Below are 115,343 nucleotides of genomic sequence, written 5' to 3'. Positions count from 1 at the left end.
CAGCAACAACGCCTAATATTGTCTTTCGTTGCATTACGATTCCTCCCCTTCGCTCATGCTGATGTTGCCGGCAAACTGACTATTGTAGAGGTCAGCGTAAAATCCATTAGCGGCCATCAACGCATCATGGTTACCTGTTTCAACAACAGAACCGTGGTTCATAACAATGATGTTATCGGCGTTTCTAATTGTCGATAACCGGTGTGCAACAACGAAACTCGTTCGATTTTGAAGTAACTGTTCCATGGCGTGCTGAATTTGAACTTCAGTCCGCGTGTCAACGGAACTCGTCGCTTCATCAAGAATCAGAATTTCGGGATCCGCGACAAACGCCCGGGCGATCGTTAATAACTGACGTTGCCCCTGAGAAATGTTCGACGCTTCTTCATTCAACACCGTTTTGTACCCTTCTGGTAATTTACGGACAAATTCATCGACGTGAGCCGCTTTAGAGGCGGCCATAATCTCGTCATCCGTAGCGTTTTCACGCCCGTATTTCAAGTTATCCCAGATTGTGCCAGTAAACAGCCAAGTATCTTGAAGCACCATCGCGAAGTGTGAGCGCAAATCTTCACGCTGCAGGTCACGGGTATCTGTACCGTTCAAGCGAATCGAACCGCCCTTAACGTCATAAAAACGTTCCAATAGGTTGATAATGGTCGTCTTCCCAGCACCGGTTGGTCCAACAATGGCGACCTGTTGACCCTTCTTAACAGCTAAGTTGTAATCAGTCATCAGCAGTTCGTCATCGTAACCAAACTGCACGTGATCAAGGGTCAGCAAATTTGGATCATCAGGCTGTGCAGGCAAGTTTGACTGTGTTTGCTTCATTTCTTCTTCATCAAGCACATCAAAGACCCGTTCAGCTGATGCAATCGTTGACTGAATCGTGTTCAGTAAGTTTGCCAACTGCGAAATTGGTTGTGAGAATTGCTGCGTGTATTGGAGGAATGCCTGCACATTACCAAGGGTGACATTCCCGTTAGCAACTTGAATCCCACCGACAATCGCAACAAACACGTAACCAATGTTGTTCAAGAACATCATCAGCGGCATGATGATTCCGGAAATAAACTGCGCTTTCCAAGCCGCTTTATAATACGTTTCGTTCTGCGTTTCAAAGTCCTTGATGGCATCGTCTTCCTTATTGAAGCTCTTGACCACCTCGTGACCTGAGTAGTTTTCTTCAACTTGGTTATTGATCAACCCAAGGCTTTTTTGCTGTTGACCAAAGTAGCGTTGTGATTTCGGTGCCACAACCCCAACAACGACCAAACTGAGCGGAATGGTTACCAATGCGATCAACGTTAATTGCCAGCTAATTGTTAACATCATCCACAAGGTGCCGACAAACGTGACCAAACTAGTAATCGCTTGCGTCAGACTCTGTTGCAGCGTGCTGGCGATATTATCCATATCATTGACCGCACGACTCATAATATCCCCGTTGTTATGCGTGTCGTAATATTTGATCGGCACTAAACGCATCTTTCCTTTAAACTCGCGTCGTAACTTGTACACAGTCCGCTGAGAGATCCGCGTCATAATGTACTGCTGCAGGAAGTTGAACAAGGCAGAAGCCAAATACATAATCAAAACAACAACGATAATATTGAAGACTTTTTCGAAATTGATTGGGTAGTGACTCATGGCAATGCCGGCCTTTTGATGGGCGACACCTGTCATAATCCCTTTGTAGATTTCAGTTGTTGCTTGACCTAAAATCTTTGGTGTACGAATTTGGAACACAACCGCCGTAATGGCGAATACAAGCACCATAATCATGCCAAACCAACGATCTGACATGTATTTCATTAATCGAATAAACGTGCCGAAGAAGTTGTTAGGCTTTTCAACTAAACCAGGGCCTGATCCCGGACCGTGTCCGTGACCGCCAGTTGGTCGTGGTGTCTGTGTTTTCTTTGCATTATCACTCATTACAGACCCGCCTCCCCTTCACGTAACTGAGACCGCATAATTTCTTGATAAACTTTGTTGGACTGTCGCAACTCTTCATGCGTGCCTTTGCCGACTAGCTTCCCGTTATCGAGCACTAGAATTAGATCCGCATCAGCCACTGTGGCAATCCGTTGCGCGACAATCACAACAATACTCTGTTGAATCCGTTTGTCCTGCCGCAGTTGACCACGCAATTTAGCATCGGTCTTAAAGTCCAAAGCGGAGAAGGAATCGTCAAATACATACGTACTGGCATCTTTCACCAACGCACGGGCGATCGCCAACCGTTGACGTTGACCACCAGAGAAGTTTGCACCCCCTTGTTCAACATGGGCGTCCAATCCACCCTCTTCTTTAACGAAGTCGGTTGATTGGGCAATATCTAACGCTTGCCAGATTTCATCATCTGTCGCGTCCTCTTTACCAAACTTCATGTTGTCGCGAATAGTACCAGTAAACAACGTTGCCTTTTGCGGCACCATCGCGACTTCACCATGAAGTGTCTTAACGTCTTGTTGCCGCACATCAACGCCATTCACATTGACGCTTCCTTTTTCAACATCAAAGAAACGAGGAATTAGATTGACCAGCGTTGTTTTACCAGAACCGGTACCACCGATGATGGCCACCGTTTGGCCAGCCTTGGCACTAAAGTCAATGCCGCTTAAAGCAGGCTGTTCTGCGTGACGGTAACGAAATTCAACGTTATTAAACGCCAGTTGTTTGGCTTCGCCAGCGGCTGGAGTAATAGGCTGCTCTGGATCCTTAATACTGGAATCCAGTGACAAAACTTCCTGAATCCGCGTTGCCGAAGCGGCAGCACGAGGCAGAAAGGCCATGACCATTGCGAGCATCATGAAACTCATCAAAACTTGCATAGCATACGTCATGAAGGCAATCATGTTCCCGACTTGCATCGCCTGTGAACTGATCAACTGACCACCAAACCAAACAATGGCAACGTTGGTTGCACTCATAATCAGTGTCATCACAGGATAAGCAAATGCCACAATCGTGTTAACCTTAATCGAATTGTCCGTGTAATCCTGGTTGGCTGTTTCGAAACGGTCCTGTTCAAACTGATCCTGACGGAAAGCTCGAATAACGCGAACACCAGTAAGCCCTTCACGAAAGACCAAGTTCAAACGGTCTGTTTTCGTTTGCATGGCACGGAACCGTGGAATCGCCAGGCCCATAATCAAACCAATACAAATTAGTAAGACAGGAATTGACACCACGAAAATCCATGACAACTGGTGACTCTTGTTATAGGCCAAGAAACTCGCACCAATCAGCATAATCGGTGCCATAATCATCATTCGTAAAGCAATCATGGCAACGTTTTGAATCTGGACCACATCGTTGGTTGTTCGTGTGATCAATGATGACGTTTCTACCTTGTTAAATTCATCATTGGCAAAGTTCATTACTTTGCTGTAGATGTCACTCCGCAAGTTTTGACCTAACTTTTGTGAAGAACGCGCTGCTAACAACACGTTCAACACCGCGGCCGCGACTGACAGTAACGAAAAACCAATCATTTCAAAACCAATTTTCCATATGTAACTAATGTCACCCTTTGCCACCCCGTTATTCACAATATCTGATGTCAAACTGGGTAAGTTTAGGTTGGCTATGACCTGAATAATCATAAAAAATACGGCACCAAGTACCGCCCATAATGAAATTCGGCCCCTAGCTATTTTTAGCATTTAGCACGTTCCTCCTCGTTCATAAGCAAAGATGTGACGATGATTGACACAAAATAAACCTAGCTATTATACGCCAAAGAAAGGCGCATTCTCTAAGTTAATTTACTCAAAATAACTGTAAATTAATTCATTTTTATCAATTGACGTTATATCTGCTATTTCGTCCGTAACAATCTATTTTTCGCACGAAGTAGAGTGAGTATATCACTTATTGTTTCTTATGGAAACTTTTTTAAACTGACTTTTCAGGAATCTTTATTGAAAACAAGATGGTCCGGCTACTGACTGCTCTTGATTTGAGCGCAGTCAGTAGCCGGACCATCTTAATATCCTAAAAAAGCACCAAATGATGCCGTTTACTCAATGCCAACACGTTTGAAAATCTCATCAACATACCGCAGATGACGTTGCACATCAAACACAGCAGTCACTTCGGCCGGCGTCAAATATTGGTTGACGAAAGTACTGGCCATCGCCAATTGCTGAAATGTTTTATTGGTGGTCATTGCCTGTTGCGCCAACTGTTGCACATGGTCGTAAGCTGTTTCACGACTAATGTCTTTGTCAATTAGGGCTAGTAGTAATTGTTGACTGAACACCAGGCCACCACTGGATTCAATATTGTGAATCATCCGGTCCTCATTGACGACCAAATTCGTCATGATGCGATTAAAACGGTTCAGCATGTAATCTAACAGCTCAGTCGTGTCCGGTAAAATGATTCGTTCGGCTGAAGAGTGCGAAATATCGCGTTCATGCCACAAAGATACATCTTCAAAAGCCGTAATCATATGCCCACGAATTACCCGAGCCAAACCCGTAATGTTTTCTGAGCCAATTGGATTGTGTTTATGAGGCATCGCTGAAGAACCTTTTTGCCCAACGGAAAACGGCTCAGCCACCTCACCAATTTCCGTCCGTTGTAAACCACGAATTTCTGTTGCAAAGTTTTCTAAGCTAGTCGCAATGAGTGCCAATACACTCAAATAGTGTGCGTGAAGATCCCGTGGCAACACCTGACTGGTCACAGGCTGTGGTCTTAGCCCGAGTTGATCACAAACATCCTGTTCCACTTGTGGGGGGATATTTGCAAAAGTTCCCACTGCACCGCTTAACTCACCCACAGCCATTTCATCAGTCACTGCTTGTAAACGCGTAATGTCACGGTTAATTTCATCTACCCACCGTGCTAATTTAACGCCAAACGACATCGGTTCCGCCTGAATGCCGTGTGTGCGTCCCATCATTACCGTGTGACGATACCGTTTTGCCTGCTGGACCAACGTGTCTTGTAACGTTTGCAGATCTGTCATCAATAAGGCATTAGCGTCTTTTAATTGCAATGCCTGGGCCGTATCCACAACATCAGTGCTCGTCAGGCCATAATGAACCCACTTTCGTTCATCACCCAGCGATTCGGATAACATGCGTGTGAATGCCACCACATCGTGATGGGTTTCTGCTTCAATTTCCTGCATTCGATCAACGTTTATGACGGCATGCTCACGCAAGGCATCAACATCCGCCTGTGGGATCTTACCTAAGTTTGCCCACGCCTGACACGCAGCTACCTCGACCTTTAGCCATTGTTGTAACTTATTTTTCTGTGACCAAATTTGGCCCATTTCCGGTCGCACGTAGCGATCAATCATGCCATTTCCTCAACTTTCATATCAGCTTGCCAAACATCTTTCAAAACCATTGTCTGTTTACGATCTGGTCCAACAGATAACGTTGCTAATGGTAAACCAGTTAATGACATGACACGTTCCACATACTGGCGTGCATTCTTTGGTAAGTCATCCACTGTTTTACAATTTGTGATATCTTCCGTCCAGCCAGGCAAGGTTTCGTACACTGGTTTGCAACGCAACAAAGCTTCCCGTCCAGCAGGATAACGATCAATTGTTTCGCCATCCAGCTCATAAGCGGTACAAATTTTTAACTCTGGCAAACCGGTCAGAACATCTAAACAGTTTAACGCCAAGTAGTTTAAGCCGGATACACGTTTGGCATGTCGCAAAACGACCGTATCCAGCCAACCAATTCGACGAGGCCGCTTCGTGACTGTCCCATATTCGTGGCCAACCTCACGAATGTGGTCACCTTTCTCGTCATGCAATTCCGTTGGAAACGGACCATCACCAACTCGGGACGTATAGGCCTTTGCTGCACCAATGACGGCTGAAATTCTAGTGGGCCCGATACCTCCACCAATAGTGACACCACCAGCGACTGGGTTAGATGAAGTTACATAAGGATAGGTTCCATGATCAATATCTAGCATTACCCCTTGAGCACCTTCAAATAGCAACCGTTGGCCATTAGCCAGCGCATCATCAAGCACTTTTGAAGTATCGGTTACATATTTGGCGAGCCTTTCAGCATAACCCTGATAAGCCGTTAGTAATGGTTCAAACGCAATCGGTTCCGCACCATACAATTTGGCCAGTAGCTCATTTTTAGCTACGACATTGCGAGCCAGTAGTGTCTTAAATGTTTCTGGTTCCAATAAATCAGCTACTCGAATGCCAATTCGTGAAGCTTTGTCCATGTAAGCAGGGCCAATACCCTTATTCGTTGTTCCAATCTTACTGCCTTTTTTACTGGCCTCTTCTAATTGATCTTGCAAAATGTGATATGGAAAAATCACGTGAGCACGATCAGAAATTCTTAAGTTATCGGTACTAATGCCACGTTCATGTAAGTAATCAATTTCAGCTAACAATGTTTTGGGATTCAGCACGACGCCGTTGCCAATCAAACATTGTTTATCACTTTCAAAAATTCCCGAAGGCAATAGTTGTAGCTGGTACTTTTCGCCGTTAAAGGTAATGGTGTGTCCCGCATTATCGCCACCTTGGTAACGTGAAATCACGTCAGCCTGCTGACTGACAAAATCGGTAATCTTTCCTTTACCTTCGTCGCCCCATTGACTCCCAACAATCACTACTGCTGTCATTATGTCACCTCAAATTTTATTTATCGAACAACAATGAGAACTATAACAGGTAAAGTTCGGATAATCAACTAAAACTGTATAATATAATTATCAATAAATTTATTGTTCTTGTTTTAGCGAATTTTAATTTGACAGTGAGATTCAAAACGATTATTGTATCTCGTGTTGACGAACTTTAATCAATAAATGACAGAAAGAGGTTTTCACCTTCATGGAAATATTTGATTATGAAGACGTTCAGTTGATTCCCAATAAATGTTTGATTGAGAGTCGCTCTCAGGCGGATCCAAGTATTACGTTCGGTGGGCATCACTTCAAGATTCCTGTGGTCCCAGCAAACATGGCAACTGTCATCGATGAACAGTTAGCAACCTGGATGGCCGAACACGATTACTTTTATATCATGCACCGCTTCGAGCCAGAAACCAGATTACCTTTTGTTCGGAAAATGGCTAAAAAGCATCTCATTAGTTCCATCAGTGTTGGTGTAAAACCGAACGAAAAACAGTTTATCGATGATTTGACCAGTGAAAAGCTAACACCAGACTTCATTACTATTGATGTCGCCCACGGTCATGCCAACAGCGTTATTGAAATGATCCATTACATTAAGAAACGTCTCCCAAAGACATTTGTGATTGCTGGTAACGTGGCAACACCGGATGCCGTTCGTGAGCTTGAAGACGCTGGCGCCGATGCAACAAAAGTTGGTGTTGGCCCTGGTAAAGTCTGCATTACGAAGCTGAAGACTGGTTTTGGTACCGGTGGTTGGCAGCTTGCCGCAGTTCGCTGGTGTGCAAAGGCCGCGCGCAAGCCAATTATTGCGGATGGTGGCATCCGTCACAATGGCGATATTGCTAAATCCATTCGCTTTGGTGCCAGCATGGTTATGATTGGTTCGCTGTTTGCCGGTCATCGTCAGTCACCAGGCCATGACATCATGATTAACCACCGCCACTTTAAGCAATATTATGGTTCAGCCTCTGAAAACCAAAAAGGTGGCCGTAAGAACGTTGAAGGAAAAGATATCTTAGTCGATTATCGTGGTGAAATCAGCGATACCTTAACTGAAATGACAGAGGATCTTCAATCCTCCATTTCATATGCAGGTGGAAGTGACCTTATGGCACTAAAAACCGTTGACTATGTCATCGTGCGCAACACCATTACAAATGGCGATTAATTAAAACTCAAAAAAGGGCGCTGCCAAGTTCTGATTAAATTCAGAATTTGGTAGCGCCCTTTCAATTCAATTTTTTTGATTTCGATATTGAATGTCAAACACGTCAACTAATCCGTGAGACAATACCCATGTTTCACAAGGTTACTTCTTTGGCTTTACTGCTGTAGTCTGGTTCTCCGCAGTAACTACCGTTTGTTCCCTTTCCGGTTGTTGATCATGTTCCGGCCGTAAGAGCAGGTTTAAGATAACAGCTGAGAAACTAGCAATCACAATGCCGTTGCTTAAAATAAGTTGAGCCGTTTTTGGCAGGTCTTGGAAAATTGCCGGTTGAACCGTAACACCTAGGCCTAAACCAACAGAAACTGCAGCGACAAGGATGTTTTTATTGTTATGAAAATCAACTTGACCGAGCATCCGTACACCCTGCATTGCAACCATACCGAACATTACAACCATCGCGCCGCCAATAACCGGGGCTGGAATGATCGTGGCTAAAGCACCAATCTTCGGCAATAACCCCAGTGTCATCAGAAAACCAGCTGCATAAAACACTGGTCGACGACTCTTAATTCCAGATAATTGAACCAACCCAACATTTTGGGAGAACGTTGTGTATGGGAACGTGTTGAACAAACCACCAAGGGTAACTGCCAATGCTTCTGCCCGATACCCTTTCTTTAAATCTGTTTCCGAAATCGGCTTGTTCATAATATCCCCTAGCGCAAAGAAAACACCGGTTGATTCGACCATTGACACTAATGAAATCAAAATCATCGTCAGAATCGAAGAAATCTCAAAGTGTGGAACACCAAAATAAAATGGCTGTGGAAAGTGGAACCAGCTGGCCTGCAAAACTGGCTTTAATGACACCATTCCGAACGCTCCGGCCGTCAGTGTACCAACCAGCAAACCAATCAACACTGCAATTTGGCGAATAAATCCACGACCCCAAACGTTAGCAGCAATGATTACGGCCACTGTCAGAAAACCAACCCCAAGGTTCAAAGGTGAACCAAAGGTCTTTGCAGATGCATCCCCACCGCCAAGGTTTAGGAATGCGATGGGTATTAGTGTCAATCCGATAACGGTAATGACTATGCCTGTAACCAATGGCGGAAACAGGTGTCGGAGCTTTGCGAACACACCGGCGATTAGAAAAACAAAGATTCCGGCGGCAATGATGGCACCATACATAGTTCCAATTGAAAAGTGCTGACCAATCAAAATTAATGGTGCTACTGCTTGAACAGCACATCCGAGAACGACTGGCAAGCCGATCCCGAAAACACGATTTGTAAGCAGTTGGAGTAACGTTGCCAACCCACTCATGAAAATATCAATTGAAACCAAATATGTCATTTGAGTTGCATTAAAATGCAAAGCGCCACCAATGAGCAACGGAACTAATACAGCGCCTGAGTACATTGCTAGTAAATGCTGAAGTCCAAGCATGGCAGCTTTGGATTCACGTGCCGTTGTCGTGGATTTACTGGACATTAATTTGCTCCTTTTCATGGCTGAAAACAACGTGACCATTATCAAAACTTGCGATACTTGCCAAGGCGAGCAACGGGATGTGACGCTCCACGATGAACTGATGACCACGTTGGAATCGTTTCTCAATCACCACGCCAACACCACCAACCGTAGCGCCGGCAGCTTCACAGATATCCAGCAGACCGTTAACAGCTTGACCATTTGCGAGAAAATCATCAATAATCAGTACCTTATCATCAGCTGACAAAAATGATTTTGAAATTGAAATTGTATTTTCAGTTTGTTTCGTAAAGGAGTAGACAGTCGCTGTGTATAAATTATCCGTCAGCGTCAGGCTCTTGTGCTTACGTGCAAACACCATCGGAACACTAAGAGAAAGACTAGCCATCAGTGCTGGTGCAATCCCGGATGACTCCACGGTTAGCACTTTAGTGATCCCCATATCGGCAAAGTAGTGAGCAAATTCATCGCCCATAGCCTGCATCAATTCGGGATCTACCTGATGATTTAGGAAACTATCAACTTTTAAAATATCTTCACCGAGGACACGACCTTCGGCATCAATGCGTTCTTCAAGACGTTTGATAAACTTCTCCTCCATTTTCTGAGAACAAAAAAGCTTCCCTTGCGGATATCGCAAAAGAAGCCGAGGATACATTGACTTAATTTGCTTATAGTCCGGAGTTTAGGGCTCTGGGTAGAGACAACCATCCATATCATGGTTATATATAAGCTTTGTTCGTATGCTAATTAACTTGTGGTTCATAGATTATCACAGGTTTGACAATCGTGCAATCACAGAACTCACTTTTTCATTTCTTGGCGCCATCTGGGTTCATCGACTACAATAAATTTAGTTTTCGAAAGGTGATAAAAAAATGAATGAATCAGACTTACGCGTTGTCAAAACTATCCGTTTGATTGACCAAACATTACTAAACTTATTAAAAACAGAATCGTTCGAACAAGTCACGGTTCAGCAAATCTGTCTGGAGGCGGAAATCGGTCGATCTACTTTTTACCATCACTACGTAGACAAATTTACATTACTTGAACATCTTAACAATCAATATGCCGACAAATTCCAAAAAATTATGGTGACACGAATTTCAACAGTTACACAGTCTACTTCCCTTGTCACTTTGGTATCAGATCTCTTGCCCGACAAAGACGCACTATTAATCTTGTTGAACGTCCATGCTAGTAGTCTTAGTTTAGATGCCAATTTTCGGAAAATAATCAGCGACAGCTTAGCCAGCTTTTTGAGAGATCACCTTAGCACGACTCTGCCGATCGCCTACCTTCAAGACCTGTATGTTGCTAATGCAATGACTTACATTACTTGGTCACTTGCACACGGCCTCAATGAGGATGTTGCCCACTTTATGAACACAACGTTTATCAATATCGCTAATCAAATCACTCAGCAAAATTCACATTAGTAGCTCAATGTAACAACGTGAGGCATTACCTGAGGATCATGATTTGCCAACGCCTCAACAACATTTGGTTTTGCCGCTTCTTGCTTAATCCAAGCCAGTGACTCAATAGCAGCTTTTCGATCTACCACAATACCAGGGGTAACCATTTTCTCCCATGATTCGCGTGCATAACCTACATCAGCGGCAAGAACGACCTCACGTCCATCTTTCCCTGTCACAATTGTTGCTGAAAGCCCAGCACTGTGGCCAGGCGTGGCAACGAACTGAACACTCCCATCACCAAACAGATCAAATGTCTGATGTAAGGGACCCACATTTGCGCTTTCATATGCAAATGTTTCTACGTTGACGTCACGCCACATTTTATTGATATACCGTAATTTATCGCGATTAGCCGCTTGCCACTCCGCATCACTGGTTAAAATTTTCTTGGCCTCTTTAACCAGTTTGAGACCACTGGCATGATCACTGTGCAAATGGCTTAATACCAAATAGTCAATATCACTTGGTTTATATCCTAAAGTTGCTAACTGTTCACGAACTGACCACCCAGCCGGTAAATAGGCTTTATTGATTTGCACTTGCATGCCCAGTTCATGCCACTGACTCTGACGAACCGATTCGTTCCAACCAGTATCAATGAGTACCAACCCTTTTGGATGCTCAATCAAATAACTCGAAACAGGCAAGGTAATCTGATTAATATGTGATCGCAATATACCTGTAAATGCCAGGGGATTACGATAATAGTCATGAAAGGGCAAGGCTCGATCAACTTGAACTAAACCTGTGTGCAAAACATGAACTTTAATGTCTGTAGTCATTTTATCAACCTCCGAAAAATACTGTACGCTATGACTTGATGAATTCATTATTAATTCTTTATTGGCGGGAAACCAGAATCAATAATAGTCATTGTGTATCATATCTTTCAAAGCGTCGTTTATCGTTTTATTATTGATCATAACTTCTATAACACTAAAATAGTGACATTAACCCTAAATGCACTTTGCATAGGATTAATGCCACTATTTTTTCCAAATTATTTTGATCGTCGATCCAGCCACTGACCATATACAAACCCACCGATCAAGGCAAACATGGTTAAACCAGTAGCGACTGGAACCAAGACATTGGGAACGCCATTTCCAATCACTATGATAACAATACCAGCGATAACCAACCCTCGACCCATGAATAACAACATGACTTTTGTTGCACAGTCACTTTGTCTGATGTGAAACCCAATTGTAAATGTTGGATGTGCCGGTGGTAAATACATTACTAGCATTCCCGCCAATCCTGAAGTAATTCCAACAATCGACGCATGGCTGGCCTGAAAGTCATTCGGAAAAACGCACGCAGTTACGCCATAAGCAGTAAAAACAACAGCGTTAATAATTGCTACCTTTAGTTTCATTTCAACGGGCCACTGAACAAACGACCACGATCCGATTGCAAACGGTAATCGCATATAAGCAAGATAAAGCAACGCAATAATGCCAAAACCAAAGAGTTCATTTCTAGGGGTCATCAGCAAACGGCTGATCCGCATCCAAAGAGCTGCAGCGATAAGCAGATTAATAATATGAATTAGCCACCAAAACCGCCAACTTAAGTGCTGAGTCATTTAAATCGCCACCCGTTTCGTTTGGCAGCATCATACACCCATACTATTACACAAAACAATTCTTTCGCTGGGTTACCTTACGAACGTTTGCGGAACCAGTGAATTGCCCGAAAATCCATCGCCAATGCCATTACGGCAAGAATAATCATGATACCGCCGACAATGTCCATGCCGGATAGCGAAATGCCAAGGAAAATGATGGAAAAGACGGTTGCTGATAATGGCTCAAACGCATCAAGCAAACTCGCCGTCGTTGGTAAAATATGCTTCAAACTAATCGCAAACAAAATGAATGCCAGCAAGGTTCCAATAACAATAATCACGCTCATCAACAACCAATCTGTCGCCGCCAAATGAACCGGATTCGACCACACTGGACCAAACACGTTTAGCGATAAACCGGCGACCAGTAAACCCCAGCCAGTTGTTGCAAACGAACCGTATTTACGCAATAACGTTCGTGGCAGTAACGTATTGGTGGCTACGCCAATGGCCGACAATCCGCCCCAGAATAGCACAGCGCCGGACACTGCCAATGTATTGAAATGACCGTGGGTAATAATCAGTATTGTCCCACCAAATGCCAGTACCATCCCGATGACTTCAGAACGCGTTGGCAGCTGATGATGGAAGAGAATGTAATAAAAGGCAATCACAAATGGGCCTAAAAATTGCAATATCGTTGCGATTGATGGATTTCCTGCGTGAACCGCGTTGAAATAAAACAATTGAACTGGAATAAGGCCTAAAAGCCCATACATCACTAATTGCAGTGCATCCCGTTTGTTACGCCAAATGGCTACCGATTCCCCCTGTGTCAGACTAACTAAAATCATGATCAGGCCAGCAATCGTCATTCGCACCTGACTCACCCACAGTGGCGTAATCGCGTGATTGCGATGAAATAGCGCGCTTGCGGCCACGCCTGAAATCCCCCAGCAAATTCCTGCCGTACATGCCAAGGCAATGCCCAAGGCCTTTCTTGGACGCGGCGTCACTTTTGCCTCTGTTGAGCCAGCCGTCACTTTTGCATCAACATTCGTTGCTTGTGTTTCCATTCAGACACTCCGTTTCAGTTGTTTTTCCATGTTGTACCAAATCTCATCAGCGTGAACTGAATCAGCCACGCCAACGTTAGTGAAACCATTCTTCTCATAAAACGGAATGCGGTCTTTTAAGCAAGTTAATGCCATGGATGTCCGTCCTGCCTGTGTCGCAACGTTGGTCAAGGCCGTCAGTAACTTACTGCCGATTCCTTGTTCACGAACAGTCGGCGCCGTCGCAATTGTAAAAACCAGTTGATGACCGCCCTGAGGTAAATTTTGCGGTGTGTCCTCATACATCCAGTCCTCAACAAAACGTTCTTTCACAGCCGGCCCAACAATGAACCCCAACACATCACTGTTGTCAGCACGGGCAACTAAGAAGGTGTCAGCCAAAACAGCCAACCGTTTGCGATACGTTTCCAGTGAAGCAGCTTCAGCCGTATTAAACCCAGCCTGTTCAATTGCCTCAATTTGTTCTAAATCGTTTACTGTTGCAGGTTCAATCTTCATACTCAATCCCCTTTGCTCTCAGCTCAAACGACTATTGATTATCGCTAATCACTTGAGTGCCATACTGCAGTAGCTGAGTGGCATAATCACGCCCACCCTGTTGCTGCCTAATTTGACGTTTTAACGTGCTTAGCTGATCAGTAATAACCCCATCAGCATCCATGTTCATCACTTTTATCATCGAATCACTATCGTTCACAGTCCACGCAAACACTTTTTTGTGCTCCCGATGAGCGCCACTGACAAACCGATCATTCAAGGTCGTGTACTCCATCGTGTAAAAATCTGCTTTTGTCTGCGGCACGCCAATAAAGTTAAACGGCAGAATGTATCCCACCGTCAGCGCTGGCCGTTGAGTCTTCAACTGTTCAACAACACCATAGTCCAATGAATGAATGATGTCATGATGAGCAAGCAGTGAATCCCCGTAACGCTTTATGAACCGGTTAACGAGTTCCCGCCTATTCTGCCCGGCATTCAACTTGATTTCAACTAACAATTTTTGGTGTATTTGTTGCGCAGCATGAAGATAATCATCGAAGGAATCAATCTTTGTCTGATGCCCATTTTCATGAATCGTGGTATTTGTTAAACCGGTTAACGTTTGTTTGTCGACCGGTTTATTTTGACCAGCCAAAGTACTTAAATTCGGGTCGTGCATGACGACAAACTTATGATCACGTGTCTCTTGAATATCCATTTCAACGTACGTCGGGTGTTCCTTGTGTGTTTTCTTTAATGCCTGCACCGTGTTTTGCACGCCATTGCCGTCGTCAACGCCTCGGTGAGATAACGTTTGCGGATCTACGACCAATAATCCGGCAAAATAACTGTAACCATAGCCTGCAAACACAATGGCAACAACTGTGAAGGCAATTGGCACAGCCACCCGCCACCAAGGCTTCGCCTTTACTCGCGGCAAATCTGGCAGGCCATCAAAAGCGTGGACATCATAATCTTTCATCAGTTGCAAACTCAGGTCCAATACCCACACAGTCGCGAGGATTGAAATCGTGTAGTTGACCAGCGTTAACAAATTAAAGTTAACAATCGCAGCGCTCAATGCAGTTGTGTGTCCTTGAGTATCAAACCACCGTTGCCCAAAATAAAAACCGCCTAACATGATGCCATACAGAACCGAAATGCTGGCGATAATGCCAATGATCCTCAATGTGATCCACCAGAAACGGCCCCAAGTCCGTTGCCACGATGCACGAACCGCCCGCCGAACTGTTTGTTGCTCAAACATCAACATTGGAATAACAAGAAATAATCGGTTTCCAAAATAGAAAGCGCCGACATACAGTAGAACCAACGCTGCCACTAACAGTGGTTTGGTCATGATGAACTCAACGATAAAGTCGGGAATTTGAACCTTTGCCAGTAACGGCGTACTGATGAAGTTGCCGCCAAACGGAACAATTAACAAGAAGTACAACAAGAAAAAGCCAAACGTACCGGGTGATAAACGTGGCAATCTATGCCATAACTGAGCAACCAACTGGCGGATAGTTGGTCGTTGATCCTTTCGCCGATAAGCCACCATCAACAGTAAATAAGCAAACTGCAGGTAAATTGCCAAAACAATCAATAACAATAGCAGGAGCAGACTAACCATCGCCCACGGATGGTCCTTTGCTACTGAAACGGCGTTCGTATACGACAAATATGGAATATTACTCCAACGTAAAATGCCAGCACCCAGCCAAGAAAATACCGGAATTAAAATGGCATATACAATAATTGCTGTAAATGAATAATGTTTAAAGAAGTACCAAAAAGCGCCTAAAAAACGCCAAATACTTGTTCGCTTCGTCCCCGTCATAGGTACATCCTCTCTAATGAATTTACTTGTTTCATGATAATCTTTTTTATAGCTGATTTATTATTCGTTTTGTGTGTTAAATACCACTTTACTGCTAATCACACGGTGACAAAAGAAAATTCCTCGTGCAACTAATAAAGTTGCTTGAGGAATTTTTGTTAACCAGTGAATTAGTTTGCTATTTTTAAAATAAATTGAGATACAGTTGTTCTGCAAACGGCTTCACACTGTGTTTCGCACGAAATGAATTACTTAGCATGATCAGACCATTCTGCCCATCCTTTGAAACAATCGACATTCCTTGATAACCGTAGCCCAGCCCGTGATTAACTGCCGCACCATACATGTTGTACGTGCCACCACCGTAAGTACTACGACTACCAGATTCGTATAACTGGTTCACAGAAGTTTTGGAGATTAATTTACCCTGCATAATTTGACTGATCATAACGTACAAATCACGCGCCGACATCGCTATGCGTCCGGTTCCCAGCTCGTCATGCCACATTGCGTCCGGCGTTACGACTTCCTTACCATAGTCCACATTGTCAGTTTTAGTGCCCGCGTAAGATACGGCAACATGGGAGTTGTCAGACGGCATAAACACAGTTTGACGCAAATTAAAGCGCCGAATAACCTGCTGATTGAACAAAGCCTCGTAAGACTTTCCCGTCAGTTTAGTCAGTACTCCTGCCAAGATATTGTAATTCACTTGCGAATAACGCCACTGATTATAAAGCTGTGGATTAAATTTTAAGTGATGCAAATCATAATCCACAATTTGCTTATCCGTTTGTGGCGTAGTCGGGCCTGGTGGTCCAGGCAAAGTCAATCCAGAAGTCATGTCCAACATTTGCCGAATCGTAATTTCGTTGCCGTGTGGAACATCTTTATAAAATTTACTGATGTGGTCAGAAAGTGACAGGTGGTTTTGCTGCACTTGTTGCATGACCAATGCCCCGGTGGCTATTTTCTGAATTGAAGCGATAGCATACGCCGTATCTGCACCATTCTGCCGTTTTCGGGCTGCATTAGCATTTCCATATTGACGTTCAAATACCACTTTCCCGCCACGAACGACAAGAACGGAACCGACAAAATCAATTGATTGCATCTTTTTATCCAACGAATCGGCCTGTGTGTGGTCAATTGCCGTCGGTATTTTAGCACTCTGCCATTTCGCAATTGGCTTAACAGCCGGTTTTCTTTTGTACACTGGATGTGCCACTTTCGTTGATCGTTGCACCTCATGATACAACGTCCCCCACGCTAAGGTGCTGACTAGCAGGACGATGAGGACTACAAACCAAATTCTTTTTTGTTTGAACATTTTCCTCCCCTTTCCTACTACGAATCAACATTTTCCTATCGGTTCATTATATCAACAGTTCACTGTCATGCCATAATTTTCATACTTCGATATGAACTCACCGTTAAAAGTTTAATTATAAAAAGCATATGTTTTTGCTTATGAACAATTACTTGTTACGATTCAGGTACTATCGACGGGTAGTCATTTTTAATTGATCATGATCGATTCAGAGTGATGCCGAGGCCCCAAAACATGTGGGCGTCAGGTAAACATTTAGCAATGTGTTGCCCACTTGGGCCGCGAAAGGAGACTACGTCATGTCTAAAACAAAAGCGTCAACGCAATCCCCCAAAAAGGTGTCAAAAAAATCACCATCTGAATCTCGAGCTAATTTCAAACGCAACCTGCGTCGGTCCATTTATGTATGCGGTGCCACACTAATGCTACTTAGTGCCTCAGTGCCAAGTGGTGTTGCTTTAGCTGACACCATCAACGAACCACAAACAACCCGTCAGGCTAGAGCTGGCTTAGCTGACGTTAGCTTGCTATCCAATGGTCAAATGACTACTAATAAAGCTAACCCACAAACGAAAAACGCTCAAGGAAATTATGACCTCGACCTTAGTTATACCGGGACAGGGGTCGCCAATGTCGGTTTAGCAACGAAAAAAATCATGGTCTTCGGACTGGCACCTGAACTTCGTGGAAAGGTTGTCGGCGGCGCAAACATTGCTGTAGATGCGGCATTAACGGACATTAACCTGTCTAAGATTCCAGGTGTTAGTGCCGAAGTTGCGCTGGTTCAAACCGCACTCTCCGCACTAGGAACCGGATCACCAGAATTAAAAGCCGTTCAAAACGCATTGAATCGGCTAACTAGTGCACAACCATTAGGCACTTATCATGCCAACGTTGCTGGTACCGTGACAAACGACCGTATTACGGCTGATGTAACAGATGGCTTGGGCAACTATGTTAAGAGTCAAACTGGCTTAATTATCGCTGACGTGCAAAACGCACTGAACGCATTGCCAGCCTCTAACCCGCTAACAGCAACCCTGCGTGGAGCATTGCAAGCACTACTTAACGTATTAAACCCGATTATCGGGGTATCAAGCAACCTGCTGAATAACTTACTGAATGTTAACTTGCTTGGTCACACTACCGCACGTTTGACAACGACTGTAAGTGAACCAACCGCGGCCAACACAAAAGTTTACGGTGTTCTATCCAGTAATGGTGCCGTGGACATTGACCTGCTAAGCAGCGAAGGTGATGCTGTTAACCTCCAATTTGCAGTCACACCCCAAAATCCGCTGGAAAATTATACGGTCGCCACCCCAACGTTGAATCCAGCAACAGCTGGTGATACCAGCGTTTCTGGTAATGCGACACTGACAGAACCAATTCCTGATGGAACCACATTTAAAGCGATTGCCACACTGCCTGGTGGTAGCACGGTGACAGGCGATGTCGTTGTTGACGGCAATCACGCTTCGTTCAACGTGGATACCGGCAAGTTAACGGCTGGTCAAGAAATATCCGTCAAGTTGCAAGCAGTTAATGGCACCAACACCAAGACCGGTGGCGCAGCGAGCGTGGTCGTCCATGATGTTGACCCGACTAACCCGCTGCAAAATTACACGGTTAATGTACCGAATCTTGACCCTGCTACGGCCGGCGATACCAGTATTTCGGGAAACATTGACATTTCAGAACCTATTCCGCCTGAGACAACATTTAAAGCCATCGCAACACTGTCTGGCGGTGTTGAAAAGGAAGCTAACATCACTATAAATGGCACCACTGGCACGTTTACAATTGGCACTGGTGCATTGAACGCTAACGATGTAGTTTCCGTTAAAGTACAAGCCGAAAATGCTGGCTTTAAGAAGGATGGCCTGCCTCGGTCAGTAACCGTTCAAGCGGAAGATCCGCTTAAAGACTACACGGTTGCCGCACCAAGTGTTGACCCAGCAAACGATGGCGATGCAATGATTAAAGGGAACGCTAATTTAAACGAACCTTACCCTTCAGGCACGACGTTTACCGCTATCGCAACACTCCCTGGTGGCATTGAGAAAACAGCAGAGGTTAGTCCAGATGGTAGTTACACAATCAACTCCGGTGGATTAACAGAAGGTGAAGACATTAGCGTTCGTATCCAAGCGAAAAATGGCGCCGCCACCAAGGACAGTACTGGCACTGACATCACCGTCGGCAAGGCCGTGGTCACAAACCCAATTGCTGATTACGACGTTGCGACACCGACATTGACGACGCCTAAGAACGGTGAGACAAGTGTTTCTGGCACAGCCACATTAACGGAACCAATTCCTGCGGGAACAACGTTTAAAGCGGTCGCAACCCTGCCGAGTGGCCGACCAATCACCGGTGAAGTTACCGTAATTGACGGTCAAGCTTCGTTTACCATTAACACCGGTTCACTGCGGACAGGGCAAGAAATTTCTGTCAAACTTCAAGCAGTCAACGGCGACAACACGAAGGACGGATCACCAGCAACGACAACTGTTGTGGCTAATGCCTTTGACGACTACACCGTTAATGCACCCGAAGTGAACCCAGCGAAGGCCGGTGACACAACGATTACTGGGAATGCCAACTTGAACACACCTTATCCGGATGGTACGACTTTCACAGCCGTTGCTACCCTTCCTGGTGGTGTTCAACAGACAGCTGAGATCAAACCTGATGGTACCTACACGATCAATTCGGGTGCTTTGCCAGCGGGGGAAGCCATTAGCGTCAAGATTCAAGCTAAAAACGGTGACGCAACCAAAGATAGTACACCAACAGATATGACTGTTAGCGAAGCCGAAAATCCATTGGCTGACTACGAAGTGGCAACACCAACATTTATCACACCTAAGAACGGCGATACCAGTGTTTCAGGGTCAGCTGTACTGACAGCTCCGATTCCAGAGGGCACCACGTTTAAAGCCATTCTGACATTACCAGACAACACGACTAAAACGGTTAATGCAAATGTTGATGGCGTCAATGCGATGTTTACAGCTGATACTGGAACATTAATGACCGGCCAAGTGGTATCTGCCAAACTACAGGCAGTTAACGGCGACAACACAAAGGATGGAGCTGAAGCCTCAACAACTGTTGAAGCAACTAATCCGGCCAATCCACTGGACGGTTACACCGTTAATGCACCAACTGTTAACCCAGCCAAGGCTGGTGAAATTACCGTAACTGGTAATGCCAACTTCAATACGTCAATTCCTGATGGGACAACGTTTGAAGCCATCGCTACCCTACCTGACGGAAGTACAAAAGCAGCTACCGTTAACGGTGACGGCTCCTACTCAATTGACACTGGGACGCTAACAGCCGGTCAGCAAATCAACGTGAAGATTCAGGCAACCAACGGCGATAACACCAAAGATAGTTTGCCAACAGGTATCGTTGTTGACCAAGCCGACCAAAGTAATCCACTGGATGGCTATACCGTTAACGTTCCAACTGTTGAACCAGCAGTAGAAGGCAACACGACAATTGACGGTAATGCCAACATCAATCCTGGTTACCCTGAAGGCACGACATTTATGGCAGTCGCAACCCTACCAGGAGGCGTTCAAAAATCGGCAGTTGTTAAGGACGATGGCTCATTCTCAATTGACTCCGGCACACTGACTGCCCGTGAAGAAATCAGTGTCAAAATCGTTGCCACTAACGGAGAAAACACTAAGAATAGTTTGCCAGTTACCTTCTTCGTCGGTAAGTCTGATCCGACTTTCGAAGATCCATTAACAAACTACAACGTCACAACACCAACGCTGAATCCGGCGAAAAATGGCGACACCAGCGTCTCTGGATCAGCCACATTAACCACACCAATTCCTGATGGAACCACGTTTAAGGCCATTGCTACTTTACCAGATGGTTCAACCAAAACCGTCGACGCAACGGTTAACGGCGACAAGGCCACATTCACAGTAGACACAGGTGCCTTATCTACTGGCCAAATCGTATCTGTCAAACTGCAAGCTGTAAACGGAGATTATACGAAAGACAGTTCCCCTGCTTCCGTAACTGTTGAAGCCGGTGACCCAACCAACCCAACGAATCCATTGGATGGTTATAACGTTGGCGCCCCAACCGTAAACCCTGCTAAGGGCGGTGACACCAACGTGACTGGGAACGCAAACATTACAACACCAGTACCAGACGGCACCACGTTTACTGCGGTCGCAACACTACCAGATGGCTCGACAAAAACTGGTACTGTGAATCCTGATGGTTCCTTTAACATCGACACTGGTGCCCTGACACCTGGTCAAACGGTGAATGTCAAGATTGTCGCTACCAATGGTGACAATACCAAGGATAGTGCTCCCGTTTCAATCACTGTTAGTCAGCCAAATGTAACGAATCCACTGGATGATTACAATGTGGGAACACCAACCGTTAATCCAGTTAATACCGGTGACACTGCCGTGACTGGGAATGCCAATGTCACAACACCAGTACCCGATGGGACAACGTTTACCGCAGTGGTGACGTTGCCTGATGGCTCAACCAAAACTGCACCAGTGAATGCAGATGGTACCTTCTCCATTCCAATTGACGGTTTAACTGATGGTCAAACGCTGTCCGTTAAAATTGTGGCTGCTAATGGCGACAACACTAAGGACAGCACACCAGTGAGCGTTACAGTTGGTAGCGGTCAACCCGGCACACCCGGTAACCCAGGCACTGGAAACAGCGATGGGTCAGGTAACGCTGGGGCGGGTAACACCGGCGGCTCTGGAAACACTGGTTCTGGTAGTGCCGGAAACGGAGCTGGTCAAGGCTCTGGTGGACAAACATCCACCGGTAACAGTGGGACAGGCGCAACCGGATCTAATTCCACGGGCCCTGGCACTACTTCTGGTACCACCGGGCAAACGGGTCGTTCAGGATCAGCTATGACTGGTCAAGGCGGTTCAGGTTCCGGTAACACTGGCTCAACTGGTTCAGGATCGACTGGTTCAAAAACGACCGGCTCAGGTATGACCGGTACAACTGGTACCAGTGGGGCCGGCTCAAACGGACGCTCTGTAACAAGTGGAACCGTTAATGGACCACGTGCCATTGCTCCTCAATCAGGTAGTGGCACCACCTCAGGCCGTTCAGGATCTCAAACGACTAATCAGACTCAACGTGATAAATCAGGCGTTCTCCCACTGACAGATCAGCAACGGGCCACAGTTGTTTCAATCCTCGGTGCTGGATTACTGATTGGCGCAATTGCCGCCGCTTACCGCTTCATCAGAAAACGTTAGCCTCAGACAATAGCAAGCTACAGACATTAATGTATTAATATTCAGAATTTCAAAAGCAAGTCATCTCGGCGTTTAGACCACATCGCTGAAATGACTTGCTTTATTTTGATAACCCCTAGGACTAGATTAAACGTGCTACATTAAAAAATAAGGGAGCAACTCGACATCATGGAAAAAAAGATTGCAAAATGTACGCTTGGGGCAGCATATTCAAACTGACAATAGAAAATCAGGATAAGGTTTTACCTATCAGTGTTAACGTGCACCCAAGAGTGAATCCAGAAACCAGTGAAGTCACCTTTTTTGTTGACCCGGAGGAATTCGCAAAAATGGCTCAGCACGGATTGCACTAACAGCACCTGCTTAACTAACTCATTGCCAACGGGTGCTGACCAAAATAATGCTTAATCGTGTTCACTTCATCCACATATTCTGGTTTGATCATGCGACTTTGAACCGTTGGCAACTCAATTAGCACAGCAATATTACGCGTTGCACGTGCCTCAACAACTAACTCATCAAGAATGCTTATCATTTCGTTTAAATATTCCGGTTTCGTCCTAACCAGTACAAATTCCATAGCTTTTTCAATAATATTCTCATCATCAAACATGCTTAACATCCCCTTAGGATTGCTGCAAACTAGGTATTCGCTTTATAACTTCCGTAATCAGCTGTTGACTCAGCAATAACCAACCGCCAGCCAGTAGTACGGAGCCCACAACATCAGTAGCAAAGTGATTGCGCAGATACACACGGGCAATCATTAATATAACCAACCAGATGACCGCAATTATTGTCGCAAATAATTGCGGTTTAAATTTCAAATAATGACCCAAAACCAATAATAGCAACAGAATCAATAATGTACTGGAAAACACATGCCCACTGGGAAAGCTAAAGCCGTTATCTGCAACTAACTCATGTGTCGGGCGCACACGACCAACCATGTACTTAACCAGCAATGCGATTGCATTACCACCGAAGTAAATAAGGAAACTGATACCAGCGGCGATTCGCTCTCGTTGCCACCACAACCACAGAATCAATGCGAGTGCAGCAATCGTGGCGACTACTGGACTACCAAATTTAGAGATTAAAACAAACAATGCTGTCTTCGAGGATGTTTGCCAACTGGCGAAGGAGGTTGCAAACCCTTGGTCAACGCCAGTGATAAACCCTGACTGTAGCTTGACACTCTCTGCTAACACCGCAAAGATAACCAGTAAACTAATTGACGTCCACCAACGCCATTTTGAAGAAGACGATACTTCTAACAGACCCATTTTTTACAACCCCTACCCACTTTTTAAGTGCTATTTTTGTTCACGTGTAATGTAAACCGGACGTTGCTTCACTTCCAGATAAATCTTAGCAATATACTTTCCAGCAATCCCTAGGCAAAATAGTTGGATGCCACCAATCATTAAAATGATGGATACCAATGATGGCCAGCCAGCAGTCGGATCACCAAACACCAACGCTCTAATAACGATGAATATCAGTGAAAAAATGGATAACACAAACGATGCCCCGCCAACCACTGACGCAATCGTTAGTGGTTTATCAGAAAAATCCATAATCCCTTCAAAGGAATAACTCACCAGTTGTTTGAAAGACCAGTGTGTTTCACCGGCCACCCGCTCTTGATGGTCAAACGTCAAAACCTTGGTGCGAAAACCAACCCAGTTGAAGATGCCCTTCGAAAAGCGGTTCACCTCTGGCATGGCCAACACAGCGTCCACCACTTTACGATTCATCAAACGATAATCACGGGCACCTTCTGGAATCGGTGTTTGTGAAATACGGTTGATCAGTTTATAAAACATTTTAGAAAAGAACGAACGGACAATTGGTTCGCCCTTTCGTGAATCACGTTTGGTTGCAACCGTGTCGTAGTCGCCACTGTCTAAATACGTGATCATTTGCGGCAACAATTCCGGTGGATCTTGCAGATCGACATCCATCACGCCTACATATTCAGCATCCGCATTTTCCAAACCAGCGTATAATGCCGCTTCTTTTCCGAAATTCCGCGAAAATGACAGAAAGTGAACATGCTCTGGATCACTCACTTGGAGCCGCTCCATTTGGGTCAATGAATCATCTGTCGAACCATCATCAACAAACAACAAATCCCATTGATGACCTGCATATTCGTCTACATAGTTACCAAGAATCTTTTTCAACCGCTGATAAAATAGCGGAATTGCTGCTTGTTCGTTATAACAGGGCACAATAATCGTCATTTGTTTCATATCCAAGACCTCCTATCATTTTGTCCGCACCTTTTCAGGTGTATAAACCGGCCTTATTCAGCCTGCGAACGGGCCTTCAATGTTGTATACAAAACTGGCACCAGCGAAATCACCACGATTGCCAACATAATCAATTCAAAGTTCGCTTTAACCACTGGGATATTACCAAAGAAGTATCCAGCACCAATTGCGACTGTGACCCACGTTGCGCCGCCGATAATGTTGTACTTAGCAAATGTCGGATAGTGCATTTTACCCATTCCTGCCGTAAATGGAATTAAAGTCCGAATGATTGGAATAAACCGGCCTAGGAATATAGCAACGTTACCGTGACGTTCAAAGAATGTTTGTGAACGTTGTAGGTACTTAGGCTTAATCCATCGTTGCATACGTTTGCTGCGCATGGCCCAGTGCCCAAAACGTTTGCCAATTTCAAAGTTCGCGAGATCACCCAGAATGGCTGCCACGGTCAATATGCCAATCATCAACCATGGGTTCATGGCACCAGCAGCACTGGCTGCCAATGATCCGCACAGGAACAAAATTGAATCACCAGGTAAAAATGGCATTACGACCAAACCAGTTTCAATAAAGATAATCATAAAGAGCGCGACGTATACCAACACACCATGTGCGGCCATCAAACTCGGGATAATTGTATTAATATGCATAATCGATGCTAACAAGGCTGTTATCATAAAAAAACACCTCTCCTTCCCCTGCTATGTTTACAGAATAGCGGGAAATGAGAGGTGCATCTATCTACGGTTCGTGAAGATTAAATGAGTTTTTCTCAGATTGCGTTCGTTTAAGTGATTACTTCCTAAATGTGATGGTAAACGTTGTTCCTTGTGGATGATTATCCGTCACAGCAATTTTGGCATGATTTAATGCAACTAATTGCGAAACAATGGCCAGTCCTAAACCTGTGCCAGGTATTTTACTTGAGCGTGCCTGATCGACGCGGTAAAAGCGTTCAAACACATGAGCCTTGTCCGCGTCACTAATACCCGTACCTTGGTCGCTGATGCTTAGTGCTGTTGCGTTATCCAGTTCAACAACAGTAATATCAATCGGCCGATCGTCAGGTGAATATTTGACCGCGTTGTCTAAAATGGCCAAAACAATCTGCCGAATACTATCTTCATTGCCCAATGCCTCCGCATGTTTCGGGAGTTTCAATGTAATTTTATGCGCCGTTTGGTGTTGATAATTTGCCACGACTATTGTTAATAATTCGGTTAAATCAAGTGGTTTTAGATCCAGTTGCAACTGATCATTACGGCTAATCGCCAATAAGTTTTCAACTAAATGTTGCATCCGAAGCGATTCTTCATCCAAATATTTAAGAGAATCTGGAACGATTTCGGGATGCTCCGTCCCACGCCGGCGAATCAAACTAACGTGCCCACGAATCCCAGCTAGCGGTGTTCGCAATTCGTGCGAAGCGTCCGATACAAATTGGTGTTCACGCTGCATTCGATCGTTTAGCGATGTTAACAATTGGTTGAAACTAATGGCTAATTGGTTAACTTCAGTAGGTGTCTCCGGCACTGGCAGCGACTGCTGTAGCTGGCCCGTTTCTGCGGCACGCTCTCGTGCTGCTTTAGTCAGGTTGGTCAGCGGTTTAGTGAGACGACGTGACATTAATAAAATCAAGGCAACGCCAACGATTAAGCTTAACCCAGCCACCAGCAAAACAGCTTCAAGGACAACACGAACCATGTGCAAAATGTAATTCATGCTTAACCAGATTTGATAGTAAGCACGATGGGTTAACTTACTGCGGTAATAAAACACGCCATGACCATCAACGATTTTAACCGCCGGAAACGCCGAGATACGTGTTACTTTCGCCTTTAGATACTTTTGAGTATTGGGTGAATAAAATGTGTCTTTAACCTTTCCGCTCTTAGTGATGGTTTGAATTTTAACGTAAGTATCCGACGTATCTTCCTCACTTGTGGCCTCCCAAGCGTCCCAATTTGGTGACTTATGCACAAACGAGTCTTGTAGCGAATCAATCATGTTAACAGCTTCCGCTTCACGATTTCGAATTAACAGCGTACTAACTACGCCCGCTGTCACCATCACATTCAAGAGTGTCGTCACGAGCAGGATGACAATGTATGTGCGAATAATGACCCACGCATTTGAATTACGGTTAATATGCAACCTTGCCAATAACCTTTTCATTCTTCTTCCCTTAGCGTGTATCCCACGCCGCGAATTGTATGAATCAATTCTGGCGTATGATCACGATCCACTTTGTTCCGTAAATACCGAATGTAAACATCGACAATATTGGTCTGCCCAACAAAATCAACGCCCCAAACATTGTCCAATAATTCGTCACGAGTGACAGTCTCCTCTTTATGTTGTAGAAGATACAGCAACAGCGTATATTCACGCTGTGTCAATTGAACATGACTGTCATCACGGGTGACCTGATGCGACTTTGTATCAAGCTTGAGGTTCGCAATTTCATAAACTGGGGCTACTTGCAACTGCTGGGCCTCGTGTCGAAAAATTACACGCAGCCGCGCCAATAACTCTTCGATTTCAAACGGCTTTGTGATGTAGTCATCCGCGCCATTATCCAAACCGGCTACCTTATCACCAACGTAATCACGTGCCGTCATAAAAATGACTGGTAGCGTGGCTGTTTGTTTGCGAATCCGACGAAGAACTTCTAACCCGTTAAGCTTTGGAATCATCCAGTCCAGTAAGACAACACCCAGAGTATCTTGATGTTCAGTAAACTCTGTCATCGCCTCTTCACCATCACCTGCCACCAATACATCATAATTTTCAAACGTCAATTCCGTTTTTAAATACGAACTAAGGCTGTCTTCATCTTCAACAATCAATACCTGATTTTCCATGTTCATCCCCACGATCATTAAAATCTATTCTGATGATGCGCTCACAAACGAGCATGGGCAAACGAACGCTTTCGCCGCCTGATACTCAAACCCATTGCAAAGACCGTAGCCATTGAAACGAGCACGCTGAGTCGTTGTAATGCCGTCCCAGCGTAACCAACGGCCACATTTCCAGAACCCGTGACATTTAGCTCAGTCATACCTGTGCCACTTTCTTTAGTGGCTACAAAGCGGTGATCCAGCGTATTCACCGCCTGCATGCCTTTATAATAAACCAATGGCAGACTTATTTTAGCGTGTCTTTGAGAATCGTGGACAACGTAATGAAATTCAACATGCCCATCAGACGCTTTGGCCGCCGTAACGGTCACATCCTCGTTATTGTAAACGAGTGTCCGGTGTTTGTTAGACAAAATTTTATTGTATGACAACGTCTTAGGCAGGTATTCATGACCAGCGCCAATGTAATATGAATCGATCTTGTTGAAACTACTCTCCGTTTCGACTCGTTGTGGAGATGCGGCCACTGTTTTCATGCCTAATTGCAGGCCTAATAATACAAGGACGCTGATGCTCATTGGCACAATAATGTTGGCGGCTCTCTTAAATGACAGGCCATATTGCAAATCAGACAAATTGTAGCTAACTAATAAACTAATAATCGAAAATAAGCGCCATGGAAATTGCAGCGTATTAAACATTGTGTGATTTAATAAAGCCCACGGGAACAAACTCGTGGTCATTACCAACATAGCCACAGCAATAACGGCCAAACGACGGTTGTGGTGCTGCTTTAACGCCAATCCTAAACCAACAAGGCTGCCGATAAAAATAACTGGTCCAACATTGACAGTGTTGGCGTGAAAAACCTGGTTTGTCAGCGAATTCATCACCAGATTCATGGGAGAGACTGCTTCCTTTGAAATATAAACGAGCGGTGTTGATGTCACTTGGAAAGTTTGCGACATTAACTGTTCGCCAACGGGAATGAGATAGGCTGACAATAGAAGAATCGCTGTTATGGCCGCAGCACCAACAGCTAAGAGCGTCCGTTTGGTCACAAACGTCCGCCAGTAAGTGAGCGCGTAAATAACGCAGAACAACCCCATCATTTCGAGTGATAGCATATGTGAATAGCCCACTGCCGTCATGCTAAGTGCAAGCCACAACCATGCCCGTTTGTCGCCGTGATTCAGCTTAACTAGGCTCGCCAAAACCAACGGAAAGAAAACCATTGCCATTGCCTCACCCATGTCTTGCCGACTAAATAAATCTTGAAGATGATAAGTACTTAGACCATACAGGAGGGCAAACATAACACTGCGCACACGTGAAAGACCCATTTGGCGACCAGCAAACTCTGTCGTCGCAAATGTTGCCCACAAAATTCCAATCAATGTTCCAAAGTAAACTTGTGCGGAGCTAAAACCAATCAGTCTAAACAGCGCTGGCACATACAAAAACAGGGTCGGATAAAACAAACTCGCCGCATACCCATAACCGCCTGCGAAGTATGTATCAACGCGCGGTAACAAGTCACCATGCTTTAACGCCTCATACAGACTTTCAATTCGGTTTTGATGAAAATGATAATCTCCTGTCGCAAACACCTGGTTTCCATGAACCAGCGCCGCAAACAACATCATGCTTAAGATTACAAAACCCACTTCAACAAGCAACGTTACCTGCCACCCAGATTTTTTAATCATTTCGCTCATCTCTTTTTAAATAGATTTGCCAACTGCGACTTGTATCTAAGCTTAATTTGAGCGCGCCAGGCTTAAAAGTACTTAAACCTGAAAGAAACATGAGAGAATCTCAGAAAAATTTACCAAGAGTATAACTACTTTTATTAATCCTCGCGATTTTTTCATATCGTGCTTGCGTATGTTAGATGTAATCAAATAAATTGACTTAGTGAGTTTTACAAAATATGGTAAGGAGGTTCTAGGCGAAATGCGGTTAATGAATGCACGAAAAGCAATAATCACCGCTAGTTTCGCCTAATCTCATTGATCTTATGCCCGTCATAATCAGCTTTACCAATCCTTACGATTTAACTACTTGTATCCGCCAGTAGAAATGCTAGAATTTGGTCACAGTTAACGAACTGCGTTAATTGACACGTTTAAAATTTAGGAGGGTTCCTCAATGGGACTATTAATTGGACTGGCCATCTTACTGATTTTTGGGCGGTTCATCGGCAAGGCTGTTTTCTGGGTTTTGGGTACGCTGGTCGTGGTCGCAGGATTTGTTTTCTTCGCCCACATCGCTACCTGGTTAGTGCTCATCTTCTTAGCCATCGGCGGACTGTCGTTTCTTGGCCGCAGTTTCTAACGCAAAACTGATTTGATTTAAAACACAAAATACAACGCCACGGTCTTTGCCAGTCCATATGCTGGTTGAAAGCGTGACGTTGTTTTTCGTTAAGATAGATTTCATGCATTTATCGTCCCACCCACGTACAATGAGGGCATTCGATATTATCAAACTGAAATTGGAGAATTAACTTATGATTGAATTTCGCTACGATACACAATGTCTAATTGATGGTCACGACCTTGACGAGGATAAAATTGACGCCTACATTAAAGCTCATTTCAAAGGTGACAGTTTGATTGCCGTTGGCGATAGCAACCTCATTAAAATTCACTTCCACACCAACGAACCATGGGACATTCTAAAGTACTGCGCCTCACTAGGTGAAATTTTCGACATTGTCGTTGAGGATATGGATCGGCAATCACGAGGATTGAAGGGATAACCGTCAGTTTGAACAGTTGAAAATAGCAGTTGCCAGAACTAAAAACTGACAACTGCTATTTTGTGTTTATTCGACCGCCCCTAAACTAACTATTTGCGTGAAGCAAAAACTCGTTTGGCGACTGCGACTGCATTTAACACCTTTGGAAACCCAACGTATGGCAAGCACTGGATGAAACTTTCGACAACTTCCTGCTTAGTCAGCCCAACGTTAAGGCAGCCATTAATGTGCACCGCTAATTGTGCGGCCGTGTCTCCCTGCGTCAATAAACTCGTGACTGTAATCATTTCACGCTGCTTGAGATCGAGCCCTGACCGCGAGTAAATGTCACCAAACGCAAATTCTTCAATGTACGTCGCGATGTCTGGCGCCACATCCGTCAATCCTAACATGACATTTGTCGCCGCTTCTGCATCAACCTCCTGCAATTTTGCTTGGCCCCGTTTCAAACGATTATTTTCATTTTCTGGCATCAATATAAGCTCCCTTTCCTTTAAGATTGGGATAAGCCTACTATCTGGAGTTAACTCCATGTCAACTAAAGTTTTACACTTTCTCTATGGTGACAACTGTTCTAGACCAAAATTATCTATAGGTGGGGAAATATGTACAGTATTGGTGAGTTTTCAAAACTAGTCGGGATGCCGATCGATACGTTACGTTATTATGAGAAGCTCGATCTCATCACGCCTGCTCGTTCTCACACCAACAAACGTGAATACTCTGATGCGGATATTCACTGGATGGCGTTTATCAAACGACTTAAAAGCACCGGCATGCCGATGAAACAGATTCAAGCCTACGCTCAGTTACGTGATATTGGTGACGCCACCATCGATGAACAGCTGGACCTCTTAGCCAAGCAGCGACTACGTTTGAAAGGTGAACAACAGTTGATCCAGCAACATCTCGATTTTTTAGATCAAAAAATCGATAGTTATCACCAACGAAAACAACAGCTCAATCAAAACTAGGTATTAAACAAAAACTCGGGGGAATTACATGCTCATTTTTATGCGCCGTTTGATCGGTATCTATGCACTTATTTATCTCATTTTGCCTTGGTTCAACGTCCGCAAAGGCGGTTGGGCCGGCGCTATTACAACGGTTATCGGTTCACTATTCCTATTGGCCGCAGTGGGTGATTTTCCCACTAACGCAACGATTCCATTCTTAGTAATCGGCATGGTGTTAATTTCAAGCGGCGCGCTAATGGCGAGGCGGCGGCTATTTGGTGCCGATGTTCATTGGTCACACCATCTAATTCGCCTCGCCATTGAAATCGTCTTACTTTTCCTTTTTATCATTGCAAGCTAAGTCCAAAAAACTTCTAAACTAGTCTAGTTGACCAGCTTAGAAGTTTTTTTGTTCGTTTAAATTAACCAGATCCAAACTTGATTCCATAATCTGTTGATCACTTTGTAATTCAAACCGATTTTGGACAGGTTTGTACGTGATTTTCATGTGCTCATCTAAGTAGACTTCTGTCACATCGGTAAAGTAAACCGGTCCCAAGGACGTTTGAAAATGCTTAGTAAAAGAACTGGGCACCTTCGTCTTCGGACAAATGAACAACTGATACATTAGCCCATTTTCCTTTAAATATGGTGACAGCGGACCAATACCGTCATCCAAATCTAGCAAAAGTACGTCACCTGCTGTCATTTTTGGTGCGAGTTTTGTTTGTGCCTCATCTGAAAATGTAAGATCCATCATTTATCCCTCCGCTTTAATCATTATTAACATTGAATCGCGACCAACGAATCGCATCTACCGGACCATTTAACAAATGAATGGCATTAGGCAAGATCTCTTGACGCTCAAAATCACAGGCAGCAGCCACCTTCAAACTTGACTGATTCTGTGTCGCAATTTTCAAATCAATTCTATTAAGATGCAAGGCTTCGAGGCCATAACGAGCAAGCCGGTCAACGCAGGCACACATGATGCCATGACCTTGTGCATCCTCACTCAGCCAGTACCCAATTTCAGCCGTCCGATTGACCATGTCTAATTCAACAAAACTAATCCGCCTTACCAACCGTCCTTGCCAATAAATGCTAAACTGCTTGGGTTGCTGACGGTCGGCCAATACCGCAGTATGTGTAATACGTTCTTGGTCCGCTAACGTTGTAACTTTTAACGCCCAAGGTAACCACTTGCCAAGATACTGCTGATTTTGTGTGATTAGTTGAAAGTATGCTGGCGCTTCACTTTGCGCTAAAGAACTGAGTTTAAGTTGATCTTTCACACGTAACATCATTACTGATCATCTCTGCGTTAATTTACGATTTTTAAAATTTCCTAGACTAGGCCAGATCATTAAACCCTGAGTTGAAGGCGCTGTTCAAGAAAATCATGACCAGAATCCGTCACCACCAACGCTCGCGCATCTTTGCCACGGACCAAGTACTCATGATCCAACAAAAACGTTAGAATACCATGACCAACCGCGCCCCCAACGTGATCTTTACGTTCACTCCAATCCAGGCAAGGTTTACAAAAAGCACGTTTTTTCTTCATCAACTCGTCTAAGTTCAAATTAAAAGTGCTTGATAAGAACATTCTGCCACTTTGTGTCACGTTAAAATTCGCGCCTTCCAAAGCGATGGCGCCATTTTCAATTAGTTTATCAGTAATGGCAACGCCAATTCGACCTGCCACATGGTCATAACATGTTCGGCAATAATATAGTTTTTTATATTTCAGCCTCTTGTTTAGAGAAGCGACTTTCTTCTCAGGCGCAACCGGACTCAGCGTTTCAAACAGTGTTGCGACGTCTGATCGAATCAACGTGTAGTAATGAAAGCGCCCGTACTTCTCCATTTTAAGCCAGTTAAGGCTGACCATTTTTTGCAAATGATATGTCGCTGTTTGCGGCGTGATTTTAGCAGCCAAGGCCAGTTCATTGACTGTGTGAGCTCGGCCATCCATTAACATATCCACCATTTTAACCCGTGCCGAGTTACTAAAAATTTCCACGATTGCTGCAACATCTGGTGCCTCATTCATATTATCACCGCCGAATTCCATATTTCGAAGATCATCGAGTTGACCTCATGATACATTAAATTTCAGTGAGAAACGACATTTTTCACCAAATTTAGTTAATTCGGAGGTTGATAACCATGAAACCCATTCTTGAAGTTTCTCATTTATCAAAAAAATATGGTTCTTTTACAGCCGTTAATGACATTTCGTTTCAGTTGCAACGCAACCGTTGCATTGCTTTATTAGGCACAAATGGTGCAGGCAAGACAACAACCATGAAAATGATCTACGCAGCAGCATCCATTACTCGGGGTAGGATCACCGTGGATGGATTCGACGTTAAAAAGTCGCCCTCAAACACAAAAAGGGCGCTTGGCATTGTATCTCAAGAGGACTTATTGGATGGTTCACTTACGGTTTACGAAAACATGATTGCCCATGGCTTATGCTATGACATCCCCAAACGTGAGCTGAAAAAGCGAACACAGAACCTGCTAACGTTTGCCGGTTTAGCAAATTACGATGACAAACAAATCAGTGATTTGTCTGGTGGCATGCGGCGCCGTTTGGTGCTGGCACGCGCTCTTCTCAACCATCCCAAAGTAATCATTCTTGATGAGCCAACAACCGGACTAGACATTCAGTCACGCCATGTAATTTGGAAAAAATTGGATCAATTAAAAAGTGAAGGCGTTTCTTTGTTGCTCACCTCTCACTACATGGATGAAGTTCAACGGTTAGCTGATCAAGTATTAATTATTCACCGTGGCAAGATTCTCGCTTCTGGTGCCCCAGATACGTTGCCGGCAAAGTACGGTTATCAATCACTAGAAGAAGCCTTTTTGGCACTTACCGATTTTCACGAGGAGGATGATCACATTGTACAAGCTCTCTCTTAGATCCATCAAACATGTCATTCAACTCAATTACATGAGTTTTCGAAAACTCTTCAAAGTATCTGTGTTTCCAAACTTGCTTGATCCAATCCTTTATCTGATTGCAATGGGAATTGGCTTAGCAAACTTTGTTGGCAACGTTGAAGGCATGCCCTACTTTCTGTTTGTCACATCAGGCTTAGTCGCCGCCACCAGCATGAATGCAGCAACCAATGAGGCAACGACAAACGCGTTTATTCAGATGCGGGTTGAAAAGACTTATTACGCTGTTAGCATGACACCTGTTAACCTACAAGACATCATCATCGGTCAAGCAATTTGGGCTGGCATTCGGGCTACCATTTTCGGCACGCTGTTTTTGATTATTGCAGGATTTTTAGGTGCTATCCATAGCTGGCTAGTTATCTTTGTCCCATTTCTTTTATTCTTGAATGGCCTCTTGTTCGGGTTACTGGGCCTGATCTTTACATTGCTTGTTCCTAATCGCGACTATCTTAATTACTATGCCATGCTGGTCATTCAACCAATGTACATGTTTTCGGATACATTCTTTCCTGTCGCCAATATGCCACGTTGGCTTCAACCATACTGCTGGCTATCGCCCCTATACCATGCCGTTAAAGTCTGCCGTGGTCTGATGTTGGGCAATCCAACTGGCATTTGGTTTCATCTGGGTTGGCTAGTTGTGGTCGTCATACTCATTGCCGGATTGCCAATTTATCTCGTGCATAGGCGATTGGTTTACTAAAAGTAATTTCAAACATTTTCACACCTCTGCTTCTTTAAAAACCTAGATAATATATTTTGCAAAAAATCAGTGACACGCCTTGATATTAAAGGATTTATAGTCACACGAAAACATCATGTAGCTGTTATTAAAACGGCATGAAATCCTCATCAAAGTTGAGGATTTCATGTCGTTTGCTTTGCTATAATTTTGATTACCGAGAAGTGAAGACGGTTTTGAGAGTGCTCACGAAGCACGGGAGAAAGCTGTGCGTCAGTGACACGTTTGGTGACTTTTGGTGTATTTTACACCTGAAAGAAGATGGTGCTAATGGGGTAAGAAACTTTTACCGTATTGTCACAGAATCTGATGGAAAGGAGTTACCTCGTGTCCGTAAAGGATGCACTGCAGCTGATGCTAGAGTTCGCCATGTTTGTGGTGGCACTTTTGGCATTGGTCGTTCAGTTAATCGCGGTCATTATGACTTGCTGCTAACATAAAAAACGGGCAGTCGTCTCAACTTTGGCAAGCTGACGATTACTCGTTGGTCGTAAGCACCACCGCTTTTGCGGATCGGTAGGGATGTCATTCGCAGTGACATCCTTTTTTACGTGTTCATTGTATCATCAAAAATACTGTTAAAAGCAATTTTTTTAATCAGTAAATAGTCGGTATAGGCCCTCTCCAAAATAACTCTATAATTTTAGGGATGATTTTAAAAAGTAGAGTTCTTTCCAGAATTGGTACAATTTACCTCATTAAAAAGGTTAGCACTTGTCGTGGTCATAACGCCGCTCACGGAAGTGCTAACCTTTTTAAATATTGTTACTTTTTAATCCCCTGAATTACATACGAAGACATCCACGGGCCACTCCACCAACCATTAAAGCCGGCCGACTTGAGCTCAATATCCTTAAGCCCCAAATCTTGTAGCGCAGCTTTATATTCACGGTCATTGTGATTCGTATCAACAATGACGAGCCGGCCACCTGGTTTTAACGTTCTAACTGCTTCACTCAAAGCAATTTTGCGTTGAGCAGCCGGTTTAATGTTATGAAAAGCGAAACTAGAAACAACGAAATCATAAGCGTTGTCGCCCGTTGGCAATTTCGTCATATCACCAGTCAACAACGATGTTCGGTCAGCGACACCTGATGCCACCAAATTAGCTTGCGTTTGTTCACTGCCATTGTTGGACTGATCACGTTGACGCCACAGATCCACACCAGTCGCATGACCATGCGCACCAAGACGCTGGGCAAACGCAATCAGAACCGCACCATGACCACAACCTAAATCGAGCACTTGAGCATCCTTTGGAATTGCCATATTCGACATGATTTTTTGCCAAATTATGTATTTCCCACGAAGGGTAGTATGAAGAATGATTAAGCCACCAGCAAACATGATGATTCCTAGGGTTAACGTTACCCATGAAGTTGGATAACTGTGTGAAAATGCCCAGTTAATAAGTATCAGGATACCAGCGATTAAGTACATTATCGGCACAAATGGTGCGTCAATCCCTCTGGTGATGCGTGTATGTGTTGGTTGATTCATGTATTTTCCCCTTCAAGTTCCTTTTCTTCAACAATTTTTACAGTGTAGCATGGATAGTTTACCTTGAGAAGTTTAGGACGCACCAATTTTTGTCTAAAAGCTATAGCCCTTTTTAGACAACGGTAGAAAAGTAATCTGGAGTAGATTGGGATTTTGACATCCGACAAGTCCAATCGATAAAATAATATAAATAATAACTTTTAAATTATAACTAGTGAGAGGTTCCCCTCATGAAAAAGAATGCTTCGCTAAGCGCTTTTGGTTTTTTCACATTAACGGCTGCCATGCTTATGTCCGCCGACGAATATCCAGCCTTTGCTCAGTCGGGACTGATGGCGACCCTATTATTAGTTGTCGCAGGAATTTTTTGGTTTTTACCGGTGGCACTAGCCTCTGCCCAAATGGCGACGATGCCTGGATGGAGTGACGGTGGCGTTTACACCTGGGTTAAGGGCACACTAGGGCAGCGAGCCGGTTTTGTGGCCGTCTTCTTTCAGTGGTTGCAAATTACCGTTAACTTTATCACCATGATTTACTTCATCATCGGGGTAATGGCCTATGCGCTAAACTTGCCGGCCCTTAACACCAATCCGTGGTTAAAACTCGCTGCTTTTCTCACGATTTACTGGGTCATGACTGTGATTCAGCTAAAGGGCATCAATGATACCGATCGGTTGGTAAAATGGACGTTTATTCTTGGGATTATTTTGCCGGCGTTAATCCTATTAGTTTTTAGCGGCGTCTACGTTGCGACTGGCCATCCCCTTCAGTTCGCAACAACCTTATCGGCTAACAGCTTCACAAGTGGGCATCCATTAACGCTAATCGTGCCTTACATTCTAGCGTTTACTGGTATTGAAGCCTCTGCTTCCTACGTTAACAATCTCAAACGACCGCAGCGCAACTATCCGATTATTATGCTGACGCTGGTCGCCTTTGCTATTATCATCGATTCATTTGGTGGCCTATCCGTAGCCGCCGTCGTGCCTTTGAAAGACCTGTCCCTTAATCAAGGTGTTATTCAGGCCATCAATAGCATGGTGGCCATTATCCTCGGACCGACCTTTGCGCCACTGGTAAAAGTCATCGGCTTGCTCATGGCAATCGGTATGCTGGGCGAAATCAGTTCTTGGATTGTTGGCCCTGTTAAATCGTTGCTGGTCACGGCTGAGGACGAAATTTTGCCAACAACGTTTAACAAAGTGAACAAACATCAGGTACCAGTACATCTTGTTCTCTTGCAAGGCATCATCGTGTCCATCATTGCTTTTGTGTTAACGGTTGTTATCGGCGGCAACAACGGTGCGTTTGCCATGGCGATGGCCCTCACTGTTATGCTCTATCTTGTCACGTACTTGCTGCTATTTGCCGGTTTTATCGTGCTCAACGTCACTGGCAAAAGCCGTCAAGCTGCTTTCAAACTTCCCGGTGGCCGCGTTGTCTGTTTGATTATTGGCGCAATTGGGTTCATCACTTCTGCGCTAGTGTTTGGTTCAACATTCTTTCCAACAGCCAACGCGCAGCTGACGGCCCTCACTTATACGCTCGTCATGGGTGGTTTTTTCTTGCTCATTCTTGGAATAACTTTGTGGCTTTATTCCCGCAGACGGACTGCCAAGACTCAACGTTCATGGCACATTCGTCATCTTAAACACGATGAGGTACCGCGTTTCACACAAATTCAAGGACGTGGTGAGCACACAATCGATCCATTGGATCAATAGCCCGCCACGCAACACAGATACTACATGTTAAATCTTGTAGCCCAAAAACTGCCATGCCTAATTCAATTCAGGCATGACAGTTTTGTTTATTATTATCTTCAATTGAGCCAATCGTGGGACGAAACAAAGTCGTTTTGCAATTGAGAAGACACTCACTTCTCTGTCAGTGCACTGCTTTCCCTGATCATCCCGACCAATTCCTGCGGTTGAACATCACAGTGATTAACATCAATGGTGTTCCAGTGCGTTTTGTTCATATGGTAGCCGGGTTCGACACCCCTAAGTTTGCGCGCAAATTCACCGTGTTCAGGACTGAGTTTTAGATTAATCAACAGATGATCATCCTTGATGAATACCATCGCGAGAATTTTTCGATTCCGATGATGGCGAATGATATTCCAATTGATTTTTTCATGACTGCTACCACCATTAAAGGGATGGTCAAGAAAACCACCCGTTTCGTCTATGACAATCTGAATAAGTTCTTTTTCAGTCATGAAATCTAGCCCTCACTTAGTTAATTCATCCGTTGTCACAATGACCTCACCCATCTTGGAATTAGCCATCACATAATCCTGCGCAGCTGCAATATCATCCAGTGTAAACACCTTCGAAATTGGAATACTGATGTGATGCTTCCGAATCAGGCCAAATAGCTCATCGATCATCGCTTGATCAAAGTCATTTGAATCGTATGCCGTTAGATATTTATCAACCATTTCAAACGGCGAAAAGTCTTTCATTTCCCATTCACCGGCCAGCAAGCCAATCACACAACAAATTCCTTGGCTCTTCACGTGTTTGACTGAATCGCGCATCGTAACGGTTCCGACTAAATCAACAATGCCGTCAAACTGCTTGTCCGTTTGTAGCTCACCGTCTTTGTCCAATACGGCTTCATCGGCGCCATTCTCCGTAACGTCAGCCAACCGTTCAGGTTTCCGCGTCGTTGCCGCCACGTTTAGATCCATTGCCTTTGCCAGCTTGATCATCGCTAACCCGACCGCCGTCGTGCCACCACGAACGAGCATCGTATCACCGGCACTCAAATGCAACGATTTAATGGCGCCAAACGCCGTCACGAAGGTTTCCGGATACTGAGCCAAATCAACCCATGAGCCATCGAAATCAACAGTGTACAGCTGTTTGTTCGGTACCAAAGCATATTCTTGCTCGCTACCATCGATTTCCCTGCCAAAGCCACCGTTCAGTGTGATGACTTTCTGACCAACTGTGAGGCCAGAACCTGGCTTAGTATCAGCAACTTCACCGACTGCCTCAACACCGATGACACGTGGAAATTTAACGCTAGGCGAGCCTCCTTCACGCGTCAACACCTCATAGCGATGCACACCAAATGCGTGAATCTTAAGGACTGAGTGCTCTGCATCTGCGACAGGCATTGCCCGGTCAACAATCTTTAACACATCCGCATGGCCCGGTTCTTCAATGACAACTGCTCTCATATTACGTTCCTCCTAAAATTAACCTGTTTCGTTTTGTCGTTTTTCAAACTATAATCAGTGTAAACTGTTACGTAACGTACAGGTCAAGGAATAAGAGGTAATAATGCTAACAATTCGAAAATTTGCGGAACTCGCTGATACAACAAGACGTACACTACTGTTCTATGACGAGCAAGGCTTATTCAAGCCAGCGATGGTCGCAGAAAATGGATATCGTTACTACAATTATGATCAACTGTATGATTTGACCTTCATTCTGGAACTGCGAAAACTAGGATTATCCGTTCTGCAAATCAAGAACTTACTTAACGCTGGTCAAACACCGAGCTTAGACAATCAGCTACAGACGTTAAATCAAACCATTGACGCTAAAATTCAACGTTTGGACACGCTTAAGCAAACGCTAAATCAACGTTTTGCACCTGAGCCTGCTCGCGAAACGGCCGCTCTCAGCAAACCCGTGATCGTTGATCATTCTAACCAGGAATACTGGCGCTCGATTCAATCCGTGACCTGTACCGAAGAAGAAATCAGTCAATTGTATCAAGACTTCTACCAAAAAATCGGCACGCTGAAGCTGATCGACAAGCGCGAATCAGGCTTCATGACCACATTGCCTGGCTGCATCGCTGATGACTATAAAACGGCCTCTTTTTGTATTATCAAAGCCGTCAGCCCCGCCGTTCCCAACAACGTCGCAACAGTTAACCGCCCGGCTGGCGAATACGTCTCCGTCAAAACATTCAATACGACAGCAGATGTTTGTCACTCACTGAGTATCTTACATGACTTCATTCAACTCCACGATCTCAAAATCGACCGGACACTGTGGCAGTTGAATCTCGATGAACAGTTGTCTAGTAAAGCAGGATCGTCATACATGTTGCTTGAGTATCGACTGCTTGCTTGATTGATTTGGGTACATTGGGCAAGAAAGTTACACGTGGAACATAAGCACTCGCATTTAGGAGGTTTTCTCATGTGCACCGCAATCACACTTCAATCCATAAATGACCACGCGTTTTTCGCGCGGACCATGGATCTACCGACCACCACGCCATGGCGGCCAATTTACCTGCCTGCTGGATTTTTATGGCAACCGTCTACTGATGATCTCGGTAAACCATTGCCAATGGCGATTCTCGGTGGTGTTCGCTGGACGCCGGGTAATCATTATTTAATGGGTGACGGCATGAACGAAGCCGGGCTTGCTTGCGCTGAACTTTACTTTCCGGTGGAAGCTCACTATGCTTCATCAATGATGGACGGCAAACTGAACATCACGCCACAGGACTTCATTTACTGGGCGCTAACGCATCATTCAATTGCCGAATTGCGTTTGGACTTGCCAAATATCAATATCATCGCGCAAAAGTGGTATAGCGAGAATAATTGGCGGCCATTTCATTGGCTACTGACTGATGTTGCGGGCAATACAGCTATTTTGGAGCCGCGGGGCCACGAGCTAACGCTGACTGAAGCACCACTACATGTGCTGACAAACACGCCAAACTATCCGGCGCACATTGTCCGTTTGGCCAAAACCCTTGGCATTGATCCCGAATCCTCGGTTGATACTTTCAAACAAGCCTGTCGCTCTTTCGATGGTGAATTGCGCCACACAAATTTACCAACGGACCGTTTCCAGCGCACCGCCATCAACTTATGGCGTCAAGATGCGCCGCAAACAACGCTTGCCGCTGAACATCAGTTACTCACACTACTCGACGACGTTGTCATCCCCAGAACGCCTGAACGCTTGCGGCGCAGCAACATGGACTACACGCATTATGAGGACGTACTGGACTTGACCGAACGCACCATGACGTTTAAATCCGTTCGGACCGGTGAAATTCATCATCTGCATTTAGACGACATAAAAACGGATAGCCCCCAGCAAGTGGTTGCTTATCCGTTTACGTAGTTGATTATTGTTAATCGCGCAGTAATTCAATGATTTTAGGATCCTTCTGAAACAGTTCAAGGAGGCGACGTGAACTGCCATTAGGTTCAGCCCGACCAATTTCCCAGGCTTCCACAGTTCGTGGCGAAATGCCTAACAAATGGGCCATTGTATTTTGCGTCACATCTAGCCGTTTGCGCAGCTGCTTAACCGTCTTGGCATCAAAACGCGGTGGCACATCGATAGTGACCGTGTGCACTTCAACATTGTTAGGTCCACCTTTGAAATATGCCTCAACTTCGGCCAAGTTCTGCATGATATAACTTTCATCCTTATCCTTACTCATCTGATTCATTTACCTCCCTTATCAGACTAATCATCTTTCGAATCTCTTGTTTTTTTGCATCGCTCAAGGATTCTTGCCGATTCTTTTGATACATTTCTAAAAAGATTACCTGACTACCTGCAACCACGAAATAAATAACTCGGTAGCTACCACTTTGACCTTGATTACTGGCTATTGACGAGAATCTGAGTTTATAGGCACCACCAGTGCCACGAATGATATTACCTGGAAATCTTCTACCATTATAATTCTCGGGACTACTATTAAAGAAGTGCGTAATGTTTCTCTTCAGTCGACCTTTATCGAGCAAACTCAAGTTTAACTGTTGCCATCTCTTTATAAAAAGCTTTGGGTAAATAAAGTGAATCTTCTCATGTTCCATCCATACTCCAGTTCATTGCCGAAGTACGATTATAGAATATACGGTTCAATCGTATCTGTCAATTAATAAAATTCACTGATTCACTGTTACTAAAACCAGTTACATTAACATACGCAATTCAAACCAATATGTTCGTTTGGAATAATTTTCGTACAAATATTTACGCTTGAATGACGGCGATATCGGACGAAAAAACCTGCTATCATTTACAAAACAGCATTTAAAAGTAAAGGGTCTCACATGAAGATAATTATTTCACCAGCTAAGAAAATGATCATTGATTCAGACAGTTTCGATATTTCATCCTTGCCACAATTCCTACCAGAAACGCAGGAAATTTTGCAAACATTGCGATCAATGAGTTATGAAGAACTGCATCAGCTTTGGCACTGTAGCGACAAAATCGCGCAACAAGCCTACCAACAATTACAGCAAATCAATCTCAAACATCAGTTAACACCTGCACTGGTGGCTTACTCTGGCATTCAGTACCAGTACATGGCACCAGGCGTGTTTACGGCGCAAGCATTGCAATACGTGCAGGATCATTTGCGGATTCTGTCTGGTTTTTACGGGGTGCTACGTCCGTTTGATGGCGTTGCACCCTATCGTCTGGAAATGCAAGCACCCCTCCACGTGACGAACCACAAGAATCTGTACGACTTTTGGGGTGACAAACCTGAACGCGGGCTGAATCTACATCATGAGCCGTTAATTAACCTCGCTTCACAGGAATACACTAAAACGGTTCAGCGTTATTTAACTACTGCTGAACCGTTAATCAATGTTGTCTTTGGTCACGTCGTTGACGGCAAACTAAAAACCCGTGCCACATTTGCAAAAATGGCACGGGGTGAAATGGTTCGTTTTTTAGCTGAAAATAATGTTCATGATCTTAGTGATTTGAAACAATTTGACCGGTTGAACTACCGGTTTGACGCCAAACGTTCGGACGAAACGACTTTCGTCTTCTTAAAACAAGACTGATTAATGAGTCATCACGTAAGGCACGTGAGCCGCGGTCGGAACCTGATCCCATGCCACTGGATATCCCGCACCATGGGCACAAAATACAGAATCTGGTGTATTTTCAAGATCACTAACCGGATGATAATCTGCGTCGGCGATCACTTCATCCGCATTATGACACGGACGGTACCCATCAACGACACATTCGAGCTGCCCCAGACCATGCGTATAGGCTTGGACAGTTCGGGCATAATCTTGCATTTCAGATACCGGCGCCACACCGCTTAGAACGGTGTTGGCGCCGTTTGTCGTGGGCGTCTCGAACGACCCATGCATCCGCTGAATATCGGTCATCGCACGGCCAACATTATCACCATCAACCGTCAAACGGAACTGGTACCAAGGCTCCAGCAACTGGTCACCATCGTTTGCTAACAGCATCATGAGACCCTGACGGACTGCGCGCCACGTTGCCTCACGAAAATCGCCGCCAACTGAGTGCACGATGCTAGCTTTGCCGGTGATTAACGTAATGTGCATATCCGTCAGCGGTGCACCAGCCAGAACGCCTAGGTGCTCTTTAGCCTGTAGGCTGGTCAACACTTGATGCTGCCAGTTCTTGCCGAGGACATCGACCGGGCAGTCTGTGTCAAACGTCATTCCGCTGCCTGATTTGGCCGGCGTCATCTTTAAATGAACCTCCGCGTAATGACGCAATGGTTCAAAGTGGCCGACGCCCTCAACTGGTTCAGTAATTGTTTCACGATACAAAATGCTGCCTTCACCAAAACTGACGACGAGGTTAAAACGAGTCTTTAATTGTTCCTGCAAGACTTCTAACTGAATTGGACCCATGATTTGAACACGAATTTCTTGGACCTGCTCAGACCAAGTCACATGTAATTGTGGGTCCTCGTCCTCAAGTTGGCGCAACGCCGTTAAACAAGTATGGGCATCCACGCCATTCAGCGTGACCGCGTAGTTCAAAACCGGTTGTAGCAACGGCGCTGGACTATTTGCGGCAGCACCGAGACCTTGACCTGGCCGCGTATCGGTTAAACCGAGAATGACACCGACGCCACCCGCTGAAATTTCAGAAACCATCTGACTCTTGCCGCCATTATAAACACGTAATTGGTTGGCTTTCTGATCAGGTAAGACCTCTGCCTTCGTTTTCAACACGCCGCCGGTCACGCGAATCCAAGTTAACCGTTCACCCTTTTCATCGTGAGAGATTTTGAATGCTCGCGCGCCAAATTCGGCCGCTGGTTCTGACTCAAGCGTCCAACGTGACAGACCATCCAACAATGTATCAATGCCGGTCATCTTAAGACCTGATCCAAAGAAACAGGGAAAGACTTCACGTCGCTGAATCATGTGTTGAATCATTGGTGTTGATAACGGCGTCCCGTTTAAGTAATCGTCGAGGACCGTTTCATCTTGTAATGCGATGGCCTCGGCGGTTTCTTCTGGCATCAAATCGACATCGCCGTCCCAGTCAAATGGCAGACAACCGGGCGCTAATTCCGTTTGTAACTGTTGGAGAATAGCCTCACGATCTACACCATCTGCGTCCATTTTGTTCACGAAAATTAGTGTTGGCACATGATACCGTTTTAATAAACGCCACAATGTTTGTGTATAACCCTGAACACCATCAGTAGCTGAAACGACCAGGATTGCATAATCGAGGACCGGTAAAATCTGTTCCGTTTGCGCTGCAAAGTCCACGTGGCCGGGACTGTCCAGTAATGTTAATGACAAATCACCATAGTGGAGGTTGGCCTGATGCGAAAAAATAGTGATCCCACGCTGCTTTTCCAACGTGTCTGGATCCAAAAACGCATCCCCATTGTCCACACGACCTAATGTGCGCACGGCACCAGTTTTATAAAGTAACGCCTCCGACAGGGTCGTTTTCCCTGCATCCACGTGCGCCGCGACGCCGGCAACAATGTGTTTCATGTGGTGACCTCCTTATCAATTGATGCCATACTTCGTTCCTTCAACTATAACTGAATAAGGGCATTAAACCAACAGAGCACACCAACGATTCACAGTGCGCGCACAAACTCAGACTATTCTACTGTTCATTCTTATATCGATTGATCACTTGGTTACATGCAGCAATAATTTCGTCACTCTCAGGCATATCTTTAAAAAAGACCGGTACGTGATCAGGATCGCGTGGTTTAATTTTATTTACGCCATAAACAATACTATTGGCTGGTACATCTTTAGTGACAATCGCACCCATTCCAACGACTGTATTATCACCGATGATGATTGGTCCAACAATTTTGGCACCATCAGCAACAATTACATTTTTGCCTAACACCGGATTGCCTAAGTGCTCCCATTTTTGAGTTGCTTTGTTGTAGGTTTGATTAGCACCAATTGTGACATTCTGAAATATGACATCGCCTTCTGAAAGCTTTGAAGCGACCACTGTACAGCCTTTCCCGTTGTGGGCAAACAGAACACTTTCGTCGATCTGAAGGCCATTGATTTCGCAGTTATATTGAAGCTGCAACTGTTCGGCCGCTTGGCGACGAACATCTTTGTCTTGTGAAAAACTATTACGTTTAAACAATGTTTTAAAATCATCCATATTTATACTTCCTTTAATTACCATATTTTTATTTATAAATACAATCTGTATCTATAAATATAGAATACACCATTTTAAGTGATCATCAATCTTTTTTAGTTACTCTATGTAATTAAAATTCATATTTTTGTTATACTGAAACTATCAACTATTGAGGAGCACGTTTATGAGTGACAAAAAAAGAGCACCTCGAAAGACAAATCGAGAGCTCACAGAAAGTATTTTTAAGGCAACCGTGACTATTCTTGACACAGAAGGCTATGAAAATGTCACGTTTAATAACATTGCGCGCCTGTCAGGCACTGGCCGACCGGTGTTATATAGACGATGGCACACACCGTTTGAACTACTGCTAGACGCGGAAAACTACTTTGATGATAGGAACATTACCTCAGAGGCTGATATTGATTTTTCCGGTCGCTCACTAAAAGAAAACATCATTGATAGTTTGGCCCACTTCGACAGTTCACGACAATTTATGAGAGCAGTGTTGATTGAGTTAGGCAAAAACAATCCCGTCGTTAACGAATACTTCGTTAAGTTACACAAGGAACAACTATACATCATGGAAAGAATCCTCAGTCAGGCTGAACTTGACGGTGAAATAAAGCATACTGTTACAGATAACGTTAAACTGTTACCATTTAACCTGTTACTATATCAAGCAATGGTCAACCGGAATCAGTTGTCCTTAAACTATATAACTGACTTGGTGAACACAATTGTTTTGCCGGCAATAATGGCACAACAAAACTAATTAGGAGAGTTAAATGAACGAAATCTTAAAAGCGCAATTCTTCGTCGATGACCTTTCAGACGATCAGAAATCTGTGATTACAAATATCAATAACTACATCAAACAGGGTCTTACCACAAAACCATCTTCCGTTGCCATTATTGAAGGTGCGGCCGGCACCGGTAAATCAGTGGTTCTCATGGAATTGGTTCGCCAATACATGACGGATAATCATTACAAGACATCGTTAGTTGTTAACCATCCTGAGTTGTATAAAGCCTACCAGGATATCGCGGAATCGATTCCCAACATGAAGGTCAACACAATTCGCCGACCAACATCACTTATTAATGATGCCCAAAAGCACAACAAGAAGTATGACATCATCTTTGTTGATGAAGCTCACCTTTTATATTCAAAATCCGAGCCCTACGCTCATTACCGCGGTCAAAATCAGCTAACTGACTTGATGAACTTGGCCAAAGTAGTCGTTGTTGTCTATGATTTCGACCAGGTATTCCAATCAAAAATGTATTGGGATCGCGCTTTATTACTGAAAACTATCGGTAACCATCCCCACAAAACGTTTGATATGAACTTCCAGTACCGGATGGTCGCTAGCGATGAGCAAGTTGCCTGGATGGACGATCTAACCGAAGAAAAACCGATGAAGCCGTTCCCGAATAACAGTGACTTCAAGTTCAAAGTGTTCGATACCGCCGGTGAGATGTTTGAAACCATTAAGAAACGGAATAAAGAAGTCGGGATGAGCCGGATGGTTGCTACCTCTGGCTTCCCCCGAATCGGTGGACGACACAACGTGGAAATGGATTCCTTTAGTTTGCCATGGGATGAATGGGACCCTCAACGGACACACTGGGCCAAACGTGAAGGATCGATTACCCAAGTGGGTACGATTTATACCCTCCAGGGTTTCGACCTCAATTACGTTGGCATGATTATCGGCCCGTCGTTTGGTTACGACCCCAAAACGGACACAATGACAGTGATTCCTGAAAAATATTCACATAAAGAAGTCTTCAAGAAACGTAAGGACATGAAGTTCTCACGTGACGAGTACAAGAAGTTCATCGCTGACGTGCTGAATGTGCTGATGAAACGTGGGAAGTACGGCTTGTACTTGACCGCGTACGATGATGCGTTGCGGAAACGACTTGTAGATTTGTACGAGAATGGTAAATAACTTAAACAGGTGCTGATGAGATAAACGTTACACTCATCAGCACCTGTTTTAAAATATCATCAAGTTATGCCGGAAATCACTTTGCAATAAAATGATTTTCAGATAGAAAATCCCAAAAGTTAATTGTCGGAACGTTAAAATGCTTCGCTACAAACGGAATTTTGGGCTCATTACTAATAACTGATTCAATTGCATCTTTATTTACATCTGTCACTGAAAAAGCCCAATCAACTAACGAAGATTTCACTTCAATTCGACTTACTGTCATCCTGACACCCTCCTTTCTGCACTTGTCATTATACTGGGCAAACCACAAAGCTATCGACAGGTAACGCCTATATAAAGTTATTTATATATCAACGTTTGCGCCGCTTATTCTTTAACAATTTCCGCGCCTGTTTCATCGACATGACCTTACCAGTCACCTTTTGGGGTCCGCCGACATCAGGAATCTTCTCACCATTGAAGGCCGCGGTTAACTGAATGGATTGCTTTTGTGATATCACATCGGTCGACCTTAATACACCGATGACGCCAGCAATCACGACTTGCATATCTCGATAGTCCTTAACGGTTTGAGTCCTTTCATACCATTGGCCAATCTCTTTTAACGCCGCTACTGTCCACTGACTCGGAGTTACTAAGTTTCGAGCATACAAAACATCCATGAAATCCGTCACAGCAAACATTAGGTCTGTTGTCTCAAACGTCTTTGGAATAGCGTATTGTGCACGTTGCAACCATAGCCGAATTCCAGTTTCGACTGCCAATTGGTGCGTTTCGACGGCTCTAGATTTTCGCCACCCGCTGGAAGCTGGACGATGCGCATCATTCAAATAATCCCGTTCAGGATCTGGATCATACACTTTAGCCGCTTCGGTTAATTGTTCGGGATTATCCAATAACTGAACAAGATCATCCGGAATACCATCCTCATCGTCAAACAATTGATCGTCGTCGCCATACAGGCTGTCAACGCCGCCATTTTCGTTAACTTGCTCAATGAATTTTTGTACAGCATCGGAATCGTTAAGATCCACACCATTCTCTAGCAACGCCTGACCTAACATTTTTGCAGGGCTAGAATTTAGTGGATCCTCTGCCAGTTCAATCATTACAGATGCGGCTTCGTTAATGTAACGTTGGTAATTACTAGCTCGTTTTTCATTTAGCCAACCTTGATCTCCCACAAACGCCAACAACGGTGTTATCGCGGGGGCCACCTGACGATACTCTTCAGGAGTCAACGTCATATTAGAAACAAAATAACCCGTTAATACACCTGTTATAGCAGTTTTGGTCCACGTCTTTGGGGTCTTTCGGTAAACATCGTAGCCCTTTTCAACCAGTGTTGTGAAAGCAGTCTCGACTAAATCACGAGAAATTTTATTTTCTCGGTGCTTCCAAACGTTGCTTTCAAAATAAGCTCGTAACCATTCACGGGTATAGCCTGTAATATCACGTGCCACATAATCCAACCACTGAGGTAAATTCGGGTCTTCTCTAACAGACCGTGGTTCTTGAAATACCGACGGATCTAACACCGGTCCTTTCAGCCCGTGTCGCTTTTCAAAGTCATTCAGAGATGCCCTTAAGTCGTCCAAGTTTGCCTCTGTTAACCGATGAACGGATAAACAACGCATATAAGCCGTGATAATGTCGTAGGTTAAAATCAGTATTGTTACCGATTCCTCATCTGGGTCAGGGTCAGGGTCAGCCTCAGCCTCTTCAACAAATTCCGTTATTCCACGCATAATTATTTTTACAGTCCATTTGGAAACAGGCTTTTGTGTAATGTGGCTCATCATTTCGACAAAATATCTTATTGACTCCTTTAAAGCCTGTGTTGGATAACCAGCAAAGTCAGTATATTCGTCAAATTCTTCAAAGATTGGCCAGTATTTTAATAGTTTGTCGTTCGAGTCTTTCATTAATTCAGCTCCCTTTGTTTTTCATTCTTTGCGCTATCAGATGTTGTTGGTCAAAAACTTATCTTGCTTAACGATATCTTCGACTAAATTATATTGCATAAATTTCCTGAGTTTTTTGTCCTTTTCGTAATCGCCAGACTTTACGCATTTGATCTCTACTTAATGCCCAAAAGCAGGCCTGGACAACGTCCCCATTTTTAGTCCAGTCTCCTTTACGTGGAGTTATATCGAATATTCTATTCCATGATTTACGTTTGACCTTCTGCCGTTCTTTTTCAGGCAAACTATCAAGCCAATCAATGCTTTGATTCCATTCTTTTTCACTAGTTGCCGGTGAATAATACCAATTATTTAATACATAGTGCCAAGCTTCAAAGTCACTCAATAATACTTTCTTGTCTGGAATCTCTAATTCTATACAGACTTCATCCGAATAGTCGCGAACTCGTCTAAAGTCTGGACGTTTATGTTGATAGTCATGCCTATACCATGCCCAAATAGGGTAACTTCCCTCTTTTTCTGGAGCACCTACTTTCCGTCTCATTTGTTCAATCATCCAGCGATATGAACGTTGAAAGTCAATGTCATCCTTCAAGTCGAATGAAAGTTTAGGGTCACTATAAAAATGACCCGTTTTTATAATTCGCTGATAAACTGCATAGGGCTGAATTGTCCAAATAATCATAAGTATTAATCCTCTAGCAAAAATCCTTAGCCGGTACTTACCATTAATTTTATAAACCATCAAACAGTTGATGCGCGAAATTCTTAGAAGCTGATTAGTTTGTAAACTAGTCTGACCGTTATATATTTTAGTAAAGTTAGAGCACTTGCATCGATATTTTTAGTCACTGAAAAGTGATGCTTTTCATCCTCAACACATTGAGCTTGCGGGAGGAAATGACCTTGAGACTTTGGCATGAAGCGTTAATCAGTAAACTACCTCGACAGCAACTACTAGGGCAACATCGTGAAATAGCAGCGCTAAGGGGAAATGGCTGGGGCAAAAAACACGCAACCGTCAATTATGTTTTTACTCATTCGCCATACAAGTTATATCAATTCCACATGCTGGTCATGTCTGAAATGAAAAGGCGCGGCTACAAACCAGATCCTAAGTGGTGCAATCCTGCATACCGAGGGCAAAACTGCCCTCCCTACAGCAACTTAGAAAATGTTCCGTTAACCTCGCCAATTTATCCTGAACATAATGATGCCTACCTGCGGGAATGTCTAAATAACCTAAAGGAAAAAGGCATTCATTTATAGATTCCAAGTTTGGAGAACCAAACTTTCTAACCAAACATCATCTGAATATCGTTGTGAAGCTTCCGTATTTCATCAGAGCTAGGTAACTGCCCTCCATCAAGAATATATTCAATTGCACCATTAATGACAGAACCCAAAATAACTTGTTCAAAATCTGAAAATGAAAGTTTTAGGCGATGCCGAATCATCTCCAGATTTTCATTTGTAATCTGTTCGGTCAATCTTTTTCGATACTTTGGGATTCGCATCAAAGCTTGTAACGGTGAAAACCATTGAGCTCGGAGCTGGACTAATTGCGGTTGCAAATTCTTAATTGCAATCTCTAAGGTCAAACTATTCGCAATTACTTTTTCACGCAATTGAAAACTTTCATGAAGCCAATCCAGAATCATTGTGCATAATTCATCAGCAACGGCGTATTTATCGACATAATGCGCATAAAAAGTTTTCCGGTTAATCATTGCTCGTTCTGAAATAGCCTGAACTGTCAGCTGTTCAAATCCTTGTTCATTTATCAGGGATACGAAAGCTCGTCTAATCAACTCTCGTGTCCGTCTAATCCGTAAATCTGTCATAAGTGCTCCAATCAATTTGCATCTTTACGTTCCGATAAGTAACATAGTGTCCATTATTGTTTCCTAATCCCTATTATAGCAAACTTTGACCATTCTTTAATGCAGGAAAATTAGTTAAACTATTACTTGCTGAAAGGAATGATTATTATGTTTGAAGTATTTAAGCACAAGCAAATTTGGTCGTATTTACTCGTTATTATTGGCATCATTGCCTTCTTCTCATTTGCACAATTTGGGCCTCGAACCAGCGTGAAAGTTAGACATATCCCAGTTGCAATTGTAGATGAAGACCAGTCATTAGCCAGTGAAAAGATTGTGGATAAGCTACAAAATCAAGGGACAAAGAAAAATGCCGCCATACATTGGGTGCATGTCGCCAATGTATCAAAGTTGAAACAGGGCTATGCCGACGGAAGATACTTTGGTGCCGTAATTCTGACGAAACATTTTTCAAAAAACCTGACCAGTCAAACGAACTGGTTCAAGGCACAAGTAATGGATCAAAATCTCCGGACTATGGCGGCACAAAATAACGCCTTTACTACCACAGATACTTACATTACTCAACGAAATGCAGCTAACAAGCTATTGGCAATATCACCTCAAAAAGCTGAGATCAAATTAGAATTGAGTCAAGGCAACAATATGACTGCAGCGACTCTTTTAACAACTGCACTCCCAAAAATGGCAACAGCATTGAATACCATGACCAGCACCAAGTTCATCGCCATTGCCACTAAAGAAAATGTAAAACTCACACCCACACAATTAACCCAGCTTCAAAATCCTATCAAATCAACCATGATCGTCAAGAATAGAGTTTCAACCAGTAGTATTTCTGGAATGGCACCATTACTTACAACGATTTTACTTTGGATTGGATCTATGATTGGGAGCCTCTTGATTAGAATTGAACACAAAAAGCGGGACGAACGTTCTACTATGGGCGGTGGTATGCACGCGACTACAATTACAAGTCAATGGATCACCGGCTTACTGTTCAGTGCCACGTCTGCTGGTTCACTATATTTTTTCAGTCACATCTGCTACAAAGTGCCAATCCCACATACTAGTGCTTATCTGCTCACCGCAACAGCAATTGCATTCGTCTTTTTCCTAATTCAAAGCGCTGTCATCAACTGGCTGGGCATTCCAGGTGCGCCACTGATGATTATGACTGTCATGTTGTCAACAGCAGTAGTTACCTACCCGGCAACTATGCTAAGCAACTTTTACCGAACATGGATTTATAGTTGGACCCCAATTAGGTATGCTCAAAATATCTTAATTAACCAATTATATTTGCACGGTAAGGGAACTATGAGTACGTCAATTTTGATTCTTGGCGTCTACGCTACCTGCGGTTTGATGTTAATGTATCTTTCCTCCAAAAAAACAGCTAAACAAATTTAAAACAAAGACAATTGCCGGTGAAAAAGCAATTGTCTTTTTAATTAAGACCGCATCACTTATGATACGGACTACCCGAGTTAATCATAAATGCCCGGTAGATCTGCTCACTCAGCACTAGACGCATCAGCTGATGTGGCAACGTAAACTTACCAAACGAAATTTGTGCGTTCGCACGCTTCAAAACGGCAGGTGTCAGCCCTAATGAGCCGCCGATAACGAACGTTATGTCAGAATGTCCGTACGTCCCTAAGTCTGCTATCTCCTTGGCAAACGCCTCTGATGTCCGTTCCTTGCCTAAAATAGCCAACGCATAGACATATTCTTTATCTTTAATATGATCCAGGATTCGCTCCCCCTCTTTAGCCATAACCGTATCCATTTCGGACTGGCTTAAAGATTCGGGAGCTTTTTCGTCCGCAACTTCGACAATTTCAAACTTGCAAAACTTAGACAAACGTTTCGCATATTCGGCAATGCCCTGCTTAAAATACTTTTCTTTCAGTTTTCCAACACCAATAATCTTGATATTCACGTGTATATACTCCGTTTCCAAATTTTGTTTTCATCCACAAGCTCATCTGTTATGAAAAAGTTATCCACAGCTTTTACTTTTCCTTAACTTTCTTTACCAAAAATAATCGATTTTGCGACGCTATGTGACGCTGTCATTTTAGCCTGTGAATAAAAGTTATCCACAGTTATCCACAAGGTGTCTCCACACGAACACACAGCCTGTAATCATTGATAACAAAGGGTTTTAAAATCGAACAGAGGTTTTTATAGCCACTTATCCACCGCACTTTTTTGACCTGTGGATAACTTTTCCCACTGTTTCGAAATCCTTAGTTTTCGGCATTTATCCCCAATTCACAAACTTATCCACAGTTTTCCACATAGTTATCCACACCTGTGCAAAACAATTTTTTCATTGCATTTTCCGAAACGAACCACTTTATTTTTCATAGCTTAGTTTGTTCGGAAAACGCAATGTTTTTATGGGGCAATTTGCCGAAAATAGGTAATGTCCCAGGAAAACATTCGGTTTTCCAAATTGGACACCAGCTAACTAAACGATAACTACAGAATGCTGTTTACGTGACGGTGATTATTATGCAGAATTAATCCTGCATATTTACACTTTATTCTGTATAAAGACAGTTTATCCACACCACGTTTCGTTGTTTTATCCCACATTCCGTGACTTTCTCGTTTTCAAAAGTATACATTACATTATTCATTTGTGGATTGTTTACCACCTAATTATAGATAAAAAAGGCTTATAAATACACCCATACCAGTCGTTTAGCCTAAATAAACAGTAATCAAATTTCCCAGGAAATGATTATCATGATTCAATTTGAGTTTGTGAAATCCCGAAGACACAAAAAAAGAGCAATTGTTTTCCACAATTACTCTTTAAAAGATCTACTTACTTGAACTGCTTAATTGGCTCGTACTCTCGCTTAACGTTATCGTACCGGTCTTTTGTTGACCATCACGATAGTATTTCACGGAAACTTTATCCCCAATTTTATGGTTATAAAGCACATCACGTAAGTCTGCTTGTGACGTTACCTTGGTACCATCTATCTCGGTAATAACATCGTACTTCTTCAAGCCAGACTTTTCAGCAGCCGAATTATTGTAAATTTTAACTAGCACAACACCGCCAGTTACACTGCTTGGCAGCTTCAAAGTATTCTTCTGGCTGGTACTGTCGACATTTGAAAGATCCACAAGTCCGACACCCAACGCTGGACGAATAACCTTACCATTTGTAATTAATTGATTAATGATCGACACAACTTCGTTAGAAGGAATCGCAAATCCAATCCCTTCAACCGACGTACCACTTGAAGATGACGCCAACTTCATCGAGTTGATACCGATGACCTGGCCAGATAAATTGATCAGGGCCCCACCAGAGTTACCAGGGTTGATTGCTGCGTCCGTTTGAATAACGGTCGCATCTCCAGTTTGATTACCAGATTCATCTTCTACCGGCACCGTTCGTTTCTTAGCAGAGATAATCCCTTCGGTCACTGATGTTGCATACTGTGACCCAAGTGGTGACCCGATAGCTAAGACAGATTGGCCAGCTTGAATCGCAGTGGAATCACCGAATTGAGCAACCGTGTTGATGTACTTGGCATCCACACGGATAACAGCCAAATCGGTCGTTGAGTCCGTGCCAACTAGCTTACCTGAAATCTTCTTCCCATTGCTGAGAATGATTTCCAGGGCACTGGAACCAGAGACCACGTGATTGTTCGTCACAATGTAGGCATCATTTCCGGATTTCTTATAAACAACCCCGGAACCTTCACTGGCAGTTTCCAAAGACGATTTGCTAGATGAGGAATCCGAATTATTACCATTCGAATTTGATGATGAGCCACCACCAAAGATACCGTACAAACCTTCGCTATCACTTGATGACGACTGCTTCTGCATGTTAACCACCGAAACAACTGCGCCCTTAACCTTGCTAAAGGCCTTCGTAGCGTCGGAGTTGCTCTTTACAGTGACATTGGCTACCTTAGTCGTCCCATTTTTATATGACGTATCGCCATTATTATTGTTATTTAGGGCAGAGGCACCCCCATAAGCAATACCGCCACCTAATAATCCGGCAACTAAGCCAACAATGCCAACCTTCACTAAACCTGAATTCGATTTGCGTGGACGTTGTGGTCCTTGCCCACCTGTTTGCTTATTCTCGTCATTATAATCCATAGGCTTTTGCGAAAAATCGCTTACCTCCTCTAAAAATTGATTACTCTACAGAGACCATTATACAGTTTCAACTTAAAGCGGGCTTAAACGGATGCCTCGCAAACCCATATTTTTTTCTAATGATGACTATTTGGCTTAATTATTGTTTCATTTGCAAACTGCCAATGACGCCCCTCCCGTTGGCAGGTCTAACTTTTTCGTTTTATTTTTAAACATAAGTGGTGTAGCATTCATGCCATAATAGATGAGGAGCAAATTAACACATGAGTGAAGCTGAACCAATTTACAAAAACGGCGTTCAGGCCACACTAGCCGTCATGGGCAATAAATGGAAACCGCTCATTTTATGCCACTTAGGGCACGGGCCCATGCGGACGGCCGATATTCGTCGCAACGTCACCGGCATTTCGCCAAAGGTTCTGACCGAACAACTACGTGAGCTGGAACACGACGGCATTGTCACACGGAAAGTATTCAACGAAGTGCCGCCGCACGTTGAATATAGCGTGACCGAATACGGTAAAACGCTGAACAACGTGCTCATTGCCATGTCGGAATGGGGCGAAGATCGAATTAAGATTCTTCAATCACAGGGGCAAAACGCCTCGTTGCTCTTCCCCGATCATGACGGCTATGAAAATTAACGCAAACAACGGTTTGATTTAACGTTTACCACGCGAAATCAAACCGTTGTTTTCTTTTGTCTTTAACCAATCGTCAACTAGTCATTACACGGCCATGTTACCAATCATGACACCACCGACCACGACCAATAGCAGACCAACAACCGTCCATACTAAGCCTCGAGGAGTGCGGTGCTCACGTAAAATGAAGATGCCTCCAAGTGTTGCCAACACAACGTTCATTTGTGAAAGTGTGAAACCAGTGGCCACGCCATTTCGTTGAGCCGAAATCAAATATGTCAGCGCAGCAATGGAAAAAACAACACCATCAATCAAGCTAATCCACGTAACCCGTTCACTCAAAATGTGAGGGCCGGCTGTCACAAGCGTCAGCACAAGTGCCATCAGGGCCATTCCTAATCCTTGTGGTAGGAAGCCTTGCCATCCAGATACGTTTGCCAAACGTGGAAAGGCTGAGTATCCCACATACCCCAGGGTGGATAGCGCAAAGATCAAAATTGTCATCCCAAGAGATGGTCGTTTTTCATCCGTTTGTTTGGCACCATCAACTGTCGTTAGCACAATGCCAACAACAATAACCACTAGCGCAATGAAGCCGATCAATAATTCCACAGATCCTGACCATTCGCCGAATGCCAATACCCCCAGTAACGACGTGCCGACTAATTGCAGCCCCGTAGAAATTGGCATCGCCTTCGAAACGCCGATTCGCTGAAACGCCATGTATTGCAGATACTGTCCAAACGCCCACGAAGCACCAGACAAAACGGTCAACCAAAACTGATCAACGCCAATTTCCGGGCGAATGAACAGCCACGTGATGACAGCCACAATAAAGGTGCCAAACGTCGTGCCAATAATCTGGTTAACGGGCTTCCCACCAATTTTAGTTACCACGATTGGCAAAATGCCCCACGCAATTGCCGGAATCAATCCAATTAAAATACTCACAATCAAAACCTCTCTTCTGTCGATGCGTCAGCCTTATACTGGCCGCTTTTTTTATCTCATCTGAATTCCTGAATACTAGCCCTTACCGTTCTGGAATGATGGATACAGCGTCATCCCACCATCAACAAACAAGGTCACACCGGTAACGTAACTAGATTGATCAGACGCCAACCACGCGGCGGCGGCCGCAACATCTTCTGGATCACCGATTCGTTTCATTGGTACCATTTCTAGCGTGTCCTTCATTTGTTGTGGATCAGCAAACTTAGCAGCGTTGATTGGCGTATTGATTGCGCCAGGTCCAATGGCATTCACACGCACCCCACGATTGGCATATTCCATCGCAATCGTCTCATTGAATAATTTCACGCCACCTTTTGAAGCAGCGTAATGGGCAAAGCCAGGCCACGGAATTTGTTCATGAACAGAGGACATGTTGATAATGTTGCCCTTCTTATCGTTCTTCACGAAATAATCCAGCGCTGCGCGTGAGCCTAAGAAAACACCCGTTAGGTTAATATTCAACACACGTTGCCAATCTGATAGTGGCATTTCGTTTGTCGCAACACGGTTTTCCATCCCCGCGTTGTTAACCCATACATCAAGCGTACCGAAGTTATTTAGCGCAGCATTCAGCAATGCCGTGGCACCGTCTTCTTCGCTAATATCTGCTTGAACGGCTACTGCGTGGCCACCATTTTCTTCAATCAGTTTGACCGCTTCATCGGCACCCGTTTTATCTGACCGATAGTTGATAACAACTGACATGTGCTCTTCGCCAAACCGTTTAGCAATTGCCTGACCAATACCCTTTGAACCGCCTGTTACAACCGCTACTTTATTTTTTAAATCTGAATACATTTCTTCTTCCTCCGAATCTTTTTGTTAATGATCTGAACTCTGTCCGACCATTTAGTTCCTTACATTTTCTTCTCAAAGCCTTCCATCGGTGCGACCGAATTCGTATAGTCCACAACCGGTGTGTGATCATTGCTAAAGTGCATAACTGAGTAAAACGCACCTTTTAAATAGTGCTGCATCGCCACTGGGATACCCAACTCGTCCATTTCAAACGGTGAAATCCGGTAGCGAATACTATCTTCATCATCCCCAGCAACCTTTTCGTACCATTGCGGTTCACGAATCATTTCACGACCTATTGCCGCAAAACTAGCGCCAGCAGCCAACACCTTTTCAGCATCATCAGGCGTTTCAAGTGAGCCCACACTGATCAATGGTTTACGGCCATCTAACTGCCGAACTATTTTGTCCAAAATCGGTTCCTTATCTGTTGCGTCATTCAACGAAGTCCGCCATGCAGATCCCATTGAGGTGTGTACGTAGTCAATTGGTGTCTCACTCAGCATTTCGACAAAAGCCATCGTGTCATCCAAACGAATACCCGGCTCGCCGATTTCTTCCGGCGAAATCCGATAACCTAGCAAGAACTTGCCATTCGTTTCCTGGGAAATAACTTCGTGAACGGACTGAATAACGGCTCTTGCAAAGTTCATCCGTTTGTCCCGATTGCCACCCCAACGGTCTTCGCGGCGGTTGGAATGCGGTGAGTAAAATTGCTGCAGTAGATACGTATTAGCGCCATGGAGTTCAACGCCATCGAAACCTGCTTCAATCGCCCTGTGAGTCGCGTCGGCAAATGCCTGAATGATTGATTCAATTTCCGTTTCAGACAACGCTCGTGGTGTTTCCGCATCTTCAGGACGATTAGGTTTCACCGCACTGGCACTGACTGTTTGCGTACCGCGTAAAATCTGTGAATTTGATTTTCGCCCGGCGTGAAAAATCTGTAGCACGGCCTTAGTCCCGTTCCGTTTGATTGCACGAGCCATCTCTGCCAATCCGTCAATGTCGCTATCATCTGCAATCGATAGCTCACCTTCAAATCCCTTCCCACCAGGCACAACATTGGCAACCTCGGCGACTACCATGCCAACACCACCCGCGCGCATTTTATAATAGTCAATTTCTTCATTAGTCACATGGCCATCATAATAACTGGACATTGTGGTAGTTGGTGCCATCACCACGCGGTTTTTAATCGTGACGCCGTTAACAAACGTATATGGTTGTTCAAATTGATAATTCATAACTTTTCTCTCCCTCTGTCTTCTTGAATGATTCATAGTTTAATGGCTGCCATCTAAAACTGAAATAAGGCACTTTTTAGTACCATTAAATTGATCTGTCAGTAGCTGCTTCTCGACGATGTTGACCCCATTCAGCCATTAATAATAAAAACGGCCGCGTGGATTGACCGGCTTTTGTTAACCGACAGCTTAATCCCCGATGTGTCGTCAACCGGAGTTGAATCAGACCATTTCGCCATAAACTACATAGTTGAAAGACAAACGAACACAAATTACGTTTCGGTAAATGTTGATATAAATTCAATAGCGGTTGTGGACCATCCAGCAGTGCTGTCACAATCAACGGTCGACATGTGCCAGCTAATACGCTGGTTGTATAACGGAGCCCTTTATCTTCATCACCCATTAGCCATCCTCCAATTCTTCAAGTGAATGACGCTAGTGTACTGACTCTACATGGACAAAAAAAGAAGGCACTTTTGAGTGCCTTCCAAAAACCATTTCAATTTAACCAACTTGATTCAAAATATCTGCGTAACCGCTATGATCAGGATTTAAAATTTCAACGGGTTCGCCAGCTTCGTTTAACTGCTCAATTCTTCGTTCGCCCCACACAGACATTTGGACCAGAATACCACCCAATGTTTTGCCAAACGCCGTTAAATCATACGTCACACAGAACGGCGCCTTCGTGCCATGAACATGGCGAACGATGATGCCATCGCCTTCCAGCTCACGCAGTTGTTGAGTCAGCATTTTTTGCGTAATGTCAGGAATTTCACGTCGTAACTCACTGCTGCGTTGTTGACCCTTGCCCAAATGGCACAAAATGATCGGTTTCCACTTACCACCAATCACTTCTAACGTTGCTTCAACCCCAATATTGTATGTCTTTGCCATTCTTAGACCTCCTCAACCATCATCAGTTGTTCACCAGTCTACAGGCTTCACCTTCATGTGTGAAGTAGGTACTTTTGGGTAACCTTAGCCATGAATTTACCTGAAGTGTTAGTTTGCTCGCAACTAGCTGGTTTAAAAAGTTTTCAGTGATGATTACAATCTAACCTAATTAGAAACCTGACAGTGAGTAACGTATACTTATGGTACTGATTGTTTCAAACGAACACTACTGGAGGTTCATATGTATAAAACTTTAATCTATGACTTTGACGGTACAATCGGCGACACATTGCCAATTTGCATCGCTGCTTTCAAAAAAGCGGTAACCCCTTTTTTAGATCGGGATATTTCTGATGAAGAAATTGTCTCAACGTTTGGTCCCAGTGAAGAAGGTACGATTCAGGCTTTAATTCCTGATCACTTCGACGAAGGAATTCACGCCTATTGGCAAGCCTACAAAGAACTGCAATACATGGCTCCTAAAGCATTTGATGGCATTCGGCAATTACTTGATGACACTGCCAGAGCCGGTTTTCAAAACATCCTTGTTACTGGTAAAGCTCGCACCAGCGCCGACATTTCACTTGAACAATATGGACTTACAAAAGATTTCAAAATGATTCTGACAGGTTCTCCAAAAGGACCTAACAAACCTGAAAATATTGTCAAAGCCCTGAAAGAAACTGGCACTGATGCGTCTGATGCTCTCTACGTCGGTGATGCGCCAAGCGATATCACGTCCGCTCACGCAGCTAACATTAAGATTGCAGCCGCACTTTGGGGCAGCATTATCGAACCAGAAAAAGTGGCTGCGTTAAAGCCTGACTATACGTGTCATAGTGTGGCTGAATTCCGGAAAATTGTGTTACCGGAATAAGTGCACTAATTATCCCCTGCCTTCTTCACTTTTTTAAATCAATCTAGAATATATATTGAATGACTTTTAACGCCGACTTAGCCAAACTAATTTCAATTTGGCTAAGTCGGTATTTGTTTCACGTGGAACGGTTCATCTTTTATTTACACGACAGTATTTTTGTCACATTACTCTCGGAAAAAGTTGCAGATTAAAGCAATACTGGCATAATTAAAACTATATCTGAATTATTTCAGTCATTATGGGGGAAAGCATGGATAAAGATAATCATACGGGTTCTACATCTGAGATGCCGCTATCAAAACGGCATCACATGAAAATTCCGTGGAAAGATTTGATTGAAGATAGTGATGTTGAAGCCCGCAACGCCAGTTTGCAAGAACGAGCCTCCATTGTAGGACGAATCGGCATCACAATGCTGTCCTGTGGCACTGGAGCTTGGCGGGTCAGAGAAGCCATGAACACCGTTGCTAGATCTTTAAAACTGACCTGTTCTGCTGACATCAGTTTGATCTCAATTTCGTACACCTGTTTCAGCGATGAGCACAGTTACACACAAGTGTTGTCGTTGCCTAGCACAGGCGTTAACACCGACAAATTAAACATTCTAGAGGAAATGGTCAAGAACTTTAATAATGATTTCTCGTTCTTACCCGTTAAGAAAATTCATCAGTTCATTGATAAGGTTCAACAACGACCGAAACAATATTCACCATTAGTTTCTGGTTTAGCCGCCGCAATTGCCTGTGCGTCATTTATCTTTTTGCTAGGTGGCGGTATTCCTGAAATGATCTGTACCTTCATTGGCGCTGGCCTAGGCAATTTTATTCGCGCCCTGATGGGTAAACATTCCATCACAGTAATTGCTAGTATTGCGGTTAGTGTCGCCGTTGCTTGTCTAACTTACATGTTTGCTTTCCGAATTTTCGAAATGTATTTCCATGTTTTGGCGCTACACGAAGCCGGCTATATTGGCGCGCTCCTCTTCGTTATTCCAGGATTTCCGTTTATTACCAGCATGCTGGATATTTCTAAGCTAGACATGCGTTCTGGTCTGGAACGGCTAGCCTACGCAATCATGATCACGCTGGTCGCAACATTAGTCGGTTGGTTAGTGGCCACAATCTTTGGATTTAAACCTGCCAACTTCTTGCCCCTTGGATTATCTCCATTAGTGTTAATGCTATTACGTTTGCCAGCCAGTTTTTTCGGGGTCTACGGGTTCTCAATCATGTTTAACAGTTCTCAGAAAATGGCAATCACTGCTGGCCTAATCGGTGCGGTTGCAAACACCCTTCGTCTAGAACTGGTCGAACTGACTAACATTCCACCGGCATCGGCCGCATTCTTTGGTGCACTTGTAGCGGGTTTGATTGCTTCAGTGGTTAATCGGTTCAATGGTTACCCACGAATTTCTTTGACCGTACCTTCGATTGTGATCATGGTTCCTGGCTTGTACATTTATCGGGCCGTCTTTAATATTGGGAGTAATCAAATTGCAGTTGGCTCCCTGTGGCTAACAAAAGCGATTTTGATTATTATGTTCCTGCCATTAGGATTGTTTGTTGCTCGAGCTATCTTAGATAAGAGTTGGCGACATTTCGACTAGGTATGAACCTATGGGCATTTCCCTTACGTTGCCATCCAAACCATGCTGAAGTAATCCGAAATTTAATACTGACTTGTAAAACATCGCATCTTTGCGATGTTTTTTATTTAGATATTGACAATACTTTATTTTGATTTAAAATGACTGTTGGTCAGATTGACCGATAGTCATTTTAAAAAGAAGGTTCTCATATGAAACAAAGATGGACAACAACTGAAATGGGTAATCAAAAGAATAAAACATTCGTGATTACTGGGGCCACTAGCGGTCTTGGCCTAGCAGATACAAAAGCACTTTATGAAAAAGATGCAACTATAATTATGGCGGGACGCAGTGCTAAAAAAGGTCAGCAAGTATTAAATGACATCGAAAAATCCGTAGTCACGCATACTGGAAAACTTTTGTTTATTCCTGTCGACCTTGCTAGTCTGGAAAGTATTCACCATTTCGTAGAAGTCCTTTCAAAAACAGTGTCATCCATTGACGTATTGATTAACAACGCCGGTGTTATGGAAATACCAACCAGACAGTTGACTATCGACGGTTTCGAAAAACAATTTGGAACAGATTTTCTAGGTCCATTTGCGCTCACCGGTCTCATGCTTCCACTATTGAGAAAGTCTAAAAATCCTAGAATTGTTACAATTAGTAGCATTGCTCAAAAAGGTGGTCGAATTAATTTCCAAAACCTACAATCAGAAAAAAGATATACGCCAGTCAGTGCCTATAGTCAGGCAAAGCTGGCCGATGTTATCTTCGCCAAAGAATTGCAGCGGCTCAGTGACGAAAATGGCTGGGGACTGCACAGTTTTGCTGCTCATCCTGGCGGTGCCCGAACCAACCTGTCCCGTGGAGCCGGCGAACATAACTTCAACCGTTTCTTTTTAGACATTACACATCGCTTTTTGATGCCCGCAGAAAAAGGAGCATTATCAACATTGTTTGCCGCAACGAGTGATCAAGCCGAGGATGGCAATTTCTATGGTCCAACTGGCTTTCTAGAAATGTGGGGCTGGCCCGGCATCGCAAAAGCACCTCGCGCCGAAGATCCAACTGTTGCTCGTCGGCTTTGGTCTGTTTCTGAACAATTAACGGACGTACACTATGGTAAAATGTTTGGAGGTACCAAACTATGAAAACCGCAAAAACGGCTGCTCAAAAAAATCAGCGGGCCGAGAAAATTTTAACAACTGCAGCTGAGCTTTTCGATCATAATGACTACAATCAAATTACTATGAGCGATATTGCTCAGCATTGTGATCTCAGTAAAGGTACTATTTTTAATTATTATCCAACAAAAGAAGCATTATTTCTCAGTTTGCTGAACACTAAGTTTTCTCAGTATATTAGCGTTTTTTCCACAACATTTAACGCTACCGCAGACATGTCAACTGACGAATTTAAAAAAATTATCATCGATTCAGTATCCTCACTGTTTGACACAAAACTTTTTTTAACCTATTTGAGACTTATGGCTATTCGAACAACGGTTCTTAATCCTGGAGCGGACGCTAAAACTCTCGAATTGGTTAATTCAAATTTGTCACAATCAAGCACTGATTTGGCCGTCAATATAAGTCAACATTTGCCAGGCATTGTTCCGCAGCAAATGGCCAATCTTTTTAGTGCCATTAATGCGCTTGTTTTAGGATTTTTCATTAACACGGATCTATCACTAAAATTTATATTTCCTGAAAGTAAACTGCCACTTATTAGGCAAACCGTTACAGATTATCTCGATGGTTTCTTCAACAATTCTTTAAATCAAAAATAGGGTCCAAACAAAAATAAAACAGCTATCAGTCCTTGGCAGGCCGCCATTGGATTGATAGCTGTTTTAGTGTCACACGTGAAACATCTTATTACAAAGTCATCAGATTAGTTGCCGAATCAGGGTCCGTATCCAAAATACGGAAATCGTGTTCAACACCAAAATCATGTTCTTCCATCATGGACGCAACCGTTAAGTGCGCCAACGTTTTCATGTTGTTTTCTTTACTCAAGTGTCCAAGGAAAATTCGTTTGGTCCGGTTTCCCAATACCTGCATCAAGGCATTAGCACCATCTTCATTGGATAAGTGACCCGTGTCACTCAAAATCCGTTGCTTTAGTGGCCACGGATACCCGCCCATTCGCAACATTTCCATATCGTGATTACATTCAAATAGATAGGCATCCGCGTTTTTAATCACACCAGCCATTCGTTCAGACACATAACCGGTATCTGTTAAAATCACAAATGACTTCCCATTAGAATGTAATTCGTAAAATTGAGGATCCACAGCGTCGTGTGAAACTGGAAAACTTTGAACATCCAAGTCACCCATTGACTGAATTTCACCAGCCTCAAGATCAAACTTTTGGTCCAACGGAATTTTACCAACCTTGCCAGAAATAGCATCCCACGTTTTTTCGTTTGCATACACGTTAATGCCATATTTCCGCGCCAAAACACCAACACTTTTAGAATGGTCTGTATGTTCGTGCGTCACAAATAAGCTGTCGACATCGTTCAAATCACGCCCAATTTGATGCATTAGTTCATTAATCTTTTTCCCGGAGAGTCCGGCATCGACTAAGACCTTATGCGTGGGCGTTTCGATATATGTTGTGTTGCCAGTACTCCCGCTGGCCAGCACACTAATCTTCATTTCGTCAGTATCTGTAGATACTGCGTTTAAGGAATGCGGATTACTTAAATCAATCACAGAGCCATCTCCATTATTTATGTCCAAATAAAAACTACCACTCATCGTAACATGAAATGCGTGGTAGTTTTAGTGCTGCAATCATATTTTAATTTCCGCTAGTCGCTGTGTCATCTTCATTATCCACGGTAATGCTTGATGTACTGCTACTTGAGGAACTGCTGCTATTAGTCACCTGAGTTGTTGAATCTGTCGATTTCATAACAGCGCCGGTAAACGCGTTGACTCGTTTGATGACCACGTTATCCGTATTCTTCGACTTCAGGGCAATAAACCAAGTTGGCACATAAACGTTATTATCCGATACGCGCAGCAAACGTGAGTAAGCTAGTTTAGACCACAACACCTTCGTACTGTTTGGTAACTCATTGTACTGGTATAACCAAATCAATGCCTTTTGTTGGCTGATGGTGGTTGTTTTTTCGCGAAGTGGTTCGGCCTGAATTACATAACTCTGTGTGTAACTGATCACCTGATTTTTAGCACCGATGCGGAAACGTAATTGACCAGAAGGCGCCATAATCGTGCCGGAGGGAACTTTCTGAACATAGACTACTTCGTTGGCAGAAACTTTAGAAAGTTCCGCGCTATAAACATATTCATCTCCAGCGGTGACGTTGGCATTGCTCTTAACAAACCGGTTCAATTGCGTTTGTGGCTTTTTAGGACTAACCGTCAATGTCTGATGCAGATAGCTGGTCATTTCAGTAGCGTTAAAACGGAGATCCTGGTAGGTTAAATTATCAACACCTGCGCGCAAACGTGAGAGGCCAGACTTTGCGGATACATAATAACCTTCTGCCTCTTTAGACGAGGGAGTAGTAAACGTAATGCCATCATTTTTCATTTCACGAAGAATGGTGGTCGCATTATTCGCGTTTCGTTGTGAGGATTCCGTTACGGTTGAATCACTCTTCTGCCAAGTTACAAACAAAAAAGTATTAATGGCTACAAAGGCCACAATAAAAATCCATTGAATTCTGCGAAAATCCATACTGCCCCTCCCTCCTACTGTGTGCCGCCGCCGTTAAGCAAATCCGTATATAGTTGCCACTTACCACTCGTGTAAACGTAATAAGTCGGTTGTAGATCCACAACTTGTTTGGAATCGTAATTATTTTCCCATTGATAGCCGAGCACAATATCTTTAATTTTGTTTTTCGAAATACCAGCAGCCTCAAGTTGTGCCATCACCGTCGATGTTGCTGGCAACGTCACGTTACTATTAGAATCTGTTGGCAGTGGCACCTGAAGATTGGTCAACGTAAAGTCAATTTCTTCGGTACCAGACTTTTTGTTTTTGACCTGAACAGCGCCAAAATCCGTTTGATTAAAGATTGGGAATCCTTCGACAAACGAACGGTAGGTTACTTCCCGACCATTGTTTTCATTGTCAAAATACCGCACTGAATCTAACGGCATGCCCGTACTGCTCAATCCAGTAAACGAAGTCTTTAGGTTTCTGCCTAAATCGCGAGAAATTGAATTCTTGGCGTTGTAGTTTTCAAACATGACCGCGCCCGTCTTATCGTTCACAGTCATCCGTTTGTACGCACCGTCAAAATAAATCGTGTGACCATCATGACGCTGGACACTGACGGAAGTGGCCTCTCCAGAATTCAGTAACGACGTAACAAAAAAGTTAGCACTCTGTTCACCAATAAGGTAACTGTACTTAGGAATATGAACCTCATTAGTATAGTAAGTTAGCGTATGATCCTTTGACGTAATTTGCTCAACTGGATAGCGTTTGTCACCCTCGGCAATCACATGACGAACCTTGCTTAATTGCTGTTTGGAAACACTAATTTTATAAATCGTTAGATCGTTGTCATTTAGCAGGTACAGTTCACCTGGCTTAGTCGTTGAAAACAAAATCCGTGAGAACTTAGCGGTAGGCGACATAAGCAATCGTTGATCATAAGAACTGTTAAAAATGGAGCGGCCAATATTGTCTGCGTAACTTAACTGCACCGTGTTCTTTTGATTCAACAATTTTTGATAGGCATCTTTATCCTTTTGACTAACCTTGCGAAAATTCGTCATGCGCCAATTCTTAACTTCGTTTTTAACGGTGGTGACCAAATTGATTTTGGGATTATAAATTGATTCAGCGTGTCCATGCGAATCCGTCACGATTACCTGCGTTGGCAAGTAAATATCGTCAATGGAACGTGTCGATACTGTTGAATGAGTCGACCGGGTCGATGACGTAGCGGTCCTAGCACGATCAAAGCGGGCCGGATTAATCCAAATTAGTAGTGATAAAACAATACTGAGTCCGATCAGCAACGTTAGTGCGACCGGTAATAAACCATTTCTTAGTCTAGTCCACATCCCAGTCATCCTCCTCAAATTGCTCGAATGGCAGTGAAATATAGAACGTGGAACCCTTGCCCTCGGTACTATCAACCCAGATTCGACCGCCCAGCATCTGAATAACTTCCTTCGAGATGGCTAGTCCCAATCCTGTACCACCTTGAGCACGGGAACGGGCCTTATCAACTCGGTAAAATCTGTCAAAGATGTGGGTCAGATCCTTATGTGGAATGCCTAATCCCTGATCGGAAATACTCATAATGACCTGGTTGTGTGTCTCTAGTAAACGACAAGTAATCACACCACCATCTGGTGAGTACTTGATTGCGTTGTTCATGATATTATCGACCACTTGGGTAAATCGATCAGTATCGATTTCAACCCATAAGTCTTTGTCGGTAAAGTCACGCTCGATTCGATAATGCTTTTCAGGATTGTCGTCCGTTTTTATCATCATGTCAAAACGATTCAAAATATAGTTGAACAGTTCGTTCAAATTGACCGTTTCCATTTCAAGTTTAGTGGTTCCAGAATCCATTCGGCTAAGGGCTAACAGATCATTGACCATCCGGATCATCCGTTCCGTTTCATCTTGAGCGACCTTCAAAAAGCCAGGTGCGACTTTTTTATCTTCCCAAGCGCCATCGACTAAAGCATCGATGTATGAGCGGACGGAGGTTAACGGTGTCCGCAATTCGTGAGAAACATTCGAAACAAACTGCTTACGGTCTTCGTCTTCCTTCTGCTGTTCAGTTACATCATGAAGAACACAAACCAGCCCTGAAATGAACCCAGATTCACGTTGAATCAGAGAGAACGTTGCATGCAAGATCAGGTCACGGCCCTCTTCTGACAAATCAAGAGCGACCTCATCCTGGCTTTCCAGCAACTCCCGGAGCGTATACTGATCACGAATATGAAGAATATCTAGGATAGATGTGCCTTCCGCTTCTATTTCATCAACGTTCAAGAAATCGCGAGCCGCCGAGTTGATGATATTTATGTTTCCACGTCGATCAGTGGCGATGACCCCGTCACTCATATGGGCCAGCACCGAATCCAACCGTCGTCGTTCAGCCTCTGTGGACTCCTGCGCTTCTTCAACACGCACGGAAAGGTTATTAACCGCACTGGCCAATTGACCTAGCTCATCGGTTCCATAGACACGCACTTGACCAGAATAGTCACCTTGCGCAATTTGAACCGTTTGTCGCTTCATTTCGTCAATTGGACGGGTTATTGCCCGGGAAATAACTATCGACATAATCAACCCTAAAATGATAGCGACCGCCGCTGCAGATAGGTAAATCAACGTGATGTTATTAATGTTCTGATAAACACCCTCTAGTGAGGCACGAATGTAAAGCACCCCAACCAGTGTGTTTCCGTTATTACCCGAGGAACTTAACAACGGCACAATCGAAACATAGTACCGATTATTATCACGGGCATCATAAACATCCCGTTGATAGGAACGGTTGTTGTAAATTGCGTTCTTAACGTTACTATCCGTAGTTTTCTGACCAACAATCGTTTGATCGTTGACATTACTGGTACCACGGACCGTGCCTTTGTTATCGATAACGCGAATTTCAGTGATGTTCGCGTTATTCACTTCAGATAAAATGCTACGGATTCTCGTATTGGCAGCTGTAGTATTACTGCGCATCAACTGGTCAGATAATGAATTATCAATATAAGCCGACAATTGAATCTGCTGTCTAAACGTACTCAAGTTCTGCTGTTCCAATTGGCGTACGAAAAAAGCCCCGACGACTTCCAGCGTAATCAATAGCATCAGGGCAAAAATGAGCGCAATTTTAAAATTAATTGATTGGAAAAAACGAATCTTTTTGTTCACAATCCAAACTGCTCCTAGTTTTTAACTTAATCTGTTTCTGGGTTGCGTAAGTAATAACCGACACCCCGGCGGGTAACTAGCCATGCCGGGTGACTTGGTGTATCTTCAACCTTTTCACGCAATCGTCTCATCGTAACATCAACAGTCCGGACATCACCAAAGTAGTCATAGCCCCAGACTGTTTGTAACAAGTGTTCACGTGTCATAACCTGACCGATGTGCTGAGCAAGGTAGTACAACAACTCAAATTCACGGTGGGTCAGTTCAATGTCATCCCCACGTTTGGACACCATGTAGGCATCTGGATCGATTTTTAGATCGCCAACTTCAATTGAGTTGGATTCATTTTCCGCAGCAGCAGAGTTTTTAACCACTGTATCCTGCCGGCGTAAATTGGCTTTCACACGGGCAACCAGCTCACGGTTTGAGAATGGTTTCGTAACATAATCATCGGCACCCAGTTCCAAGCCCAAAACCTTATCGATTTCAGAATCCTTGGCCGTAACCATAATGATTGGCGTTGTGTACTTAGTCCGAACACGACGGGCAACTTCCAGCCCATCAATTTTAGGCAACATTAAATCAAGCAATATCAAATCTGGCTGTTCATCATCAACTTTGGCAATTGCTTCTTCGCCATCAGCTGCCGTGACAACGTCGTAGCCCTCTTTTTCAAGATTGAATTTGATAATATCAGAGATTGGTTTTTCATCATCAACAACAAGAATTTTACTCATGTAAACATATCCTCCATTGGAGTTAAGTAATTGAATACGAATTTCATGTAAAACGTCGCTCAAGACTATGAGCAACCTCTTCTATTATATCACAGCCACTAAATTGACTAACGACGTACGCGTCGAAGTGGAATTAACCATATGATGACGTTTAAAATCATGGATAACAACGCAAACGGTGGGAAAAAGAACGTAATGATGATCACCAAAACATTAATGATCAAGGACCACTGGTTTCTTCTCTCTGAATCGGCCGATGTGCCCGCTTTAGTAGACAGTTGATTAGCATGTTGAACAGCGTGGTTCAAGATAATAAACGAAATGTTAAAAGGCAATACAATCAATGCATATAACATAGCGCTCGGCCTAGCAAAGATGTCCGTCCCATACCACGCCGTTACCGCAGGGATTAAGGACATCCAGAACAGCAAATTCATATTTGCCCACAAAACATGTGCATCCGTTTTTTCGACTGCGGCAAACATCTGATGATGGAAGTTCCAAATTTCGGCAATCATTAGAAAACTAGCGACGTACACGACAAATGGCATTCTCATCTGCCACAACGCGGCCCAAGTGTGTTGTTCAGGCAATTTTAAATCCAAAACTAGAATGGTAATAATGATGGCAACAACGCCATCAGTAAATGCCTCTATTCGTGACTTTGACATGAGTTTACAACCTCCACATCAGAGTTTAACAGATTCAGCGTACTTGTCATTAGTGATCCTGTTGTTGGCGCTGATATTCATGTGGCGTCAGCCCAGCATAGTGTTTAAATACCTTGGCAAAATGACTCTGATCACCAAAATGAAGCCGATAACAGACTTCCGTTACGCTCTGCTGCAGTAACAGCGTTTTAGCTACGGTCACCTTACGCATCAAAATATACTGTTTCAGCGTCCACCCCGTTTGCTGGTGGAAGTGCCGGGTAATGTAATCTGCGGACAGTTTCATCCGTTTGGCAACATCCACAACGCGCAGACGGGTCTCTATATGTACATTGATATCTTTCACAATCTGGTTCACGAGGTGATCTCCACCGAGACGAGAACTATGAACACGACGCCGCTCAAACGCCACTACCAGTTGTCCTGCCAATTTTGTGCTAGTCATATCATCGTTGCGGACATCCTGCCACCATTTACCCACAAGCTCAGTAAAGTGTCGCAAACGTCCATTTACTGTCAGTTGATGCCCCACAAACAGTCCTGCAATCAATGTTAACCCAATCAGGTGTTGGGGTCTCGGCGTAACTTTGACAAAATGCGTTTTAACAAAGTTGCTTAAAACTTCCCAGTTTTCCTTGGCAATCGCTTGAATCAACGTTTGCGCCGGTTCTACGTGAAACGATTCAAGTCTGGCCTCGCTGAGTTTCGGTACCATCAACGGCGATCTGCCCAGCAAGCCGACATATAAACAGAGCGCACATAAACGTAACTGTTGCTCGTCCATATCCGAAAAACCAACACCACAAACGATGACACCTAACTCTGCCTTGAAGCAGAAGGCCTGTCGATGCTTGACTGACGTATGCTTTAACATCGTTATTTCTGTTTGTTGTACTTCTTGAACGGCCGCCTTGATTAAGGCACGATCGAGGATATCAAGGTCATTATCTGTGACATTTCTTTTTATGTGTCCAAGTTCGTCCAATTCAACCAGTTGAATCTTCATTAATTTAGCAATTTCTGATTCCAATAAACGTTGCTTACTAGTCATCTTTTTTGCCTCCATATCCACGACGGATTTCAACCATTAAGTCGTCTTTATCATATCTGAATATAAGCGAACTAATTACACTCTAAACAGTTGGTAAGGGTCAGTAATAGACGTCAGTGATTGATTACATTTAGGGGGCTTTAAAATGTTCAATATTGATGAAGTACGTTTGCAAAAACAAACAAAGCAGGAGGCCGTTAAGCATACAATTGAAACCTATTTTCAGGCATTGGATGGGGGTATGGATGCCGCTACGCTAACGAGTCTATTTTGTTCCGAATCCTTTTTACGTTTTAAAAGTCATGAACGGGCTGGTCATGCAGCCATTCTAGAAATGATTCAAACCTTACTAACAAACCCACAACACCTAACCAACATGACGATCGACGTCCCTTCACTAGAATTAGTCGCACTTGTCCACGGTCATGTGGTTATCCAAGGAACTGATAATTATTCAGAACCTTATAGCTTCACGATGACACTCGTGTCGGATCGCCTGATCCGTAGCCAGGATCACAATCGTTGGTTGATTCATCGATTGAATTATCAACCTGTATAATTTGCACTAAAATTGCCGCTGTAGACGAATCACTACGCCTGCAACGGCTTTGTTTTGTCATAATCTAAACTTTTTCTGAAAAACCTGTTGTCAGGGTTTGGAGCATATGATACTATATAAAAGTTGAATTGATATGGATCGCTAGCTCAGCTGGCAGAGCAACGGACTCTTAATCCGTGGGTCCAGGGTTCGATCCCCTGGCGATCCATCAAAACAATTAACCACCAATCACGCTGGCTCAGCCCGTGATTGGTGGTTTTTTTCTTGTTTTCATAGATTATTGAATAGTACTGGACAGTATGAAAGTGTTACCAAATTGCCCATAAATAAGGGACTACCCATCAGTGAGCAGCCCATGAACGAAATCCTGAAGATCTAAATCTAGGTTCTCTGAGATATAACAGCAGTTTACGTTTGCGAAATCTACCAAACTGTCATAATACCGTCATTAGAAAGATAGTGAGTGCTTCCAGCCAGCACTCACTACCCTCGTGGGATAGATGTTATACGGTAGGCTAGTCGCTAATTGCGATTAGCCTTTTTTATTATGTCGTAAGCCTTGGCAAACAAAACTACTGAATTCATTCCGAAGATAGCCACATGAATTGCTAGTTAACTAAAATCAACGTTAACTAAGCGACTTGATACATCCCATAATTTATTTGACGCTTTTAAATCCATTGCTTGTTTGGCAGGTTTATCTAATTTCGGTTTGCCCCATATTTCCATTAAACCGGTTGGCCCATAAAAGTATCCACCCTTAGCTTTCGGTGACGTAGCTGCAAATAAAGCTGATCTAGCCCCCTGACTGGGAGTCTGAAGAAAACGAAAAATTAATCGAGTATACAACGTTTTTCCTGGACCATTTTCAATTAAGTTAGTTGCAACACCACCGGGATGAACACCAATGCTTGTGATTCCCCAATCATTTGCGAGACTATGCTTTTGTAATTCAGAAGAAAACATCAAGCAAGCCAATTTAGATTGAGAATAGGCAACGTCAGGATTATAGCTTTGTTGAGATTGCAAGTCGTCAAAATTTATTCTACCAGATCGGTGTGCCATGCTGCTAACGGTAACAACACGAGCATTTCGGGTTCTGCGCAAAAGAGGAAGTAGGTGCGCGGTCAGAGCAAAATGGCCAAGATAATTCGTACCAAATTGCAGTTCAAACCCATCTTTTGTGACCTGCCTATCCGGTACTGCCATCACGCCAGCATTATTGATTAAGACGTCCAGTTTTTTTAATTTCAAATTGAGTGCTTTGCTAAAACTTGCAACTGAGGATAAATCGGCCAAATCAAGTCGTTGAAACTCAATTTTTGCCTTCGGATATTTAGCCTTGATTTTTTGAACAGCCTTGGATCCTTTACTTACGTTACGACCAGTTATGATGACATTTGCTCCAGCTCCTGCCAAAACTATCGCAGTTTCAAATCCCAGTCCTCCTGTGCCAGTAACTACAACATTCTTGCCCTTTTGAGAACCAATATCTCTTTGTGTCCATCTCTTTTTATCGTTTCTATTCTCTCTCATATAACATTATCCATCCTTTTCACGTTACAGTTGTAACCTCTTGACGTTTGCAATATACTCTGGATATTAAGGCGTTTCAAGCCTATCAGAGTGAAACGTTACAGACTGGAGCGAATTGTAATGTCAAATAAATTTAACGGGCATAGAAACGCAATCACGAAAGAAAGCATTTTTACAGCGTTAATGCAATTGATGGAGAAAAAGGACTTCCATAAAATATCTATTACTGAAACCACCACTAAGGCCGGCGTTTCCAGAATGGCATTTTATCGAAACTATGAAACTTTAGAAGACGTCATAACGGACTATCTTAATACTTTCTTCAATGAGTACGAGCGGCAAATATCCTCGGTGGGCATAGAAAACCCTCACGATATCATATTAATGTTTCTTTCCGATTTTAAATCTGAACAGCAACTGCTGGTGAACTTAGTTAAATGCGATTTAACCTTTCTTCTTCTTGATAAATGTAATTCTTTCCTAGAACAAATTTGTGAAAAATCCGTATGCGATAAACTTTATTCTCCAACAAAAGAGGCTTTTACAATTAAATTTTTATGTGGCGGCTTTTTCAACTTGTTAATTGAATGGGCATCACACGATTTTAAGGAAAGTGAAGAATACTTGGCGGATTTGTTCAGTGAATACTGCTAACAGAACGCATCGTTTAACCAGTTTCGGAATAATTGAATAAGTTCGTAGCTTCTTATTCGGTGACCCATTTAATTAAACAACACATGTAATTTTAAAAGCGCGTGATCAATTTAAACTGATCACGCGCTTTATTGAAAAATTCTAATAAATCATTCCGTCAAACCACAGTCTATTCGGTATGTCCGATTTTATAACTCAAATTTTGGCTAACATACCTCTGGTTCGTTTGGTATGACTCATTGTCAGTTGAATCCGTATCTGAATTGCTATCATCAGAGTTATCAGCCGAATCTGAGTCGCTATCCGAAGAATCTGAACTGGAATCGTCGTTATTGCTGGAGTCTGAATCACTATTGGAATCCGAATCATCATACCCCGGTGCCGACGTATCACTAATTTTCTTGGTAGCATGGATGCTCTTAATCTTGCCAGCGCTGCCAGTGCCATCAAGTACTGCCACGTACTGGAAAACCTGCGTATGTGAGGCACCACTGTCACCATAAAACTTATATTTCACGTTATAGGTTGCCTTTGTTTCAGCGTTCTTATTAGGCACTACGTGGAAGTCTTGGACAGTGAAGTTTACACTACTGATTTTTTTGTCATTATTGTAGTTCTTAGCCATGCTAACAATATCTTTGTACTGTTGACTCGACGTACCATCGTCAAACAGAGAAGCAAGATCAGAAGGAACATCACCACTAGCCGATAGTAAATCCATATCCGTAAAGACGTCAGAAATTAAATTGTGAGCATCGTCATGAGACATCACTCCTGGGAAACTGACAGATACTTCCTCATCTTCGTCTGAGTCACGAATTTTGCGTTGATTAGACGTAGCCTTCCCACCGTCGCCGCTGTAAACCATCGTTAATTCCATGTCATTAGACCACGGAATGTCCTGAAGATACAGGGAGCCTGTATTATCCAGGTTGCCATATGATTTGTTGTTGATCCTAACCTCAGCGCCAGGGTAACCTTTTGCTGTGAAGGAAATCGTCTTTAACTCTAGATAAACGTCGCTAGCATTACTTGGCGTAAGCCAATAGTTACCGTCATTTTTCATGTGGTGCCCATGAACATTTCCCTCAGCCGTCAATTCGTATTGTCCGGCAATATACGGACCAAAGCTATGCGAAACGCTCGTCATTGTGGTTTTGTATGCGTGTTGACCGTTGACCGTCAATTTGATGTTCGGCTGATTGGTTCGTAACTTAGCCGAAAAAGTTTTGGCTTTGATTTTATATCGTGGGAATAGTAACCATGCCCGTCCAGAAGGGGTAAACGAATACGCGCCGTCTTCGGTCACACCGTTATTTTTGAGTTGTGACTCAAACTGTTTCATCCCCGAGGGTTTATTTTTCAATTCCTTGATCAAGGGTTGCAAACTTTTGTGACTCAGTTTGAATTGTTTATCAGAAACCGCAAAGTTTTTCGCTAAATTCTTATCGTTCTTTTTAACAGAGGTCATTGCGCGCTTCAGTTGATTATCTTGGGAATAGTAGTTTTTGCCAAACATATATCCACCGGCTAAGATAATAAGCACAATGGCGGCCGTAATCCACGGCCATTTTTTTGTTTTTTTAGTTCTTCGCGTTGGTGCTGAACTGACAGCTGACGGTTTAGGCTTAGAGGCAGCCTGTGACTGAACAGGCTGGCTTGCTGCTCTAGTGCCAGCGTGAAGCACACCATTGCTCTGGCTGCCTGACTGATTTGGTTGATTGAAACGATTACCAGACTTGGGAGCAGCTGACGCACTAGCCGGCTGGCTTGCTTGACTTTCGTTACCAATATTCTTTTTTGACGCCTTATAGTTAGCAATGTTAAATCCACAATTGCCACAGAATAGCGCATCTGGTTTTAATTTTGCACCACAATTTGGGCAGAACTGTAGTGAATCTTGTTGAGCCATGAGTTGATCCTTTCGAAATATTTAGTTTATATAATTGGTGTCATACAAGCGGTCCACTGCTTGATTGTAACTATCTGTTGTATACACCTTTTTTACATTCTTACTGGATGCCGCTACATCGAAATCAAATGTAGGCTTATGCTGATTCAGTTTACGAACATGGTCTCCGGAACTGTAAATATAGCGAATAATCTGGTCTCTATTATTAAAGTTTTTCCTTTTCAAATTACGTGAAAAAATCATGTTTACAGTTTGTCCAGTTTCTGTAACACCTTTTGTTGCCTTGTCTGACTCACCGAGCGACTCCATAAGATTAATCTGGTCGTTGTCGTTTTTGGGGTTTCCCTTCTGAATATCTGCAAACTCATTTGGCAAATATAGTTTCCTTAAAAACTGCCCATGCTTATAGTCGATTTGCAGTTGGGAACCTTTTTTAATTAGTGGAAAACGACTGGCTAATAAGAAATGAAGCGCCGGTCGCTCTGACGAAATAGTAATTGTAAATACGTCAACTTCATGATCATTAATCTGGATATACGTCTTGGGATTAAAGTGAAGAGCGTAATTTTCGGGACCATTATCATAATTATGTGGCATTGAGTAAATGTCATAACGATTTCCATAATATTGTTTAGCTCCGAAAACTCCTGCCCCAATAAGCACGATTAGACCAACAATCAATGCGACTAGCTTTCCCCTAGTGAGTTTCCCATGTCGGCGGGGGGTTCTAGTTTGTTTAGTAGCCTGTTGTTGTGTTGCTGATCCTTGACTCATCATTACTTGCTGAACGTCTGTCCCATTATTGCTCGGAGCCGCCTCTACGCTATTTGCTAAACTAGCATATTCACGATTAGCAGCCCCACAATATGGGCAAAACTTAGTCGTCCGCGAAATCTGTTTGCCACAGTTTGAACAAAAGACCTTATCATCCATTTATCTATACCCCACTAGAACTGTTTAAGCAGCGACATCAAACTTGATAAGGCAGACTGCGCGGCAATATCGGCAACGATGAAAAGAAGTACATTAATGACAACTGTCGTTAAAATCGCTGTGTAAGCGGAATCGAAACTACCCGTTACACCTTGCTGTGGTGCAACAGACAATAGACAGCCACTCAACAAGATGAAGAGTTGTAAGACGACTAGAATGGTGTAAAAGCCCACGCCATTCGTTGAATTAACAGCAAACGAATCAAGAAATTGAACAACAGCTAAAACTAAAATGCTACTTGTGTAGTGAGCAAGTCTATTCGTGTAGCCTAAGAATGTTTGATCAAGATTGTGCGTAGCATAGTGGCTAAAGCAATAACTCACGCCAACAAAAATGGCATAGATTACCAAACCAACAAAGATGAATTGCATCCAAAATGACGACTTGACGCCGCTTTGAGTGCTGGCACCAAAGGCCCCAAGCATTGAAGAACCCATTTGTTCAACCCGCTGAATAACGGTATTGAATGAAAATGCGTTAAGCAAAATAATAATTGCAAAATTAATTAATCCAAAATACTGTCCCGCACTCTCGTCATTATTAAATGGTTTTTTCAACGCATCCCATAACCATTGAAAATAATTCGTTGCATAGCCTTGAACGGCCGTAACAGTTTGGTTAGGTTGTGAAGGTGCAGGCGTCGGCGCGGCTTGGGATTGACTTGGTTGCGCTTGTTTAGCAGCCCCACTCTTTTGCCCCTCAACTGGCAAAACGAAACCACACTTGGTACAAAATTTATCATCAGGAGCTATTTCGGCTCCACAATTTGGACAATACTTCATTGTCCATCCCCCCTTTTTCGTAAAAAATATTTATCGAAAATCACCTTCAAATCGAAAATGCAATTTTTAGGAAACTTTCACATAATAAGCACTACATTCACATTTTATAACAGAATAAAATGCACTTTATATATGCTACACTAGTATATCCTTTTTACGTTAAATATAAATAATTCATTTTCCGATTTCGAAAAAAATTCCCCAACACCTCGGCCAAAAACCGAGTTGTTGGGGATTCATTTACGATATCGATTATTTGTAATACACAGTCGGCATCAAAATTTCACTAAAATTAAATTAGTCTTTCAAGGACTCAAACGTAATTGTCCACAATAACTGCAAAAATTTCACATACGCTAATATTTCATTTCTCAAAAAACTCACTGTCAACTTCTTACAGTGCTTGTTCTCGCTTTGCGTGATCTTCAGAATGCACACTATTCTGTCCATAATAAGCATTGCTTCCATGTTTGCGGTAATAATGCTTATCCAGTAAATACTGTGGCAATTCTGTGTTGCTCCGAGTTAGTTGTAACGTGTGATAGTCTTCTTCTGCAATAACTTCAAGTACTTTTGCATTATAAACAGCCTTATCCGGCGTCGGACCCCAGGAAAATGGCCCGTGTTGGCTAACTAGTGCGGCCGGCACCGCTTCATAATCTAAACCGCGTTCTTTGAAAGTTCGTACAATTGCGTTCCCTGTATTGCCCTCATAATCTGTTTCAATTTCATCTTTCGTTAACGCATCTGCTGCCGGAACATCATCATAAAAAGTATCTGCCGCAGTTGTGTTTAGCGTCGGAATATCCATTTTGGCTGCAGCAAACGAAACTGCCCACGGCGAATGAGTATGTACGATGCCACCAATATTTGGAAAAGCATTATACAAAACCGTATGGGTAGGCGTATCACTTGACGGATTTAACCTTCCTTCAACAACTTCACCCTTTAAATTCACAACCACCATATCCTCGGGCGTTAATTTCTCATAATCAACTCCAGATGGCTTAATCACAAACAGCCCCTTATCCCGATCAATGCCTGACACATTGCCCCATGTAAACGTAACTAATCCTAGTTTTGGCAATTGCATGTTTGCATCGTAGACTTGCTGTTTTAACTTTTCCAACATTTTGCATTCCCCCTTTTAACTCTTGACCGTATGCTTAAATCTTTTCCTGTTCGATGCCAACTTTTGCAAACAGTGCATCAAAAAACGCTTTTGCTTTACCGACTTCTCTAATTGGGTCGCTTGCTGACTCCGTCCACATTTCTACCGTAAAACTGCCAGAGTAATCCAATCGTTTTAGTGTCTTTAAACATCCTTCAAAATCCACATCACCATCGCCAAATGGTACTTCCTTAAATTGGCCTTTAAATGTCGGTGTTACTCGCTTGGTATCCTTTAAATGAACTGCCGCAATATCTTCAATATTATTCTCTAAATCGTAAACCACGTCATTTTCCGGCCAAGCAGAAATATTGCCTAGGTCTGGATAACCTTGCAACCACGGACTCTTTATCTGCGTCTTGACGTGCGCAATTTTCTGCATTGAATTTAAAAATGGATCATCCATTGTCTCAATGGATAGCATTACAAGCTTCTTAGCCGCCATATCTACACATTTCTGAAGGTTTTCAAGAAAAAATTCATGTGATTGCGGCGTTTTGGGTTCATAAAAAACATCATAGCCGGCTAATTGAATATTGCTTATTCCCAAATCCACCGCCAAATCGATTGCTTTTTGCATGATTTCCAATGACTTTCTTCGAACATTGGGATCTCTTGATCCCAATGGATATCGTCGATGACCGGATAACATCAACGTGTTGATTCGACTATTTGTTGCCCACATTACCTGTCGAAATTCGGCCCGTTCTTGTTTTGACCAATCTAACCGTGATAACCGTTCATTGCTTTCATCAATTGAAAACTCCAAAAAGTTATAACCTAAATTGTGAACTAATTTGAACTTGTCTTCCCACGACATATTCTGGGGCAATGCTTTTTCATAAATTCCCAAAGCATTAGTTGTCACGTTTTATGCCTCTCTTTCATGCATAACCATTATACTTTTTATGATAATTTTCTTTAAAATTAACGTTTATTTGTAAAATAAAGACGTAGTCCCATATTTTTACATGAGATTACGTCTTTTGTGTCTACTCTAGGAATATCTAGCACGCAAAAACAGACTGATTTGCCTAGCGTAATCTTGCATTTAAGCTTTAACCATCATGTTAAGACCAAATGCGATCAATTTCTTTTTTAAATTCCAGTGCCGCTGCATGTGGATCATCTGCGCCATGAATTGCACGACCAGCAATAAATGTATAGACCGGCACTCCCTTAAATAGCTTTAAGATTTCCGGTTCCACACCGCCAGTTACAGAAACTTTAAAACCCATATCAATCAGAGATTTTACTGAAGCCAAGTCTTTTTCTCCCCAAACCTGACCGGCAGCCTTAGCATCACGACTTTGATGATAAACAACCTGATCAATGTCATTGTCGAGCCACGCCTGTGCCCTCTTTTTATCATCCCAGCCTTCGTATAACTCCACTTGAACCTCAATTTCATTTTGTGCTTGTGCCATCGTCTGCACAGTTGCCGCATTAATACAAGTCATCCAATCCGCACCTGCATTTGTTGCAACTTTTCCGACATGTCCACCAGCATCAGCTACTTTGGCATCAGCTAAAATGATTTTATCTGGTGCGATGGCTCGAAGATCACTTACGGCGCTCATACCTTCTTGATAAATCAACAAAGTTCCCGCTTCAACAACATCAACAACATCGGCTACTTTCCGTGCAACAGTTAGTGCCTGAGCTGTCGTATCTGTATCAAGTGCGACTTGTAACATTGGTTTATTCATTTTCTTTTCTCCTTGCTAACGATGATCATTATTTGCCAAACTTCTCTGACAAGCTGGAGTCTTTAACTGCGTCCTCAACTTCCTGTTTGGACATTACATTCTTAATACCAATTACAGTGCCGCCACGATCTTCAACTTCCTTGAACATCTTTATAAAAGGTAATGATGTGAACACGACATCATAGTTTCTGGCTGTCCCCTTAGCCTCCGAAACGGACGTATGGTCAGCCTGTGTAACCTCATATCCCATCTCTTTTAAGGCTTTCGTTGCCGTTCTCAACAACATTAGGCTCGTGCCAGAACCATTCGCACACGCAGACAAAACTTTCATAAGTAGTTCCTCCTATAAATTCATTGAATAAAAATTACGCAATCTAGGCTTTGTTATGCATTCTTTTCCATGCATCATAATCTTTAACAATTAAGAAGTAGCCTTTGGGATCGCTACGGTATTCCAACTGTGGAATAGCAAGAAAAATAATAATAACGACAGCAATTCCAACGTACCCAAGATACTTCATAATTACGGTCGCCAGTGGCCATACTGTTGCCCAATCAAACATTCCAATATAGCCTCCGTACTGTGCCATACCAATCCAAGTTGCGATAAACGCTGATCCTGAAACTTGAATTAACCCACATATAAACGGTGCAATCATTGCATACTTGTACCCACCGCGATTATTGGCAAAGACGCCAATTGCAGCATTATCAAAGAATAGTGGGATAAAACCAGCGATAACAATTGTCGGTGAATGGAAGACGATTAAAAGAATAATCATTAAGAATTGCCCCAGTGCACCAAACATAAAACCAATGGTTGCTGCGTTAGGAGAACCAAATCCCAAAGTAGCCGCAACATCGATACCAGGCACAGAACCAGGTAGCCAACGATCAGAAATTCCTGTAAACGATTCAGTTAATTCGTTAACGAAAGTCCGTACACCCAATTGCAAAATTGCCAGATAGACGGCGAACATCATTGACGTTTGTAAAATGTAAAAAATGAAACTTTGACCAGGCTTCATAAAACCAGCCTTTGTTAAGTATGGTGTTCCAAGAATAATTAGAATTATCCCAAAGAAAAAGATCATTAGTACAGCAGTTGACACCATGTTGTCATTGAAGATGGACAACCATCCTGGTAATTCAATGTCTTCCAGTCGTTTAGTTTCCTTTTTCCCTTTTCTCTTGCCACGCTTTTCCATCCATTCAGCCCATTTAGCAAAAATAAAAATACCAAACATTTGTTGATGTGCAATACCAAAACCAGCACCATCAGTCAGCTCCTGTGTGATTCCAACCGTAAGATTTGATCCAACGGCCCAGTACAATCCTAAAACAACACTCATGATGGCTAGAATTGGTAATCTACCTAAGTGCGGAAAACAAAATAGAAAAATCCAAAAGGCAGTTGCAGCCTGTTGCACTTGTACGTTCCCAGTAGTAAAGACAGCTCTCATTTTAGTAATCTTTTGGAAACGAACGAGCAAAATGTTGATGATATACGCTAAAAGCAGCAGTAACATGGTGTCGGCAAAAGACCTACCAAACTGCTTCATAATCCCAACAGTGACAGCATTTTGCCCAAAATAAGGGTCGGTGACCATCGCGGCCAAGTGGAAACGTGCTTTCAGTCCTACTAAAATCGGTCTGAACGAATTGACTAACCCAGCTGAACCTGCCGATAGTATAAAGTATCCAATTGTAGCCTTCAGGAAACCTGACAGTACCTCATACCATTTTTTCTTTTCTAGAACATATCCAATCAGCACGATAAAACCAATCATAAACGCAGGCTGTTCCAGAATATTCGTCGCAAAGTACTCCCAAATGGCCATTAAAACATTCAATACTGCATTCATAGTTTACTCACCCATTTTTTCATTTGAGGTGCTCACATATTGTGTTTCTTCATAACATTTTTGTAATCATCCATTGATTTAACAGTCATTAAGTCATCAATCATCTCATCTTCCATCAACATGTCCGACAGGCTTGCTATGTTCTTCACATGAGTGTCTGAGTCTTTAGCCGCTAACATGAAGAAAAGCTTAGCTTCTTTATCTGGATTACCCTCTTCAAAGGAAACCTTATCTGGCATAATAGTTAAACCAATTCCAGTACCGAGCACACCTTTGTTCCGAGCAGAAGAATGTGGCATAGCAACACCGGGCACAATCACAATGTATGGCCCATACTGCTTAACATCTGAAATAACTTGTTCGATATACACGTCATTAACAAGCCCATTATTTTTTAAAACTTCTCCACTAACACGAATCGCATCTTCCCAATTATCTGGATGTTTATTCGTAATATTAACTAAATCATTTTCTAGAAAGTAGCGTAGCATCAGTCAATCCTTCCTTCCCAACCAATTGTGAATTCACGAACCAACAGTGTTGAATCAAATTATTGACTAAAGCAGTTCTGGGAATGGTAGATCGGGATCGTGTTTAAATGCATCATGAAAACCACGATCATACATGTATTCGAAATCATCCTTATTTTGTGGATAACTAAATCCGCCGCCAACTTGAAGAATAAAGGGTTTAAAGTCATAATGTAGGCGATACTTCTTACGCTCCCATAAGGCAATAATGTCCTTAGGATCTGTGAAGAAATTGCTCCAGATATCCCAGTGCATTGGGATAACAACATTGGTTCGTAAATCCTCTGACATTCGTAGAACTTGCGAATCATCTAACTTATCTGTAATTCCACGAGGGTTTTCCCCGTATGCACATAATGCCACATCGATTTTATTTTCATTACCATGCTTCACAAAGGTGTTGGAAAAATGTGAATCGCCAGCATCATACAAATTTCCGCCAGAGGTTTTAAACAAATAATTAACGGACACTTCTGCCATATTGCGTGGCATTGTGCCTTTAAGAACAACATTGGGGTCATCTTCGGTGACAAGCTCCGTTCGATCAAATGACTCCAGTGCTTTCACTTTAACTGCACCAACACTAATTTCATCACCAGGCTTAACGACGATTGTTTTTTCCTTTGGAATTCCCCATTGAATCCATTCATCCACAACACCTTGTGGTCCGATGAATTTGGCTTTGGGGCAGTTTTTATTTACACAAGCCGCTGTATAGATATCTAAATGATCATGGTGCGTGTGAGTTACGCAAAGGGCATCAATATCTTTAAAGGAAAACGGATCAATAACATACGGGCGATTACGCAAATTAGGTTGTTGTGCCTCAACACCTGCCATCCGCATCATTTGGTGTCCTTTACGCATTTTTCCATCGCCATGACTATGTTTACCGGTGCCATTCCATACATCAACAATAATATTTGTTCCTTCATGACTCTTTAGCCAAAATCCCATACAGCCAGTCCACCACAAACGAAAGCTATCAGCCGGTACATCATAATTGGCGATTTCCTCATTAAGATAGTGTCCCCATTCCGGAAAGTTATTTTTTGCAAAAATTTCTGGTGTAACATCCTTAATATTTTCTGGTGATGCCATAAGTAAATCCTCCTAAACATTGTTGTTATCATCTTGTTTGCGCTTTCATTATTGCTTCTTTGAAATGTTAATTCAATAGTCCTATATGATAATTTTCAATAAATGCGTTGCTTTTAAACTTTTTTAGCCGTTTTATATGACATTTCAACCTAATATTAGTTAAAAACAAGCTTTTATTTGTTAAAATAACATTATGACAGTTAATAAAATAATTGGGAGATTGTAATCATGCGGAATTCTTACAAAAACATAACAGAACGCCGTAAAGAAATTCTTCAGCTTCTTAAGAAGCACAATACGATGTCAATAACAGAACTGAGCCAGAATCTCGGTGTTTCGGAAATGACTGTCCGGCGTGATTGCAATGTTTTATCCACCAGGAGTGAAGTCAGTCAAAAGATGGGAATCATTCGTCTGACTTCTCGAGAAGTTGTTGGTCCTAACGAAAGAGAAAAAATTAAATCCCATTTAGGTTTGGAAGCCGCAAAGCTAATTCACGACAACGACATCGTCTTTGTTAACTCAAGCACAACCGCCATGTATAGCGTGCCGCAAGTTCTACAAAAAAAGACTTTTGTTGTTACTAATAATGGGGGTGCGGTCAAACATTTAACTGATGATGTTAACGGAACCCTAATTTTATCCGGTGGGAACGCGTCAAAGTTTGGCATTATGAGTGGCGATATTGCCAACCACACTTTTCTAAGTATGAGATCAGACTGGGGGATTATCGGTTGTGCCGGCATTAGCTTCGATCAAGGAATTTCAACACCGTCAATAGAAGAAGCGACAGTAAATCGAAACATCGTGAAAAATTCACGTAAACTCATGTTACTTGCAGATCACACAAAATTCGGCGTTTTTTCAAATTTTACGATTGCCAATATAACTGACATTGACCTGCTTATAACCGACACATTCGTCCCAGACAAAATTCTTTATCAATTCAAAAAAAAGGGCATTGAAGTTATTCAAGTGCCCTGATGTATATATACCAATAGCTTCGGTTAGTAACTCATTAAAAAAGTACTGTTGGTCTTAGTTTTAAAAGGTCACAACTTTCTTGATAAGACGTTTATAAAATATTTTCACTTCAAAAACATCGCTTTTCTTCTGATTCTTTGGGATAAAAGCTTGCAAATTTTAAAGAGCATCTCTAAAAGAGTCTTTTACACAATCAATCAGAATATGTAAAAGACTTTTTAATCGTGCCAATGACTATTTATGTATACCTCATGACTTCTAGGAAACTCACGTTTAAAGGCCTGTCGCAATATCACCTTACCTTCATGATTATCAAACGAAATGTATTTCGTTTCATTTCGGTACCCCTGCTCAGTCACAGTCAGTAAGTGCTCCGACCGTTCAATCTTTAATGAGCGATCTTTTTTACGCGTTAACAACACAATTGCGATATTTTTGCCAGGTTTGCACACCTGTTTCAGGATATTTTCAGCCTGTTTAACTGGAATTAAACGCATCATCCTCGCTCCTTCAAAAATCGTTCCAATTCGTCAGTGAATGTTCGTTTTTGTAAATCGGTCGATATGAATAACACCGTTGCTAATTGATTGTTAGCATAAAAGGCCACCCGAGCCGAACCAACCGTGCCCAAATTTAGACGAAACTCATGAATGGAACGCCCGTTAATTCGCTCATGAGCGGCAATTTTAGTTTTGCTCATACCGCTATTGATCTCTTCATCAACAGCTTCTAAAATTTCTGTTTGCATCTGATGCTGCTGGCTTCTGAACTTCTTGAAAAAAGACTTGCAACCCGCCTTGTCAAATACCACTTGCATCTTAAACCACTTCCTTCAGTTAAGGCATATCAGCTCAGGCCCTCCTGGACTATCGAAATTACGTCACTTTTTCATTCACAACAAGTTGATAAAAAGAAAACGCGGAATTCAGATTTTGAAATAAATCGGAATTCCGCGTTTTACATTTATCGATTTTCTAAAAACATTCGCGCACTACAGTTCCTAGTTTACTTCATCTGTCGTCGCTTAATTTCATCCAGTTGATAACTGTACACCTGGTGCGGTTCGTCGATTTTACCATCACGCTGTTCCAAAAAATCTGACGGAATATCGTGATCCGATAAAACTTTAACAACGCGCCGCATATCCCCAGTGAACCACTCGATGTTGTCCTCAACATATGGTTGTGTGCTTAAACCAAATTCATACACGCGCAACGGATTAATCACAACCAGTAACTTTTTCTTGCCCGATTCGGTGATGCGATTAACGTGCCGCAACAATTTTTGTGGAGTCATTCTGTTCACCCTTCCTGTTATCCAGTCTAACAGACATGATGCTAATCTTTCTTTGATTTTGCCTGAAAATCCAAACGGTTAACATAAAATTAATGACCATTTATCCTGTCAAACTGACCGTTTGTCAGTAAAGACATGACAGTGATGCAATTTCTGCGTATGGTTAATTCAACAGAAGGGAGTGCTTACGGTGAAAATAAATTTTGAAATCATTTCAACAATTTTAGAACCATTCATCACCATCCACGCCGCTGAGAAAACGCCACAGCTTGTCCAATTAAGTGATGAAATTCAACAATTATCTAATTCGCTAAATCTAACTGGCTACCGCGACACCAAACGTAAAATGATCTCCGTTTTAGAGATTAATCGCATTCAAACCAGCGGCAAACGTGTTATTTGTCAGACACCTGATGGTGAGTACGAACTACATCAACGTATTTATGAGCTCGCTAGTACGCTACCACATAATTTATTTATTCGAACTTCAAGTAGTGAAATCATTCGCATAGCCTGGATCAAGGAATTTGTTCTAACACCAACCGGAATGTACCAAATCATTTTACGTGACGGTCAACAAACGTACACTTCACGAAGATACACGCGTGAAATTAGAAAGGAGTTGCTCTCATGAAAAAATTAATTAGCTATCTTCTTCGGGGCATAACCATTGGTATTACAACTGGTTTCCTAATCAGCTTAACCTTTGCATTTATTTATCAGAGCAAAGACTACGCGCCTTCCGCGCCCACCTTCATGTCACATTTCTCCTCATCTACCTCAGCCACCGCCGTTTCTGCATTACTTTGGGCCTTGATCGGATGTGTATTCGCAATTTCTAGCTTGGCGTTTGAAGTAGACCAATGGAGCATTACTAAACAAACAATAGTCCACTTTCTAATTACCTATGTAGGTTTCACCCCGCTGGCCATTCTCTGTGGTTGGTTCCCTTTAAACTTCTTCTGGCTTTCGTTTTTCACCCTCATTTTTGTCATCGTTTACTTCATCATTTGGTTGACTTCCATGATTACGGCCCGTCACGAAGTCCGCGCCTTTAACGCAAAATTACATGATTGAAACCTGTAATCACCATAATTCTCCTGTCTAAACAAAACAAATCGGAGCTAACATGCAAAATATCGCATTTACTAATATCATCTTGGCACTTTTTGCACTATATGCCGTACTCAAACGTCAATTGTCCCCACATCGAATCCAACTCAATTTAACGCTGTATCTTTTCTTGATTTTGTTTGGTGCTGCTTCAGTTGCTGATGCCATCACGCACGATCATTTGATCGTTACAGCAGGTGCGGGACTATTCGTTTTAGGATCCTTAATCAGTGCTTTCTTATTTGGTTATCTACGAACACTTTCTTACCACCTGTGGATTGATAAAACTGGCACAGTCATGAGACAAGGTAGCTGGGAAACGATTGTCTTATGGATAGTTAGTTTATTCATCCATTCTTTAGCCGGCCTGTCTTGGCACGGCAGTAATGCAACCATCTTGTTGTATCTTGGCATCACATTACTGGTTCAACGCGGATTAGTTTGGTTACGTGCTAAAAGACAATATCCAGAAGCAATGGCTAAAACTATGACACTACATGAAAACCGGCACGCAGAACGTGAACAACGCCACCAACGTAGACGTGCGGCACGAATTGCACGTCATCAACAATGACTAAAAAAGGCTTGAGAACTCGACCAATTAGGTCAATTATTCAAGCCTTTTTAGATGACTAAACTGTATTTCGGTTTCACGTGTAACATTTTTAAGCTTTTCAGCTACTAATGCATTTCCGTCAGTCAATCTCATCATTTAGAATTCAATCAAATGATGCTTAATCGCATAACGTACTAAGTCGACATGAACATGGATATCCAGTTTGCGCATAATATTGGCCTTGTGTGCCTCGACAGTTTTTGTCGAAATGAACAGTTTGGTAGCAATTTCCTTATTCGAGTATCCGAGTGCTATCAGCGGCAGAACCTCTCGTTCACGTTTTGACAATGCTTGATAGCTGCCAAGTTCTACATCAGTGGCATCCGGGTTAATTTTATCGATATCTGATGCCGTCATTTTGATATTACTATCGAGATATTTCTTCCCGCTCGCAATAACTGTCAATCCGCGAATAACCTCTGTGTCGGGTGAGCTTTTAAGCACGTATCCCATCGCACCATTTTTGATAGCCTGATTAATATAAGTTCGTTCATCGTGCATTGATAAAATCAGAATTTTAGTCTTGGGAAACGCGTCATGCAAACGTTTCGTTGTCACCAAGCCATTTTCACCGGGCGGCATGCTGAGATCCATGACCAAAATGTCAATGCCACCTTCTTCTACGCGCAAAGATGCTTCAGTTCCAGTCGCGGCCTCGTCAACCACCCTTAACCCGGGCTGTTTATTGATTAAATAAGTCAGTCCAGAGCGAACAACCGCATGATCGTCTGCTACTAAGACACTAAGCATCTGGAAGACTTCCTTCCATCACCTTAATCGGAAACTTGACGGTAATTGTGGTGCCAACGTCAAGTTTTGAGTCAATTTCAAAAACACCGTTTAACGCTTTAATTCGATCTGACATATCATGTAGCCCTAATGAATGACCGTTAAACGCTTGGTGATTGGCCACTTCGAATCCAACACCATTATCAATAATTTGCAGTGATACATAATGTTGATGTGCCACAAACAAAAGGAGAACTTCAGTCGCCTCAGCATGTTTCAACACATTATTGATGGCTTCTTGAGCAATTCGATATAACGTATTTTGAACCGCTGGGGTTAAATTATCGCCAGTCGCATTGCCAGCCACCGTAATCGTAACACCAGTCGCCGTCTCAATTCGTTCCGCCAGTGTTTTAAACGCTTCAACTAGCCCAAAGGCATCCAATACCGATGGCCGAATGTTGATTGCCATGTCCTTTACTTCACGCAATGTATCACGTAATTGTGCTTCAATGATTCCTGTCCGTTTGTGCATCACGCTGGCACACTCACAACAGCAGGGTTCGTTTAATTTACGCACGCCCATTATAGCGGCGTAGACGCCCTGTGCAATGCTGTCATGGAGATCTGCAGAAATCGTTTTGCGCGCTTGTTCCTGAGCATCATTGATCGCACAATTCTGTTTGCGTCGGTCAGCCAGCATATTCACACGATCGATGGCACCACAACTTTTAAGTGTCAATGCAAATGTGTTAGAAGCGGCATCAAGTACCGTGTAAGTCATAGCATAATTTGTGAGTTGACTGTCGGTGCACTGAGACAATACAGGCATTGAAAAGTCTGTCGTTGAATTCATCACCTGACAACGTTGACAGCCGCTTCGATCACGATTACGCCATAACGTTGCTTGAACAATTTCAATCAAGTACTGAGGCGAAAAGTTTAACTTATTCTCCAAAGTTTGTGCCAGGGCATTACTGGCAATTAATTCGTCGTCCTGAAAGATCAAAATTGCCTCAGGTGCCTGTTCAAAGTATTTATGAATCAATTGATCTTTATCAAACACAAAATAACCCCCTTCAAACACACATTAAACGACTGTTACCATGCTGTTTCGCACACTAACTAAAATCGCTCAAGAGGAGAGGGCTGAACTCCGATAACATCTAAACCTTTTGATTAGAATAGTTCACTATTTCACAAGAAATGAACTATAATCCCCGAGCACGACCGTCTTTATACGGTCACATTAATATAAAATAGCTTAACATATACAGACTATTTGTAAACGCTTACCGACGATTAAGTTGCACTTTTTATTGGGTTGTGCGCAGTCTAAAAGGCTCTTGTAATCCCAATCGACACGGTTTATGTATCGTTTCTCTAAATAGATACGTCGCAAACAAAAAACAGCAATGATCTACTCCAAATCGGAGCCTGCCATCGCCGTCTTTTTTGCTGTCTGTTCTGCTAGTTACTACATTGTTGTTTAAATTGGCATTTTAAGGCCGCCAACTTCACCTGAACAACCTCATTGCGGTTAATCCGGGCAAAGGCCAAGGTCTCGTCTAACAATTGCTGAATTTCCGTGGCATCATGCCGCAAGTTAATTGCATTTTGTGCGGCCAGAAATTTAATGCGCGGCAAGTAATATGTCACCCGCTCGTCACAGCAAATTTTCAAACCTGCTTCAATCAGCCAATTACTGCGCCGATAGTTTTGCTGAGCGGTATAAAATTCTGCCGTAAAGAAAATGAGCGTCAGCACCCGAAGATAGTATTGGTTTTCATCCCCCAGTGCCGTGTGTTGATTTAGCCGAATGTACTGATACACCTTGTCAAAGTAAAATGACGCCTGCTTTTGCTGTTGATGACGATCATACATAATGCCCGATCCCAAAAAGGCCAACTGCGTGAAAATCGTTTGATGCTTTTCATCCAAATCATTTAGAATTTGTGAAAAGTCAAAGAGAATGTCATCTGGCTGCCGATTAATCAGGGCATTTACAATACCGCGCAAATAACACAACTGCATCTTACTATTCAGCGCATCAATCTGTTTGGCATCAATTTTGGCGAGACGTTTGAGTACACCCTGATAGTTTTCGACCATCAATTCGCGCTCAATTGCATCTAACTTTGTTTGTAACTCAACGGCGGTCGACTCCCCTTGATATAAGTCGTCTACCGTCATGCCCAAACGAACACACAGTTTACTCAAGATCGACAAGGCCGGCACACGACGATTACTTTCAAACTTACTCAAAGTAGCCTGCGTGCAAATTCCCTGGCACAATTTAACTTGTGAAATTTTAAGGGCTTTGCGCCGTTGAACAAACACTTGTGTCTCCATTTTGGCACCTTTCTGTCATCGTTTAATGTGGGACTTCATTTTGGACGCGCGTCACACCATTTTATTCATGAATGCCCAATGCCACTTTGGCATAACGGGTCATCATCCCCATGTTCCATGCTGGCTCCCACACGAGGTGAATATCACATTCAGTAACACCGTCAACTGACAGCGCCGCTTCCGTGATGGCATCATCTAACATATTCCCCAGCGGACAACCCATAGTGGTCAGCGTCATGGCGATGTCACAATGACCGTCAACAACTGTTACGTTGTAAATGAGACCTAAATTCACCATGTCGATTCCTAATTCGGGATCAATCACGTCAGCGAGTGCTGTCATAACCGCTGTTTCCGTCTTTGATAATTTCGCTGCTTCTCTTAACATTCGCTGCCCTCATCTTTTCATTTCAATAGTCACAAGTTCCACTAACCAATCGACCCTTCCATTTCGAAACTGATCAAACGGTTTAATTCCACGGCATATTCCATCGGTAACTCTTTAGTAAAGGGCTCAACGAAGCCCATGACGATCATTTCAGTGGCTTTTTCTTCGGAAATACCACGGCTCATCAGATAGTACAATTGTTCTTCAGAGATCTTAGAAACCTTTGCTTCATGTTCCATTGAAACGTTGGCATTATTGATTTCATTGTATGGAATTGTGTCTGATTTCGACTGATCGTCCATGATGATGGTGTCACATTCCACATGCGCTAGAGAACCGTCTGAATGTTTGCCAAACCGCACAGTTCCTCGATAGTTTGTCGCGCCACCTGTCTTTGAAATCGACTTTGAGACGATTGAACTAGAGGTGTTTTTCGCGTTGTGGATCATTCTGGCGCCGGAATCCTGCAAGATGTGATTGCTGGCGACCGCAATGGACAGCATGGTGCCCCGAGCACCTTCACCGTTCAGGTACACACTCGGATATTTCATTGTCACTTTTGAACCGAGGTTACCGTCAACCCATTCCATCGTGGCATTCTCAGCGGCAGCTGCACGTTTCGTCTCAAGACTGTAAACGTTGTCCGACCAGTTCTGAATCGTTGTGTAGCGACAATAGGCGTCTTTTTGTACATTCACCTCGACGACTGCTGCATGCAAACTGTCCGAAGAATAATTCGGCGCCGTACAGCCTTCAACGTAATCAACCTTGGCGCCCTCTTCAACGATAATTAAGGTTCGTTCAAACTGCCCGGAGTTCTCCGAATTCAAACGGAAATAGGATTGAATTGGCGTACTTGTTTGCACGCCCTTAGGCACGTAAATGAAAGAGCCACCAGACCAAACCGCGGCATTCAACGCCGCAAATTTATTGTCCGAGGGTGAAACCAGTTTACCGAACCATTTTTTGAATAAATCTGGGTATTCCCGAAGAGCAGTGTCCGTATCCGTAAAGATAATACCTAACTTGGCAAAGTCGTCACGCATATTGTGATAGACCACTTCAGACTCATACTGTGCTGATGAACCGGCTAAGTAATTCCGTTCAGCTTCCGGCACACCCAGTCGGTCAAACGTTTTCTTCAAATCTGCCGGCACGTCATCCCAATCACGATACTTTTTATCCGTCATTTTTTGATAGTAGTGCATGTTGGCCAAGTCCAATCCCGATAAGTCTGGCCCGTACGTTGGCATCGGCAAGGATTGATAAATTTTGTAGGCCTTCAAACGATAATCAAGCATCCATTGCGGCTCATGTTTGGCCGCCGAAATTTCGCGGACCGTTGACTCAGTTAACCCGCGCCCGGTGGAGTAAGCCGGCTTAATATCATCATGAAAGCCGAACTCGTAGTCTTCATCTTTAACTGGTACTGCAGTCGTTTCTGACATTACGCCTCACCGTCACTTTCTTCTTGTTGATTGCTCAATAACGCCCGCTGTAACGCCCACCAGGACAGCGTTGCACACTTAATTCGAGCCGGGAAACTGACAATACTGGATAAAATTGCTGCATCATCCAATTCGTCTAAATCTGCTTGATCATGCTGTTTGCCCATAACCATATCAGAAAACGTCTTCGCCATTTTAAGCGCTTCATCCTTGGTTTTACCAAGAACCGCATCGCTCATCATACTAGCCGAAGATTGACTAATCGTGCAGCCCTCTCCAGTAAAGCCAATATTAGTAATGACATCGTCCTCATTTAAATCAATATCTAAATTAATAACATCGCCACAGGTCGGATTTTTCACAGTCATCGTTGTCGTCGCATTGGTCAGTGCATGTTTGTGATGTGGATGGTCAGCGTGGTCCAAAATGACTTCCCGATATAAACTATTCAGCTTTGATAAGCTCATGACTAAAGAACTCCTTTGTTTCGTTCAGCGCGTGAATTAAGCGATCCACATCATCTTGAGTATTGTAGATATACAGGCTAGCGCGGGCCGTTGCCACTAAACCTAGCGTTTCCATCAGTGGCTGTGCACAATGATGACCAGCGCGGACGGCAACACCTTCCATATCCAGTGCTGTGGCAACATCATGAGGATGCAGTCCCTTAATATTGAATGCAATAACGCCAGTATGTCTCGCAGGATCATGTGGACCGTAAACCTCAATCTGACGATCAGCGGTCAACTGAGGTAGCAAACTGTTAACTAATTGCTGCTCATGTGCCTGCACATTGCTCATCCCCAAGTTTTCTAAATAATCGATGGCAGCACCTAATCCCACTGCACCAGCGATATTTTGAGTGCCAGCTTCAAACTTCCATGGCAATTCATTCCAGGTGCTTTCGTACCTGTGAACAAAATTAATCATCTCGCCGCCAAACTGATACGGTGGCATTGCGGCCAACAAATCCCGTTTACCGTACAAAACACCGATTCCGGTTGGCGCCATCATTTTGTGACCAGAGAAAGCGTAAAAATCAACGTCGAGCGCTTGAACGTCAACAGGCATATGTGGCACCGCTTGAGCACCGTCGCAAACCATAATGGCCCCATGTTGATGTGCCATTTTAGTCAGCGCAGCAATGGGATTGACCGTTCCCATTACATTACTGGCGTGAGCCACTGCAACAATTTTAGTTTTATCCGTAATCTTGGTCTCAGCGTCTGCCATGTCTAATTCACCGGTTGGCGTCAGCTCAATGTACTTTAACGTCGCATGTTTGCGCAAAGCCAATTGTTGCCACGGAATGAGGTTGCTGTGATGTTCCATAATGCTAATCACGATTTCATCGCCAGCCTCAATATTGGCTTCGCCATACGTACTAGCGATCAAATTAAGACTGTCCGTTGCGCCTTTCGTGAAAATTACTTCAGCAGGCTCAGCAGCGTTGATAAAGTGAGTCACTTTATGACGAGCATCTTCATATGCGGCTGTTGCACGTTCTGCCAGCGTATGAACGCCACGATGTACATTGGCATTGTCTGTTTGATAAAAGTGTGTCAAAGCGGCCACAACTTGATTAGGCTTCTGGGCCGTTGCCGCATTGTCTAAGTACGTTAATGGTTCATCATTAACCAGCTGATCAAGAATTGGAAAGTCGCCACGTAGATCACTTATATCAGTTTTCATCAGTCAGCTTCCTTTCAATCGTCGTAATTAGTTCCTGCCGAACAGTCTTGGCTGGAATCGCACTCAAAACGACCCCGAGAAAGCCGCGAATGACCAGCCGCTGCGCTTGTTGTCTGTCGATTCCTCGACTCATCAAGTAATACAGTTGCTGTTGATCAACCTGACCTACACTAGCGGCGTGACCCGCCAATACATCATTTTCATCAATGAGTAGAATTGGATTAGCATTTCCGCGTGCTTCGTTTGACATCATCAAAAGCCGGTTTTCTTGCTCAGCCTTAGCCCCTGAAGCACCGTGAATAATGTCACCGATACCATTAAAGACCAACTGTGATTGTCCCAAAAGAACCCCGCGTTGCAGAATATTACCAACTGAATGTTTGCCGCGGTTGGTGACCCCATTATTGATGCCCATCCGCGCCGTACCATCTGTTATGGCAATCATTTTCGAGTCAGTTTCTGCGCCTTCGCCTAATAAATTAGTATCAATGTTACCAATGGTGTTACCATCATTGAGTAGCCCCACCGCCCAGTCAATGTTTGCATGAGTGGCAGCCAATCCACGACGTTCAAAGTAAGTCTCCGTTTTAGGGCCAAACGCATCAAGGGAAGAAAAACGCACCCGACTGTCTTCAGCAGCGTCAATTTCAACAAAACAATTTGCAATGTTTTCCGCTTCACCAACCGTTGATAGATGTTGGGTGAAAGCAAACTCACTACCCGCTTCAGCAACAATTAAAACGTGTGAGATCAACGGGTGGTCAGTCTTCGTGCTGTCCTGAATGATATGTGCTTCAATTGGTTGGTTCACCACAACCCCACGCGGTACATACACAAAGATGCCACTTGTTAACATTGCCATATGGTAACTCGTCAGCTTTGTTTCATTCGTTTTAATAACATTAGTCATTAAATGCGGTTTGACCAACTCAGGATATTCGCGCATGGCATCGAATAGATCCATCACTAGGACACCTTGCTTAGCGAGCTGGGCTGGCAACTTAACTTGTGTGGTTGTTTGACCAACCTGAACGACACTAATTTGTTGATCATCCATTTTTGCGGTAGTTGCATCTAACTCGGATTGAGCCAAACTGGCTGACGATGACTGCCAATGTATTTCCGTAGACGGCATCAGTTGCCAATCCCTGTAATCAAATCGCTGAATCCGTGGCATCTTCAACGTTGGCAGCTGGTCTATTGCTACTCGTCGTTTGTCGGCCATCCATGTGGGTTCATCATGCTTTGTCACCGTGTCTTCAACCAGTGGCATTGTTTCTTGACTCATGATCACTGCCTCCTAGTTTTCATCCACAAGGTCAACATCCAGGCCAAACTCATCACGGAGACCGGCATAACCTTCATCTTCAAGTTTCAAGGCCAGGTCTGCACCACCAGTTTTGACAATGCGCCCACCCATCATTACGTGAACAACATCAGGTTTAATGTAGTTTAGCAAACGTTGGTAATGCGTAATGATTAAGGCACCAAAATTGTCGCCACGCATGGAGTTCACACCCTTAGCAACCACCTGCAAGGCATCGATATCCAATCCTGAATCAATTTCATCTAACAGCGCAAACGCTGGTTTGATCATCAATAATTGGAGAATTTCGTTCCGTTTCTTTTCCCCACCGGAAAAACCTTCGTTTAAGTATCGCTCCGTCATTGCTTCATTCATATCAAGGAGGTCAAGATTCTTATCTAATTCCTTTAAAAAACTCATCACTGAAATTTGGTCATCCTTTGGACGGCGGGCATTAATAGCAGCCCTTAGAAATTCAGCGTTAGTAACGCCAGGTATTTCAGCTGGATATTGCATTGCCAAGAACAAGCCTCGACGGGCACGCTCATCGACTGGCATATCAAGGATACTGTTGCCGTCCAATAAAATATCACCTTGTGTCACGTGGTAGGCAGACTGCCCCATGATGGTTTCAGATAAGGTCGACTTCCCCGTTCCGTTTGGTCCCATGATGGCATGAATTTCACCAGTACTCATGGAGAGATTAACACCCTTCAAAATTTCCTTAACGGCACCACTTTCACCGTCTTGTACTTCAACATGCAAATCCTTAACTTCGAGTGTTGACATTCTCTTTGACCTCCATCGGTTGTGTTCTTGTGATTAATTTCATGATCTCAAATATCTAAAACAAGTATATTCTGGAATATTCCTGTCGGTATATTAGGCATCTCCCTAATATTTATGAAAACCCTTTCGTGATAATCTTTAACCATTATCAACACAGAAAGGGCGTTATCTTATGGAAATACAGGTCTCGGTCAATGAACAGTTAACCGTTCATTGCATGGATCACCTTGAAAAAGGAATCTCTAGACAACTTCATCGTCTAGGAATCAAACCAGGCACTGTCCTGACTGTCGTGCGCCGTTATCCGTTTCACGGTCCGGTAATCATTGAATTCGATGACCAACGTATCGGTGTTCGTGACGCTGTGTTGCAAACCTTAACGAGGCGCTAATGTTATGACAACCGTTGCACTATTAGGCAATCCGAACACTGGCAAATCGACATTTTTCAATTGTTTGACCAACCAATATGCCAACGTTGGCAATTGGGCGGGCGTCACCATTGACCAGACATTAGGGAATATTCCAAAAACAAACATTAACATTGTCGACCTACCTGGCATTTGCTCACTAACCCCGATAACAAAGGATGAGGCCGTCACCGTAGACTATCTGCTGGACAACAACCCGACTGACGCCATTTTGAACATCGCCAACGCGTGTCAGCTCAAACGAAACCTTCTGTTATCTATCGAGTTGTTAGAACTCGGCAAACCACTAATATTAGTCCTCAACATGATGGACGAGCTTTCACAGAGCAACGTTCACTATGATCTCGACATTTTGTCGCACCGTTTGGGTTGCCCCGTACGCGCGACTGCTGCTCGACAAAACAGTGGTGTCGATGAGGTTCGTGCCTGTTTATCTAACCAAACTACAATAACCACTTCTGATCCGCTGAAATTGGATTATCCTAGAGTCATTTCAGCAGATATTCGCGATGCCACAACACAATTGGTTAAAAAACATCGACTCTCACAAAATTTTGCTCGTTGGTTAACCATTCAATTCATGAGCGACAACGATGCAGTGGTTAAATATGTTGATGAACATCGTTTAGACACGTTATCAGAGGGGCGCCAAACGTACCGCGAGCATCATTATGCAGACCAAATCTTTCACGTGCGACTTACTTTCATTGAAGACACGCTCGCCGCGGCTACAAGTTTTACTGAAAACCGTCCTCAAAATACCGTTACTACAAAAATTGATCGCTGGGTTACACACCCAATCTTAGGATTGCCTATTTTCATCGGGATCTTCTGGTTCATGTTTAAACTCTCGTTTGACTGGATTGGAACACCAATGAGCGATTATTTAAACACACTCCTGTCCGGACCACTCTCTGAGGCCACAAATCATTGGCTAACTGTCGTGGGTGCCTTACCCTTTTTAAGATCACTGATTGTCGACGGTATCATTGCTGGTGTCGGCGGCGTGCTTACGTTTATTCCCCAAATTTTTGTCCTGTTTGCCTGCATTACAGTGTTGGAAGATTCAGGTTATATGAGTCGTGCCGCCCTAGTCACTGATCGGTTAATGCAGCTCATTGGCTTAAACGGCAAGGCATTCATCCCACTGATCATTGGCTTTGGTTGCAACGTAACCGGCATCATGGCCACGCGAACGATTGAACAACCCCGTGAACGTCTCGTGACGACCTTAATCGCGCCATTTATGAGTTGTTCCGCTCGACTACCGATCTACAGTCTGTTTGTTACCGCCTTCTTCAATCAACACCAAGCTGTAATCGTTTTATCCCTATATTTTCTCGGTATTGTGATTGCGTTAGCCATGGCTAAATTTTATCAACTGGTCTTTAAATTAAAAGACGCGAGCAACTTTGTTGTAACCTTGCCAAATTATCATCGTCCTCGATTAGACCTCGTCATTGCAGGTGCTTGGCAAAAAGGCAAAGGTTTCGTCAAGAAAACAGGAACCGTTATTTTTGCCGGCACAGTGCTTGTTTGGCTGTTGTCTAACATTGGTCCACACGGATACGTTATTAACATTGACGCCAGTTTTTCAGCAATTATTGGTCATTGGTTGCAACCGGCCTTTGCGCCACTTGGCATTACTAATTGGCAAACAATCAGTGCACTGATGACTGGGGTGCTCGCTAAAGAAGTCATTAGTTCCAGTATGATTGTCCTATTTCATTTAAGCGGGCAAACCAGCTTAGTGACAACATTCAGCACGCTGTTTACGCCGTTATCCGCATACAGTCTGTTAGTTTTCATTCTGATTTACGCCCCATGTTTCGCGACGCTCGGTGCTATTAAAACCGAAACGGGTTCTGTTAAATGGGCCATCTATTCGTTAATTTCAAGTACTGTTTTGGCCTACGGATTGTCGCTAATTATTTTTCAAGTTGGCTCGTTATTTTGACAATATTTGAAATAATTCTTATGGGAGGTTAGGCTATGTCCGTTTTGATCAATGTGCTGATTTTCGTCGCTATCGTCCTCATTGCGGTGATTATCGCCGTTCACACCATGCGACAGTCAGCAACCAAACCGCCCTGTGAGAGTTGCGAATATGCCTGCCCGGCAAGAAAATTGATGCAGTACCGCGGACCACGTCATTAACAGTTATACCAACTAAAAGTGATAGAAACTAAATTGCATATGACTTCCATCCAAAACAAATACGATCCTGATTTGCTCAAAGAACAAAATCAGAATCGTATTTTTTAATTATTTAACTTCCTTTTCTTTAGTTAATCTATCCGCCTCGATTGATGGGCGCGCATCCTGTTTTCGCTCTGGGAACCAGCGGAACATTAACTGATTGAAGTAATCAGAAGCATAACCGATTACAAAAATTCCCAGCGCCATTGAAGCGAACAACTCAACCACAAACAACGGCCAATTTTTGATCGTGACGTTTGAAACAATCAACATAAATGTTCCCCACGTGATTAGCCAGGCCGGCACCATTGTGAACTTCATGATCGTGCCCTGTAAGAACAAGACGGCAAAGGTTAGCAGGCCAAACATAATCGCGGTTGGCCAAATCGATGAAATCCAGCTTATTTGGAGCAGGCCAAAGGCCAGCAGCCCCCAAACAATGCCACATACAAAGCTTGCCAAAATATTCCAAATCTTGTCTTTTGGAAAACCTGCGCCAAAGAAATACGAAACTGCGACGAATGCGGCTGCACCCATCCACAATGAGCCATAACTCATGATCAAGCTGTACACTAGCGTAAAGAATCCCACTCCAATGGCATCAAGCCATACTTTCCTACTGATTTTCATATGAATTCTCCATTCGTAGTCAATAAAGAGAGCGGGACATAACACGTTTTGGCTTTCTCAGGTAACGCGAATAAGACGTTTATGAGTGTTTTTCCCATGAATGCCTTATTCGCGTTAGATGAGCAAAAGTCAGTGTTATGTCCCGCGTTTGCGACAATTTTTCATCCGCATGACCTTTTGCGGTTGAAGAAAAATTGCTCGTTGACGTTTCATTAGAAATTGAGTTGAGACGTTATGTTCCAGTTTCCTGTAAAATGAGACTATTAAATTTTACCAGATTTACTGAACTGGGTGTGTCAAACGTGAAGATTCAATTTGAACATCTTCTGGATTGCCTTTAGTGCCTGGTTTCATAACCACTTCACCGGTCGTAATCGCACCAACAGGACAAACTAAGTTACATAGGTGACAACCGACACATTTGCTAGTGTCAATGGATGGACGACGTGTCTTAATATCCCAAGTAATTGCCTGGTGAGCACCATCGAAACAAGAAATATAACAACGGCCACAGCCAATACATTTGTCCCAATCAATCTTCGGATAAACTTTGTAATCACGATCCAAATCTTCGGCAGGGACAATGTTCTTGTTGGCAACACCGATCAATTCGCTTAGATGTTCAACGTGCTGATCTTCCATGTAATGCATCAAACCATTCTTCATATCTTCAACGATTCGATAGCCATATTGCATAACCGAAGTGGTCACTTGCAAGGTTGTTGCGCCCATCAGAATGAATTCAGCCGCATCTTGCCAGGTTTCAATCCCACCAATCCCAGAGATTGGTAATTGTTCCAAACCGGCGGCTGTCCTCAACTGTTGTAGGAAACGAAGTGCAATTGGTTTAACAGCCTTCCCTGAAAATCCGGAGATTGAAGACTTACCATTCACAATTGGCAAACCAACTTTGCGATCCAAATCAATGTTGGCCACAGATTTAACCGTGTTAATCGTGGCAATCCCGTCAGCACCACCGGCCATGCTGGCCTTGGCAGCAGGAACCATGTCCGTAATATTAGGCGTCATTTTAGCCATCATTGGCAGATCTGAACCACGTTTAACCGCTGCACAGTACTTTTTAACCAGTTCAGGGTTAGTCCCAACATCGGAACCCATTTCGTGAGAGGTCATTTGAGGACACGACAGATTCATTTCGATCATGTCCGCCCCAGCCTCAGTTACCAGCTGAGCCAGTGTTTCCCAGTCCTCTTCGTTTGTCCCCATGATGGAGGCAATGACAACCTTGTTCGGGTAGTCATCCTTCAAATGACGTAAATCGTGAAGGTTTTCCTCCAACGAATGCTCAGCGATTTGTTCCATGTTTTTGAATCCAACGAAGGGTGTTCCTTCTTTTGTCAGTTCATCAAACCGTGGTGAGACTTCATTGATTTTAAAGTGTTTCGGACCAATTGTTTTGAAAACAACTCCGCCCCAGCCTTCGTCAAAAGCCTTAGCACACATCTCATAACAGTTGTCGACAGGTGAAGAAGACAGGAGGAACGGGTTCTCAAAATGAACTCCTAAAAATTCCACTGACAGATCTTTGCTAATCATTATTTGTTACCCCCTAATAATGCCTGATCAATTTCTTCGGCAACTTCTTTACCTTTACGAACGGCCCAAACGACGGTCTTGTCACCTTGCGCAATATCACCAGTAAAGAACACTTTTTCGTCATCAGTCTTGTAACCGGCATGCTGAACTTCACCATGATCGGTATCTACACCAAGGTTGTCTGTGTTAACTTGTTGACCAACGGCCAGAATAATCAAGTCGGTCTTAATGGTCATTTCACTGTCTAAATGACGATGCTTAAAGGTGACGGTATTGCCATCTACGTCAGTTGGAACGTAACCGTCAACAATGGTGACACCAGCCTTCTGAGTTGCATCAAGTTCCTTCTTAGAAGCCTTGAATTCATCAAATTCTTCATAAACAAGATCCGTTACGTTTTTAACATCCAACCGCTTTAAAGTCGTCGCAACATCCATCGCAACGTCCCCACCACCGACGACAACTGCGCTGGCAGGAATGTTGTCGATGTCCCCCTTGGCTTCCTTAACACGTGCTAAGAAATCAACGGCAGTTTCAACATATGGATTGCCTTCAAACATTGGTAACATCTTCGCTTCACTAGCACCTACGGCAACAACAACAGCGTCGTGGTCAGCCTTTAAGTCAGCCATCGTGACATCTTTACCAATAGTGACGTTGTACTTGATTTCTGCGCCCAGATTGACGATCCGGTTGATTTCAACATCGACAATTTCATCTGGTAAACGATATTCAGGAATACCATAACGAAGGTAACCGCCGGCCTTTTCATTCTTTTCGTAAATGTTGACTGCATAACCTTTTTGAAGCAGCGTTGCCGCCGTTTGTAACCCAGCAGGGCCACTGCCGACGATAGCAATGCTCAACCCATTTGAATCGCCTTTGCGAAGAATGTCCATTTTTTCTTGTTCTTCGTAGTCAGTCACAAAGCGTTGGATACCGCCAATATCAATTGGGCAATCAATCCCAGTCCGCGAGCAAGCAAGTTCACAATACTTTTCAGTCGGACAAACGCGAGCACAAATCGCACCCATAGCGTTATTTTCACGAATCGTTTCAGCAGCACCCTTCAGATTTCTGAAACGAACACTACGGATGAAACGTGCTGGATCGGTGCCAGCAGGACATGCTTTAGAACATGGCGCATCATGACAAAGTAAGCACCGCGCAGCTTCTTCCATCACCGTTGTCATTGTGTAACTAGGTGCTTCCTTTTCGTATTTTGTACTCATAAGATGTAACCCTCGCTTATTTATTATTTAAACGTTCACATGGCTCATGTGTTTACGTCTTTGAGGTTAGCATCGGCACTAATAACCGGCAAAAATCTTGGTATAAGCTAAGGACTCATCACGGTTAGAGCCTTCTTTTTATATGCTTATGTATATAAGAAAAGTAAGTCTTGGCAGATTTCCCAATACACATTAGTAACTATTAACTGTTATCAGTTGCTTTAGAAACACTGCTGTTACTAGCCTCGTTCGCGTTCATCAACAAAATGACGATTGAATTAAACGGAATTTAATCGGCTAATATCTCTTTTTACCCACTATTTCTATATATTTTTGGAATAAAATATTAGTTTTATTTTCATTCGTATAAGGGAGCTTCTAGCATTGAAAATACAAAAAGGTCACAGAAATAACTAGCCAATTCGCCCTGTTGTCTCTGTGACCTAATTCATATATTCAACCTTGGGATTATCTCGCCAATTACTTTCAGTGAGTTGCTGACGGCATTATTTTACAAACATTGGGATAGGTTGTTGTGTTTTAACATCGAACAATCCTTTATCTGAAATTTTAATCGCTGGTGAAACCAACAACGATAGCGTTGAAAATGACATAATTTCATTACTGTTTTGATATCCCAACTGTCGCATTGCTTGACGAACGGTGGCCAATTTCTCTCCCAATTCATCTATTGGTTCACTGCTTATAATGCCACCAATTGGTAACGATGTGTTGGCAGTAATTAGACCGTTTTCCGCAACAACATAGCCACCGTGGTCATCGACAAGTTGTTGATGAACCGCCAACATTGAAGGAATATCCGTCCCCATAATCATCAAGTTATGATGATCATGAGCCCATGTTGCCCCTATAGCACCACGTCCTTTAACGCCATTTTCGACAAAGCCAAATGCGAGTTCACCATGACCCGAATAACGATTTTGAACCATCAACAGAGATAAATTATGTTCTTGCCATTGCACTTGCCCATTAATGACTGACAATGAAACTTGACCACGCTTAGTAAAGGTGCCAGTAGCACTAATTTGGACCGTGTTAACCACAACCTCGTCACGTTGCGTAGCCGTTTTAATTAACAAATCTGATTCTGTTAATACTGGCACATGGACAGAATCTGTAATAGTCGAGTCAAATGATGATCCTTCATTTGCATCAGGAGCAACAATATCCGCCACTGCGTTGCCATGCAAAAATACATCCTCAATAACAAAGTTATCTACGTCACTAAGAACAACAAAGTCCGCTATCCGACCTGGCGCAATGGCACCACGATCCCAAAGTCCCATCCGACGAGCTGGTGTATAAGTGGCCAAGTAAATTGCCTCTTCTGGCGCCATACCGAATTTAATTGTTTGCTCAACCAGCCTGTTAAGGTGTCCACTGCGCAAATCGTCAGCCATCACGTCATCTGTTACGAGTGCAACATGTTCATAAAATTGATGTTCAATAATTGTTTTCACTATCTCTGCAGATAATGACTTTTGTTGAATTTCAATGAACATACCGTTAGTTATCTTTTCAATTAAGGATGAAGACGTCTGAAAAGTATGATCGGATGTAATACCACTATTAATAAAATCAGCCAAATCCTTGCCACTCACTTTGGGTGCATGGCCTTCCAATGGCATTGTCGGTCTGATATTACGGCATTTCTTAATGATTTTTCGAATCAGTGACTGGGGCTGTGATGTAATCCCTTTAAAGTTCATGGCCTCGCCCAAACAGATAATTTTAGGATCGTTTAATAATGTAGCAACCTCGTCCAGTCCAATAATGCCACCAGTTGTTTCCATTGCCGGCGTTGTGGATGGAACTGAAGAAGGAATGGCATAAAAAACTGAAATGCATGAGGGTTGACGCATGAATTCTGACAGGCCCTTGATACCAGCAACGTTGGCAATTTCGTGTGCATCTGCAATTACTGTTGTCGTGCCAAACTTAACGGCAGTACGCCCAAAGTTTGTGGGAGTAGCCATTGAGCTCTCAATGTGCATATGAGCGTCAACCAATCCCGGAATAATTGAAAAGCCCTTTAGATCAATCGTCCGCTCGGCCACAATATCAGGTAAATCTACACCGATCCAATAAAAGTTGCCGCCTTTAACGGTGACGTCAACATTGTTAAAAGTCTTTGTATAACTGTTGTAAACTCGGGCATTTTTAATCAGCAAATCAACGTTTGTCATAATGTCTCCTAACCTTATTGTTTATTCATCAATTGATTCCAACGTGTAACCCACTGGGCCAAATGATGATTAACATACGCAAAGTTGAGGCTTTTAGCCCGCTTAGCAACCGCGCCAACCGTTTTATTTTCTGCGTCTTTAACGCTTAATTGAACAGTCTTATTAATCGGCGCGTTGTTTAATGATTGTGGACTGGCAACCTTTTTTTGAACCGTTGCACTTAAACGGGCATCGATGTACCGATAATCTTTTTCGGTATTATGACTACTCTTCAAAATTGAAACCGTATCATAGTTAGCCAATGTTCCTGACGCCGGCACGACATATTTTAATTGTGGGTTTGCCTTTTGGACCATATTGACAGCGTAGTCACCGACAACTGCTGCATCAATTTCTCCCGTTTTAAACATATTGGCAATGTCAGAGGATTGTGAATATGTTTTAGTTACATTAGGTTTCAACTGTGACAACGCCTTAAATGCTGCCTGACCATTATCTTTTTCAACCGCCGTACCAGCGTGCTCGCCAGCAAGATAAATCATCGCGGGGCCAAACGTCGTCGTAATATCAGGAATGGCCAGTTTATCTTTCAGTTTTGATGACCATAGTTGTTTCCACGAGTTAATCGAAATTTTTTGAGGATTATACATAATGCCAACACTGTTCAACGTGTATGGCACACTGTTGGTCTCTTTTGCCAATTTTTGTTGAGCAGGTGTAAGCCGTTTGAAATTCTTTAGCTTGCTGAAATCCAATTTCTTAAATAAGTGTTTTTGATTCCCTGACAACGCGTTATTTTGTGATAATTCAACCACATCTACGCCACTATTGGGATTGTGTTCTAACTGTGTCATTCTAGCGTTGCTGTCACCAAATTGTGTTCGTAGCGTTACGTTATTTGCCTTCGCAAACGGCGTCAACACGTCGCTATTCATCTGTTTTGTAGCTAATCCGAACGTTGAAACGGTCATCGACTCATCTGCTTTCGCCGTTGCATCGAAGAAGCCAACCGTCAATCCACCTAGTAACAACGAAACGGTTATTTTTTGCCATAATTCCTTGTAGTGTGTCATCAAATTCTCCTATTCTGCCAATGCAATGAGTTTGTCGGACGGTAATGTCAGTCGTACTGCGTCTCCTAATTGATGTGTGGCCTCTTCTGAATCTACCTTAATTTGGCCTAAATGGTCTGTCGCTACAACATAGCGATACGTGCGGCCAAGATATGTTTTATCGCAAATAATGCCATTAAGACTGTTCTGTTGAGTATCAGTATCCATACTGGTATCAAGTCGAATATTTTCAGGTCGAATGCACAGACGTACGACCGGTTTAGTTGTCTTTTCGGCCATGTAAAGGTGCGTTTCACCGCTTAAATACTCATTTGAAGTCTCCTGCCGTGTTACGTTGAAGAAGTTTTCAAAGCCGATGAATTTAGCGACAAATGTTGTTGCTGGATGGGCATAGACAATCTGTGCCGACGCAATTTGCTCAATATGACCACCATTCATGACAATGACACGATCGGAAATTGCAAAGCTTTCCTCTTGATCATGCGTAACGAAAAGTGCTGTTATGCCTAATTTTTGCTGTAGTCGGCGAATTTCCTCTCGTAGGGACAAACGCAGTGCCCTATCTAAATTGCTTAGTGGTTCATCCAGTAACAGTAATGTCGGGTTAACAACTAAGGCTCTCGCTAGTGATACACGTTGTTGCTGACCACCGGAAAGTGCGTGTGGGCGATGATTAGCTAAATCTGTTAGCTCTGTTAGGGACAATATCTCGGCCACACGTTTGCGAATAGCTGTTTTGCCAATACCGCGTTGTTTTAAACCGAATGCAACGTTTTCAAACACACTCAAATGAGGAAATAAAGCGTAGTTCTGGAAGACCATGCTCATATTACGTTTGAAAGCGGGGACCGAATCAATTGACTGCTCATCGATCGCCACATTCCCACTTGTTTGCCGCTGCAGTCCCGCAATGATTCTTAATGTAGTCGTTTTCCCACATCCACTTGGACCAAGAATCGAAACTAGTTCACCCGCATTAACTGAAAAATTGATGTCTGTCAGCACTTCTTTACCATTCTCATACGACATTGATAAGTGCTTAACTTGCATTGCCTGCATTATTTAATTCTGTCCTTTCTGATTCAGATGTTCGTTAACATGTGTTAATCCATTCATTCGTTCCATCAACCACATCATGAGACCGGTCAACAACATTAAAATTACTGACACTGCTGAAACGGTTGGATCATAGTTGTTTTGCAAATAATTCAAAATAGCAGTTGGTAACATTGTTAACGATGGGCCGTTCAAAAATAGCGTAATGGGAATGTTATTGAATGAATTAATAAAGCACATGATGAAAATAGCGAGGAGCGTGCCTGAAATATTCGGAATCACTACCCTGAAAAAAGTTTTTATTTTCGATGCTCCGCTTAACCAGCTGGCTTCTTCTATAGTCTGATCAAACAACAATAACCTAGCCGTTAACATTCTAATTACATATGGCACGCTGAGTAAAAAGTGCCCTGTGATAAGAACTGGCATTAGCGGCAGCTTGATTCCAATAACTAAACTTTGAAATAGTGCAAAGCCGATAACTATCTCTGGAATCAGGGTCGGGGACAGAAAAACTGTCTGAAACCAGTTAGCATGATGAATACCACAGCGCGTTAATGCATAAACCGCTGGCGTTCCAACCACAATTGCTAGGAAACTAGCAGTAACAGCGACTGCAAAACTTGTTTTGAAGCCTGTCACAAAATCAGGTTGTGACAATATGTTGGCGTACCATTTCAAAGTGAAACCCTTTATCGGAAAAGTAATAGCTGCCTGTGAACCAAATGAAGTGACAACAACTAAAACTAGTGGGAGCAACAGTAGTAGCAACATCAAGTAACCATATAACGTCAATAACCAGTGTTTTTTCTGTCTCAAACTTCGTTACCTCCCGAAATCCGCTTAGTAATGACTTTTGTTATTGATAGACTTGCTAAGGCAATCAATATCAGCGTCAATGCCACAATACTTGCGGCCCGCCAATCCCCCAGTGTCATGGATTGCTGATATAACAACGTCGACAAAACTAAACTACTGTTACCGCCTAGTAATTGTGGCGTCGTATAGGCTGTCATTGCGCCGGCAAAAACTAAGATACTGCCAGTCAGTAGGCTGGTCGTTAACTGCGGCAAGGTAATTTTGAAAAACCGTGTTAACGGACCTGCACCTGACATTGCGGCCGCCTCATCAATTGATTGATCCAGTGATACGATTGGGTCAATCAGCATCGTCACCATGACAGGGAAAAACAAATAAATGAGTCCAATCACAATAGCTGTATTCGTATATAAAATGCGAACTGGTTGGTGGACAATATGCAGATCCATTAACAATGTGTTGACTAGCCCGTTACGTCCAAGGATTAGAATCCAAGCGAAGTTTCTAACGACCGCATTAGTGAGCATTGGAAACAAAATGACAAGCGACAGTAATTTACGAACTTTCATTCTTTGGTGAGCGATCCAAAACGCAAATGGAAATGCTAAAACTAGCAAACCTAAAGTGGTTACAAACGCAATGCCAATCGTTCTGAAAATAATTTGCTGGTTGTATGTAGCCTTTAAAAATGAAAAATATGTTTCATTACTTTTTACTCCGAAAATCACTGGTAACACCAACTGAACAACTGGAAAAATCAAAAACAATATAATCCCAACCAAACTCGGCAGTAACAGTGCCACACTGATTCGTCTATCCTTCACGATGTAAAACCTTCCTCAAAAAATTGATGAAGTCATCTTATCATCAGTAAACGAACGATGTTAGGATAAAAGCGTTCCATTGAACGTGTTTTGTGCCTGGCTATAAAAAAATTAATTGTACTGGAATTCCGCTAACTCGCACTCGACTTAATAGAGAATCGTCTGCTCTGGCCATTTTTAATAAATATATTTAATTGGTTTTACAAATTTGTTTGCTAACCTGCCAGCCGTTTGGTCAGCAATTATTAAACTTTTCATTGACACGTCATGAAAAATAAATTAGTATTCTAATCAATCTTTAATTCAAGGAAGCTTACTAATGATGACAACAACTGTCAAAACTACATATGCGTTTTATTTTTGGTTTTTTGGAAATTCATCCAATTAGCCATTATTTAACGTGGCCATGCGGATGGATAAAACATCTGCGTGTATGGTCATCAGTTGTTTATCGATGATTTAAGCCCCCAGGTGTTTAACGACACGCTGGGGGCTTTTCTTGTTTTCAATTCAATTATCACTGTCATCGAGCCAAAGTTTAGAAAGGATATTTTATATGCAAACACAACAACGAGATCTCACACAACGTTTAAACACCCAGCTACTAGCTATCAAGCCAGATATGATCCACAGCTTTGACCACGAAGTTAGCGACATCCCCAACATCATCAAACTAACATTAGGCGAACCGGACTTTAATGTCCCTGAACACGTCAAACAGGCGGCCATTAAGAGCATTGAGGACAATGATTCCCATTACGCGCCAGTTCCTGGGACCGCAAAGTTACGCGAAGCAGCTGCACATTTTTTAGCAGATCGTTATGGGATTCAGTATGATCCGCAAACAGAAATCGTTGCTACCGTTGGCGCAACTGAGGCTATTTCTGACACACTCCGGGCCGTCACAAATCCCGGCGATAAAGTGTTGCTTCCGGGGCCAACCTTTCCCTTATACGAGCCAATCATCAAACTCAACGGTGCCGAAGTTATCCCCATCAACACAGAACCTAACCAATTTGTCCTCACACCCCAGCAACTGCAAGCTGCTATCAATGAATATGGTGATGACATCAAGGCTATCATGCTAAACTTTCCGTCTAACCCAACGGGCGTCACCTATACTGCCAATCAAATAGAAGCCTTAGCGGATGTGCTTCGAGACACCAATATCATTGTGATTTCCGATGAAATTTATTCTGAATTGACATATGGTCAACCTCACGTTTCGTTTGCACACTACCTGCCGGAACAAACATTAGTCTTAAACGGTGTGTCAAAATCACATGCGATGACAGGATACCGTGTTGGTATTCTCGCAGGCCCGGCAGCTTTAATTGGCAGAATCAATTTAATGCATGCCTTTACGGTAACGTCAGCCTCTAATCCAGCTATGGCAGCAGCTGCTGAAGCGTTGGGAACAGAACAGGGCCGTCATGATACCGAGAATATGAAGGCAGAATACAAACAGCGTCGTGATTTCGTATATCACACCATGACAAGGCTGGGTTTTACCATCCCTAAACCGGCAGGCGCATTCTACATCTTCGCGAAAATCCCCGAACGTTTGCACATGACTGATTACGATTTTTGCCTTTCGTTAGCTCAAACCAGTCAAGTGGCTGTCATTCCAGGAACAGCGTTTGGACCCGGCGGCGAAGGCTACCTGCGCCTTAGTTACGCTGCCTCAATGGCAAACTTAAAGACGGCCATGGCCCGTCTCACGACTTATATGGAAACTCACTAAGCCTTAAGGATTAAACGGAGATCACTCACATGACAAAAATCATTATGTATTCAGTCCGACCAGACGAAATGGCAGCTATCAAGGATCACGCGAAACGTGAACACCTTGAAATTCACACAACAACGGATGCCTTATCTGCGTCAACCGTTGACCAGGCTAACGGTTTTGACGGGATTGTTATCCAACAACGCAATCGCATTGACGATGATCGCGTCTACCAACAATTAGCTGACATGGGGCTTAAACAACTGACGTCCCGAACAGCCGGTGTTGACATGATTAACGTGGCAGCGGCCCATAAGGCCGGATTACTTGTTACCAACGTTCCTGCTTACTCACCACGCAGTGTCGCCGAACACGCCCTCATGCAAATTTTCCGTGTATTACGGAAAGCGCCATTGGTTGATGCTCAGGTCCGCGAAAATAACTACTCTTGGGCTGGTTTACAAGCTAAAGAAATTCACTCAGCTACCATCGGCATTATTGGTGCTGGGCGAATTGGCGGTACTTTAGCTAAACTACTGCACGCTCTTGGTGCAACTGTTTTAGCTTATGATGTGGTTGAACGTGAAGCGTTAAAGCCGCTCGTGACCTACGTTGATAAACAAACCCTATTGGCAAAATCCGATGTCGTCAGTTTGCACGTCGACTTGAATCCAACTTCGGAAGGATTAATCGCCGCAAACGATTTTTCCCTTATGAAACCAACAGCAGGCATTGTAAATGCTAGTCGCGGTCCAGTCATCAATACAAATGACTTAATAACCGCTCTTGAAACCCACCAACTTGCGTTTGCCATGCTCGATACAGTAACTGGTGAAGAGAAGATCTTTAATGCCGACCATCGACAAGACGGGCTCGACTCACAACCTAACATTGCCAAGCTGCATGCCATGAATAACGTGATCATCACGCCGCACATCGCCTTTTTCACTAATATTGCAGTCCAGAACATGGTTGATATCTCATTGAACGATGTTCAGAACATTCTTGCTGGTCGACCAACGGAACACAGCGTTGAATAATCAACCTAACCATTAACTAAGGAGCCTGCCGATGAAAATACCCGAAGAAACATCTCCTGCACTTTCAGCAACCGACCTAAAGACCACCATCAAACATGAAATGGCTCAATTCAAACCATTTATTCTCGCCATTTTAAACGGCACTAGTCTGGGAATCATCATTGCCCTTATCCCGGCAGCATTAACCTCTCAAATCATCCCATTGTTTGGAACAAACGGCCTTACCCGTAACCTGTTAATGATGGTCACCGTCATTCAAAGCCTATTGCCCGTCATTGCGGCTCTCGCCGTTGGTCACGCCTTTAAATTTGATGTCCTTGATACTGCTGCACTTGGCTTTGCCACGTTTGTATCTGCCGGCATCCTTAAGCCTACAAAAACTGGCCTAACAATAGCTGGTACCGGTGCCATTCTTAATGTTTTGCTTGTACTAACCGTTACAGCAAGTTTTATCTTTGTCATTCATAAACATTTGGGGCAACTACGCTTAATCCTGGAGCCAACCTTAGTCGTCCTTATCTGTGGCTCAATTGGCCTGCTTACCTTGCCTGCTATGGTTGGCATTCAAACAATCATCGGACAGCTGGTCTCTACAGCCACAACACTGACGCCAATATTGATGGGTGCCATGTTGGGCATGATTTTTGCACTCCTCATTGTGTCTCCACTCTCGTCTGTTGGCATTGCAACGGCCATTAGTTTGACCGGCATCGGTTCTGGTGCGGCTAACGCTGGCATTATCGTAACCAGCTTCGCTTTAGCCGCCATGGGAGTGTCCGTAAATTCATTTGGTGGCACAATTGCTCATTTTGTGGGTTCACCCAAAATTCAAATGGCCAATATGTTAGCGCACCCCGTGATGTTCATCCCAATCTTAACGGGTTCTGGTATTATGGGCGCCTTCGCAGCTATATTGGGCGTCGGTGGAACTGCGTTTTCCGCTGGCTTTGGGCTCTCCGGATTAATTGGACCCTTGACTGCATTGCAAACTACCACTGGCACAAATGTCGGCCTGCGCGTACTACTGGCATTCATTATTCTGCCAATCATTTTGGCTTTAGCCTTAAAAGTAATCTTCGTAAATCAACTGCATTTGGTCAAACCGGATTACCTGAAATTACCACTCTAACCATAATTTTCAAACAGCTGTGACGTGACGCTGTCTTTAATACTAAATATTCCGTAAGAACCGCAATGGAGACCGTTTACACATTGCCAAATTACTGTAATCCCTTATCAATAACAAAGTTTTAATCAGATGACTCGTTTCACGTGGAACGAGTCATCTTTTTTAATCCACCCTTTTCGTTTATTAGTGTATAAATGCTAAATTCCACAATGAATGTTCGTATTTTTAAAGATGATCTTACTACTCGACGATGAAAGTTCGGGTTTCACAGAATCGAAATACAATACATATATTTCCGAACTTTTCAAGCCTGAATCCCACTAATTATTCGTGATAGTATGTATAAAGATTAGTTTTCTTTTTCACATTTATAATCGGGGGTTTTCTTATGCAGCAACACCGCACATTCCGAATTAGTTTAGGTTGGCAAATTGGCATCGGGTTAGTTCTAGGAATTGTCCTTGGCGCACTTTTTTATCATTCAAAACCAGCCATTACCGCATTTACCAATATTGGGGCAATGTTTATTGGTCTAATTCAAATGATTGTTCTGCCAATTGTGATTTCCTGCCTTACAGTCGGCATCGCCAACATGGGTGATATTCGTAAACTTGGTCGTATTGGTGGCAAGACATTGCTTTACTTCGCCAGCATGACAACCTTAGCAATCATTTTAGGTCTAATTATTGGTAACATTACCCGAACTGGCAGTCTTATCAACATTCATGACCTGCCAAAAACGGATATCTCCCAGTACGTCAAAACGGCAAAACACGCGTCTGAAGGCGGCATTTGGGCGACTGTACTTAACATTATCCCCACTAATTTCTTTGCCGCTTTAAGCGAAGGCAACATGATGCCAGTAATCTTCTTCTCCGTATTTTTTGGATTAGGCACGGCCGCAATCGGCGAACCCGGCAAGATCATCGTCGATTTTCTCAACGCCGTGGCCGCCGTTATGTTCAAAGTTACAAACTGGATTATGCATCTCGCACCAATCGGCGTTTGTGCCTTAATTGGTGCCACCGTCGCACAAATGGGATTAACTGCGCTGGCCCCGCTCGGATTGTTCATCTTAGTTACTTATCTGACCATGATATTCTTTGTCGTTGTTGTAATGGGGCTAGTTGCTAAAGGATTCGGGATCAACTTGTTCGAGTTACTCAAAGTGATTAAAAACGAAATTATCCTTGCCTTCACCACAGCTAGTTCTGAATCAGCTCTTCCGAAGACAATGGACAAGCTCGAACACTATGGTGTCAGCAAGGGAATTGTCGCCTTTGTTGTTCCAACCGGCTATACCTTTAACTTAGATGGTTCCGCCATTTACCAATCCTTAGCGGCATTATTCCTAGCTCAGGCTTATCATATCAACTTGTCGATTGGCCAACAAATCACCCTGTTAGTGGTTCTAATGATAACTAGCAAGGGAATGGCCGGTGTGCCTGGCGCTTCGTTCGTCGTGCTACTAGCGACAATCTCAACCATCGGTGTTCCCGTGGCCGGGCTAACATTCATTGCAGGAATTGATCGAATTGTCGATATGGGCCGTACAGCCGTAAACGTGGTCGGAAATTCTTTGGCAACTGTTGTAATTAGTAAGTCTGAAAAGGAATTTGACAGCGAAAAGCATACCGACTATATGGCTAAAATTTCGAATTAACGCTAAAAACACATTATAGATGCTACAAACGTTAGGTTACGTGCTGACTAAAAGCGCATAATCTAACGTTTTT

Annotated in this window: 115 protein-coding genes, 1 tRNA gene and 1 riboswitch (1 of these 117 only partly in view); of the genes, 36 read left to right on the top strand and 80 right to left on the bottom strand. The window is 43.2% G+C overall.

Annotated elements, in window-relative coordinates; translation table 11 throughout:
• The 5 genes from G400_RS0103460 to G400_RS0103440 all read right to left on the bottom strand — a co-directional run.
• Positions 1–34 carry the 5' end (the start) of a hypothetical protein gene (locus G400_RS0103460; RefSeq protein ID WP_017262565.1) on the bottom strand. The gene continues 824 nt to the left of window position 1, outside the view, so the window shows 34 of its 858 coding nt (coding positions 1–34); it begins with the start codon at positions 32–34; its stop codon lies off the left edge, out of view.
• A complete protein-coding gene (locus tag G400_RS0103455) occupies positions 34–1,938 on the bottom strand; it encodes an ABC transporter ATP-binding protein (protein WP_017262564.1) in 1,905 nt (634 codons plus the stop codon). The genes G400_RS0103460 and G400_RS0103455 overlap by 1 nt, the downstream gene beginning before the upstream one ends.
• Complete coding sequence (locus tag G400_RS0103450; RefSeq protein WP_017262563.1) at positions 1,938–3,671, bottom strand: ABC transporter ATP-binding protein; 1,734 nt, start codon at positions 3,669–3,671, stop codon at positions 1,938–1,940. Before G400_RS0103450 ends, G400_RS0103455 begins: the two co-directional genes overlap by 1 nt.
• 356 nt (positions 3,672–4,027) lie before the next feature.
• Positions 4,028–5,323, bottom strand: coding sequence for an adenylosuccinate lyase (purB, locus tag G400_RS0103445; protein ID WP_017262562.1), 1,296 nt, complete (start codon positions 5,321–5,323; stop codon positions 4,028–4,030).
• Entirely contained in the window at positions 5,320–6,633 is a 1,314-nt protein-coding gene (locus G400_RS0103440; RefSeq protein WP_017262561.1) for an adenylosuccinate synthase, read from the bottom strand. The genes purB and G400_RS0103440 overlap by 4 nt, the downstream gene beginning before the upstream one ends.
• 211 nt (positions 6,634–6,844) lie before the next feature.
• Here G400_RS0103440 and G400_RS0103435 point away from each other — a divergent pair, with 211 nt between their 5' ends.
• On the top strand, positions 6,845–7,816 hold the full coding sequence (locus G400_RS0103435) for a GMP reductase (protein WP_017262560.1): 972 nt from the start codon (positions 6,845–6,847) through the stop codon (positions 7,814–7,816).
• A gap of 141 nt (positions 7,817–7,957) precedes the next feature.
• Here the strand turns inward: G400_RS0103435 and G400_RS14365 are convergent, their stop codons facing one another.
• Both G400_RS14365 and G400_RS0103425 read right to left on the bottom strand, forming a co-directional pair.
• Complete coding sequence (locus tag G400_RS14365) at positions 7,958–9,313, bottom strand: nucleobase:cation symporter-2 family protein (RefSeq protein WP_017262559.1); 1,356 nt, start codon at positions 9,311–9,313, stop codon at positions 7,958–7,960.
• Positions 9,303–9,899, bottom strand: a complete 597-nt coding sequence (locus tag G400_RS0103425; RefSeq protein ID WP_026017209.1) for a xanthine phosphoribosyltransferase — start codon at positions 9,897–9,899, stop codon at positions 9,303–9,305. Before G400_RS0103425 ends, G400_RS14365 begins: the two co-directional genes overlap by 11 nt.
• Positions 9,900–9,967: 68 nt before the next feature.
• Positions 9,968–10,065, bottom strand: a riboswitch (purine riboswitch).
• A gap of 126 nt (positions 10,066–10,191) precedes the next feature.
• On the opposite strand from G400_RS0103425, the gene G400_RS0103420 reads away from it, so the two are divergent.
• Complete coding sequence (locus G400_RS0103420) at positions 10,192–10,755, top strand: TetR/AcrR family transcriptional regulator (protein WP_017262557.1); 564 nt, start codon at positions 10,192–10,194, stop codon at positions 10,753–10,755.
• On the opposite strand, the gene G400_RS0103415 is transcribed toward G400_RS0103420, so the two are convergent.
• The 6 genes from G400_RS0103415 to G400_RS14355 all read right to left on the bottom strand — a co-directional run bounded on the left by G400_RS0103415 (position 10,752) and on the right by G400_RS14355 (position 17,096).
• Positions 10,752–11,579, bottom strand: a complete 828-nt coding sequence (locus G400_RS0103415) for an N-acyl homoserine lactonase family protein (RefSeq protein ID WP_017262556.1) — start codon at positions 11,577–11,579, stop codon at positions 10,752–10,754. The two genes, G400_RS0103420 and G400_RS0103415, sit on opposite strands and share 4 nt — an antisense overlap.
• Before the next feature lie 218 nt (positions 11,580–11,797).
• Entirely contained in the window at positions 11,798–12,385 is a 588-nt protein-coding gene (locus G400_RS0103410) for a hypothetical protein (protein WP_017262555.1), read from the bottom strand.
• A gap of 77 nt (positions 12,386–12,462) precedes the next feature.
• On the bottom strand, positions 12,463–13,443 hold the full coding sequence (locus G400_RS0103405) for a DMT family transporter (RefSeq protein ID WP_017262554.1): 981 nt from the start codon (positions 13,441–13,443) through the stop codon (positions 12,463–12,465).
• Positions 13,444–13,941 (bottom strand): GNAT family N-acetyltransferase, encoded by a 498-nt coding sequence (locus G400_RS0103400; RefSeq protein WP_017262553.1) that lies wholly within the window; start codon positions 13,939–13,941, stop codon positions 13,444–13,446.
• 31 nt (positions 13,942–13,972) lie between these two features.
• A complete protein-coding gene (locus G400_RS14360; protein ID WP_017262552.1) occupies positions 13,973–15,766 on the bottom strand; it encodes a glycerophosphoryl diester phosphodiesterase membrane domain-containing protein in 1,794 nt (597 codons plus the stop codon).
• Positions 15,767–15,950: 184 nt separating this feature from the next.
• On the bottom strand, positions 15,951–17,096 hold the full coding sequence (locus tag G400_RS14355) for a serine hydrolase domain-containing protein (protein ID WP_017262551.1): 1,146 nt from the start codon (positions 17,094–17,096) through the stop codon (positions 15,951–15,953).
• Between the two features lie 299 nt (positions 17,097–17,395).
• Here G400_RS14355 and G400_RS0103385 point away from each other — a divergent pair, with 299 nt between their 5' ends.
• Positions 17,396–22,375 (top strand): adhesive domain-containing protein, encoded by a 4,980-nt coding sequence (locus G400_RS0103385; protein WP_017262550.1) that lies wholly within the window; start codon positions 17,396–17,398, stop codon positions 22,373–22,375.
• Positions 22,376–22,742: 367 nt separating this feature from the next.
• Here G400_RS0103385 and G400_RS0103375 read toward each other — a convergent pair whose 3' ends face one another.
• The 7 genes from G400_RS0103375 to G400_RS14345 all read right to left on the bottom strand — a co-directional run bounded on the left by G400_RS0103375 (position 22,743) and on the right by G400_RS14345 (position 29,227).
• Positions 22,743–22,988, bottom strand: coding sequence for a hypothetical protein (locus tag G400_RS0103375; protein ID WP_017262548.1), 246 nt, complete (start codon positions 22,986–22,988; stop codon positions 22,743–22,745).
• A 13-nt stretch (positions 22,989–23,001) separates the two neighbouring features.
• Positions 23,002–23,661 (bottom strand): phosphatase PAP2 family protein, encoded by a 660-nt coding sequence (locus G400_RS14350; protein ID WP_017262547.1) that lies wholly within the window; start codon positions 23,659–23,661, stop codon positions 23,002–23,004.
• Positions 23,662–23,691: 30 nt separating this feature from the next.
• Positions 23,692–24,633 carry a glycosyltransferase family 2 protein gene (locus G400_RS0103365; RefSeq protein WP_017262546.1) on the bottom strand — a complete coding sequence of 314 codons (942 nt, stop codon included), beginning with the start codon at positions 24,631–24,633 and terminating at the stop codon, positions 23,692–23,694.
• Between the two features lie 53 nt (positions 24,634–24,686).
• Positions 24,687–25,331: a VTT domain-containing protein gene (locus tag G400_RS0103360; protein ID WP_017262545.1), complete on the bottom strand. Its 645-nt coding sequence runs from the start codon at positions 25,329–25,331 to the stop codon at positions 24,687–24,689.
• A gap of 118 nt (positions 25,332–25,449) precedes the next feature.
• Positions 25,450–26,829: a HAMP domain-containing sensor histidine kinase gene (locus G400_RS0103355; RefSeq protein ID WP_017262544.1), complete on the bottom strand. Its 1,380-nt coding sequence runs from the start codon at positions 26,827–26,829 to the stop codon at positions 25,450–25,452.
• Positions 26,826–27,518, bottom strand: a complete 693-nt coding sequence (locus G400_RS0103350; protein WP_017262543.1) for a response regulator transcription factor — start codon at positions 27,516–27,518, stop codon at positions 26,826–26,828. The genes G400_RS0103355 and G400_RS0103350 overlap by 4 nt, the downstream gene beginning before the upstream one ends.
• 41 nt (positions 27,519–27,559) lie before the next feature.
• Positions 27,560–29,227 (bottom strand): hypothetical protein, encoded by a 1,668-nt coding sequence (locus G400_RS14345; RefSeq protein ID WP_017262542.1) that lies wholly within the window; start codon positions 29,225–29,227, stop codon positions 27,560–27,562.
• A gap of 442 nt (positions 29,228–29,669) precedes the next feature.
• On the opposite strand from G400_RS14345, the gene G400_RS0103340 reads away from it, so the two are divergent.
• Together G400_RS0103340 and G400_RS0103335 are read left to right on the top strand one after the other, a co-directional pair.
• Positions 29,670–29,855, top strand: coding sequence for a hypothetical protein (locus G400_RS0103340; RefSeq protein ID WP_017262541.1), 186 nt, complete (start codon positions 29,670–29,672; stop codon positions 29,853–29,855).
• A gap of 175 nt (positions 29,856–30,030) precedes the next feature.
• Positions 30,031–30,282: a hypothetical protein gene (locus G400_RS0103335; RefSeq protein ID WP_017262540.1), complete on the top strand. Its 252-nt coding sequence runs from the start codon at positions 30,031–30,033 to the stop codon at positions 30,280–30,282.
• Between the two features lie 89 nt (positions 30,283–30,371).
• Here G400_RS0103335 and G400_RS0103330 read toward each other — a convergent pair whose 3' ends face one another.
• A complete protein-coding gene (locus G400_RS0103330) occupies positions 30,372–30,755 on the bottom strand; it encodes a carboxymuconolactone decarboxylase family protein (protein WP_017262539.1) in 384 nt (127 codons plus the stop codon).
• Between the two features lie 132 nt (positions 30,756–30,887).
• On the opposite strand from G400_RS0103330, the gene G400_RS0103325 reads away from it, so the two are divergent.
• Both G400_RS0103325 and G400_RS0103320 read left to right on the top strand, forming a co-directional pair.
• Positions 30,888–31,256, top strand: coding sequence for a MerR family transcriptional regulator (locus G400_RS0103325; protein ID WP_017262538.1), 369 nt, complete (start codon positions 30,888–30,890; stop codon positions 31,254–31,256).
• A 28-nt stretch (positions 31,257–31,284) separates the two neighbouring features.
• Entirely contained in the window at positions 31,285–31,599 is a 315-nt protein-coding gene (locus G400_RS0103320; RefSeq protein ID WP_017262537.1) for a hypothetical protein, read from the top strand.
• Positions 31,600–31,635: 36 nt separating this feature from the next.
• On the opposite strand, the gene G400_RS15630 is transcribed toward G400_RS0103320, so the two are convergent.
• Genes G400_RS15630 through G400_RS0103305 form a run of 3 tightly spaced genes read right to left on the bottom strand, consistent with a single transcriptional unit; the run spans position 31,636 to position 33,294 of the window.
• Positions 31,636–31,998, bottom strand: a complete 363-nt coding sequence (locus tag G400_RS15630) for an iron-sulfur cluster biosynthesis family protein (RefSeq protein ID WP_081495875.1) — start codon at positions 31,996–31,998, stop codon at positions 31,636–31,638.
• Positions 31,999–32,011: 13 nt separating this feature from the next.
• Positions 32,012–32,545 (bottom strand): GNAT family N-acetyltransferase, encoded by a 534-nt coding sequence (locus G400_RS0103310; RefSeq protein WP_017262535.1) that lies wholly within the window; start codon positions 32,543–32,545, stop codon positions 32,012–32,014.
• 59 nt (positions 32,546–32,604) lie between these two features.
• Positions 32,605–33,294 (bottom strand): ArsR/SmtB family transcription factor, encoded by a 690-nt coding sequence (locus tag G400_RS0103305; RefSeq protein ID WP_026017207.1) that lies wholly within the window; start codon positions 33,292–33,294, stop codon positions 32,605–32,607.
• A gap of 116 nt (positions 33,295–33,410) precedes the next feature.
• Between G400_RS0103305 and G400_RS0103300 the strand changes: the two genes are divergently transcribed.
• From G400_RS0103300 to G400_RS16715, 3 genes are all read left to right on the top strand, one after another.
• A complete protein-coding gene (locus G400_RS0103300) occupies positions 33,411–34,172 on the top strand; it encodes an ABC transporter ATP-binding protein (RefSeq protein ID WP_017262533.1) in 762 nt (253 codons plus the stop codon).
• The gene (locus G400_RS0103295) at positions 34,153–34,917 is read left to right on the top strand and encodes an ABC transporter permease (RefSeq protein ID WP_017262532.1); all 765 of its coding nucleotides are present in this window, start codon (positions 34,153–34,155) and stop codon (positions 34,915–34,917) included. Before G400_RS0103300 ends, G400_RS0103295 begins: the two co-directional genes overlap by 20 nt.
• Positions 34,918–35,138: 221 nt before the next feature.
• On the top strand, positions 35,139–35,396 hold the full coding sequence (locus G400_RS16715) for a hypothetical protein (RefSeq protein WP_237757519.1): 258 nt from the start codon (positions 35,139–35,141) through the stop codon (positions 35,394–35,396).
• 325 nt (positions 35,397–35,721) lie between these two features.
• Here the strand turns inward: G400_RS16715 and G400_RS0103290 are convergent, their stop codons facing one another.
• Positions 35,722–36,456 carry a class I SAM-dependent methyltransferase gene (locus tag G400_RS0103290; RefSeq protein ID WP_017262531.1) on the bottom strand — a complete coding sequence of 245 codons (735 nt, stop codon included), beginning with the start codon at positions 36,454–36,456 and terminating at the stop codon, positions 35,722–35,724.
• 230 nt (positions 36,457–36,686) lie between these two features.
• Here G400_RS0103290 and G400_RS0103285 point away from each other — a divergent pair, with 230 nt between their 5' ends.
• Positions 36,687–38,180 carry an amino acid permease gene (locus G400_RS0103285; protein ID WP_017262530.1) on the top strand — a complete coding sequence of 498 codons (1,494 nt, stop codon included), beginning with the start codon at positions 36,687–36,689 and terminating at the stop codon, positions 38,178–38,180.
• A gap of 152 nt (positions 38,181–38,332) precedes the next feature.
• Here the strand turns inward: G400_RS0103285 and G400_RS0103280 are convergent, their stop codons facing one another.
• Together G400_RS0103280 and G400_RS0103275 are read right to left on the bottom strand one after the other, a co-directional pair.
• Positions 38,333–38,677, bottom strand: coding sequence for an MmcQ/YjbR family DNA-binding protein (locus G400_RS0103280; protein ID WP_017262529.1), 345 nt, complete (start codon positions 38,675–38,677; stop codon positions 38,333–38,335).
• Between the two features lie 12 nt (positions 38,678–38,689).
• On the bottom strand, positions 38,690–39,646 hold the full coding sequence (locus tag G400_RS0103275; RefSeq protein WP_017262528.1) for a zinc-binding dehydrogenase: 957 nt from the start codon (positions 39,644–39,646) through the stop codon (positions 38,690–38,692).
• 103 nt (positions 39,647–39,749) lie between these two features.
• Here G400_RS0103275 and G400_RS0103270 point away from each other — a divergent pair, with 103 nt between their 5' ends.
• Positions 39,750–40,556 carry a MerR family transcriptional regulator gene (locus tag G400_RS0103270; RefSeq protein WP_017262527.1) on the top strand — a complete coding sequence of 269 codons (807 nt, stop codon included), beginning with the start codon at positions 39,750–39,752 and terminating at the stop codon, positions 40,554–40,556.
• Between the two features lie 69 nt (positions 40,557–40,625).
• Positions 40,626–41,570 (top strand): linear amide C-N hydrolase, encoded by a 945-nt coding sequence (locus tag G400_RS14335; protein ID WP_017262526.1) that lies wholly within the window; start codon positions 40,626–40,628, stop codon positions 41,568–41,570.
• 10 nt (positions 41,571–41,580) lie between these two features.
• Here the strand turns inward: G400_RS14335 and G400_RS0103260 are convergent, their stop codons facing one another.
• Together G400_RS0103260 and G400_RS0103255 are read right to left on the bottom strand one after the other, a co-directional pair.
• Positions 41,581–41,895 carry a helix-turn-helix domain-containing protein gene (locus G400_RS0103260; protein ID WP_017262525.1) on the bottom strand — a complete coding sequence of 105 codons (315 nt, stop codon included), beginning with the start codon at positions 41,893–41,895 and terminating at the stop codon, positions 41,581–41,583.
• Positions 41,888–42,277 carry a type II toxin-antitoxin system RelE/ParE family toxin gene (locus G400_RS0103255; protein WP_017262524.1) on the bottom strand — a complete coding sequence of 130 codons (390 nt, stop codon included), beginning with the start codon at positions 42,275–42,277 and terminating at the stop codon, positions 41,888–41,890. The genes G400_RS0103260 and G400_RS0103255 overlap by 8 nt, the downstream gene beginning before the upstream one ends.
• A gap of 240 nt (positions 42,278–42,517) precedes the next feature.
• On the opposite strand from G400_RS0103255, the gene yaaA reads away from it, so the two are divergent.
• Complete coding sequence (yaaA, locus tag G400_RS0103250) at positions 42,518–43,264, top strand: peroxide stress protein YaaA (RefSeq protein WP_017262523.1); 747 nt, start codon at positions 42,518–42,520, stop codon at positions 43,262–43,264.
• On the opposite strand, the gene G400_RS0103245 is transcribed toward yaaA, so the two are convergent.
• A complete protein-coding gene (locus G400_RS0103245; RefSeq protein WP_017262522.1) occupies positions 43,265–45,211 on the bottom strand; it encodes an elongation factor G in 1,947 nt (648 codons plus the stop codon). It abuts the gene before it with no gap.
• Between the two features lie 118 nt (positions 45,212–45,329).
• The gene (locus G400_RS0103240) at positions 45,330–45,857 is read right to left on the bottom strand and encodes an LbetaH domain-containing protein (protein ID WP_017262521.1); all 528 of its coding nucleotides are present in this window, start codon (positions 45,855–45,857) and stop codon (positions 45,330–45,332) included.
• Between the two features lie 166 nt (positions 45,858–46,023).
• Between G400_RS0103240 and G400_RS0103235 the strand changes: the two genes are divergently transcribed.
• Together G400_RS0103235 and G400_RS0103230 are read left to right on the top strand one after the other, a co-directional pair.
• Positions 46,024–46,614 (top strand): TetR/AcrR family transcriptional regulator, encoded by a 591-nt coding sequence (locus G400_RS0103235; protein WP_017262520.1) that lies wholly within the window; start codon positions 46,024–46,026, stop codon positions 46,612–46,614.
• A gap of 13 nt (positions 46,615–46,627) precedes the next feature.
• Positions 46,628–47,797, top strand: a complete 1,170-nt coding sequence (locus G400_RS0103230) for a DUF2075 domain-containing protein (protein ID WP_017262519.1) — start codon at positions 46,628–46,630, stop codon at positions 47,795–47,797.
• 76 nt (positions 47,798–47,873) lie between these two features.
• Here the strand turns inward: G400_RS0103230 and G400_RS0103225 are convergent, their stop codons facing one another.
• From G400_RS0103225 to G400_RS0103215, 3 genes are all read right to left on the bottom strand, one after another.
• Positions 47,874–48,065 carry a hypothetical protein gene (locus G400_RS0103225; RefSeq protein ID WP_017262518.1) on the bottom strand — a complete coding sequence of 64 codons (192 nt, stop codon included), beginning with the start codon at positions 48,063–48,065 and terminating at the stop codon, positions 47,874–47,876.
• A gap of 88 nt (positions 48,066–48,153) precedes the next feature.
• The gene (locus G400_RS0103220) at positions 48,154–49,728 is read right to left on the bottom strand and encodes a hypothetical protein (protein WP_017262517.1); all 1,575 of its coding nucleotides are present in this window, start codon (positions 49,726–49,728) and stop codon (positions 48,154–48,156) included.
• 88 nt (positions 49,729–49,816) lie between these two features.
• Positions 49,817–50,413 carry a DUF3841 domain-containing protein gene (locus tag G400_RS0103215; protein ID WP_017262516.1) on the bottom strand — a complete coding sequence of 199 codons (597 nt, stop codon included), beginning with the start codon at positions 50,411–50,413 and terminating at the stop codon, positions 49,817–49,819.
• 221 nt (positions 50,414–50,634) lie between these two features.
• Between G400_RS0103215 and G400_RS0103210 the strand changes: the two genes are divergently transcribed.
• Entirely contained in the window at positions 50,635–50,997 is a 363-nt protein-coding gene (locus tag G400_RS0103210; protein ID WP_017262515.1) for a TIGR02328 family protein, read from the top strand.
• A gap of 26 nt (positions 50,998–51,023) precedes the next feature.
• Here the strand turns inward: G400_RS0103210 and G400_RS0103205 are convergent, their stop codons facing one another.
• Positions 51,024–51,572 carry a TetR/AcrR family transcriptional regulator gene (locus G400_RS0103205; RefSeq protein ID WP_017262514.1) on the bottom strand — a complete coding sequence of 183 codons (549 nt, stop codon included), beginning with the start codon at positions 51,570–51,572 and terminating at the stop codon, positions 51,024–51,026.
• A 147-nt stretch (positions 51,573–51,719) separates the two neighbouring features.
• Here G400_RS0103205 and G400_RS0103200 point away from each other — a divergent pair, with 147 nt between their 5' ends.
• Positions 51,720–52,985, top strand: coding sequence for a YhgE/Pip domain-containing protein (locus G400_RS0103200; protein WP_017262513.1), 1,266 nt, complete (start codon positions 51,720–51,722; stop codon positions 52,983–52,985).
• 52 nt (positions 52,986–53,037) lie between these two features.
• Here G400_RS0103200 and rlmH read toward each other — a convergent pair whose 3' ends face one another.
• Both rlmH and G400_RS0103190 read right to left on the bottom strand, forming a co-directional pair.
• Positions 53,038–53,517 (bottom strand): 23S rRNA (pseudouridine(1915)-N(3))-methyltransferase RlmH, encoded by a 480-nt coding sequence (gene rlmH, locus G400_RS0103195; protein WP_017262512.1) that lies wholly within the window; start codon positions 53,515–53,517, stop codon positions 53,038–53,040.
• Positions 53,518–54,410: 893 nt separating this feature from the next.
• Positions 54,411–55,721, bottom strand: a complete 1,311-nt coding sequence (locus tag G400_RS0103190) for a S1C family serine protease (protein WP_017262511.1) — start codon at positions 55,719–55,721, stop codon at positions 54,411–54,413.
• Between the two features lie 263 nt (positions 55,722–55,984).
• On the opposite strand from G400_RS0103190, the gene G400_RS0103185 reads away from it, so the two are divergent.
• The gene (locus tag G400_RS0103185) at positions 55,985–56,365 is read left to right on the top strand and encodes a winged helix-turn-helix transcriptional regulator (protein WP_017262510.1); all 381 of its coding nucleotides are present in this window, start codon (positions 55,985–55,987) and stop codon (positions 56,363–56,365) included.
• Between the two features lie 84 nt (positions 56,366–56,449).
• Here G400_RS0103185 and G400_RS0103180 read toward each other — a convergent pair whose 3' ends face one another.
• The 5 genes from G400_RS0103180 to G400_RS0103160 all read right to left on the bottom strand — a co-directional run bounded on the left by G400_RS0103180 (position 56,450) and on the right by G400_RS0103160 (position 60,324).
• Complete coding sequence (locus tag G400_RS0103180; protein WP_017262509.1) at positions 56,450–57,316, bottom strand: GRP family sugar transporter; 867 nt, start codon at positions 57,314–57,316, stop codon at positions 56,450–56,452.
• A gap of 75 nt (positions 57,317–57,391) precedes the next feature.
• Positions 57,392–58,177, bottom strand: a complete 786-nt coding sequence (locus G400_RS0103175; RefSeq protein ID WP_017262508.1) for a glucose-1-dehydrogenase — start codon at positions 58,175–58,177, stop codon at positions 57,392–57,394.
• 59 nt (positions 58,178–58,236) lie between these two features.
• Entirely contained in the window at positions 58,237–59,424 is a 1,188-nt protein-coding gene (locus G400_RS0103170) for an NADH-dependent flavin oxidoreductase (RefSeq protein WP_017262507.1), read from the bottom strand.
• Between the two features lie 85 nt (positions 59,425–59,509).
• Complete coding sequence (locus tag G400_RS0103165) at positions 59,510–59,830, bottom strand: winged helix-turn-helix transcriptional regulator (protein ID WP_017262506.1); 321 nt, start codon at positions 59,828–59,830, stop codon at positions 59,510–59,512.
• 101 nt (positions 59,831–59,931) lie between these two features.
• Positions 59,932–60,324 carry a winged helix-turn-helix transcriptional regulator gene (locus tag G400_RS0103160; protein ID WP_017262505.1) on the bottom strand — a complete coding sequence of 131 codons (393 nt, stop codon included), beginning with the start codon at positions 60,322–60,324 and terminating at the stop codon, positions 59,932–59,934.
• Positions 60,325–60,565: 241 nt separating this feature from the next.
• On the opposite strand from G400_RS0103160, the gene G400_RS0103155 reads away from it, so the two are divergent.
• The 4 genes from G400_RS0103155 (at position 60,566) to G400_RS0103140 (ending at position 64,584) form a co-directional block, all read left to right on the top strand.
• Positions 60,566–61,201 carry an HAD family hydrolase gene (locus G400_RS0103155; protein ID WP_017262504.1) on the top strand — a complete coding sequence of 212 codons (636 nt, stop codon included), beginning with the start codon at positions 60,566–60,568 and terminating at the stop codon, positions 61,199–61,201.
• A gap of 253 nt (positions 61,202–61,454) precedes the next feature.
• A complete protein-coding gene (locus tag G400_RS0103150) occupies positions 61,455–62,810 on the top strand; it encodes a threonine/serine exporter family protein (RefSeq protein WP_017262503.1) in 1,356 nt (451 codons plus the stop codon).
• 191 nt (positions 62,811–63,001) lie between these two features.
• Positions 63,002–63,946, top strand: coding sequence for an oxidoreductase (locus G400_RS14330; RefSeq protein ID WP_017262502.1), 945 nt, complete (start codon positions 63,002–63,004; stop codon positions 63,944–63,946).
• A complete protein-coding gene (locus G400_RS0103140) occupies positions 63,943–64,584 on the top strand; it encodes a TetR/AcrR family transcriptional regulator (protein WP_017262501.1) in 642 nt (213 codons plus the stop codon). Before G400_RS14330 ends, G400_RS0103140 begins: the two co-directional genes overlap by 4 nt.
• A gap of 88 nt (positions 64,585–64,672) precedes the next feature.
• On the opposite strand, the gene G400_RS0103135 is transcribed toward G400_RS0103140, so the two are convergent.
• The 7 genes from G400_RS0103135 to G400_RS0103105 form a co-directional block, all read right to left on the bottom strand.
• The gene (locus G400_RS0103135; RefSeq protein ID WP_026017204.1) at positions 64,673–65,461 is read right to left on the bottom strand and encodes an MBL fold metallo-hydrolase; all 789 of its coding nucleotides are present in this window, start codon (positions 65,459–65,461) and stop codon (positions 64,673–64,675) included.
• A gap of 145 nt (positions 65,462–65,606) precedes the next feature.
• Positions 65,607–66,512: a two-component system regulatory protein YycI gene (locus tag G400_RS0103130; RefSeq protein ID WP_017262499.1), complete on the bottom strand. Its 906-nt coding sequence runs from the start codon at positions 66,510–66,512 to the stop codon at positions 65,607–65,609.
• A 14-nt stretch (positions 66,513–66,526) separates the two neighbouring features.
• A complete protein-coding gene (locus G400_RS0103125; RefSeq protein WP_017262498.1) occupies positions 66,527–67,855 on the bottom strand; it encodes a YycH family regulatory protein in 1,329 nt (442 codons plus the stop codon).
• The gene (gene walK, locus G400_RS0103120) at positions 67,845–69,698 is read right to left on the bottom strand and encodes a cell wall metabolism sensor histidine kinase WalK (RefSeq protein ID WP_017262497.1); all 1,854 of its coding nucleotides are present in this window, start codon (positions 69,696–69,698) and stop codon (positions 67,845–67,847) included. The genes G400_RS0103125 and walK overlap by 11 nt, the downstream gene beginning before the upstream one ends.
• Positions 69,699–69,724: 26 nt before the next feature.
• Positions 69,725–70,435 (bottom strand): response regulator YycF, encoded by a 711-nt coding sequence (gene yycF / locus G400_RS0103115; RefSeq protein WP_017262496.1) that lies wholly within the window; start codon positions 70,433–70,435, stop codon positions 69,725–69,727.
• Between the two features lie 107 nt (positions 70,436–70,542).
• Positions 70,543–71,106 (bottom strand): TMEM175 family protein, encoded by a 564-nt coding sequence (locus G400_RS0103110; RefSeq protein ID WP_017262495.1) that lies wholly within the window; start codon positions 71,104–71,106, stop codon positions 70,543–70,545.
• Positions 71,107–71,155: 49 nt separating this feature from the next.
• Positions 71,156–72,157 (bottom strand): helix-turn-helix transcriptional regulator, encoded by a 1,002-nt coding sequence (locus G400_RS0103105; protein WP_017262494.1) that lies wholly within the window; start codon positions 72,155–72,157, stop codon positions 71,156–71,158.
• Between the two features lie 145 nt (positions 72,158–72,302).
• Between G400_RS0103105 and G400_RS0103100 the strand changes: the two genes are divergently transcribed.
• Positions 72,303–72,716 carry a nuclear transport factor 2 family protein gene (locus G400_RS0103100; protein ID WP_017262493.1) on the top strand — a complete coding sequence of 138 codons (414 nt, stop codon included), beginning with the start codon at positions 72,303–72,305 and terminating at the stop codon, positions 72,714–72,716.
• 135 nt (positions 72,717–72,851) lie between these two features.
• Positions 72,852–72,924 (top strand) — tRNA-Lys (locus G400_RS0103095).
• A 404-nt stretch (positions 72,925–73,328) separates the two neighbouring features.
• Here the strand turns inward: G400_RS0103095 and G400_RS0103090 are convergent.
• A complete protein-coding gene (locus G400_RS0103090; protein ID WP_026017203.1) occupies positions 73,329–74,252 on the bottom strand; it encodes an oxidoreductase in 924 nt (307 codons plus the stop codon).
• Between the two features lie 120 nt (positions 74,253–74,372).
• Between G400_RS0103090 and G400_RS0103085 the strand changes: the two genes are divergently transcribed.
• On the top strand, positions 74,373–74,906 hold the full coding sequence (locus tag G400_RS0103085) for a TetR/AcrR family transcriptional regulator (protein ID WP_017262491.1): 534 nt from the start codon (positions 74,373–74,375) through the stop codon (positions 74,904–74,906).
• Between the two features lie 169 nt (positions 74,907–75,075).
• Here the strand turns inward: G400_RS0103085 and G400_RS0103080 are convergent, their stop codons facing one another.
• The 10 genes from G400_RS0103080 to ulaG all read right to left on the bottom strand — a co-directional run bounded on the left by G400_RS0103080 (position 75,076) and on the right by ulaG (position 84,969).
• A complete protein-coding gene (locus G400_RS0103080; protein ID WP_017262490.1) occupies positions 75,076–76,818 on the bottom strand; it encodes a zinc ribbon domain-containing protein in 1,743 nt (580 codons plus the stop codon).
• A 21-nt stretch (positions 76,819–76,839) separates the two neighbouring features.
• Positions 76,840–77,751, bottom strand: a complete 912-nt coding sequence (locus G400_RS0103075) for a zinc ribbon domain-containing protein (protein WP_017262489.1) — start codon at positions 77,749–77,751, stop codon at positions 76,840–76,842.
• 14 nt (positions 77,752–77,765) lie between these two features.
• Positions 77,766–78,593 (bottom strand): zinc ribbon domain-containing protein, encoded by an 828-nt coding sequence (locus tag G400_RS0103070; RefSeq protein ID WP_017262488.1) that lies wholly within the window; start codon positions 78,591–78,593, stop codon positions 77,766–77,768.
• 394 nt (positions 78,594–78,987) lie between these two features.
• On the bottom strand, positions 78,988–79,725 hold the full coding sequence (locus tag G400_RS0103065) for an L-ribulose-5-phosphate 4-epimerase (RefSeq protein WP_017262487.1): 738 nt from the start codon (positions 79,723–79,725) through the stop codon (positions 78,988–78,990).
• Positions 79,726–79,759: 34 nt separating this feature from the next.
• The gene (locus G400_RS0103060) at positions 79,760–80,632 is read right to left on the bottom strand and encodes an L-ribulose-5-phosphate 3-epimerase (RefSeq protein ID WP_017262486.1); all 873 of its coding nucleotides are present in this window, start codon (positions 80,630–80,632) and stop codon (positions 79,760–79,762) included.
• Between the two features lie 202 nt (positions 80,633–80,834).
• The gene (locus tag G400_RS0103055; RefSeq protein WP_017262485.1) at positions 80,835–81,473 is read right to left on the bottom strand and encodes a 3-dehydro-L-gulonate-6-phosphate decarboxylase; all 639 of its coding nucleotides are present in this window, start codon (positions 81,471–81,473) and stop codon (positions 80,835–80,837) included.
• A gap of 28 nt (positions 81,474–81,501) precedes the next feature.
• Positions 81,502–81,804 carry a PTS sugar transporter subunit IIB gene (locus G400_RS0103050; protein ID WP_017262484.1) on the bottom strand — a complete coding sequence of 101 codons (303 nt, stop codon included), beginning with the start codon at positions 81,802–81,804 and terminating at the stop codon, positions 81,502–81,504.
• A 43-nt stretch (positions 81,805–81,847) separates the two neighbouring features.
• The gene (locus G400_RS0103045; RefSeq protein ID WP_017262483.1) at positions 81,848–83,338 is read right to left on the bottom strand and encodes a PTS ascorbate transporter subunit IIC; all 1,491 of its coding nucleotides are present in this window, start codon (positions 83,336–83,338) and stop codon (positions 81,848–81,850) included.
• A 32-nt stretch (positions 83,339–83,370) separates the two neighbouring features.
• Positions 83,371–83,829 carry a PTS sugar transporter subunit IIA gene (locus G400_RS0103040; protein ID WP_017262482.1) on the bottom strand — a complete coding sequence of 153 codons (459 nt, stop codon included), beginning with the start codon at positions 83,827–83,829 and terminating at the stop codon, positions 83,371–83,373.
• A 66-nt stretch (positions 83,830–83,895) separates the two neighbouring features.
• Positions 83,896–84,969, bottom strand: coding sequence for an L-ascorbate 6-phosphate lactonase (gene ulaG / locus G400_RS0103035; RefSeq protein ID WP_017262481.1), 1,074 nt, complete (start codon positions 84,967–84,969; stop codon positions 83,896–83,898).
• Positions 84,970–85,197: 228 nt separating this feature from the next.
• On the opposite strand from ulaG, the gene G400_RS0103030 reads away from it, so the two are divergent.
• Positions 85,198–85,953 (top strand): DeoR/GlpR family DNA-binding transcription regulator, encoded by a 756-nt coding sequence (locus G400_RS0103030; protein WP_017262480.1) that lies wholly within the window; start codon positions 85,198–85,200, stop codon positions 85,951–85,953.
• A gap of 218 nt (positions 85,954–86,171) precedes the next feature.
• Here the strand turns inward: G400_RS0103030 and G400_RS0103025 are convergent, their stop codons facing one another.
• The 3 genes from G400_RS0103025 to G400_RS0103015 all read right to left on the bottom strand — a co-directional run bounded on the left by G400_RS0103025 (position 86,172) and on the right by G400_RS0103015 (position 87,249).
• The gene (locus G400_RS0103025; RefSeq protein WP_225351477.1) at positions 86,172–86,453 is read right to left on the bottom strand and encodes a hypothetical protein; all 282 of its coding nucleotides are present in this window, start codon (positions 86,451–86,453) and stop codon (positions 86,172–86,174) included.
• Positions 86,450–86,770, bottom strand: coding sequence for a hypothetical protein (locus G400_RS0103020; RefSeq protein ID WP_017262478.1), 321 nt, complete (start codon positions 86,768–86,770; stop codon positions 86,450–86,452). Before G400_RS0103020 ends, G400_RS0103025 begins: the two co-directional genes overlap by 4 nt.
• A 188-nt stretch (positions 86,771–86,958) precedes the next feature.
• Entirely contained in the window at positions 86,959–87,249 is a 291-nt protein-coding gene (locus tag G400_RS0103015; RefSeq protein ID WP_017262477.1) for a hypothetical protein, read from the bottom strand.
• Between the two features lie 190 nt (positions 87,250–87,439).
• Between G400_RS0103015 and G400_RS0103010 the strand changes: the two genes are divergently transcribed.
• The 3 genes from G400_RS0103010 to G400_RS14325 are packed head-to-tail and all read left to right on the top strand — an operon-like array spanning position 87,440 to position 88,936.
• Complete coding sequence (locus tag G400_RS0103010; RefSeq protein WP_017262476.1) at positions 87,440–87,883, top strand: LytTR family DNA-binding domain-containing protein; 444 nt, start codon at positions 87,440–87,442, stop codon at positions 87,881–87,883.
• Complete coding sequence (locus tag G400_RS0103005; RefSeq protein ID WP_017262475.1) at positions 87,880–88,326, top strand: DUF3021 domain-containing protein; 447 nt, start codon at positions 87,880–87,882, stop codon at positions 88,324–88,326. Before G400_RS0103010 ends, G400_RS0103005 begins: the two co-directional genes overlap by 4 nt.
• 52 nt (positions 88,327–88,378) lie before the next feature.
• Positions 88,379–88,936, top strand: coding sequence for a hypothetical protein (locus G400_RS14325; protein ID WP_017262474.1), 558 nt, complete (start codon positions 88,379–88,381; stop codon positions 88,934–88,936).
• Between the two features lie 138 nt (positions 88,937–89,074).
• On the opposite strand, the gene G400_RS0102995 is transcribed toward G400_RS14325, so the two are convergent.
• The 9 genes from G400_RS0102995 to sufC all read right to left on the bottom strand — a co-directional run bounded on the left by G400_RS0102995 (position 89,075) and on the right by sufC (position 97,682).
• A complete protein-coding gene (locus G400_RS0102995) occupies positions 89,075–89,728 on the bottom strand; it encodes a response regulator (RefSeq protein WP_017262473.1) in 654 nt (217 codons plus the stop codon).
• Complete coding sequence (locus G400_RS0102990; RefSeq protein ID WP_017262472.1) at positions 89,721–90,773, bottom strand: sensor histidine kinase; 1,053 nt, start codon at positions 90,771–90,773, stop codon at positions 89,721–89,723. The genes G400_RS0102995 and G400_RS0102990 overlap by 8 nt, the downstream gene beginning before the upstream one ends.
• A gap of 404 nt (positions 90,774–91,177) precedes the next feature.
• Positions 91,178–92,059: a helix-turn-helix domain-containing protein gene (locus G400_RS0102985; RefSeq protein ID WP_017262471.1), complete on the bottom strand. Its 882-nt coding sequence runs from the start codon at positions 92,057–92,059 to the stop codon at positions 91,178–91,180.
• Positions 92,060–92,120: 61 nt separating this feature from the next.
• Positions 92,121–92,447 carry a metal-sulfur cluster assembly factor gene (locus G400_RS0102980; protein WP_017262470.1) on the bottom strand — a complete coding sequence of 109 codons (327 nt, stop codon included), beginning with the start codon at positions 92,445–92,447 and terminating at the stop codon, positions 92,121–92,123.
• 41 nt (positions 92,448–92,488) lie between these two features.
• Positions 92,489–93,895, bottom strand: coding sequence for a Fe-S cluster assembly protein SufB (gene sufB, locus G400_RS0102975; protein ID WP_017262469.1), 1,407 nt, complete (start codon positions 93,893–93,895; stop codon positions 92,489–92,491).
• The gene (gene sufU, locus G400_RS0102970; RefSeq protein WP_017262468.1) at positions 93,895–94,362 is read right to left on the bottom strand and encodes a Fe-S cluster assembly sulfur transfer protein SufU; all 468 of its coding nucleotides are present in this window, start codon (positions 94,360–94,362) and stop codon (positions 93,895–93,897) included. Before sufU ends, sufB begins: the two co-directional genes overlap by 1 nt.
• On the bottom strand, positions 94,340–95,587 hold the full coding sequence (locus tag G400_RS0102965; RefSeq protein WP_017262467.1) for a cysteine desulfurase: 1,248 nt from the start codon (positions 95,585–95,587) through the stop codon (positions 94,340–94,342). Before G400_RS0102965 ends, sufU begins: the two co-directional genes overlap by 23 nt.
• Positions 95,577–96,875 (bottom strand): Fe-S cluster assembly protein SufD, encoded by a 1,299-nt coding sequence (sufD, locus tag G400_RS0102960; protein ID WP_017262466.1) that lies wholly within the window; start codon positions 96,873–96,875, stop codon positions 95,577–95,579. The genes G400_RS0102965 and sufD overlap by 11 nt, the downstream gene beginning before the upstream one ends.
• A gap of 12 nt (positions 96,876–96,887) precedes the next feature.
• Positions 96,888–97,682, bottom strand: coding sequence for a Fe-S cluster assembly ATPase SufC (sufC, locus tag G400_RS0102955; RefSeq protein WP_017262465.1), 795 nt, complete (start codon positions 97,680–97,682; stop codon positions 96,888–96,890).
• 172 nt (positions 97,683–97,854) lie between these two features.
• On the opposite strand from sufC, the gene G400_RS14320 reads away from it, so the two are divergent.
• Positions 97,855–98,073: a FeoA family protein gene (locus G400_RS14320; RefSeq protein WP_017262464.1), complete on the top strand. Its 219-nt coding sequence runs from the start codon at positions 97,855–97,857 to the stop codon at positions 98,071–98,073.
• Between the two features lie 4 nt (positions 98,074–98,077).
• Positions 98,078–100,069 carry a ferrous iron transport protein B gene (gene feoB / locus G400_RS0102945; protein WP_017262463.1) on the top strand — a complete coding sequence of 664 codons (1,992 nt, stop codon included), beginning with the start codon at positions 98,078–98,080 and terminating at the stop codon, positions 100,067–100,069.
• Between the two features lie 308 nt (positions 100,070–100,377).
• On the opposite strand, the gene G400_RS14315 is transcribed toward feoB, so the two are convergent.
• The 8 genes from G400_RS14315 to G400_RS0102905 all read right to left on the bottom strand — a co-directional run bounded on the left by G400_RS14315 (position 100,378) and on the right by G400_RS0102905 (position 109,709).
• On the bottom strand, positions 100,378–100,941 hold the full coding sequence (locus tag G400_RS14315; protein WP_017262462.1) for a DUF1097 domain-containing protein: 564 nt from the start codon (positions 100,939–100,941) through the stop codon (positions 100,378–100,380).
• 279 nt (positions 100,942–101,220) lie between these two features.
• Positions 101,221–102,498, bottom strand: a complete 1,278-nt coding sequence (preA, locus tag G400_RS0102935; protein ID WP_017262461.1) for an NAD-dependent dihydropyrimidine dehydrogenase subunit PreA — start codon at positions 102,496–102,498, stop codon at positions 101,221–101,223.
• Positions 102,498–103,730 (bottom strand): FAD-dependent oxidoreductase, encoded by a 1,233-nt coding sequence (locus G400_RS0102930; RefSeq protein WP_017262460.1) that lies wholly within the window; start codon positions 103,728–103,730, stop codon positions 102,498–102,500. Before G400_RS0102930 ends, preA begins: the two co-directional genes overlap by 1 nt.
• A 506-nt stretch (positions 103,731–104,236) precedes the next feature.
• Positions 104,237–105,937 carry an adenine deaminase C-terminal domain-containing protein gene (locus tag G400_RS0102925; RefSeq protein ID WP_017262459.1) on the bottom strand — a complete coding sequence of 567 codons (1,701 nt, stop codon included), beginning with the start codon at positions 105,935–105,937 and terminating at the stop codon, positions 104,237–104,239.
• A gap of 14 nt (positions 105,938–105,951) precedes the next feature.
• The gene (locus G400_RS0102920; protein WP_017262458.1) at positions 105,952–107,010 is read right to left on the bottom strand and encodes an ABC transporter substrate-binding protein; all 1,059 of its coding nucleotides are present in this window, start codon (positions 107,008–107,010) and stop codon (positions 105,952–105,954) included.
• A 9-nt stretch (positions 107,011–107,019) separates the two neighbouring features.
• Complete coding sequence (locus G400_RS0102915; protein WP_017262457.1) at positions 107,020–108,069, bottom strand: ABC transporter ATP-binding protein; 1,050 nt, start codon at positions 108,067–108,069, stop codon at positions 107,020–107,022.
• Positions 108,070–108,072: 3 nt separating this feature from the next.
• On the bottom strand, positions 108,073–108,885 hold the full coding sequence (locus G400_RS0102910; protein ID WP_017262456.1) for an ABC transporter permease: 813 nt from the start codon (positions 108,883–108,885) through the stop codon (positions 108,073–108,075).
• Entirely contained in the window at positions 108,882–109,709 is an 828-nt protein-coding gene (locus tag G400_RS0102905; protein WP_017262455.1) for an ABC transporter permease, read from the bottom strand. Before G400_RS0102905 ends, G400_RS0102910 begins: the two co-directional genes overlap by 4 nt.
• 556 nt (positions 109,710–110,265) lie before the next feature.
• On the opposite strand from G400_RS0102905, the gene G400_RS0102900 reads away from it, so the two are divergent.
• The 4 genes from G400_RS0102900 (at position 110,266) to G400_RS0102885 (ending at position 115,270) form a co-directional block, all read left to right on the top strand.
• Complete coding sequence (locus G400_RS0102900; RefSeq protein WP_017262454.1) at positions 110,266–111,453, top strand: aminotransferase class I/II-fold pyridoxal phosphate-dependent enzyme; 1,188 nt, start codon at positions 110,266–110,268, stop codon at positions 111,451–111,453.
• 29 nt (positions 111,454–111,482) lie between these two features.
• Positions 111,483–112,478 carry an NAD(P)-dependent oxidoreductase gene (locus tag G400_RS0102895; RefSeq protein ID WP_017262453.1) on the top strand — a complete coding sequence of 332 codons (996 nt, stop codon included), beginning with the start codon at positions 111,483–111,485 and terminating at the stop codon, positions 112,476–112,478.
• Between the two features lie 31 nt (positions 112,479–112,509).
• Complete coding sequence (locus tag G400_RS0102890; protein ID WP_017262452.1) at positions 112,510–113,607, top strand: PTS sugar transporter subunit IIC; 1,098 nt, start codon at positions 112,510–112,512, stop codon at positions 113,605–113,607.
• Positions 113,608–113,995: 388 nt separating this feature from the next.
• Entirely contained in the window at positions 113,996–115,270 is a 1,275-nt protein-coding gene (locus G400_RS0102885) for a dicarboxylate/amino acid:cation symporter (protein ID WP_017262451.1), read from the top strand.
• The last annotated feature ends 73 nt before the right edge of the window (positions 115,271–115,343 follow it).

It is taken from the genome of Furfurilactobacillus rossiae DSM 15814 (assembly GCF_000428925.1).
GTDB lineage: Bacteria > Bacillota > Bacilli > Lactobacillales > Lactobacillaceae > Furfurilactobacillus > Furfurilactobacillus rossiae.
This window is presented reverse-complemented; position numbering and strand designations above follow the sequence as displayed.

What these genes read in the sequence shown, in the direction of transcription:
- G400_RS0103455 (WP_017262564.1), bottom strand. Translation starts at nt 1,938, where the DNA reads ATGAGTGATAATGCAAAGAAAACACAGACACCACGACCAACTGGCGGT.
- G400_RS0103450 (WP_017262563.1), bottom strand. Translation starts at nt 3,671, where the DNA reads ATGCTAAAAATAGCTAGGGGCCGAATTTCATTATGGGCGGTACTTGGT.
- purB (WP_017262562.1), bottom strand. Translation starts at nt 5,323, where the DNA reads ATGATTGATCGCTACGTGCGACCGGAAATGGGCCAAATTTGGTCACAG.
- G400_RS0103440 (WP_017262561.1), bottom strand. Translation starts at nt 6,633, where the DNA reads ATGACAGCAGTAGTGATTGTTGGGAGTCAATGGGGCGACGAAGGTAAA.
- G400_RS0103435 (WP_017262560.1), top strand. Translation starts at nt 6,845, where the DNA reads ATGGAAATATTTGATTATGAAGACGTTCAGTTGATTCCCAATAAATGT.
- G400_RS14365 (WP_017262559.1), bottom strand. Translation starts at nt 9,313, where the DNA reads ATGTCCAGTAAATCCACGACAACGGCACGTGAATCCAAAGCTGCCATG.
- G400_RS0103420 (WP_017262557.1), top strand. Translation starts at nt 10,192, where the DNA reads ATGAATGAATCAGACTTACGCGTTGTCAAAACTATCCGTTTGATTGAC.
- G400_RS0103415 (WP_017262556.1), bottom strand. Translation starts at nt 11,579, where the DNA reads ATGACTACAGACATTAAAGTTCATGTTTTGCACACAGGTTTAGTTCAA.
- G400_RS0103410 (WP_017262555.1), bottom strand. Translation starts at nt 12,385, where the DNA reads ATGACTCAGCACTTAAGTTGGCGGTTTTGGTGGCTAATTCATATTATT.
- G400_RS0103405 (WP_017262554.1), bottom strand. Translation starts at nt 13,443, where the DNA reads ATGGAAACACAAGCAACGAATGTTGATGCAAAAGTGACGGCTGGCTCA.
- G400_RS0103400 (WP_017262553.1), bottom strand. Translation starts at nt 13,941, where the DNA reads ATGAAGATTGAACCTGCAACAGTAAACGATTTAGAACAAATTGAGGCA.
- G400_RS14360 (WP_017262552.1), bottom strand. Translation starts at nt 15,766, where the DNA reads ATGACGGGGACGAAGCGAACAAGTATTTGGCGTTTTTTAGGCGCTTTT.
- G400_RS14355 (WP_017262551.1), bottom strand. Translation starts at nt 17,096, where the DNA reads ATGTTCAAACAAAAAAGAATTTGGTTTGTAGTCCTCATCGTCCTGCTA.
- G400_RS0103385 (WP_017262550.1), top strand. Translation starts at nt 17,396, where the DNA reads ATGTCTAAAACAAAAGCGTCAACGCAATCCCCCAAAAAGGTGTCAAAA.
- G400_RS0103375 (WP_017262548.1), bottom strand. Translation starts at nt 22,988, where the DNA reads ATGTTTGATGATGAGAATATTATTGAAAAAGCTATGGAATTTGTACTG.
- G400_RS14350 (WP_017262547.1), bottom strand. Translation starts at nt 23,661, where the DNA reads ATGGGTCTGTTAGAAGTATCGTCTTCTTCAAAATGGCGTTGGTGGACG.
- G400_RS0103365 (WP_017262546.1), bottom strand. Translation starts at nt 24,633, where the DNA reads ATGAAACAAATGACGATTATTGTGCCCTGTTATAACGAACAAGCAGCA.
- G400_RS0103360 (WP_017262545.1), bottom strand. Translation starts at nt 25,331, where the DNA reads ATGATAACAGCCTTGTTAGCATCGATTATGCATATTAATACAATTATC.
- G400_RS0103355 (WP_017262544.1), bottom strand. Translation starts at nt 26,829, where the DNA reads ATGAAAAGGTTATTGGCAAGGTTGCATATTAACCGTAATTCAAATGCG.
- G400_RS0103350 (WP_017262543.1), bottom strand. Translation starts at nt 27,518, where the DNA reads ATGGAAAATCAGGTATTGATTGTTGAAGATGAAGACAGCCTTAGTTCG.
- G400_RS14345 (WP_017262542.1), bottom strand. Translation starts at nt 29,227, where the DNA reads ATGATTAAAAAATCTGGGTGGCAGGTAACGTTGCTTGTTGAAGTGGGT.
- G400_RS0103340 (WP_017262541.1), top strand. Translation starts at nt 29,670, where the DNA reads ATGGGACTATTAATTGGACTGGCCATCTTACTGATTTTTGGGCGGTTC.
- G400_RS0103335 (WP_017262540.1), top strand. Translation starts at nt 30,031, where the DNA reads ATGATTGAATTTCGCTACGATACACAATGTCTAATTGATGGTCACGAC.
- G400_RS0103330 (WP_017262539.1), bottom strand. Translation starts at nt 30,755, where the DNA reads ATGCCAGAAAATGAAAATAATCGTTTGAAACGGGGCCAAGCAAAATTG.
- G400_RS0103325 (WP_017262538.1), top strand. Translation starts at nt 30,888, where the DNA reads ATGTACAGTATTGGTGAGTTTTCAAAACTAGTCGGGATGCCGATCGAT.
- G400_RS0103320 (WP_017262537.1), top strand. Translation starts at nt 31,285, where the DNA reads ATGCTCATTTTTATGCGCCGTTTGATCGGTATCTATGCACTTATTTAT.
- G400_RS15630 (WP_081495875.1), bottom strand. Translation starts at nt 31,998, where the DNA reads ATGATGGATCTTACATTTTCAGATGAGGCACAAACAAAACTCGCACCA.
- G400_RS0103310 (WP_017262535.1), bottom strand. Translation starts at nt 32,545, where the DNA reads ATGATGTTACGTGTGAAAGATCAACTTAAACTCAGTTCTTTAGCGCAA.
- G400_RS0103305 (WP_026017207.1), bottom strand. Translation starts at nt 33,294, where the DNA reads ATGAATGAGGCACCAGATGTTGCAGCAATCGTGGAAATTTTTAGTAAC.
- G400_RS0103300 (WP_017262533.1), top strand. Translation starts at nt 33,411, where the DNA reads ATGAAACCCATTCTTGAAGTTTCTCATTTATCAAAAAAATATGGTTCT.
- G400_RS0103290 (WP_017262531.1), bottom strand. Translation starts at nt 36,456, where the DNA reads ATGAATCAACCAACACATACACGCATCACCAGAGGGATTGACGCACCA.
- G400_RS0103285 (WP_017262530.1), top strand. Translation starts at nt 36,687, where the DNA reads ATGAAAAAGAATGCTTCGCTAAGCGCTTTTGGTTTTTTCACATTAACG.
- G400_RS0103280 (WP_017262529.1), bottom strand. Translation starts at nt 38,677, where the DNA reads ATGACTGAAAAAGAACTTATTCAGATTGTCATAGACGAAACGGGTGGT.
- G400_RS0103275 (WP_017262528.1), bottom strand. Translation starts at nt 39,646, where the DNA reads ATGAGAGCAGTTGTCATTGAAGAACCGGGCCATGCGGATGTGTTAAAG.
- G400_RS0103270 (WP_017262527.1), top strand. Translation starts at nt 39,750, where the DNA reads ATGCTAACAATTCGAAAATTTGCGGAACTCGCTGATACAACAAGACGT.
- G400_RS14335 (WP_017262526.1), top strand. Translation starts at nt 40,626, where the DNA reads ATGTGCACCGCAATCACACTTCAATCCATAAATGACCACGCGTTTTTC.
- G400_RS0103260 (WP_017262525.1), bottom strand. Translation starts at nt 41,895, where the DNA reads ATGAGTAAGGATAAGGATGAAAGTTATATCATGCAGAACTTGGCCGAA.
- G400_RS0103255 (WP_017262524.1), bottom strand. Translation starts at nt 42,277, where the DNA reads ATGGAACATGAGAAGATTCACTTTATTTACCCAAAGCTTTTTATAAAG.
- yaaA (WP_017262523.1), top strand. Translation starts at nt 42,518, where the DNA reads ATGAAGATAATTATTTCACCAGCTAAGAAAATGATCATTGATTCAGAC.
- G400_RS0103245 (WP_017262522.1), bottom strand. Translation starts at nt 45,211, where the DNA reads ATGAAACACATTGTTGCCGGCGTCGCGGCGCACGTGGATGCAGGGAAA.
- G400_RS0103240 (WP_017262521.1), bottom strand. Translation starts at nt 45,857, where the DNA reads ATGGATGATTTTAAAACATTGTTTAAACGTAATAGTTTTTCACAAGAC.
- G400_RS0103235 (WP_017262520.1), top strand. Translation starts at nt 46,024, where the DNA reads ATGAGTGACAAAAAAAGAGCACCTCGAAAGACAAATCGAGAGCTCACA.
- G400_RS0103230 (WP_017262519.1), top strand. Translation starts at nt 46,628, where the DNA reads ATGAACGAAATCTTAAAAGCGCAATTCTTCGTCGATGACCTTTCAGAC.
- G400_RS0103225 (WP_017262518.1), bottom strand. Translation starts at nt 48,065, where the DNA reads ATGACAGTAAGTCGAATTGAAGTGAAATCTTCGTTAGTTGATTGGGCT.
- G400_RS0103220 (WP_017262517.1), bottom strand. Translation starts at nt 49,728, where the DNA reads ATGAAAGACTCGAACGACAAACTATTAAAATACTGGCCAATCTTTGAA.
- G400_RS0103215 (WP_017262516.1), bottom strand. Translation starts at nt 50,413, where the DNA reads ATGATTATTTGGACAATTCAGCCCTATGCAGTTTATCAGCGAATTATA.
- G400_RS0103205 (WP_017262514.1), bottom strand. Translation starts at nt 51,572, where the DNA reads ATGACAGATTTACGGATTAGACGGACACGAGAGTTGATTAGACGAGCT.
- G400_RS0103200 (WP_017262513.1), top strand. Translation starts at nt 51,720, where the DNA reads ATGTTTGAAGTATTTAAGCACAAGCAAATTTGGTCGTATTTACTCGTT.
- G400_RS0103190 (WP_017262511.1), bottom strand. Translation starts at nt 55,721, where the DNA reads ATGGATTATAATGACGAGAATAAGCAAACAGGTGGGCAAGGACCACAA.
- G400_RS0103185 (WP_017262510.1), top strand. Translation starts at nt 55,985, where the DNA reads ATGAGTGAAGCTGAACCAATTTACAAAAACGGCGTTCAGGCCACACTA.
- G400_RS0103175 (WP_017262508.1), bottom strand. Translation starts at nt 58,177, where the DNA reads ATGTATTCAGATTTAAAAAATAAAGTAGCGGTTGTAACAGGCGGTTCA.
- G400_RS0103170 (WP_017262507.1), bottom strand. Translation starts at nt 59,424, where the DNA reads ATGAATTATCAATTTGAACAACCATATACGTTTGTTAACGGCGTCACG.
- G400_RS0103165 (WP_017262506.1), bottom strand. Translation starts at nt 59,830, where the DNA reads ATGGGTGATGAAGATAAAGGGCTCCGTTATACAACCAGCGTATTAGCT.
- G400_RS0103160 (WP_017262505.1), bottom strand. Translation starts at nt 60,324, where the DNA reads ATGGCAAAGACATACAATATTGGGGTTGAAGCAACGTTAGAAGTGATT.
- G400_RS0103155 (WP_017262504.1), top strand. Translation starts at nt 60,566, where the DNA reads ATGTATAAAACTTTAATCTATGACTTTGACGGTACAATCGGCGACACA.
- G400_RS0103150 (WP_017262503.1), top strand. Translation starts at nt 61,455, where the DNA reads ATGGATAAAGATAATCATACGGGTTCTACATCTGAGATGCCGCTATCA.
- G400_RS14330 (WP_017262502.1), top strand. Translation starts at nt 63,002, where the DNA reads ATGAAACAAAGATGGACAACAACTGAAATGGGTAATCAAAAGAATAAA.
- G400_RS0103140 (WP_017262501.1), top strand. Translation starts at nt 63,943, where the DNA reads ATGAAAACCGCAAAAACGGCTGCTCAAAAAAATCAGCGGGCCGAGAAA.
- G400_RS0103135 (WP_026017204.1), bottom strand. Translation starts at nt 65,461, where the DNA reads ATGAAGATTAGTGTGCTGGCCAGCGGGAGTACTGGCAACACAACATAT.
- G400_RS0103130 (WP_017262499.1), bottom strand. Translation starts at nt 66,512, where the DNA reads ATGGATTTTCGCAGAATTCAATGGATTTTTATTGTGGCCTTTGTAGCC.
- G400_RS0103125 (WP_017262498.1), bottom strand. Translation starts at nt 67,855, where the DNA reads ATGTGGACTAGACTAAGAAATGGTTTATTACCGGTCGCACTAACGTTG.
- yycF (WP_017262496.1), bottom strand. Translation starts at nt 70,435, where the DNA reads ATGAGTAAAATTCTTGTTGTTGATGATGAAAAACCAATCTCTGATATT.
- G400_RS0103110 (WP_017262495.1), bottom strand. Translation starts at nt 71,106, where the DNA reads ATGTCAAAGTCACGAATAGAGGCATTTACTGATGGCGTTGTTGCCATC.
- G400_RS0103105 (WP_017262494.1), bottom strand. Translation starts at nt 72,157, where the DNA reads ATGACTAGTAAGCAACGTTTATTGGAATCAGAAATTGCTAAATTAATG.
- G400_RS0103100 (WP_017262493.1), top strand. Translation starts at nt 72,303, where the DNA reads ATGTTCAATATTGATGAAGTACGTTTGCAAAAACAAACAAAGCAGGAG.
- G400_RS0103090 (WP_026017203.1), bottom strand. Translation starts at nt 74,252, where the DNA reads ATGAGAGAGAATAGAAACGATAAAAAGAGATGGACACAAAGAGATATT.
- G400_RS0103085 (WP_017262491.1), top strand. Translation starts at nt 74,373, where the DNA reads ATGTCAAATAAATTTAACGGGCATAGAAACGCAATCACGAAAGAAAGC.
- G400_RS0103080 (WP_017262490.1), bottom strand. Translation starts at nt 76,818, where the DNA reads ATGGCTCAACAAGATTCACTACAGTTCTGCCCAAATTGTGGTGCAAAA.
- G400_RS0103075 (WP_017262489.1), bottom strand. Translation starts at nt 77,751, where the DNA reads ATGGATGATAAGGTCTTTTGTTCAAACTGTGGCAAACAGATTTCGCGG.
- G400_RS0103070 (WP_017262488.1), bottom strand. Translation starts at nt 78,593, where the DNA reads ATGAAGTATTGTCCAAATTGTGGAGCCGAAATAGCTCCTGATGATAAA.
- G400_RS0103065 (WP_017262487.1), bottom strand. Translation starts at nt 79,725, where the DNA reads ATGTTGGAAAAGTTAAAACAGCAAGTCTACGATGCAAACATGCAATTG.
- G400_RS0103055 (WP_017262485.1), bottom strand. Translation starts at nt 81,473, where the DNA reads ATGAATAAACCAATGTTACAAGTCGCACTTGATACAGATACGACAGCT.
- G400_RS0103050 (WP_017262484.1), bottom strand. Translation starts at nt 81,804, where the DNA reads ATGAAAGTTTTGTCTGCGTGTGCGAATGGTTCTGGCACGAGCCTAATG.
- G400_RS0103045 (WP_017262483.1), bottom strand. Translation starts at nt 83,338, where the DNA reads ATGAATGCAGTATTGAATGTTTTAATGGCCATTTGGGAGTACTTTGCG.
- G400_RS0103040 (WP_017262482.1), bottom strand. Translation starts at nt 83,829, where the DNA reads ATGCTACGCTACTTTCTAGAAAATGATTTAGTTAATATTACGAATAAA.
- ulaG (WP_017262481.1), bottom strand. Translation starts at nt 84,969, where the DNA reads ATGGCATCACCAGAAAATATTAAGGATGTTACACCAGAAATTTTTGCA.
- G400_RS0103030 (WP_017262480.1), top strand. Translation starts at nt 85,198, where the DNA reads ATGCGGAATTCTTACAAAAACATAACAGAACGCCGTAAAGAAATTCTT.
- G400_RS0103025 (WP_225351477.1), bottom strand. Translation starts at nt 86,453, where the DNA reads ATGATGCGTTTAATTCCAGTTAAACAGGCTGAAAATATCCTGAAACAG.
- G400_RS0103020 (WP_017262478.1), bottom strand. Translation starts at nt 86,770, where the DNA reads ATGCAAGTGGTATTTGACAAGGCGGGTTGCAAGTCTTTTTTCAAGAAG.
- G400_RS0103015 (WP_017262477.1), bottom strand. Translation starts at nt 87,249, where the DNA reads ATGACTCCACAAAAATTGTTGCGGCACGTTAATCGCATCACCGAATCG.
- G400_RS0103005 (WP_017262475.1), top strand. Translation starts at nt 87,880, where the DNA reads ATGAAAAAATTAATTAGCTATCTTCTTCGGGGCATAACCATTGGTATT.
- G400_RS14325 (WP_017262474.1), top strand. Translation starts at nt 88,379, where the DNA reads ATGCAAAATATCGCATTTACTAATATCATCTTGGCACTTTTTGCACTA.
- G400_RS0102995 (WP_017262473.1), bottom strand. Translation starts at nt 89,728, where the DNA reads ATGCTTAGTGTCTTAGTAGCAGACGATCATGCGGTTGTTCGCTCTGGA.
- G400_RS0102985 (WP_017262471.1), bottom strand. Translation starts at nt 92,059, where the DNA reads ATGGAGACACAAGTGTTTGTTCAACGGCGCAAAGCCCTTAAAATTTCA.
- G400_RS0102980 (WP_017262470.1), bottom strand. Translation starts at nt 92,447, where the DNA reads ATGTTAAGAGAAGCAGCGAAATTATCAAAGACGGAAACAGCGGTTATG.
- sufB (WP_017262469.1), bottom strand. Translation starts at nt 93,895, where the DNA reads ATGTCAGAAACGACTGCAGTACCAGTTAAAGATGAAGACTACGAGTTC.
- sufU (WP_017262468.1), bottom strand. Translation starts at nt 94,362, where the DNA reads ATGAGCTTATCAAAGCTGAATAGTTTATATCGGGAAGTCATTTTGGAC.
- G400_RS0102965 (WP_017262467.1), bottom strand. Translation starts at nt 95,587, where the DNA reads ATGAAAACTGATATAAGTGATCTACGTGGCGACTTTCCAATTCTTGAT.
- sufD (WP_017262466.1), bottom strand. Translation starts at nt 96,875, where the DNA reads ATGAGTCAAGAAACAATGCCACTGGTTGAAGACACGGTGACAAAGCAT.
- sufC (WP_017262465.1), bottom strand. Translation starts at nt 97,682, where the DNA reads ATGTCAACACTCGAAGTTAAGGATTTGCATGTTGAAGTACAAGACGGT.
- G400_RS14320 (WP_017262464.1), top strand. Translation starts at nt 97,855, where the DNA reads ATGGAAATACAGGTCTCGGTCAATGAACAGTTAACCGTTCATTGCATG.
- feoB (WP_017262463.1), top strand. Translation starts at nt 98,078, where the DNA reads ATGACAACCGTTGCACTATTAGGCAATCCGAACACTGGCAAATCGACA.
- G400_RS14315 (WP_017262462.1), bottom strand. Translation starts at nt 100,941, where the DNA reads ATGAAAATCAGTAGGAAAGTATGGCTTGATGCCATTGGAGTGGGATTC.
- preA (WP_017262461.1), bottom strand. Translation starts at nt 102,498, where the DNA reads ATGATTAGCAAAGATCTGTCAGTGGAATTTTTAGGAGTTCATTTTGAG.
- G400_RS0102930 (WP_017262460.1), bottom strand. Translation starts at nt 103,730, where the DNA reads ATGAGTACAAAATACGAAAAGGAAGCACCTAGTTACACAATGACAACG.
- G400_RS0102925 (WP_017262459.1), bottom strand. Translation starts at nt 105,937, where the DNA reads ATGACAAACGTTGATTTGCTGATTAAAAATGCCCGAGTTTACAACAGT.
- G400_RS0102920 (WP_017262458.1), bottom strand. Translation starts at nt 107,010, where the DNA reads ATGACACACTACAAGGAATTATGGCAAAAAATAACCGTTTCGTTGTTA.
- G400_RS0102915 (WP_017262457.1), bottom strand. Translation starts at nt 108,069, where the DNA reads ATGCAGGCAATGCAAGTTAAGCACTTATCAATGTCGTATGAGAATGGT.
- G400_RS0102900 (WP_017262454.1), top strand. Translation starts at nt 110,266, where the DNA reads ATGCAAACACAACAACGAGATCTCACACAACGTTTAAACACCCAGCTA.
- G400_RS0102895 (WP_017262453.1), top strand. Translation starts at nt 111,483, where the DNA reads ATGACAAAAATCATTATGTATTCAGTCCGACCAGACGAAATGGCAGCT.
- G400_RS0102890 (WP_017262452.1), top strand. Translation starts at nt 112,510, where the DNA reads ATGAAAATACCCGAAGAAACATCTCCTGCACTTTCAGCAACCGACCTA.
- G400_RS0102885 (WP_017262451.1), top strand. Translation starts at nt 113,996, where the DNA reads ATGCAGCAACACCGCACATTCCGAATTAGTTTAGGTTGGCAAATTGGC.